We start from the raw sequence: 112,260 nt of genomic DNA, 5'->3' as shown, positions 1-112,260 counted from the left end.
TCGGCAACCCGCCCTTTCAGGAACAGGAACTGGCCGCCAACCCGGCCGCGCACATCGTGCTCAAGTCCTACGACGTGCTGGGCGGGCCGGCCTCGGCCACGGTGCTCTACGCCACGGAGAAATTCCGCAACGACAGCCCCAAGACCTACCGCGCGCTGCTGGACGCGCTGGACGAGGCGGCGCGCTTCATTGCCGCGCAGCCCGAGCAGGCGGCCGACATCTACCTGCGCACCCACGGCGGCAACACCGACCGGCAGCTGCTGCTGCAGGTGCTGAAGAACCCCGAGGTGCAGTTCCAGATCCGCCCGCAGAACACGCTGGGGCTGGGGCAGTTCCTGCACCGCGTGGGCGCGCTCAAGCACCAGCCCGTGGCGCTGAAGGACTACTTCTTCGACGATCCGCGCATTGCAGGAGGCAACTGATGCGCACCGCATTCCAGGGCGAAGCGAGCGGCGCGACCGCCTGGGGCGGCTCGCCCGGCCCCATTGCAGGCCATCAGCCAGCAGTCCATCCGGCCAGCCACCCAGTCAGTGCGGCCCCAGCAGTACCTGCACCGCTGTTGCAGGTGCAAGGCGTGTGCATCGACTACCGCACACACGAGCGCGTGGTGCGTGCCACGCACCAAGTCTCCTTCGATGTGCATGCGGGCGAGCGCTATGTGCTGCTGGGCGCGTCGGGCTGCGGCAAGTCCACGCTGCTCAAGTCCATTGCCGGGTTCATCGCGCCTGCCGAGGGTACGGTGCGCCTGCAGGGCCGGGCGGTCACCGCGCCGGGGCCCGACCGCGTGGTGGTGTTCCAGGAGTTCGACCAGCTGCCGCCCTGGAAGACCGTGCGCGAGAACGTGATGTTTCCGCTGCTGGCCTCGCGCCGCGCCACGCGCGCCGAGGCGGCCGAACGCGCCGCGCTGTACCTGGACAAGGTGGGCCTGGCACGGTTTGCCGACGTGCACCCGCACCAGCTGTCGGGCGGCATGAAGCAGCGCGTGGCCATCGCCCGCGCGCTGGCCATGCAGCCCCAGGTGCTGCTGATGGACGAGCCCTTTGCGGCGCTGGACGCGCTCACGCGCCGGCGCATGCAGGAGGAGCTGCTGGCGCTGTGGGACGAGTTGCGCTTCACGCTGGTGTTCGTCACTCATTCCATCGAGGAAGCGCTGGTGGTGGGCAGCCGCATCGCCATTCTCTCGCCGCACCCCGGGCGCCTGCGTGCCGAGATCAACTGCCACCAGTACGGTCTGCACAGCGCGGGCAGCGCCGATTTCCAGGCCACCGCGCAGCGGGTGCATGCGCTGCTGTTCGATGAGCCTGTGCACGGCGCCGCACCTTCCGATGCCCCGCACGCGCCTGTTCCGCCCACCTTCGCCTGACCTCTGCCCATGAGCCTTCCAACCTCTTCCGTCTCCGCGGCGCCCTTCGCGCTGCACCCGCCCGTGCGCCCCGAAGTGCTGCACACCCTGCCCCCGCTCGGACGCGTGGCGCCCGCGCAGCCGCTGCCGCTGGGCCGCCGCCTCTGGCAGCAGGGCGCGCTGCGCAAGGCGCTGATCCTCGCCGTGCTGGCGCTGCTGTGGGAAGGCGTTGCGCGCTGGCAGGACAACGACCTGCTGCTGCCCACCTTCCTGCAGACCGCGCAGGCCTTCGCACAGGGCGTGGCTTCGGGCGAGCTGCTGCACAAGACGGCACTGTCGCTGGCCGTGCTGCTCAAGGGCTACCTCGCGGGCATCGCCTGTGCCTTCGTGCTCACCACGCTGGCCGTGTCCACGCAGTTGGGACGCGACCTGCTGTCCACGCTGACGGCCATGTTCAACCCGCTGCCGGCGATCGCGCTGCTGCCGCTGGCGCTGCTGTGGTTCGGCCTGGGGCAGGGCAGCCTGGTCTTCGTGCTGGTGCATTCCGTGCTGTGGCCGCTGGCGCTCAACACCTACGCGGGCTTTCAAGGCGTGCCCGAAACGCTGCGCATGGCGGGGCGCAACTACGGCCTGAAGGGCCTGCGCTACGTGTTGCAACTGCTGGTGCCCGCGGCGCTGCCGTCCATCCTGTCGGGGTTGAAGATCGGCTGGGCCTTCGCCTGGCGCACGCTGATCGCGGCGGAACTGGTGTTCGGCGCGTCTTCGGGGCAGGGCGGCCTGGGCTGGTACATCTTCCAGAACCGCAATGAGCTCTACACAGACAAGGTCTTCGCGGGCCTCGCCATGGTGATCGCCATCGGCCTGGCGGTGGAGAACCTGGGCTTTCACACGCTGGAGCGCCTGACGGTGCGACGCTGGGGCGTGCAGCGCTAGGGCCTGTGAACACTAGGGAAGGGGACTCCTTCCATCACAGGCCCTAGCGGCACGCCACGCGGGCTGCAGGCGCCTACACTCGGCCCATGCTGCGCTGGCTTCTCGTCGTCTTCCTCGCCCTGGTGCTCATCAACGGGCTCACCCCCTGGCTGCGCCGCCTGGGGCTGGGCCGGCTGCCGGGGGATTTTCAGTTCCGCCTCTTCGGGCGCGACTGGTTCATTCCGCTGGCCAGCACCGTGCTGCTGAGCTTCCTGCTCAGCCTAGCGGTCAAATGGTTGTGAGCCTTTTATGGCGCTAACCCTTGCTGGACAAGCGCGAGCAGCTATCAATTGAGATAAACGCTTTTGCCCTACAGCCGAGGCGGCCGCGGTTGCGCCATGATGGGCCCCATGCCGCAGCAACCTCCTACCTCCCAGCCGCCGGGCCTGCATGCCGGCGTGGACATTGGCGGCACCAAGGTGGCCGTGTGCCTGGCGGACCCTGCCCACGGCAGCGGTCCGCCGGTGTTGCTCACCCGCGTGGCGGAGCCCACCGCCAAGACCGGTGCGCCGGATGCGCTGGCCCAGCAGGTGCTGCAGCTGCTGGATGCCGCCTGCACGCAGCAGGGCATCACGCGTTCGGATCTGGCGGGTGTGGGCGTGGCGTCCTGCGGGCCGTTCGTGCGACATGCGGGCATGGTCGAAGTGGTCAACCCCAACATCTGCGGAGGGCTCGCCGGTGCGCCGCGCGGCCTGGGCAACGACTGGACCCGGGTGCCGCTGCAGGCGCCGTTGGCGCAGGCGCTGGGCGCAGACCGCGTGCATGTCGCCAACGATGCCGTGGCCGCGCTGCAGGCCGAGCGGCTGTGGGGAGCGCTGCGGGGGGAGGACGATTGCGCCTATGTGACCTGGAGCACCGGCATCGGCGTCGGCCTGTGCGTGGACGGCTGCGTGCTGCGCGGCAAGAACGGCAACGCGGGCCATGCCGGCCACAGCTACGTGGGCGACCCCGACGCGGGCAGTGACGTGGCGCTGTGCGGCTGCGGCAACCAGGGCGATGTGGAGTCACTCGTTGCGGGCAGTGCGCTGCCGCGCCGACTGGGCCGGGAGGCGCCCGCGCTGATGGTGGCGGCGGACGCGGGTGACGCGGCCGCGCTGGCCGAAGTGCAGGCGCTGTGCGTGCTGATGGGACGGCTGCTGTACAACCTGGTGGCCACGTTGGACCTGCGGCGCATCAGCCTGGGCGGTGCCGTGTTCCTGCACCACCAGGCGCTGCTGCTGCCGCTGCTGCGTGCGCAGCTGGCGCGCTACTTCCCCGCGCTCACCGCCGGGGTAGAGCTGGTGCCTGCGGGGCTGGGCGCCCAGGTGGGCGACTACGCGGCGTTGGCTCTGCTGCAGCAGCCGGGCTGAACTCCACAGCGGTTGCCCTGACAGGCTGGGGCGTGGCGAGGCCACTGCGCGCAGGACGCGTGCACCCAGACAACCCTTAAGTGGCTGCCACGGCCCCTGCCGGCGCGGTGACCGGCGGCGCAGCCTCGTCGCGCAGCGCCTGCAGGAAGCTGTTGCGCCACCAGTGCACGTCCTGGCGCTGGATGCGTTCCATGAGCCGTTCATGGCGCCACTGGCGCTCGGACAGCGGCATGCGCAGCGCGGTCTGGATCGCGTCGGCCATGCCCTGGGTGTCGTAGGGGTTGACCAGCAAGGCCTCCTTGAGTTGCTCGGCCGCGCCGGCAAAGCGCGACAGCACCAGCACGCCCGGGTCCTCGGGCTCTTGCGCCACCACGTATTCCTTGGCCACCAGGTTCATGCCGTCGCGCAGCGGCGTGACCAGCCCCACGCGTGCCGCGCGGCACAGGCCGGGCACGCGCTTGCGCGCGACGGTGCGGTGGATGTAGCGCAGCGGCATCCAGTCCAGATCGCCATAGTCGCCGTTGATGGCGCCGCACAGGCCCTCCAGCTCCTGGCGCAGGTCGGCATAGGCGTGCACGTCGTCGCGCGAGGGCGAGGCGATCATCACCAGTGTGGCGCTGTGCTCGTTCTCGGGGTAGCGTTCCAGCAGCTGGCGGAAGGCGCGCACGCGGTGCGGGATGCCCTTGGAGTAGTCCAGCCGGTCGATGCCCAGCAACAGTTGGCGGCGTGAATACTCCGCGCGCAGGGCTTCGCAGGTCTGCACGGCATCGGGTGCGCGGCCCAGGCGCTGGAACTCCTGCACATCGATGCCGATGGGGAAGGCCGCCACGCGCACGGTGGCGTTGAAGGCGCGCAGGCGCTGCCCGTCCAGCTCTTGCGCATGGGCTTCGTTGACCATGTAGCGTGTGAAGTGGACGACGTCGGCCTCGCTTTGCAGGCCCACCAGGTCGTAGGCAAAGAACGAACGCATCAGCCACTCGTGCTGCGGCAGCGCTGCGAGGATGAGCGGTGGCGGAACGGGCACATGCAGGAAAAAACCGATGCGCTGGCGGCAACCCAGCGCGCGCAGCTCCGCCGCCAGCGGGATCAGGTGGTAGTCGTGCACCCAGATCACGTCGTCCTCGCGCAGCAGCGGCAACAGCTTGCGCGCGAACATCTGGTTCACGCGGCGGTAGCCCTCGCTGTAATTGGCGCTGAAGTCGGCCAGGTCCAGCCGGTAGTGCAGCACCGGCCACAGCACGCTGTTGGCGTAGCCCTGGTAGTAGGCCGCGTGGTCCGCCTGGCACAGGTCCACGGTGGCCAGGGTCACGTTGCCGGCCTGGTGTGTTTGCAGCGCACCTTCGCCGGGCGTGCCGTCCGCGGTGACGGTGCCGCTCCAGCCGAACCACAGGCCGCCCGTGCGTGACAGCGCGTCGCCCAGGGCCACGGCCAGGCCGCCGGCAGCACTCTTGCGCGGGTCGGCCAGGCGGTTGGAGATGACGACGAGTCGGCTCATGCAGGAAGGCTCCAGGTCAGATCACGCTGTCCCAGGGGGCGGACAGCCGCATGGCGGCATTGATGATGCCCACCATGGAATAGGTTTGAGGGAAGTTGCCCCACATCTCGCCCGTGGCGGCGTGGGTGTCTTCGGACAGCAGCCCCAACGGGTTGCGCACGGCCAGCATGGCCTCGAAGATCTCCTGCGCCTGCTCGCGCCGGCCGGTGCGCGCCAGCGCATCGATGCGCCAGAAGGTGCAGATGTTGAACGCGGTCTCGGGCTTGCCGAAATCGTCCGCGGCTTCGTAGCGGCGCATGAAGGGGCCGTCGCACAGCGTGTGTTCCATGGCGTCCAGCGTGCTCACGAAGCGCGGGTCGGTGGGGTGGATCAGGCCCACCTCGGCCATCAGCAGCACGCTGGCGTCCAGTTCGCTGCCCCCAAAGCTCTCGGCAAACACCTGGCGCTGGGCGTGCCACGAGCGCTCGAGGATCTCGCCATGCATGCGCTGCGCATGCTGCTGCCAGTAATGGGCGCGCTCGGGCAGTTGCAGGGCGCGTGCGATCTTGGCCAGCCGGTCGCACGCTGCCCAGCTCATGAGGGCTGACGAGGTGTGGATGCGCGCGCGCGTGCGCAGCTCCCACATGCCCGCGTCGGGCTTGCCGTACACCTGCACGGCCAGCTCGCCCACGCGCTCCAGGCGCTCGAACTCCGCGGCGCCGGCGGGGTGCAGCAGCCGCCGGTCGTGGAAGGACTGCGCCGCGCCCAGCACGATGTTGCCGTACACGTCGTGCTGGAAGTGCTCTGCCGCTTGGTTGCCCACGCGCACCGGGCCCATGCTGCGGTAGCCGGCCAAGTGGGGCAGGACGGATTCGGGCAGCTCGTGCTCCAGCCCGATGCCGTACAGCGGCTGAATGTGGCCGCTGCCGGTTTTGGCCACGATGTTGCTGAGCCAGCGCAGGTAGTCCTCCATGGTGCCCACTTCCGACAGGCTGTTGAGCGCGCGCACCACGAAGAACGCGTCGCGCAGCCAGCAGTAGCGGTAGTCCCAGTTGCGGCCGCTGTGCGCCGATTCGGGGATGCTCGTGGTCATCGCCGCGACGATGGCGCCCGTGTCCTCGAACAGCGACATCTTCAGCGTGATGGCCGAGCGGATCACGGCCTCCTGCCACTGCAGCGGCAGATGCAGGCGCTGGGTCCAGTGCTTCCAGTACGACACGGTCTCTTGCTCATAGTGGCGTGCGGTGTCGCCAATGCCGCCGGAGAGCGTTTCGTCTGCACCGAGCAGGAAGTTGTATTCGCGCCCCGCTACAAAGGGTTCGCCCGAGAGCACGTAGGCCACGGGCGCGTCGGTGTTCAGCCGCAGCGTGAAGTCGCCCCCCACGTAGCGGATATGGTTGCTGCCGCGCGTGAGGGCGGGCTGGGCCATGCCCCAGTCGTAGCGCGGCTGTACCAGCACGCGGATGCGCGGTGCCCCCCGCACCGGTCGCACGCGGCGCACCAGCATCACGGGGCGAAAGGCGCGAGAACGTGCGAAGAAGCGCGGGCAGAAGTCGGTCACCTCCAGGCAATTGCCATGCGCGTCGGTCAGGTGCGTGCGCAGCACGGCGGTATTGGGCTCGTACCACTGCTCGCTGCTGGCGAAGTCCTCCAGCTCGATGGCGAAGCGGCTGCCATCGGGGCCGGGCTGGACGAGCGCATTGAACACCGGGTCGCCGTCAAAGCGTGGCATGCAGCTCCAGACGATGCAGGCGCGCGCATCCACCAGCGCGCTGATGGTGCAATTGCCGATCATTCCCAGCGCCAGTGACGGTGCGGCCATGGCGGTGGCGCCCACGTGAGGTGCTTTGCTCGTCATGTGATCTCCTCGCCCACGGCCTGCTGCAGCCATTGGCGCACGGCGGCGGGCGTGGCCAGCCGCGCGTGGGCGCGCGTCGCGCCTTCGCCCACCTTGATGCCCAGGCCCCCCAGCGACTGTGCGGCGGCAAAGCCGGCTTCGTCCGTCACATCGTCTCCCACGAACAGCGGCGCGCGCCCGGCGAAGGGAGCCAGGCGCATGAAGTCCGTGATCGCGCGGCCCTTGTCCGGTCCCACGGGCTTGACCTCGTACACGAACTTGCCGTGCAGCAACTCGGCGCCCGGCACATCGCGCAGCGCCTGTGTGATCGCCTGCAGGCACAGCGCCTGCAGTTGCGGCGCCTGCCGGTAGTGCAGCGCCAGGCCGGCGCTCTTGGCCTCCAGCAGCAGCTCGGGGTGCTGCGCCATCAGCGGGCGCAGCGCGGCCAGCAGCGGCTGCAGTGGCAGCGCCGGCAGGCCGCCGCTGCGCCCGTTGCCCAGGCGGTACTGCGCGCCATGCTCGCAGGCCACGGGCAGGCGCAGTGGGTCCAAAAAATGGTCGATATCGGCCATGGTGCGGCCGGTGACGATGGCCAGCGCCCCCTCCAGCCGCACATGCAGTGCTTGCAGGCAGTCCACCACGCCGGGTGGCAGCTGCACGGCATGCGGCTGTGCGGCAATGTCGGCCAGCGTGCCGTCGAAGTCGAGGAACAGGGCGTGGCGGGAAGTCGGCAGAGGCGGCGTGGGCATCGCCCGCAACCTTAACTCTGCACGCGCGCGGCCACTGTAGGCCGGTTACCCGCAGGGCCGTAGGCATTGAAAACCTGACCCCTTACCCGCAATTGCCTGGTTTCGCCAACCCCCGCGAGGTCCTCCATGAGCTCCCCCGAAGCACTGCACGTCGTCTGCCCCCACTGCCACACCACCAACCGCGTGCAGGCTGCGCAACTGGGCAGTGCGCCCGACTGCGGCAGCTGCCACCGGCCGCTGTTCACGGGCGAACCGCTGGCGCTGGATGCGGCCAGCTTCGACCGGCATGTGGCGCGCAGCCACCTGCCCGTGGTGGTGGACTTCTGGGCGCCGTGGTGCGGCCCCTGCCGCCAGATGGCGCCAGCCTTCGCACAGGCTGCGCGCGAGTTGGAGCCGCGCATGCGGCTGGCCAAGCTGGATACCGAGGCGCACCCCGCGATCGCGGCGCGCTACGGCATCCGCAGCATCCCGACGATGATCCTGTTTCGCGGCGGTCAGGAGGCAGCGCGCATCTCTGGTGCGCTGGGCGCGGCCGATATCGCGCGATGGGTGCAGTCGGTGTAAGGCGCTGCGGAACCAACCCTCGTGTGGCGCTCGCCCCTGTTGTGGGGCCGCGGCGCTGACGATTCGCCATACGAATGGCTGTTGCTGCGTACCCGCGGCCAATCCTCACCGGGAATCCTCACCAGGGCCAGGCACCACAGGTGCTCAGCCAGCGTTGCCCCGAGGTTCTGGGGCAGGCTGCGCGATGGTGTGAAGCCAGTCGGCCACGGCCTGTACGCGGGCGGCGTGAATCATCTCGCCCACCTTGGGGCCGCTCAGGCCCAGTTGCGCAGCGTGCGCAGCCACGCTGCTGGTGGTGACCGACTGCACGGCCGCGAGCGCGGCGTTGATGCGCGCGCGCTGCGGGTAGGGCCGATCGGCAAAACCCAGGCGTCCGCGCGCATCGCATTCACAGGCCAGCAGGATCTCGTCCAGCCGCGCGGGTTTGCGGATGGCGTCGCAGCGCTCCAGCAGGCGCACCAGCGCGGCAGCGCCCAGGTCGCCGCTGCGGTGGATGTTGCCGTGCTCGCGCGCCACCACGTCGGCCAGTTCGCGGCATTCCACCGGCACGCGCAAGCGTTCGCACACGGCCTTGAGCAGCCGTGCGCTGCGCTGCTCATGGCCGATATGGCGTGGCAGCACGTCGTGCGGCGTGGTGCCTTTTCCCAAGTCGTGCGTGAGGCAGGCGAAGCGCACGGTGAGCGGGGCCTGCAAATGGGCTGCCATGTCCAGCACCATCATCAGGTGCACGCCGGTGTCCACCTCGGGGTGGTATTCGGGGCGCTGGGGTACGCCCCACAGGCGCTCGACCTCGGGCAGCACCACGGCCAGCGCGCCACAGTCGCGCAGCACGTCGAACATGCGCGAGGGCTGCGGCTCCATGAGCCCGCGCGCCAATTCCTGCCACACGCGCTCGGGCACCAGGTGGTCGACCTCGCCGTCGTGCACCATCTCGCGCATGAGCTGCATCGTCTCGGGCGCCACGGTGAAGTCGGTGAAACGCGCCGCAAAGCGCGCCACGCGCAGGATGCGCACCGGGTCCTCGCGGAAGGAGTCGGTCACATGGCGCAGTACCCGCGCCTGCAGGTCGCGCGCGCCGCCATAAGGGTCGAATAGGTCTTCAGCGCCCGTCCAGTCGGCGCTGGCAGCTATTGCATTGATAGTAAGGTCGCGCCGTGACAGGTCTTCTTCCAGTGTCACGTCGGGCGACGTCTGCACCACGAAGCCGCGGTAGCCGCGCCCGCTCTTGCGCTCGGTGCGCGCCAGCGCGTATTCCTCGCGCGTCTCGGGGTGGAGGAAGACGGGGAAGTCGCGCCCCACGGGCAGGTAGCCGCGTGCCACCATGTCGTCGGGCGTGGCGCCGACGACGACCCAGTCGTGGTCATTGACGGGGCGGCCCAACAGCCGGTCGCGCACGGCGCCGCCCACCATGTAAATCTGCATGGGGGCAGTGTATTCAACCTGGAATCGGTCGTTGTCCGCACGTCATCGCCAGGACTGCCGCCCCGCTGGACGAGGCAGGGCGCAGGTGGTAGTAGCCGAAGCATTCTTCGCTGCGCAGATCATCCTCGTCGATGCCGCGTCGTCCGCCGCGCGCAGCGTGCGGCCAGGACGGGATGTAGGCGCAACGCCCAGGCTTGTCCAGGTGAAAAGCCATGTGCCCTCGGCCAGCGGGACGCGGGCACGCAGGTGGGGGGTTCGTCGGCCGTGGTGCAAGCCTTTTGGCGCGTTGGCCTGACTGGTGGTTACGCCACCTCTACAACCAGGTGGGGGTTGAACCGCGCGTTCTCCACCTGCCCATCCTTGGCATAGCCGCGCGGGTTGCACAGCACGCGTGTGCCGTGCAGCCGGTAGTCGAAGCTGTCGTGCGTGTGCCCATGCACCCACAGCCGCGCGCCGCTACCCTCGACCAGGGCCTGTGCGTCGGACACGAAGGCAGCGTTGATGGGCGAGCCCGCAAAGCGCGGGTGGATGCTGTGTGGCGAAGGCGCGTGGTGGGTGATGACCACGGTGAGGCCGGCAAAGGGCTGGGCGAGTTCGCGCGCCAGCCAGCGGGCGTTGGCGTCGAACAGTTCGGCCGCGTGCTGGGGCGTGAAGAGCGCCCCATCGTCTTCACCACCCGCGCGTATGCGGCTGAAGTCGCGCATGAACTGCTGGGCCTGGGCCATGGCCTCGGTGCGGGCGGCGCCCTCGCCGGCCACGCGGAAGTCGCTCCACAGCGTGCTGCCGATGAAGCGCACGCCCTGCAGCACCAGGCTCCGGTTGTCCAGCAGGTGCACGGGGCTGCCCTCGCACAGACGGCGCAGCTCTTGCGCGGTGTCCTGCAGGCTGGAGCCGTAGAACTCGTGGTTGCCCGGCACGTACAGCACCGGCTTGGCGAAGCCCTGCGCCCAGGCCACGGCGGCCGCGGGGCGGGCAATGTCGCCCGCGAGGATCACCACATCCGCGTCGGTGCACGGGTGCTCCATGCCCTGCACGCCCAGGTGCAGGTCGGACAGGATGTGCAGTTTCATGGCACCGCGCCGGCGGGCTAGCCGCGCCGTGCGCGGTAGGGCTCGTCGAACGGCACGAAGTCCTGCTCGGCCAGTGCGCCGTCGATCCAGGCCTTCACGCCCGGCAACTGCTGCACGCGCTGCACATAGGCGGTGATGTGTTCAGGCACGGGCAGGGCAAAGGTGGCCAGGCGCATGCACACCGGCGCATAGAACGCGTCGGCAATGCTGAACTGGCCGAACAGCATGGGGCCGCCGTGCTGGTCCAGCAGCTCGCTCCACATGTCCACCAGGCGCTGCACGTCGGCGCGCACGGCGGGCTGGTCGCGCCACACGATCTCGCCCACTTCGGGCAGGCGGGCCTCGATGTTCATGCCGCAGTGGCTGCGCAGCGCGCCGAAGCCGCTGTGCATCTCGGCCACCACGCTGCGGGCGCGGGCGCGCGCGGCCTTGTCCTGGGGCCACAGATGCTTGTCGGGGTACTGCTCGGCCAGGTATTCGGCGATGGCCAGGCTGTCCCAGACGGTGATGTCCCCATCCACCAGCACGGGCACCTTGGCCACGGGGGTGACGGCCTTGAGCTGGCGCTTGAACTGCGAATTGGCATCGAAGCTGTCAAAGCGCACGGGCACTTCCTCGAACGCGATGCCGGCCTGGCGCAGCAGCACCCACGGGCGCATGGACCAGGAGGAGTAGTTCTTGTTGCCGATGTAGAGCTGGAGCATGGAGGGGTTCCTTGATCCTGTGGTGCTACGTTAAAAAGAGCTGCTCGCGCCCGTAATCACAGGGTTTGAGCTCGTTATTTGCTTGAAAGCACCGTATGCCAAGCGCAAACCGCTCTTGTTTCTGAAGCGTCAAACCGGCCAGACCACGCCGTTGTCGTTGAGTATGGCGTCCAGCGGCAGATCGTGTGCCTCGGGCTCGAAGTCGTCCAGGTAGCCGTGGGTGAACCCCAGGCCCACGGTGGCGGGGCGGGGCTGCAGCGCAGCCAGCGTGCGGTCGTAAAAGCCCCCGCCGTAGCCCAGGCGGTAGCCGCCCGGGCCGTAGCCCACGCAGGGCACGAACAGCAGCGTGGGGTGGATGAGCTCGGTGTCCTTGGGCTTGGGGATGCCGTAGGCGTCTTCCTCCATGGGGCAGCCGGGATACCAGGCGTGGAAGGTGAGCGTCTTGTGCACCTTGTCCACCACGGGCAGGCCGATGCGGCGCAGCTGGGGCTCGTCCAGCAACTCGCCATCTTCCTTCCAGCGGTGCAGCGCGGGCAGCGGATCGAACTCACCCTTGATCGGCCAGTAGGCGCCGATGATGGTGTCCGGGCGGTCCACCAGCCAGATGCGCATCACGCGTTGCAACTGGTCGGCGCGCTGCAGGCGGTCCGGCAGATTCAGGCGCTGTTCTACCAATGCGCGGCGCAGGGCTGCTTTGTCCATCACATAATCCCCCAATGCTTTGGATGAAGATTCTGACACCGCTGATCGCCGGCGCTGCCCTGGCCACCGCCGCGCCGTGGGCCGGGGCGCAAAACCGCGGCGATGACACCGTCCTGGAGATGCAAAAGGCCTTCCGCAAGGGCGACAAGCAGCGGCTTGCCGCGCTGCTGCCGGGCGCGCGCGGCCATGCCCTGGAGCCCTGGGCTGCGTACTGGGAACTGCGTGCGCGGCTGGAGGAGGCCCAACCCTCCGAAGTGACCGCCTTCCTGCAGCGCTGGGCTGGCACCTACCAGGAAGACCGCCTGCGCAACGACTGGCTGCTGCTGCTGGGCCAACGCCGCGACTGGGACCAGTTCGCAGAATTTCACCCGCAGTTCCGCATGGGCGATGACCGCGAGGTGCATTGCTACGCGCTCGCGATCGAGCAGATCAAGGGCACGGCCGCCGAGAGTGCCGGCGCTGAGATGCTGCGCCACTGGTATGCGCTGCGCGAGCTGGACGACGGCTGCTCCAGTGCCGCCGCCGAGATGCTGGCCGCCAAGAAAATCAAGCCCCTGGACGTGTGGCGCAAGGCGCGTCTGGGCGCAGAGGCCAACCGCCTGCGCGTGGTGCGCAAGGCGGTGGAAATCGTCGCGCCCGATGCGCTGCCGCAACTGCGCGAGGCGCTGGATTCGCCCACCAAGTACCTCACGGGCCGCGCCACGGCGCGTGGCAAGGAGCGCCAGGAACTGGTGGTGCTGGCGCTGACCCGCATGGCCATGAGCGATGTCGCCAACGCCGCCAGCCTGCTGGACAGCAAATGGGGACCGCACCTGTCGGCCGAGGAGCGCAACTGGCTCTGGGGCCTGATCGGCAAGCAGGCCGCTACGGCGCTGTCGCCCGATGCGCTCAGCTACTACGCCAACGTGGGTCGCGACGCCGACCTGACCGACGACATGCTGGCCTGGCGCACGCGCGCCGCGCTGCGGGCCGGGCAATGGAAGCTGGTGGGCCGCAGCATCAATGCCATGAGCCCCGCGGCGCGCCAGGAAAGCGTCTGGACGTACTGGAAGGCGCGCGCCCTCATGGCCAACCGCCCCGGCGACGACGATCGCGCGGCCGCGCGCCAGCTGTATGCGCGCATCGCCGGCACCACGGGTTTTTATGAACAGCTGGCGCTGGAGGAGCTGGGCGAGCGCGTCACGCAGCCCCCGGCGCCCGCACCGCTGACCGAGGAAGAAAAAGCCACCGCGCGCGCCAACCCCGGCCTGAACCGTGCGCTGTACGCCATCCTGATGGGCCTGCGCAGCGAAGGCGTGCGCGAGTGGAACTACACCACCAACCTGCACACCCCTGGCGGCATGGGCGAGCGCGAGCTGCTGGCGGCGGCCGACTTCGCCTGCCAGCGCGAGGTGTGGGACCGCTGCATCAACACCAGCGAGCGCACCAAGGGCGTGATCGACGCGGCGCAGCGCTTTCCGATGCCGTTCCGCTCCGCCGTGGTGGAGCGCGCGCGCGGCATCGGGCTGGACCCGGCCTATGTCTATGGCCTGATCCGCCAGGAAAGCCGCTTCATCATGGATGCCCGCTCGGGCGTGGGCGCGTCGGGCCTGATGCAGGTGATGCCCGCCACCGCGCGCTGGACGGCGCGCAAGATCGGCCTGGAGGGCTTCTCCCCCCAGCAGCTCTACGACCGCGACACCAACATCACCATCGGCACCGCCTATCTGAAGCTGGCGCTGGACGACTTCGACGGTTCCATGCTCCTGGCGGCGGCAGCCTACAACGCCGGTCCGGGCCGCCCGCGCAACTGGCGCAACGGCCCGGTGCTGGACGCGGCCATCTGGGCCGAGAACGTGCCCTTCAGCGAGACGCGCGACTATGTGAAGAAGGTGCTGGCCAACACGGTGAACTACGCCGCCATCCTCACCGGCCAGCCGCAGTCGCTCAAGAGCCGGCTGGGCACCGTGGGCCCGCGCGACGCGCGCGCGCCGGAGCCGAACAAGGATCTGCCTTGAATCTGCCTTGAGGGCCTGCTGCGCTATATAAAAAGGAGCTTTTAGCGCTTGGTGGATAAGCGCTGGAGCCATTTTTCATGCCACATCGTCACCCCGCGGCGGCGCCTTGCGGCCGGTGACCATGGCGCGCACCAGGTTCTCGCGGTGCTGCAGGCAGGTCCACAGCACGCCCCCCACATGCAGGGCCACGCAGGCCAGCAGGGCCCAGCCCAGGGACTGGTGCAGGTGGGCCAGCCAGCCATAGCCCCAGAATCGGTCGGTGGTGTAGAGCCAGCCGGTGAAGCCCAGCAACGCCATGATCGCCAGCAGTGCCAGCACCATCCAGGCGCCCAGCGGGTTGTGGCCGAGGTAGCGCGGCGCATGGCCCGCCAGCGCCAGGCGCGCATAGGCCAGCGTGGCCGCCGGCGTGCGCACGAACTGGGCGAAGCGCGCATAGCGGCTGCCGCCGAATCCCCACGCCACGCGCCCGACCAGCAGGGCCAGGGCCACGTAGCCCACGCGCTCGTGCAGCGGACCGGTGTCATCGCTGCTCCACCAGGCCATGGCCACGCACGCGGCCAGGCCCCAGTGCAGCAGGCGCACGGGCCGGTCCCACACGCGCAGCGGTGCGCCAGCGGCGCGCGCACCGTCAGTCTTGAACGCGCTCAAGCGTCTTGGGGTCGAAGAAGGCTTCCACGCGCTTGCCCTGCGGGTCTTTGCCGTAGACCTCGTAGCAGGTTTCGGTCTTTTCCATGCGGCGCACGGTCCAGCCTTCCTTCACCAGCTTCTGCTCCAGCTCGGTGTGCGGTCGCCATTCGGCGGGGGGATGCTCGGGGCAGGTGACCTTGCCGTGGGCGAAGGCGCTGCTGGCCGAGACGGCGAGCGCCAGGGCGGCGATGTGCGGGATCCAGGATGGCATGGGGACTCTCTTTCTGGGGAAAAGGGGGAGGCAGGGCCGGCTACCGGGTCAAGGTCTCGCCCAGCGGCGCAGCAGGTTGTGGTACACGCCCGTGAGCTGTACCAGGCGCGGGTCGTCGGGCGCCACCAGCGGCGTGAGTCGCTGGATGGACTGGTCCAGGTCGAACAGCAGCGTGCGCTCGCCCTCGTCCTGCACCAGGCTCTCGATCCAGAAGAACGATGCCACGCGCGCCCCGCGCGTGACGGGCGTGACGCGGTGCAGGCTGCTGGAGGGGTACAGCACCATGTCGCCGGCGGCCAGCTTCACGGCCTGCACGCCGAAGGGGCCCTCCACCTCCAGCTCGCCGCCGTCGTATTCCTCGGGCTCGGCCAGGAACAGCGTGGCCGACAGGTCGGTGCGCATCTGCTGGTGGCTGCCGGGCAGGAACATGAGCGCGCTGTCCACGTGCGCGCCGTAGGTGCCGCCGTCGGCGTAGCGGTTGAACTTCGGCGGGTAGATGGTGCGCGGCAGCGCGGCGCTGATGAACAGCGGCGTGCTGCTCAGCCGGCGCAGGATGTGCTGGCCCAGGCGCTGGCAGAGTTCGCTGCCGTCGGTGATCTGCTGGTTGCGCTTGACGGTCTTGGCCAGCGTGCCGGCGGTGGCGGCGCCGTCGTCCCAGGCGGCGGCGTCCAGTTGGGCGCGGAAGTCGCGCACCTCCGTTTTGGAGAGGACCTGGTCGATGGAGATCAGCATGGTGGTTGCGGTGTGAGGCAATTGGGGGTGATGTCGCAGAGCTGGGCACAGCCGGCCTGGGCCATGCAGGCGTGCAGCTCCTCGGTCAGCAGCTGCAGCATGTAGGCCACGCCCAGGGCGCCCGCCACGGCCAGGGCGTACATCTGCAGCCGGCCGATGAGCACGGCGTTGGCGCCCAGGGCCAGGGCCTTGAAGGCGTCGGCGCCGCTGCGCACGCCGCCGTCCAGCAGCACGGGGTAGCCCTCGCCCACGGCGGCGCGCACGGCGGGCAGGCGATGCAGGGACGCGGGCGCGCCGTCCAGGCTGCGCCCGCCGTGGTTGGAGACGATGAGGCCGGCCGCGCCCGCCGCCTGCAGCGCGCGGGCGTCGTCGGGGTGCATGACGCCCTTGATCCACACAGGCAGGCGGGTCTCGCCCAGCAGCCAGCGCAGGTCGTCCCAGGTAGGGGCGTGGCGCATGGCGCCCTGGAAGATGCGGCTGTCGTCCGCGCCCAGTACGGGCGGCGCGGGCGGTGGGTAGGCCGCCAGGTTGGCGGGCGTGCAGTCGGCGGGCATCACAAAACCCGCCTGCAGCGCGCTGCGGCTGGCCAGCTGGATGCTGGCGTCCAGCGTGAGCACGATGGCGCGGTAGCCCGCGGCCTCGGCCCGGCGCAGAAGGGCGAGCGTGTGTTCTCGCTCGGGCTGCAGGTACAGCTGGAACCAGCGCGCGGGGCCGGCGGCACCCGCGATCGTCTCCAGCGTGCACGACGACAGCGTGCTGGCCACCAGGCAGGTGCCCGTGGCCTGGGCGGCGCGGGCGGTGGCGACTTCTGCCTCGGAGTGGGCCAGGCGCTGGTGCGCCACCGGGGCCAGCAGCAGCGGGTGGGGCAGGTCCAGCCCACCCAGCGTGAGCCGCGTGTGGCCGCCGCGCACGTCGCGCAGCAGGCGCGGCACGATGGCCCAGGCGGCGAAGGCGGCGCGGTTGGCGGCCACCGTGCGGTCCCAGCCGCAGCCGCCGGCCACATAGGCAAGACGGCCCGCGTCCATGTGCTGGGGCGCGAGCCGTTCGTAGTCGATGGCGTTCCAGACGCCTGCGGGAATATGTGGTGTCATCAAATTTGATAGCTGCTAGCGCTTGTCCATCAAGCGCTAGCAGCCTATTTGATTACAAGTCCAGGTTCAGCGTCAGGCGCACTGCGCGGCCGTCGCCCTTGTACAGGAAGGCGCCCGAGCGGTACACGGCGGTGTAGTAGTCCTTGTCGGTCACGTTCAGCACGTTCAGGCGCAGGTCGGCGTGCTTGTTGATGCGGTAGGACGCGAACAGGTCGTACACGCTGAACGAGGGCACCGGCTGCGAGCACATGCCGTTGGTGTAGCCGGCGCCGGTGTCGGGCTGGCCGCCGCAGCGGCTGCCCTCGTAGCGCGCCACGGCGCCGAAGGAGAAGTCGCGCGTGAGCTGGTACTTGCCCTGTACGGTGAAGGAGCGGTCGGCGAAGTTGGACAGCGGGTTGCCCACGTTGGACGCCACGGCCGAGCGCAGCACCTTGGATTTCATGATCGCCGCTCCGGCTTGCAGCTGGAAGTTCTTGGTGAGATTGCCGGCCAGGCCCAGTTCGATGCCGCGCACGCGGTTCTTGCCGGTATTGAAGGTGCCTTCAGTGTCGTAGTTGGCGCCCTCCATCACGTCGTCCTTGGTGGTCTGGAACACGGCGGCGGTGGCCAGCAGCTTGTCGTCCAGCAGGTTCCACTTGGTGCCCAGCTCGATGTTCTGCGAGGTCTCGGGCTTGGCGCCGGCGGCGCTGCCGTTGTGGATCACCAGGCCGCCGTAGCCGCTGCTCGTGCCGGTGTCGGGTTCGCCGCCGTTGATGTCCTGCGCCGTGCCGTAGCTTGCATAGACCATACCCATGGGGTTGATCTTGTAGCTCACACCCAGGTGGCCGTTGAGCAGTGTGTCGTTGAAGCCGTAGTTGCCCGTGATCGCGCCCGTCTGGTTGTTGCGGGTGTCCAGCGACAGGTCGTAGTGGTCGGCGCGCAGGCCGCCGAACACGGTCCACTGGTCGGTCAGGTCCACCGTGTCCATGGCCGACAGCGCGAAGGTCTTCACGCGCCAGTCGCGTGTCCAACTGCGGCGTTCGTAGCTGCGGCCGGCCAGGTCGCCCAGGTTGCTCACGGGGTTGCCGTTCAGATCAGTGATGCACCAGCCGGCCTGCGGGCCGTTGCGGCCCGAAACGCGGCAGTTGGTGGCGCCGGTGTTGGTCACGCCGTAGTTGCCGGACTTCACCTTGTGGTCGGTGTATTCGAAGCCGAAGATGAATTCATGCTTGAGGCTGCCGATCTGCTTGTCCCAGCGCAGGTTGCTCTGGTGCGCGAAATATTTCACGTCCTGCCAGCCGGTGTGGCCGCCGTCCAGCACGCCGGCCGTGCCGATCGGGTTGTTGGCCGCGTCCAGCACCGTGCCGTTGGAGGCTCCCGTGGTGGCGTAGCGGTTGTCCGACTGGCCGTATCGCGTCAGGCTGGTGAGTTTGAGGTCGGGCGCAAAGCGGTAGGCGATGCGCGCGGTGACCGTGTCCACGTCGGAATTCAGGAAGTCGCTGTTCTGCGCATAGACCGGCACACCCGTGGCGGGGCGGCGGTTGGGCACCGTGCCCACGAGGTAGCCGCCCAGGTCGGGATGCTTGTCCTTGGCGCGCAGGCCGTAGTAGTCCAGCGTGACGGACAGGTCTTGGTTCAGCTCCCACAGGCCCGACAGCGCCAGGCCGTCGCGGCGGCGCTGCGAGGGGCTGCGGCCCGGCACGTCCTCGCCCGAGGTCAGGGCGTTGGCGCGCAGGGCGAACTTGTCGGTGAAGCCCTTGTTCATGTCCAGCGTCACGCGGTGGTGGCTGTCGGTGCCCACGCCAGCGGACACGCGCGTGAAGTCATAGTCCAGCGTGGCCTGCTTGGTCACGGCGTTCACCGCGCCGCCCGCCGAGCCGCGGCCCGCGAAGCTGGAGTTGGGGCCCTTGGTGACTTCCACCTGCTCGATGGCAAAGCTCTCGCGCGTGGTCATGCCGGGGTCGCGCAGGCCGTCCACGAACACGTCCGAGCGCGCCTCCTGGCCGCGGATGATGTAGCGGTCGCCAAAGGCGTTGCCGTTTTCGCCCGTGCCCAGGGTGATGCCGGGCTGCGCGGCCAGGATCTGCTTGAGGTCGGTGGCGCCGGAGTCGCGGATGGCCTCGCCGGTGACCACTTGGATGGTCTGCGGCGTCTCGGCCAGCGGGCGGGTGTGGCGCGTGTCGGCGGAGGTCTTGGCCTTGTAGGGCGCGCCGACCTCGGCGTTGGGGTTGGGATCGATGGCCTGCTCCTGCACCGTCACCGTGGGCAGCGTGGTGACGGGGGCGGGCGTAGGCTGCACCTGGGCGATGGCGCTCAGAGGCAGCAGGGCTGCGGCCATGCGCAGGCTCTTGGGCTTCTTGAGAGGGGAGGAGGAGGGCATTGCTGGAAACGAGAGGTTGGAATTATTCGCTAGGGATTATTGTTGCGAATCAATCTCGTTTGCGTCAATAAGTGCAAAAATCTCTCACCCACAGTGGCGGAAACGTCAGCAGCAGTGGTGTTTTGTGGTGGTTTGACAACAAACACACGGTTGGGCGCGCGAAGTCCCGCCCAGCGCGGCAAGCATTCGGCCAATGCTGGCGCGTGCCCCGTTACCGGATGGCACACGGCGGCAGGGCGATCAGGCGTTGAGCAGCGCGCCGCCCTCGCGCCGGGCCGCGCCGGCGTCCACCAGTTCCTGCATCAGCTGCTCGGCCCAGACGGATGCGGTCTGCTGCGCAAAGTGTCGCTGGTGCAGCAGGCCGAAGTACGGTGTGGCCGCCAACCAGGCATGCACTTGCGCCAGCGGCGCCTGCTGCCATTCCAGCAGCTTGTACTTGAGCAGCACCTTGGCCGCGTGGCGTGCGTGTTTGACCGGGTCGGCCTCGAAACCCGCCAGCCGGCGCCGCGCCCGCGCCAGCGCGGCGGGCACGTCGCCAAACACGCTGCCGTGGCCGGGGATCACGGTGAGCGGGTCCAGCCGCTCGATCAGGTCCAGCGTGGCGCCCACCTCGGCAAAAGCCTGCTCGCCGTCCAGTTCGGGGAACACCACGCCGAAGCCGTTCTCCCAGAGCGCGTCGCCCGAGATCAGCACGCGGGCGTGCGGCTCGAACAGCACCACGGCATGGGTGTCATGCCCCGGGGCTGCGTGCACCTGCCACGCGCGGTCGCCCAGCTGCACCTCGGTGCCGGGGGGCAGCACGCCGTCGGCACGAAAGCGCGGGCACTCCTGGCCGGTGGGCACGTAGCTCAGCGCCACCGGGTCCCAGTCCTGCACCTGTGCCCACTGCCCCGGGGGGATGCGGGTGGCAAGCTGCGGCCAGCGCGCCTGCAGCGCGGCATTGCCGCCGCAATGGTCGCTGTGCAGGTGGGTATTGAGCAACTGGTCCAGCACACGCCCGTCCAGCGCCGACTCCACCAGCGCCACGGTTTGCGGCGCGTGGGCGCAGTAGCCGCTGTCCACCAGCGCCGTGGAGTCGCGCCCCAACAGCAGCACGTTGTTGGCCGACAGCCAGCCGCGCTCGATGACAATGATTTCCGGCGGTAGGGCAGGTGGAATAAGCGGCATCAGCTATGAAAATTGGAGTAACCGGAGCGCGGCATCACTTGCCGTCGCGCAGCTCCCGTCGCAGGATCTTGCCCACGTTGGTCTTGGGCAGTTCGTCGCGGAATTCGATGTATTTTGGCCGCTTGTAGCCGGTCAGGTGTTCATGGCAGTAGCGCACCACGTCGTCCTCGGTCAGCGAGGGGTCGCTGCGCACCACGAACACCTTGATGGCTTCGCCCTGCTTGTCGTCGGCCACGCCCACGGCGGCGCATTCCAGCACGCCCGGGCACAGGGCCACCACCTGCTCCAGTTCGTTGGGGAAGACGTTGAAGCCGCTCACCAGGATCATGTCCTTCTTGCGGTCGATGATGCGGGTGTAGCCCTCCTCGTCCATCACGCCGATGTCGCCCGTGCGCATGAAGCCGTCGGGCGTGAAGGCCTTGGCATTTTCCTCGGGCTGGTTGTAGTAGCCGGGCATCACGTTGGGGCCCTTGATGCAGATTTCGCCCGCCGAGCCGATGGGCAGGCTCGCGCCTGCGTCGTCCTTGATGGCGATGTCGATGCCCGGCAGCGGCAGGCCGATGCTGCCGCTGAAGGCAGTGCTGTTCACCGGGTTGTTGGTGCCGATGGCGCAGGTCTCGCTCATGCCCCAGCCTTCGATCATGGTGGCGCCCGTCACGGCCTTCCACTGCTGGGCCGTGGCCTCGGTCGCGGCCATGCCGCCGGCCTGCGCCACGCACAGCTGCGAGAAATCCAGATGGCGGAACTGCGGGTTCTGCAGCAGTGCGTTGAACAGCGTGTTCACGGCGGGCAGCATGTGGAAGGGGCGCTTCTTCAGCACCTCCACGAACTTGGGGATGTCCCGCGGGTTCGGGATCAGCGTCAGGCGTGAGCCCTGGCGGATGGCCAGCAGGCACAGCGTGAGCGCGAAGATGTGGTACAGAGGCAGCGCGGCAATGCTGTTGGCGCGGCTCAGGTCGCCGATCTTGCCCAGCGCGGGGGTGAACCAGGCCTCGGCCTGCAGCGTCGCGGCGACGATGTTGCGCTGGGTGAGCACTGCGCCTTTGGACAGGCCCGTGGTGCCGCCCGTGTACTGCAGGAAGGCCGGCGTGTCGGGCGCGACGCGCGCCGGGGTCAGCGTGCGCCGCTCGCCCAGGGCCAGCGCGCGCTTGAAACTGATCACTTGGCGCCCGCCCGTCAGGGGCAGCTCGTACGCGGGCACCATCTTGGCCAGGTGGCGCACGGCAAAGGTGATCCAGCGTCCGTACCAGGCGCCCAGCAGGTCGCCCATGGAGGCGATCACCACATGCTGCACGGCCGTGTGGTCGATCACCTCGGCCAGCGTGTGCGCGAAGTTCTCCAGGATGACGATGGCCGTGGCGCCCGAGTCCTTGAGCTGGTGCTCCAGCTCGCGCGCGGTGTACAGCGGGTTCACATTCACGCAGGTGTAGCCCGCGCGCAGCACCGCGGCCATGGTCACCGCGAACTGCGGCACGTTGGGCAGCATGATGGCCACGCGCGCACCGGGTGCGAGGCCCTGGCCTTGCAGCCACGCGCCGAGCCGGGCCGACAGGCGGTCGAGTTCGCGGTAGCTCATCCACCGGTCCATGCACACCGAGAACGGGCTGTCGGCGTGGCGGTGGAAGGACTCCTCCAGCATCTGCGCCACCGAGGGGTAGGCATCGGCATCCACGTCGTGCGGCACGCCAGCGGGGTAGTTCTTGAGCCAGATTCGTTCCATGCAAGGGTCCTCGTTGCGGTATGGGGCAAGATCGCACCGATTGTGGAAGTGGCCTTGCACGCGCCATACCGGGCTTGTCCTAGTCCGGATGCCGCAGAGGTCACCCAAGCGACACACCACAACCACCACAAGGGAGCTTCATGACGAACGCGCGTTGGCAACGCTGGGCGGTGGCCGTGCATCTGCTGTTGATCGCGGGCTGGATGGCCTGGTTCTGGGCCCGTTCGCTGGCGCTGGCGCTGGCGGGCGTGGCCGCGGTCCCGCTGATGTTCCGCCTGGGCATGGCGCCGCAATTTTTCTTGATGGCCTGGGTTTGCCGGGGGGATGCGACGCCGCGTCCGCGCGCCGGGCAGCTGCTGCGCGCATGGTGGGCCGAGTCACGCTGGGCCAGCCTGGTCTTCGGTTGGTGGCAGCCGTTCCGCCACCAGGCCGTGGCGGACTGGCTGCCACCGCGCGCGTCGGACGTGCCCGGCCCGCGCGGCGTGGTGCTGGTGCACGGCTTCCTGTGCAACCGAGGGTTCTGGACGCCCTGGCTGGCGCTGCTGCGTGCGCGCGGCCATGCCTTCGTGGCCGTGACGCTGGAGCCCGCCTTCGGCTCCATCGACGATTACTGCCGCACCATCGACGATGCCGTGCGCAGCGTGGCCGAGGCCACTGGGCGGTCGCCGCTGATCGTGGGCCACAGCATGGGCGGTCTGGCCGCACGCGCCTGGCTGCGCGCCGTGCCGGGCAGCGAGCAGCGCGTGCACCGCATCGTCACGCTGGGATCGCCGCACCACGGCACCTGGCCCGCGCGCGGCGCACGCAGCACCAATGGCCGGCAGATGCGGTTGCACGGCCCCTGGGTGCGCCAGTTGGGTCAAGACGAGCCGCCGGCACGCGCCGCGGCCTTCGTGTGCTGGTACTCCAACTGCGACAACGTGGTCTATCCGCCCGCGGCCGCAATGCTGCAGGGCGCGGACAACCGCTTCATCGAGGGGGTGGCGCACGTCGAGATGGCGTTCCACCCGCGCGTGCTGCAGGACTGCCTGGCGCTGCTCGAGCAGCCCTGAGCGTGTCGGCGACGCGCTTCAGGCCGGGAGCGGCTCGCGCGCATCGGCCGCGAACTCGGGCTGGCCGCGCAGCCGTTCGTAGATCGGCGCGAAATCCTGCGCCGTGAGTTCGAACAGCTGCTCGAAGCTGTCGATCACGAAGTAGGTCTGCTGGTAGGTGTCGATCTTGTAGCGCGTGCGCATGGTGCGTTCCAGCTCCAGTGGCAGGCGCTGCGGCTCGGGACTGTGCACGGCGTAGGGCAGTTCGCCGCGCGAGCTGAGGATGCCCGCGCCATAGGCGCGCAGCCCGCCTTGCTCGCGGATCAGGCCGAACTCGATCGTGTACCAGTACAGCCGCGACAGCATCTCGCAGGCGCCCAGTCCCGCCGCTTTCAGGCCTCCTTCGCCATAGCGCTGCACATAGTCGGCAAACACCGGGTTGAACAGCAGCGGCACGTGGCCGAACAGGTCGTGGAACACGTCGGGCTCGACGATGTAGTCGAACTCCTGGGGCGTGCGGATCCAGTCGGTGACCGGGAATTTGCGGTTCGCCAGCAGCGAGAAGAACGGCACCTCGGGGATCAGTCCCGGAACGGCCACCAGCTCCCAGCGCGTGGCGCGGTACAGGCGTTCGTTCACGTCATCGAAGCGCGGGATGCGCTCCTTGGCGCCCAGCAGCGGCAGGGCCTGGATGAAGGCCTCGCTCGCCAGGCCCTGCAGCTGGGCCGACTGGCGCTGGTACAGGCGGTGGTAGGTGTCGTGGTCGGTGGCGGTGTAGGCCGCGAAGTTCTGCGCGCAGGTGTAATCCTCCTGCGCACGCGAATAGTCGCCGCGCGGCGGGCGGCTGGATTGTCCGTAGACGACGGGGGCTTGTCCCATGGTGCTTGTCTCCTTGTTGGAACCACGCCGTCGTCGTGCACCGCCGGCCTGGTGTGGGCCGGCGGGCGGGAGTGCAGGACGGCGTTCAGTCGATGTGGATCTTGGCGGCCTTGATGAGGAATTCGTACTTGCCCAGTTCCGAGCGCACGAAGCTGCCGAAGCCGCCCAGCGTGAGTTCTTCGGGCGTCAGGCCCATCTTCTGGAACTGCGCCTTGCCGGCCGGCGAGTGCATGGCTTTCGAGAACGCCGTGGCGTATTTCTGTGCATCGGCGGCGGGCAGCGTGGCGGGGGCAAACAGCCCGAACCAGGTGGACACGTTGAAGCCGGGCACCTCGCTGTTGATGCTGGGCACGTGGGGCAGGGCGTCGTCGCTGCCCAGCGATGTCACGCCCAGCGCCTTGAGCTTGCCGCCCTGGATCAGCGGCAGCGACGACGCCAGGTTGTCGAAAACGATGTCCACCCCGCCGTCCTGCAGCGCCTTGAGCGCCGGACCCGCGCCCTGGAAGGGCGCATGGGGCATGCGCGTGTTGGTGAGCGACTTGAACATCTCCCCGGCGATGTGGCCGATGCTGCCGTTGCCGCCCGAGCCGTACTTGAGCTGGTCCGGGTGGGCCTTCATGTACTTCACGAGATCGGTGGTGGTGCTGATATCCAACGCCTTGGCCCGTTCGGCGCTCATCACCAGCACGTTCGGTGTGCGGGCGACGAGCACGATGGGCGTGAAATCCTTGACCGGGTTGTAGGGGAAATTCTTGTACAGCCAGGGGTTCACGGCATGGGTGGCGACCGCACCCATCACCAGCAGGTTGCCGCTCTTGGGCGCCTTGGCCACCGTGTCTGCGCCGAGGTTGCCGCCGGCGCCCGGCTTGTTCTGCACCTGGATGGGCCCGAGTTGGGCCTGTGCCCCTTCGGCCAGGATGCGCGCGCTCTTATCGAGCGGGCCTCCGGCCGCGTAGGGCACCACGATGGTCATGGGGGCGGATGCGTTCTGTGCCTGTACGGCGCAAGCCATGCACAGCGCAAGGGAACCCACCAATTGACGGCGACGCAACATTGAATTTCTCCCGAGTCTCTTTGAAGGGCGCTCAGTATAGAAAGCCGTTGTTGCAGTGCGTCATTCCATGGCGGGCCGCGCCCAGGGCTCACGCCTGGGTCTGCAGGACGCCGCGCCGGATCTGGTCACGCTCCAGCGATTCGAACAGCGCCTTGAAGTTGCCTTCGCCGAAACCCTCGCGGTAGTTGCCCTGGCGTTCGATGAACTCAAAGAACACCGGCCCCAGCATGGGCGTGGAGAAGATCTGCAGCAGCAGACGGGGCGTGCCGTCGGCCGTGGTGCCGTCCAGCAGGATGCCGCGCGCCTGCAGTTCCGCCACGTTCTGGCCGTGACCCGGCAGGCGGGTGTCCAGCATGTCGTAATAGATGTCGTTGGGCGCCGGGGCCAGGGGCACGCCCGCCAGCCCCAGCTTGTCCACCACCTCGACGAGCGAGTCGCAGATCAGCGCGATGTGCTGGATGCCCTCGCCGTTGAACTGCATGAGGAACTCCTCGATCTGCCCGCCGCCCTGCTTGGCCTCTTCGTTCAGCGGGATGCGGATCTTGCCGTCCGGCGCGGTCATGGCCTTCGACGTCAGGCCCGTGTACTCGCCCTGGATGTCGAAGTAGCGGATCTCGCGGAAGTTGAAGAGCTTTTCGTAGAAATTGGCCCAGAATCCCATGCGGCCGCGGTACACGTTGTGCGTGAGGTGGTCGATCTCGTTCAGGCCGTGCCCCACCGGGCGTCGGTCCACGCCGGGCAGGAAGTCGAAGTCGATGTCGTAGATGGACTTGCCGTCCTCGAAGCGGTCGATCAGGTACAGCGGCGCGCCGCCAATGCCCTTGATGGCCGGCAGGCGCAGTTCCATGGGGCCGGTGGGGATCTCGATCGGCTGGGCGCCCAGCTCCAGCGCACGCCGGTAGGCCTGGTGCGAATCCTTCACGCGAAAGGCCAGCCCGCAGGCCGAGGGGCCGTGTTCGGCGCCAAAGTACGCGGCCTGGCTGGCCGGCTCGCGGTTCAGGATGAAGTTGATCTGGTTCTGCCGGTACAGCAGCACGTCCTTGGACCGGTGGCGCGCCACGAGCGTAAAGCCCAGCTTCTCGAACACCGCTTCCAGCAGCCCCGGGGTGGGCGAGGTGAACTCCACGAACTCGAAGCCCATCAGGCCCATGGGGTTCTCCCAGGCGTCGGCGTCGTGGGTGGCGCGAAGGGGCAGGGCGGCAGTCATCGTCAGTCTCCTTAGGGTGTGTCGCTTCACTGTAGGAGGGGCGGGGCTCATGTTTCTGGCGAATGCGCACGGGTTTGAGTGTGGATATGCAGGAATGTTGCGCAACGTCAATGCGATGTGCAGCCATTTCGCGTTAGGGAACACGCGGGTGCGTCTCGTGCGGCGCTTGCCTAGAATCCGCCGCCATGAGCGAACGCACCCCCGCCCTCGACAAGCTGGACCGTGCCATCCTGCGCCGCCTGCAGGACAACGGCCACGAAACCTATGACGTGATCGGCGAACAGGTGGGCCTGTCGCCCAGCGCCGTGTTGCGCCGCGCCAAGCGGCTGGAGGAAGAGGGCGTGATTGACCGCTACGTGGCTCTGGTACGCCCCGAGCGCGTGGGCCTGGGACTGACCGCCTACCTGAACGTGCGCCTGGAAAAGCACACCGAGAGCCACAAGCGCAACCCGATGGACCTCTTCCGCGCCAGCGTGCAGACCTGGCCTGAGGTGGTGGAGTGCGCGTCGCTCACCGGCGAGATGGACTACCTGCTGCGCGTGGTGGTGGCCGACATGGCGCACTACAGCCGCTTCATCATGGACACGCTGCTCAAGCACCCCAGCGTGCAGGACTGCAAGACCAGCTTCGTGCTGGACCGGGTCAAGGCTACTACCGCCCTGCCGGTGTAGATAAAAAAGGCACGGCAGTCGCGTGGCGGACAGAGGAAGTCCTGTATTGATAGCTGCTTGCGCATACTGGGTAAGGGCTAGAGGCCATTTTTCCCTTGGATCTGATTTCCCCCACTTTTTTGTTGCATTGCAGCATGTGCGCCCCAGATTCCTAGGGAAAACCCTAGAATTGGCCGCATCATGCTTTCAACCAAAGACTGGCTTCGCGCTTCCTGGAACGCAGGGCGACAAATGCTGCGCCCCACCGCCGGGGGACGCTTCCACCGAGGTTTTGCCATGAACACTGTGATGGTGCCCATCCGTTCGCTCGGCCCGCAGCACCGCGAGCGCATTGCCGCCCACCTGCTGCGCCTGGAGCCGCGCGACCGCTACCTGCGCTTTGGCTACGCCGCCAACGACGACCAGGTGCGCCGCTACGCCGAGTTGCTGGACTTCTCGCGCGACGAGGTGTTCGGCATCTTCAACCGCCGCCTGGAGTTGATCGCCATGGCCCATGTGGCGTTTGCGCCATCGGGCGAGTACGAAAGCTGCGCCGAGTTCGGCGTCTCGGTCTCGGCCACGGCGCGCGGGCGCGGCTACGGCGCGCGGCTGTTCGAGCGCGCGGTGATGCTGGCGCGCAACCGCGGCGTGAGCATGATGTTCATCCACGCGCTCACCGAGAACACGGCCATGCTCAAGATCGCGCGCAATGCCGGCGCCACGGTGCGCCGCGACGGATCCGAGTCCGAGGCCTACTTGCAGCTGCCGCCCGCGCGCTTCGACACGCGCGTGTCCGAGATCATGGCCGAGCATTTCGGCGAAGTGGACTACCAGCTCAAGAAGCAGGCGCGGCAGTTCTGGCGTTTCCTGGCCGACCTGCAGGAAATCCGCCAGGGCGTGCGCGACGGCCGCCACCAGGCCGCCGAGTAGGCAGGCGCGCCCCCGGCGTGCCCCGCGGGTGCGCGGGGCGATCCGCTATCCTTGGGGGCTGATCCACTCTCTGCACAACCTGCACCCGTCCCCGTGTCCGACCCCCACCCTGCGCGCGCCTCCGACAAGGAGGACAAGCGCACGTTCCTGCAGCGCCTCGTCGAGTTCATCAACCCCGGGCCGGACTCGACGGCCGAGCTCATCGCCACGCTGGCCGAGGCCGAGGACAACGACGTCATCAACGCCGATGCGCGGGTGATGCTGGAGCGCGTGCTGCGCATGGCCGAGATGACCGCGGGCGACGTGCTGGTGCCCGCGCCACGCATGGACATGCTGGACATCGACGCGCCGGTGGACGAGCTCATGCACCAGGTGCTGCACACCGCGCACTCGCGCTTTCCGGTGTACCAGGGCGAGCGCGACAACATCATCGGCATCCTGCTGGCCAAGGATCTGCTCAAGCTCTGGCGCTCGCCGGGGCTGAACGTGCGCACGCTGGTGCGCCCGGCGCTGTTCGTGCCCGAGAGCAAGGGCCTGCATGACCTGGGGCGGGAGTTCCGCAACACGCGCAACCACATGGCCATCGCCATCGACGAGTTCGGCCGCATCGCCGGTCTGGTGACGTTCGAGGACGTGATCGAGCAGATCGTGGGCGAGATCGAGGACGAGTTCGATATCCCCGAGGACGAGGGCGACATCTTCGGCCTGGCCGACCGCACCTTCCGCGTGAGCGGCGACACGCCCGTGGAGCGCGTGGCCGAGGCCTTCGGCGTGGCGCTGCAGGGCAGCGACCCCGATGAGAGCTTTGACACCATCGGCGGCCTGATCGCGCATGAGCTGGGCCGCATGCCGCGCAAGGGAGAGTCCGTGGTGCTCGGCGGCCTGCAGTTTGTGGTGATGCACACCAAGGGCGGGTCGGTGCGCTGGTTCAAGGTCGCACCGGCGGCGGGCACGCCCGAGTCCGAACGCTGATGGCCGTCGCACCGCCCCTGGCCGCGCACGCACCGCGCCGCGGCCCGTTGCCCTGGGTGCTGGCACTGGTGGCCGGGCTGGCGCAGGCCGCATCGCTGGCCTGGCCCTGGGGCGGGCAGCCGCTGTGGTGGCTGCAGATCCTGTCGCTGGCCTTGTGGGCGCATGTGCTACTGGGCGCCGGCGGTACGCGCCGGGCCGGCCTGCTGGGCTGGGTGTTCGCCACGGCGTGGCTCGCGGGCACGTTCTGGTGGCTGTTCATCTCCATGCACACGTATGGGGGACTGGCCGCGCCGCTGGCCGTGCTGGCGGTGCTGGGGCTGGCGGCGTTCCTCGGCAGTTATTACGCAGCGGTTTCTGCATGTTTTTGGGCTCTAGCGCCCGTCCATAGAGCGCTGGCAGCTATCGTTTTTGCTGCGCTGTGGTTGTTGGCGGAATTGGCACGCGGCCAATGGTGGACCGGCTTTCCGTGGGGCGCAGGCGGCTACGCGCATGTGCAGGGGCCCCTGGCCGCGCTGGCGCGCAGCGTGGGCGTGTACGGCATCGGTGCCGCGGCGGCGCTCTTGGCCATGTTGCTGGCGCAGGCGCGCCGCGCCGACCTGCGCAACGCACGTGCCTGGGCGCTGGTCCTCGCGCTCACGGCCGTGGGGGCAGGGGCCGCTTGGCAGCGCCACTGCGCCGTGGAGGGCTGCGGTGCCCCGCCGCCCGTGCATGCGCCGCTGTCACTGGCGCTGCTGCAGGGCAACATCCCGCAGGACGAGAAGTTCCAGCCCGGCAGTGGCGTGCCGATGGCGCTGCAGTGGTATTACGACCAGATCCACGCGGCCAAGGCCAGCCTGGTGGTGGCGCCCGAGACGGCCATCCCCCTGTTGCCGCAGCAGCTGGTGCCCGGCTATTTGGAGGGCATGGCCGAGCGCTATGCCGCGGGCGGCCAGGCGCTGCTGCTGGGCATCCCGCTGGGCAGCCTGGAAGAGGGCTATACCAACTCGGTGCTGGGCTTTGCGCCAGAGCAGTCGCAGCCCTACCGCTACGACAAGCACCACCTGGTGCCGTTCGGCGAGTTCATCCCGCCGTTCTTCCGCTGGTTCACCGAGATGATGAACATCCCCCTGGGCGACTTCAACCGCGGCGCGGTGGGTCAGCCGTCGCTGGCGTGGGCCGGTGAGCGCATAGCGCCCAATATCTGCTACGAGGACTTGTTCGGCGAGGAGATCGGCGTGCGCTTTCTCGACCCGGCGAGCAGCCCGACCATCCTCGTGAACCTGAGCAACATCGGCTGGTTCGGCAACACCGTGGCGGTGGACCAGCACCTGGCCATCAGCCGTCTGCGCGCGCTGGAGTTCGAGCGTCCCATGGTGCGTGCCACCAACACCGGCGCCACGGCGGTGATCGACCACCGCGGGCAGGTCACGCACCGCATGCCGGCTTATCAGCGCGGCGTGCTGCGCGCCCAGGTGCAGGGGCGTGGTGGCGCCGCCACGCCGTACGCCCGGTGGGTGGCGCGCTGGGGGCTTTGGCCCCTGTGGGCGCTCGGGTTTGCAGTGGCGGGGCTGGCCTGGTGCCTGCGCGGGCGCACAGGGCGGGCGCGGGCTGGAAATTGATCCAGATCATCCCGGCGCGGTAGCCAGCGGGCTTTCCCGGGGCACGGTTACAGGCCAGAGCGCGCGCGAGCCAGGATAATAGAGGGCCTTCGCCGCCCGTGGCCGCGGGCCGCGCGCTGATTTTTTTGCATCAACGACAACCACCTACCGCGACGGCACGGGCCGTCTGGAGCACGATTGACAATGGCTGATTCCTTCTCGTACGAACAACTCATCGCCTCGGGCGAGGGCCGGTTGTTCGGTCCGGACAGCGGGCGCCTGCCCCTGCCCCCCATGCTGATGTTCGATCGCATCACGCACATCGACACCGACGGCGGCGCGCATGGCCTGGGAAAGATCGTGGCCGAACTCGACGTCAAGCCCGACCTGTGGTTCTTCGCCTGCCATTTCCAGGGTGACCCGGTCATGCCCGGCTGTCTGGGGTTGGATGCCATGTGGCAGCTCATCGGCTTCTATCTCACCTGGCTGCGCCTGCCGGGCCGTGGCCGCGCGCTCGGCGCGGGCGAGGTCAAGTTCACCGGCGAGGTGGGCCCGGACGTGAAGCTCGTGACCTACGAAATCGACATCAAGCGCGTCATCAAGCGCAAACTCAACATGGCCATCGGCGATGCACGCCTGCTGGCCGACGGCAAGGAAATCTACGTGGCCAACGACCTGCGCGTGGGTCTGTTCCTGCGCGAAGGCGACGCACAGGGAAGCGCAGCATGACCAAGAAACGGGTGGTGATCACGGGCGCGGGCATCGTCTCGTGCATTGGCAACGATCTGCAGACCGTGGAGGAGGCGCTGCGCGCCAGCCGCTCCGGCATCAAGGCCGTGCCCCAGTTCACCGAGCTGGGCCTGCGCAGCCAGGTGGCGGGCGTGCCTGAGATCGACGTCGAGGCGCGCATCGACCGCAAGCAGCTGCGCTTCATGGGCGACGCCGCGGCCTATGCGCAGATTGCCCTGGAAGACGCCATCCAGCAGGCCGGCCTCACCCCCGAACAGGTCAGCCACCCGCGCACCGGCCTCATCATGGGCTCGGGCGGCGGCTCTCCCGCCAACCAGATCGAGGCGGCCGACACGCTGCGCGAAAAGGGCATCCGCCGCGTGGGACCCTACCAGGTCACGCGCTGCATGAGCTCCACCGTCTCGGCGTGCCTCGCGACCAACTTCAAGGTCAAGGGCATCAACTATTCCATTACCTCGGCCTGCTCCACGTCGGCGCACTGCATCGGCGCGGCGGCGCAGCAGATCGCCTGGGGCCTGCAGGACGTGATGTTTGCCGGCGGCGGCGAAGAGCTGTCCTGGGGCATGTCGCTGCTGTTCGACGGCATGGGCGCCATGTCCAGCAAGTACAACGCCACGCCCGAGAAGGCCTCGCGCGCCTATGACGCCAACCGCGACGGCTTCGTGATCGCCGGCGGCGGCGGTGCCGTGGTGCTGGAAAGCCTGGAGCATGCACTGGCACGCGGCGCCACCATCCTGGGTGAGGTCGTGGGCTTTGGCGCCACGAGCGACGGTGAGGACATGGTGGCCCCGTCGGGCGACGGCGCCATCGCCTGCATGCAGCAGGCCATGGAAGGACTGGGCGCGCCCATCGACTACATCAACACCCACGGCACCTCCACGCCTGTGGGCGACATGCAGGAAGTGCGTGCCATGCAGGCGGTGTTCGGCGAGGCCGTGCCGCCGTTCTCCAGCACCAAGTCGCTCACCGGCCATTCGCTGGGCGCCACCGGCGTGCAGGAAGCGATCTACTGCCTGATCATGCTGAACAAGGGCTTCATCGCCGGTTCGGCCAACGTGGAGACACCCGACCCGCTGCTGGGCTCCATGCCGCTGGTGACCCACACGCGCGACGCGCAGTTGACCCACGTGCTGTCCAACAGCTTTGGCTTTGGCGGCACCAACGCCAGCCTGGTGCTGCGCCGCTGGCAAGGCCAGTGACGGCCTCGGGCCAGGTACGACGGGGGCTGCGGCCCCCGTTTTGCTTGGACGCCTAAAATTGCCGGTTCGCGCGTGCGAGCGCGCCCGCTCTCTCAGACACACAGCCATGCTGACATTCCAACAAATCATCCTCAAACTGCAGTCCTACTGGGCCGACCAGGGTTGCGCACTCTTGCAGCCCTATGACATGGAAGTGGGCGCCGGTACGTCGCATACAGCTACGTTTTTGAGAGCTCTGGGCCCGGAGCCCTGGAAGGCCGCCTACGTGCAGCCCAGCCGCCGCCCCAAGGACGGCCGCTATGGCGAGAACCCCAACCGCCTGCAGCATTACTACCAGTACCAAGTGGTGCTCAAGCCCGCGCCCGACAACATCCTCGAGCTGTACCTGGGCTCGCTCGAAGCCCTGGGCTTTGACCTCAAGAAGAACGACATCCGCTTCGTGGAAGATGACTGGGAGAACCCCACGCTGGGCGCCTGGGGCCTGGGCTGGGAGGTGTGGCTCAACGGCATGGAGGTGACGCAGTTCACCTATTTCCAGCAGGTCGGCGGCATCGACTGCAAGCCCGCCACGGGCGAGATCACCTACGGCCTGGAGCGCCTGGCCATGTACCTGCAGGGCGTGGACAACGTCTACAACCTGACCTGGACCGAGGGCCCGAATGGCGCGAAATTGACCTATGGCGACGTGTACCACCAGAACGAGGTGGAGCAGTCCACCTACAACTTCGAGCATTCCGACGCCGAGTTCCTCTTCACCGCCTTCGGCGCCCATGAAAAGCAGGCCAACCACCTGATGGGCGAGCAGCTCGCGCTGCCGGCCTACGAGCAGGTGCTCAAGGCGGCGCACACGTTCAACCTGCTGGATGCGCGCGGGGCGATCTCCGTGACCGAGCGCGCCGCCTACATCGGCCGCATCCGCAACCTGGCGCGCGCCGTGGCCAAGGCCTACCTGGACAGCCGTGCGCGCCTGGGCTTCCCCATGGCGCCCAAGGCGCATGCCGACGAGGTGCTGGCCGAGCTGGCCAAGGCCGCGGAACAACAGAACAAGAAGGCCGCCTGAGCGCACGCGCCGCGCAGCGAGAAACACACCATGAATCACCAGAATCTTCTTGTCGAACTGTTTGTCGAAGAACTGCCCCCGAAGGCGTTGCAAAAGCTCGGCGATGCCTTCGCGGGCGTGCTGCTGGAGCAACTGCAGGCGCAAGGCCTGACCTCGGCACATTCGCAGCTCACCGCCTTTGCCTCGCCGCGCCGGCTGGCGGCGCACATCACCGAAGTGCTGCCCGCCGCGGCCGACAAGGCGGTGTCGCAAAAGCTCATGCCCGTGGCCGTGGGTCTGGATGCGAGCGGCCAGCCCACGCCGGCGCTGCTCAAGAAGCTGACCGCGCTGGGCGCCGACGCCGCCAGCGTGCCGCAGCTCAAGCGCGTGCACGATGGCAAGGCCGAGGTGCTGTTCTTTGAAAGCATGGCCAAGGGCGCGCTGCTGGCCGACGGCCTGCAGAAGGCGCTGGACGAAGCCATTGCCAAGCTGCCGATCCCGAAGGTGATGCGCTACCAGCTGCAGGACGGTTGGACCAGCGTGCATTTCGTGCGCCCGGCCCACGGCCTGGTGGCGCTCCACGGCACGCAGGTGCTCGTCGGCGTGCAGGCCCTGGGCCTGACGGCCGGCAACACCACGCACGGCCACCGCTTCGAGGCCTCCGTGGACCCGGTCGTGATCCAGAGCGCCGACAGCTACGCCGAGCAACTGCGCAGCGAAGGCGCGGTGATTGCTAGCTTTGCCGAGCGCCGCGCCGAGATCGCGCGCCAGCTGCAGGCGGCCGCCGACCGTGTAGGCGGTGGCGTGCGGCCGATCGAAGACGCCGCCCTGCTGGACGAAGTAACGGCGCTGGTCGAGCGTCCGAACGTGCTGGTCTGCGAATTCGAGAAGGAGTTCCTCGCCGTGCCGCAGGAGTGCCTGATCCTCACCATGAAGGCCAACCAGAAGTACTTCCCGCTGCTGGATGCCGAGGGCAAGCTCACCCACCAGTTCCTGGTGGTGAGCAACATCAGCCCGCAGGACGCCAGCGCCGTCATCCAGGGCAACGAGCGCGTGGTGCGCCCGCGCCTGGCGGATGCCAAGTTTTTCTTCGATCAGGACCGCAAGAAGACCCTGGTCAGCCGCGTGGACCAGCTGGCCAAGGTGGTCTACCACAACAAGCTGGGCACGCAGGGCGAACGCGTGGAGCGCGTGCGCCATATCGCCAAGGCCATCGCCACGCAGCTGTTCACGGCGCTTGCGCAAGGCAACGCGGCGCTGGACTCCCAGGAAGGCGAGATCGCCCAGGACTATCTGCTGTCCTGCGTGGACAACGCCGCGCTGCTGGCCAAGACCGACCTGGTCACCGACATGGTGGGCGAGTTCCCCGAGCTGCAGGGCATCATGGGCGGCTACTACGCGGTGAGCGACGGCCTGCCCGACGAGGTGGCGCATGCCATCGAGGACCATTACAAGCCCCGCTTTGCCGGCGACGCGCTGCCGCGCGAGAACGTGGGCGTGGTCGTCGCGCTGGCCGACAAGCTGGAGACGCTGGTGGGCATGTTCGGCATTGGCAACCTGCCCACGGGCGACCGCGACCCGTTTGCGCTGCGCCGCCATGCGCTGGGCGTGATCCGCATGCTGGTCGAGAAGGAGCTGCCGCTGGATCTGGATGCGCTGCTGGCCAGCGCCGTGCCGGCTTTCGGCGATAAGATCGAGGACACCAGCGCCCAGTTGGCCGACTTCATCTACGACCGCCTGGCTGGCTCCCTGCGCGAGCAGGGCTACAGCGCCCAGGAGGTGGACGCCGTCATCGCCCTGCGCCCGCAGCGCCTGGCCCTGGTGCCCCGCCAGTTGGAGGCCGTGCGTGCTTTCACCCAACTGGAAGAAGCGCCCGCGCTGGCCGCTGCCAACAAGCGCGTGACCAACATCCTGAAGAAGGCCGGCGAGGTGGATCCGCACGTGAATGAGGAACTGCTGCAGGAGCCCGCCGAGAAGGACCTGTACGCCGCGCTGCAGCGCTTCGTGCCCGAGGCCAACGCCCAGTTCGACAGCGGCGACTACACCGCCAGCCTGCAAACCCTGGCCGTGCTGCGCGCGCCCGTGGACGCGTTCTTCGACGACGTGATGGTCAATGCCGAGGAACTGGCGTTGCGCCTGAACCGCCAGGGCCTGCTCAAGAAGCTGCACATGGCGATGAACCGCGTGGCCGACCTCTCGCGCCTGGCGGTGTGACCGTGCGCGGCTGTGGGGCCTGGACCGTTACGCCGGTGACGGCGGACGCGGGCGGCGCGGCAGCGTTGCTTTGATAATCGCGCCATGAAACTCGCCATCCTGGACCGAGACGGAACGCTCAACGCGCTGGGCGATGGCTTCATCGCTTCGCCCGACGAATGGGTGCCGGTGCCTGGCGCGCTGGAGGCCGTGGCGCGGCTGAACCACGCGGGCTGGCATGTGGTGGTGGCCACCAACCAGCCGGGCCTGGGCCGCGGCCTCTTCGATGCGCAGACCCTGGTGGCCATCCACGCGAAGATGCACCGGCAGCTGGCCACGCTGGGTGGGCGCATCGACGCGGTGTTCTACTGCCCTCACACCGAGAGCGAGCAATGCCACTGCCGCAAGCCCGCTCCGGGCCTGATGGAGCAGATCCGCGATCGCTACGGCGCGGAGGGGCAGGAAATTCTGGTGGCGGGCAGCAGTGCGGCCCACCTGCAGGCGGCGAGCGAGCTGGGCGCGCAACTGCACATGGTCTGCACCGGTCGCTCGGCCCACCTGGACCCGCGCCAGAGCCTGCCGCCCGGCTGGCCCGCCGGCACGCGCGCCCATGCCAGCCTGGGCGCGCTGGCGGATTTCATCGCCCCGCAGAACGGCGCCAGCCTGCCCGTGGCCCTGTGATGCGAAAACTATTGAATTGATAGCTGCTGGCGCTTACTGCATGGGCGCTAGAAGCCAAAAACACTGAAAACTGCTTCATGGCACTGATCCGCTCCATTCTTCATTTGCTGGTGATGGTCGTCACCGTAGTCCCCTACACCCTGGGCATCCTGCTGGTGCGTGTGCTGGGCGGCAGCCCGGCGGCGCGCTACCGCGTGGCGCGCGCCTGGCTGAAGCTGTGCATCGACTCGGCGCGCTGGCTGCTGGGCATCCGCACGCAGATCACCGGCATGGAGCACCTGCCCCAGGGCGAGCAGCAGGGCGCGGTGCTGCTGGTCAAGCACCAGTCCACCTATGAGACCTTCCTGATGCCGGCGATCATGCCGCACCCGCTGGCCTACGTGTTCAAGAAGGAACTGCTTTCCGTGCCGTTCTTCGGCTGGTCCATCGGCAGCCTGGACATGATCCACATCGACCGTGGCCAGCGCGCCCGCGCCTTTGCCAAGGTGCTGCAGCAGGGCCGCCGCCTGCTGTCCAAGGGCACCTGGGTCATCATGTTTCCCGAGGGCACGCGCGTCGAGCGCGGCGCCAAGGGCGAGTACAAGAGCGGCGGCACGCGCCTGGCCATCGATGCCGGCGTGCCCGTGGTGCCGATTGCCGTGACCTCGGCCACGGTCTGGCCACGCAAGGCCTTCATCAAGCGCCCGGGGGTGGTGCACGTGTCCGTCGGCCGGCCCATCCCCACCGAGGGGCGCAAGCCTGACGAGTTGATGCGCGAGGTCGAGGCCTGGATCGAGGGCGAGATGCGCCGCCTGGACCCCGACGCCTACCCCCCCGCCGCCGGCTGACATGCAGCGGCTGGTGCAGCTGGCGCTGGACTTCCTGGGCGGCGGGAGCAGCCCGGATTCCGGGGTGCCACAGCCGAAACGGGCGATGGCGCCCGTCCAGCAAGCGCCAGAAGCTCCTTTATTAGTAGCGCCAGCGCCGCCGCTGGGCGATCTGCTCACGCCTGCCGTGTTCCGCCACCCGGCGGCCAGCCGCGAGGTGCTGCTGGGCGACGCGGTGGTGGCCTATGCGCTGCAGCGTGCGCGCCGGCGCTCCATCGGCTTTACCGTGGGGCCCGAAGGCCTGTCCGTGCGCGCGCCCTCCTGGGTCACGCTGGCGGGCGTGGATGCCGCGCTGCGCGACAAGGCGCCGTGGATCCTGCGCAAGCTTGGCGAGCAGCAGGCGCGCCGCCAGCAGGAAGAGCGCGCGCGCATCGTCTGGGGCGACGGCGCCGTGCTGCCCTACCTGGGCGAGCCGCTCACCGTGGTGCTGGACCCCACGCACGGCTTCGCCGCGCGCGGTGGAGCGCTCGAGGAGCAGGGCGGCGCAATCGGTCGCGCGCTGCGCATCGCCCTGGCGCGCAGCGCCGCGCCCGCCCAGGTGCGCGACGCGGTGCAGGCCTGGCTGATGCGCGATGCGCGCCGCTGCTTCACCGAGCGGCTGCACCACTTCGCGCCGCTGCTGGATGTGCGCTGGACGCGGCTGCGCCTGTCCAGCGCCAACACCCGCTGGGGCAGCGCGCGGGCCGACGGCTCCATCCGGCTGAACTGGCGGCTCATGCACTACCGCCCGGCCATCATCGACTACGTGGTCGCGCACGAGCTGTCGCACCTGCGCGTGATGGACCACAGCCCGCGCTTCTGGGACACCGTGGCCACCGTGGTGCCCGACTACGCCGCGCTGCGCCGCAGCCTGCGCGAGCAGCCCGCGCCGCCCTGGGACTGATGGGCGCGCGGCGGCCATGGTCTGCCAGAATGGCCGCCATGAACACACCCACGCCCGACCTCCACGCTTCTGAGCAACCTCTGCCCGCCGAGGGCTACGCCGGCGACGTGAGCCCGCCGCTGGCGTGGCAATGGGTGCGCGCCGGCCAGGCGGTGCTGGTGGACGTGCGCACCGATGCCGAGCGCGACTGGGTGGGCTTCGTGCCCGGCGCCGTGGCCGCGGCCTGGAAGCAATGGCCCGGCATGCAACCCAATGCCGATTTCGACGCACAGCTGCGCGCGGCAGTGCCGCCCGGCGGCACGGCGGTGCTGCTGTGCCGCAGCGGCGTGCGCTCTGTGGCCGCGGCGCGGCGCGCGACCGAGCTGGGCATCACGGCCTACAACATTCTGGAGGGCTTCGAGGGCGAGCCGGACGAGAACGGCCAGCGCAACCGGCGCAGCGGCTGGCGCTTTCGCGGCCTGCCGTGGCGGCAGGGCTGAGCGGGTTGCTGCAGTTTTTTGCTCTCAAAAAAATAGCTGCCAGCGCTTGATGTGCAAGCGCTGGCAGCCGTTTTGGCTTGAGATTGCCGGGGCTTACTTGGCCAGCGGCGGAATGCGCAGCTTCTGGCCGGGGTAGATCTTGTCGGGGTGGGTCAGCATGGGCTTGTTGGCCTCGAAGATCACCGGGTACTTGTTGGCGTCGCCATAGAACTTCTTGGCGATGGCGCTCAGCGTGTCGCCGCGCACCACATCGTGGTACTGCGCTTCGGGCTCGGGGTTGGTCACGCTCATCTGGTTGTCCACGCTGGTCACGCTGGCCACGTTGCCGCAGCAGAGGGTGACCTTTTCCTTAGCCGCCTGCGTAGGTGCGGTGCCCTTCACCGTCACCTTGCCCTCGGGGCCTTCGAAGTGGACCTGCACGTCGCTCACGCCCAGGTTCTGCGACGCGATGTAGGCCTCGATCGCCTTGCCGGCCTTGTCGTTGAGCTCGGCCTGCGTGGGCGCGGCGGCTGTGGAAGCCTGCGCGTCCTTGCCGCCAAACAGCTTCTCGCCGGCTTCCTTGATGAAACTGAAAAGACCCATGGCTTTCTCTCCTTCTGGGGGTTGCAGAAACGGTCGGGACCACTATAGCCGTACTGTCCGGCACCGCCATGTCGGAAAAACGCCCGCGCCGGCGGCAGCGCGTGCATTTGCGGCGCTCTGCGGGAGGCAAAGGCAAAAAACGGATAATCCGCGCCATGACTTTCCTGGCCATCGACGTGGGCAACACCCGTCTCAAGTGGGCGTTGTTCGACGCAGCGCAGCCCGGTGCCGGCCTGCTGGCCCATGGCGCTGAATTCCTGGACCATATCGAACGCCTGGCCGAGGGCCCGTGGTCCCACCTGCCCGCGCCCCGGCACATGCTGGGCTGCGTGGTGGCGGGCGACGCGGTCAAGCGCCGCGTGGCCGAGCAGATGGAGCTGTGGGACGTGCCCGCGCGCTGGGTGGTGTCGTCCCCGCAGGAAGCCGGCGTCATCAACGGCTACGACCATCCCACCCGCCTGGGCGCGGACCGCTGGGTGGCCATGATCGGTGCGCGCCACCGCCTGCTGGCCCAGGGGCCCGCGCGGCCGCTGATCGTGGTGATGGTGGGCACCGCCGTGACGGTGGAGGCCCTGGACGCGGAGGGCCGCTTCCTGGGCGGCCTGATCCTGCCCGGCCACGGCATCATGCTGCGCGCGCTGGAGTCCGGCACCGCGGGGCTGCACGTGCCCACGGGCGAGGTGCGCCTGTTCCCATCCAACACCAGCGATGCGCTGACCAGCGGCGGCACCTATGCCATTGCCGGTGCGGTGGAGCGCATGTACCAGCACCTGCGGCAGCACTGCGGGCAGGAACCCGCCTGCATGATGACCGGTGGCGCGGGCTGGAAGATGGCGCCAAGCATGACGCGCCCGTTCGAGTTGGTGGAAAACCTGATCTTTGACGGCCTGCTGGAGATCGCGGCGCGCCGGTTTGCCGAGCCGCCGGCCTGACACGGCCCGCCAGCGCGGGTGTTAAGCGGCCTAGTCGTAGGCCCCGACCAGCCGCGCCAGGTGCGCACGCTGGGTGGGCTCCAGGTAGGGCATGAGCAGCCCCAGCACATGCCGCGCGCCGTGCAGCAGCGCAGCCTGCGCGCTCTCGGGTTCCAGCGCCTGGCGCGGGGCGCGCACATACTCGAAGCTGAGCCAGTAGGTCAGCACCACCACCATGCTGGTCGCGGTAGGCTGCATGGCGTCCGCCGGTTCCATCTGCAAGGCCCCACGGCGCCGCAGTGCCTGCAGCAGATCGTGCATGGCGGCGGTCTTGGCCTGTAGCAGCACGGGGAATTGCTCTTCCAGCCGGCGGTTGCACGACAGCAGGTTGTTCAGGTCGCGGTAGAAGAAGCGGTACTGCCAGATCAACTCGAACAGCGTGTGCATGAAGAACCACGCGTCCTCCACGTCCTGCACGTCCGCACCCGCGTGCAGCAGGCCGCTCAGCGCTTCGTCGTAGCGCGCGAAGAGCGCGTTGACGATCTCGTCCTTGGCGGGGTAGTGGTAATAGAGGTTGCCTGCGCTGATGTGCAGGTCCGCGGCGATGGCCGTGGTGGAGACGTTGGGCTCGCCAAAGCGGTTGAACAGCGCCAGGCTGGACTCCAGGATGCGCTCGGCGGTGCGGCGGGGAGCTTTCTTCGCCATGGGCTGTCTCCTCCCATCGGGGGCGTTGTCGTGCTCCGGAAATCTACTCCAGTCGCCCGCGGGTGCACAGCCGGGTTGATGCGGAGGGTCGTTCAACCCTCGTGGGTGGATGGGCGCGACGGCGGCGGCGCGGTTGTCACGCCGTCGCGGTCGGCTTGGCGCTCCTGCAACGCTTGCAATTCCTGCGTGAGGGCGTTGATGCGCTCGTGCAGGGCCTGCACTTCCTGCGCGGTGGGTACGCCGAGGCGCTGCAGAGCTTTGGATACGCGCTCCTCGAAGATGCCCTCCAGCCGGTCCCACTGGCCGGCGGCGCGCTCGCCCAGTCCCGAGGCCATCTGCCCCATGCGCTGCGCGGCCTCGCCCCAATGCTCCTGGGCGGTGTCCTGGGTTTTGCGCTGCAGTGCCATGCCCTCGCGCACCAGGGCCTCAAAGACCTTGCCGCCCTCGGCCTGGGCCTTGGCAAAGGCGCCCAGGCCAGCCAGCCAGATTTGCTGTGCGGACTCCCGGGCCATGCGTGGGAATTCGCGCGCGGGGTCGGTGTCGTCGTCGGGAGGAACGTGGGGCATAGGAGACTCCTTGTGCATTGGCCGGAGTGGTGATTGTGGTGGGCCTCCAGCGTGCGCATGTAGGTGCAGCGCCCTAAATCGCGCCATGGGAGTTTGTTACATGCGGGTGTATGCCGATGGGATAATCCAAGGTTTTGGCCCGCAGGCACGCTGCAGGCAGAACTGCGAAGGATTTTCACCCCATGATTCTGGTAACAGGCGGCGCAGGCTTCATTGGCGCCAACTTTGTGCTCGACTGGCTGGCTGTCGGTGACGAGCCGGTGGTGAACCTGGACAAGCTTACCTACGCGGGCAACCTGCACAACCTGGACAGCCTGCAGGGCGATGCCCGCCACGTGTTCGTGCAGGGCGACATCGGTGACCGCACGCTGCTGGACCGTCTGCTGGCCGAGCACCAGCCACGCGCCGTGATCAACTTCGCCGCCGAATCCCACGTAGACCGCTCCATCCACGGCCCCGAGGACTTCATCCAGACCAACGTCGTCGGCACCTTCAGGCTTTTGGAGGCCGTAAGGCACTACTGGCAAGCGCTGCCAGCTACACAAAAAGAAGCATTCCGCTTCCTGCACGTGAGCACCGACGAGGTCTATGGCAGTCTGGCGCCGGCTGCTGCGGCCTTCACCGAAGAGCACAACTACGAGCCCAACAGCCCGTACAGCGCCAGCAAGGCGGCCAGTGACCACCTGGTGCGCGCCTGGCACCACACCTACGGCCTGCCGGTACTCACCACCAACTGCAGCAACAACTACGGCCCGCTGCACTTTCCGGAAAAGCTCATCCCGCTGATGATCGTCAACGCCCTGGCAGGCAAGAGCCTGCCCGTGTATGGCGACGGCATGCAGATCCGGGACTGGCTGTACGTCAAGGACCATTGCAGCGCCATCCGGCGCGTGCTGCAGGCGGGCCGGCTGGGCGAGACCTACAACGTAGGCGGCTGGAACGAAAAGCCCAACATCGACATCGTCAACACCGTGTGCGCCCTGCTGGACGAGTTGCGCCCGCGCAGCGACGGCCAGAGCTACACGACGCAGATCACCTACGTGACCGACCGCCCTGGCCACGACCGGCGCTACGCCATCGACGCGCGCAAGCTCGAGCGCGAACTGGGCTGGAAGCCCGCGGAAACCTTTGAGACCGGCATCCGCAAGACCGTGCAGTGGTACCTGGACCACCCCGAATGGGTGGCCCAGGTGCAAAGCGGTGCCTACCGCGAGTGGGTGCAAAAGCAATACGAAGGCGCTGCGGCATGAACATCCTCTTGCTGGGCAAGAGCGGCCAGGTGGGCTGGGAACTGCAGCGCAGCCTGGCCGTGATGGGCCGGGTCACCGCGCTGGACCACGACAGCACGGAGTACTGCGGCGACTTTGCCAACCCCGAGGGCGTGCGCGAGACCGTGCGCGCCCTGCGGCCTGACGTCATCGTCAACGCCGCCGCCCACACTGCCGTGGACAAGGCCGAGAGCGAACCCGAGCGTGCTCGCCTGCTGAATGCCACCACGCCCGGCGTGTTGGCAGAAGAAGCGGCGCGCCTGGGTGCCTGGCTGGTTCACTACAGCACCGACTACGTGTTCGACGGCAGCGGCACGCGGCCTTGGGTGGAAACCGATGCGCCGGCCCCGCTGTCGGTCTACGGCGCCACCAAGCTGGAGGGCGAACAGCACATCCAGCAGACAGGGTGCCACCACCTCATCCTGCGCACCAGCTGGGTCTATGCCGCACGCGGCGGCAACTTTGCCAAGACCATGCTCCGCTTAGGCAGCGAGCGCGAGCGCCTCACCGTCATCGACGACCAGTGGGGTGCGCCCACGGGGGCTGACCTGCTGGCCGACGTGACGGCACATGCCGTCCGCCATCTGCAAAGCCGCCCCGGGGACGGCGGCCTGTACCACTGCGTGGCGAGCGGCGAGACGAACTGGCACTCCTATGCGAAATACGTTCTGGAGCATGCCAGGCAAGCGCAACCAGCTATTGAATTGAAAGCAACCGAGGTGGCGCCCGTGCCCACCAGCGCCTTTCCTACGCCGGCGCGGCGCCCGCACAACTCGCGCTTGGACACCACCCGGCTGCAAACCACCTTCGGCCTGGTGCTGCCGCCTTGGCAGCAGGGCGTGGCGCGCATGCTCACCGAAATCCTCTGACCGAATACCCCCATTGCAATGACGACACCCACGCGCAAGGGCATCATCCTGGCCGGCGGCTCCGGCACCCGCCTGCACCCGGCAACGCTTGCCATCAGCAAGCAACTGCTGCCGGTGTACGACAAGCCCATGATCTACTACCCGCTCAGCACCCTCATGCTGGCGGGCATCCGCGACATCCTCATCATCAGCACCCCGCAAGACACGCCACGCTTTGAGCAACTGCTGGGTGACGGCAGCCAGTGGGGCCTGAACCTGCAATACGCCGTTCAGCCCAGCCCAGATGGCCTGGCCCAGGCCTTCCTGATCGGCGACGCCTTCATCGGCAACCAACCCTCCGCGCTGGTACTGGGCGACAACATCTTCTACGGCCACGACTTTCACCACCTGCTGGCCAACGCCATGGCCCGCACCGACGGCGCCAGCGTGTTCGCCTACCACGTGCACGACCCCGAGCGCTACGGCGTGGCCGAGTTCGATGCACAAGGCAAGGTCTTGTCGCTAGAAGAAAAGCCCAGGCAACCCAAATCCAGCTACGCCGTCACCGGGCTCTACTTCTACGACAAGCAGGTGGTTGAACTGGCCAAGGCCCTCAAACCCTCGCCGCGGGGCGAACTGGAAATCACCGACCTCAATCGCCTGTATCTCGAACAGGGCCGACTCAATGTAGAGATCATGGGCAGGGGCTACGCCTGGCTGGATACCGGCACCCACGAATCCCTGCTCGATGCCAGCCAGTTCATTGCCACCTTGGAAAACCGCCAGGGCCTCAAAGTGGCCTGTCCGGAAGAAATCGCCTATCGCCAAGGCTGGATCGCCGCCGAACAACTCCAGGTCCTGGCCCAACCGCTGACCAAAAACGGCTACGGCCAGTATCTGCTCAGAATCCTCAAGGAAAACGTATTCTGATGAAGGCCACCCCACTTACCATCCCCGATGTCATCCTCATCGAACCCAAAGTGTTCGGAGACGAACGCGGTTTCTTTTTCGAGAGCTTCAACCAAGCGCAATTTGAACAAGCCATCGGCAAATCCGTGCAGTTCGTGCAGGACAATCACAGCCGCAGCGCCAAAAACGTGCTGCGCGGCCTGCACTATCAGATCCAGCAACCGCAAGGCAAGCTCGTGCGCGTAGTTCAGGGCGAAGTCTTCGATGTTGCGGTCGACCTCAGAAAACGCAGCAAAACGTTCGGTCAGTGGGTGGGCGAGATCCTCTCCGCAGAGAATAAGCGCCAGCTCTGGATCCCCGAAGGCTTTGCCCACGGTTTTGTGGTGCTGAGCTATACCGCCGAGTTCCTCTACAAAACCACGGACTACTACGCACCCGCCCATGAGCGCTGCATTCTCTGGAATGACGAGACACTCGCGATTCATTGGCCCGCCGGCATCCAGCCCATCCTCTCGGCAAAAGACGCCCAAGGGAAAGCATTTGTTGACGCGGAGGTTTTTGCTTGATGCGTCATTTTTCCGCTTCCCCCATTGAGATGTTCGCCAGCCTCTGGCGCAACCGCGAACTTATCAAGGCCTCTGCCAAGCGCGAAGTGCTGGGGCGCTATCGCGGCTCTTTCCTTGGCTTGCTTTGGTCTTTCTTCAATCCGCTCTTCATGCTCGCGGTGTATACCTTCTTCTTCAGCGTCATCTTCCAGGCGCGCTGGGGTGGCGGCAGCGGCTCGAAAACAGAGTTTGCGTTGGTGCTCTTCGCCGGCCTGCTCGTCTTCAACCTGTTTGCAGAGTGCATCAATCGGGCACCCGGTTTGATTCTCTCCAACCCCAACTACGTCAAAAAAGTCGTCTTCCCGCTGGAGATTCTTCCCTTCGTTGGCTTGCTGTCGGCGCTGTTTCACACCCTCATCAGCCTCGGGGTCTGGCTGATTGCCTACGCCATCTTCTTCGGCATTCCGCACCTCACCGTGCTCTATCTGCCGCTGGTGCTGCTGCCGTTCTGCCTGTTCATCATGGGCCTGAGTTGGGCCCTGGCATCGTTTGGGGTGTTTCTGCGCGACGTGTCGCAGTTCATCGGGCTACTGACAACGGCCCTGATGTTCCTCAGCCCCATCTTCTACCCCGCCAGCGCGTTTCCTGAAGACTACCGCTACATCCTCTATCTCAACCCGTTAACCGCCGTAGTCGAGCAAACGCGCGACGTGCTGTTCTGGGGCAAGACGCCGGATTTTTTCATGTTGGGAATTTACTGGATAGTGACTATGGGCATCGCCTGGCTTGGGTTCGCGTGGTTCCAGAAGACAAGAAAGGGGTTTGCCGATGTCCTCTGAAATCGCTATCAAGGTTGAGAACCTTAGCAAGTGTTATCAGATTTACGACCAACCGCGTGACCGGCTCAAGCAATTTTTGCTGCCTCGCCTCCAGCGTGTAGTTGGCTTGACACCCAAGCAGTACTACCGCGAATTCTGGGCGCTGAAAGATATTTCGTTCGATGTCAAGAAAGGCGAAACCGTTGGCATCATTGGCCGCAACGGTAGCGGCAAATCGACGCTGCTGCAGATGATCTGCGGCACGCTCAGCCCGACCACCGGCAGCGTCGCCACCCATGGGCGCATTGCGGCGCTGTTGGAACTCGGCTCGGGCTTCAATCCAGAATTCACCGGGCGTGAAAATGTGTACATGAATGCCTCGGTTCTTGGATTGACCAATGACGAGATTGATGCCCGGTTTGATGAGATCGCAGCCTTTGCGGACATCGGCGAGTTTATCGAACAACCCGTCAAGACATATTCAAGCGGCATGTATTCCCGGCTGGCATTTTCTATCGCAATCAATGTTGACCCAGAAATTTTGATTGTCGATGAAGCGTTAGCCGTAGGTGACGCACGTTTTGTCGCCAAGTGTATGCGGCGCATCAAGGATATCCAGGAACGCGGTGCATCAATTCTGTTTGTTAGTCACGACATAGGGTCAGTTCGGACGCTCTGCGAGCGTGCCATCTGGCTGGACATGGGCTGTTTAGTCGAACAGGGCGACGTGTTTCCGGTGACAGGGCGTTTCATGGCGTACCTGTTCAAGGATGAAAAAAACACACAAGACGCGTTATATGATGATCCTATAGCTTCCAGCCAATTACCACAATTGCCGGAAGATGCCGTTCTGAAGTGTGAACAGGCAATATCGGTTTCGTGTGCTACGGAATCATCGTCCGAGTCGGCAATATATTCAGAAGATGCTTCGCCTGTGCTTGATGCACAACCTGTTACGCATTGGGGTTCCCACAAAGGCTTGATCCTGTCTGCCGCCGTTTGTGATGCCCAGGGTGTTCAAAAGGATGTCTTTGAATGGGGAGAGGTGCTCAAAATCCTCATTAAAGTCCATATTCCTAAAGATATCTCCAGGGAACATCTCAGCATTGCGTTCTCAATCAAGGATCTGAAGGGAACAGACCTGATCGTTTCCACAACGCACGATTTTGAATGCAGACGCTTGCCTGACAAGGAACGTTTCAGCGTTTCCTTTCAGTTTGCCAACCCTCTCGTGACAGGCAAGTATCTGCTGGTTGCTGCCGTCGAAAATCGCCAGTACCGCGATATACACTACTACGAATATGTTGAAGGATCCCACTATTTTGCAGTGCTTGCCAATGAACGATTATTTGGTATTTTTCAACCCCCGATAGCGCAACAAATTCTGGTCTGATAAATGAAGGCAAAAGACACCATCAATTCCAATTCATATTGGAACGCCCGTTTTGCGGAAAACTGGGAGCCATGTCAAGGCCCGGCACAGTCAAGGTTCTTTGCACGACTCGCTATCGAGAACTTGCCGCGCTGGTTGATTGACCAGTTGCAGCGCGAACCTATGACGCTCTGCGACTGGGGATGTGCACAAGGCGATGGTACAGATGTATGGGCTAGCTATGTCGACTCTGATCGGATTACCGGTGTCGACTTTTCTGCTATAGCGGTTGAACAGGCTGCTCAACGCTATCCAGCAATACGTTTTCTAAATCAGAATTGGTTGGAGGCGCAACAGGATGAGCTGCCAGTCTTCGATGTCGTATTTTCATCCAATACGCTAGAACATTTTCACAGACCGTATGCTGTCCTGAAAACCCTTTGCCGCCGGGCGACGAAGGCGCTAGTGCTTGCATTGCCTTATCGGGAGATTGATCGACATCACGAGCATTTTTTTACATTTTTGCCTGACAACATTCCAACAGTAATTGGTGGTGGATTCAGGTTGGTTTGGTCTAGGGTGGTAGACTGCCGCCAGCTTCACAAAACTTTTTGGGACGGCGATCAGATTGTCTTGGTCTATGCGGAAACAAGTTGGCTTGACAGTCTCGGATTGACCCTACAGGATTTTTGTATCGAACAAAGCGGTTCCGCAGCAGAAATCGCCAGCCTCAACCAGGCAGTGGCCGAACGCGACGGACAGATCGTCAGCCTCAACCAGGCAGTGGCCGAACGCGACGGACAGATCGCCAGCCTCAACCAGGCAGTGGCCGAGCGCGACGGACAGATCGTCAGCCTCAACCAGGCAGTGGCCGAACGCGACGGACAGATCGCCAGCCTCAACCAGGCAGTGGCCGAACGTGACGGACAGATCGCCAGCCTCAACCAGGCAGTGGCCGAACGTGACGGGCAGATCGCCAGCCTCAACCAAGCGGTGGCCGAGCGTGACGGGCAGATCGCCAGCCTCAACCAAGCGGTGGCCGAGCGTGACGGGCAGATCGCTAACCTCAACCAGGCCGTGACTGAGCGTGACGGGCAAATCGCCAGCCTCAACCAGGCATTGGTCGAACGCGACGGGCAGATCGCCAGCCTCAACCAAGCGGTGGTTGATCGGGATAAATGGCTGGAACAATATAACCAGCAGATCACAGCCCTGAAAGGGAGTCACTCATGGAAAATTACTAGTCCACTGAGAGTAATTGGAAAAGCTCTGAGAAAGCAGTACACGCCGCAGAGAACCTCCATGGAACCAGGCGCTGCTCCTGCGCATAAAGACTACCCGCTCTGGCGCAAGCGAATTTCCTATCTGACTACTCGCTACAAAAATGGAGTCCAACGACACGGCTTGTTGCGTTCACTTCCTCTTGCGATGCGTGCATCCCACAGACTCGGATCTGTCTGGATGGAGAAGCAACTTAGGCGGAAAACCTATGAGCGGCGATTAAGGGAACTACGGAAGATCATCATCGGGCATGCGGACTTCATTGACCTTTTCCACGTCCCCATGGGTTGGAGTACTCCACTATTTCAGCGGTTTCAGCACATGTCATTGCAGGCCGCGCAGTTAGGAGGGCTTGCTCTTTACGGCGGACATCTACAAGTTGACAAAGATCTATTTGTCTTTAATCGGGTAGAAGGCAATGTAATCGTATTTGATGCGCTCGACGACAGGGTTGTGCAATGTGTATTCGACGCTCTTTCGGAAGTTCGACAACCGAAAATGTTGCGCTTGCAGTCGATTGACCTTGCAACAAAAATCAGTGATCTTGAGCATTTTATTCAAGATGGCATCACCATCGTGTACGAGTACATTGACGAAATCAGCGAGGAGATTACGGGCGCCATTCCTGCTTTTGTCATAGAGAGGCACAAATGGTTGCTGAGGAATGAAGCTGTTTTTGTGGTCGCGACATCAGATAGGTTGTTTGCAGAGGTAAATCGATACCGCACAAACCAATGCATTCTTTCCACGAATGGCGTAGATTTGCCTCACTGGCGAAAAATAGTTCCACATCCTCCCGCGGACATGGAGCCTGCGTTGGCATCAGGACGGATTATAGTTGGCTATCATGGCGCCCTGGCAAAATGGATTGATTATGAGTTGCTTAAAAAGATTGCGATTGATGGTAGATTCGAGTTGGTGCTTATTGGATATGCGCATGATGATTCGCTTGAGCTAAGCGGAATATTGGATATTTCAAATGTCCATTTCCTTGGTAGCAAATCGTATTTTGTATTGAACGAGTATGCGATATTTTATGATATTGGCATCTTGCCATTTAAACGTAATGAACTTACGGAATCAGTATCGCCGGTAAAACTGTTCGAGTACATGGCAGCTTCAAAGCCAGTTGTCACAACTCATTTGCCTGAGTGTGTGAAATATAAGTCATGTCTAATATCGGATACGCATGATGACTTCTTGAAAAATCTCGCTACCGCGGCGGTAGCTGGAGGCGATTCTGCCTATATGGCAGCTCTCGCAAATGACGCGGAAAAGAATTCGTGGGCTGAAAAAGCAACTTCTGTATACCAGCTTGCCGGGATCCGAGCAGTAAAAAGCTGAGTGCGGTTTTATTAATTTTGCCATTTTAAATTGCAAATAATGAAAATAGTGAATCGAAATTTATATCAACTGCTGCGCCGAATCTATTGGAGGTTGCCACTGCCTGAGGAAACAAAGGAGTCACTGGTTGGGTTCGCTCGTAGGTTTTCGCGTGGGATGAAAAAAAAATTGACTGAGTCGGAGAGTGGCGCCGATTTGGAATCTGTCGGTCGGGAGAGAATTCTGCAAGAGTATGTAAATCACGTTCTTGCAATACCAAGAAAAGCGGGTAATGAGTATGTTGGGATCAGCTCAAGCTCGTACCAGCGGAAGGAAGGTGATGCAAAGATTCTGGCTTATTACCTTCCGCAGTTCCATCCGACTGAAGAGAATGACATGTGGTGGGGCAAGGGAGTAACTGAATGGAACAACGTTTCTCGCGCCATGCCGCAATATGCCGGACATTACCAGCCACGGTTGCCTGGTGAGCTTGGGTATTATGATTTGCGAATCCTGGACAATATGCGTCGCCAAGTTGAGCTGGCGCAAATGTACGGCATCTATGGATTCTGTTTTTATTATTACTGGTTCGATGGTAAGCGTTTGCTGGACAAGCCGCTCGACATGTTTCTAGAGGCTAAATCTATTGATTTTCCATTCTCGCTTTGTTGGGCGAATGAGTCATGGACTCGCAGGTTCGATGGGTCTTGCGGGGAAATCCTGATGAAGCAAAGTGAAACTGTGGAGAGTTATACGGCGTTCATCGATAGCGTTGTGCCTTATATGCGCGATGCAAGATATATAAGGATGAATGGTAAGCCTGTTCTAACAATTTATCGCCCATCGTTCATTCCAGAATGCGCTAGTACAATAGCAGCATGGCGTGAGCATTGCGTTAAAGCGGGGATTGGCGATATTTATCTTATTGGTGTAAAAGAACATACGTGGGATGCCAATTTGCTTGAATTGGGGTTTGATGCGCAGAGTGAGTTTCACCCGGGGACGATCTTCAGGCATTGTGTTGATATTAGCTCACAGATTAGCTATATGCAGGACTTTGGCGGTATTGTGATGGACTATCGTGATATCGTCGAGCAAAAAAAATATTTTTTATATAATTATCCAAAACTCCATCGTGCAGCAATGCCAATGTGGGATAACTCCGCAAGACGTGACAATAAGGGCATGATATTTGAAGGGGCCTCGCCAGAATTGTATGAGCGCTGGCTTGCAGATATTCTAGTTGAGGCTAGAAGTCGAGAAGATCTTGAAGATCATTATATTTTTATCAATGCTTGGAACGAATGGGGCGAGGGCGCCTACCTTGAGCCAGACAAAAAATACGGGTACGCTTATTTAAATGCCACACGCCGAGCTATTGAGGGTATAAGGTTATGAGAATTCTGATTGTAGTAGGTACACGGCCAGAGGCAATCAAGATGGCCCCTGTAATTCTGGCGCTGAAGAAAGAGCCGTGGGTGCAGGTCAGGGTGCTCGCAACTGCGCAGCATCGCCATATGCTTGATCAGGTGTTAAATTTTTTTGACATCGTGCCTGACATCGATCTTGATATCATGCGGCCTAATCAGGCGTTGTCCACGCTGACTGCCCGTTTGCTGCTCGATCTCGATGACGTCTTGCAGGTAGAGAAGCCTGATGCGGTATTGGTTCAGGGCGATACAACCACTGTCATGACAGTGGCTTTGGCCTGCTTTTATCACCGCATTCCTATTGGACACGTAGAGGCCGGCTTGCGTACTTGGGATATGCAGAGCCCGTTTCCAGAGGAGGCCAATCGAGTTATCGCAGGAAAGCTTGCACGCTGGCACTTTGCGCCCACTGAGGGCTCAAGACAGAATTTGCTTAAGGAGGGCGTTCCTAATGCTGAGATTATCGTGACTGGGAATACCGTCATCGACGCGTTGTTGATGACGGCAGCCAAGGATCTGGAGCTTCCGGTCCCGTTGGATCCTGCCAAGCGATTGGTCTTGGTAACGTCCCACCGCAGAGAAAATTTTGGCGAACCGTTCCGCAACATTTGTCGTGCGCTACGTACCCTCGCTCTGAATAACCCCTCTGTACAGTTTCTCTATCCGGTGCATCCAAATCCCAATGTCAAGGATGTAGCGTATGAGTTCCTGGCTGGGCTGCACAATTTCACACTATGTGAGCCGCTGGACTATGCACCGTTCATCGCGGCCATGAAGCGCGCTTACATCATTCTGACTGATTCAGGCGGCGTGCAAGAGGAGGCCCCAGCCCTCGGTAAACCCGTGCTGGTGCTGCGCGATGAAACCGAGCGCCCCGAGGCGGTTGAGCAAGGTGTCGTGAAGCTCGTTGGTCCCAATTACGATGCGATCGTGCAGGAGGCCCAACGCCTGCTCGATGATGAATTGGCCTATAAGGCTATGGCGCGTGGTGTGTCACCTTATGGCGATGGTCATGCCGCAGAGCGGATTGTGAAAACGCTACGCGAGCACTTTGCCTGATGCGCTTGATTTATCTCTCGCCGGTGCCATGGGCAAGCTTTGCCCAACGGCCACATAAATTCGTTCAGTGGTATCACGAACGTACTGGCGAGCCGGTTATCTGGGTTGACCCTTACCCTACTCGTTTACCGCAGTGGGCAGATCTTGGGCGCTTGCGCTCATCGCCTGGTTTGCCGCAACTTAACAGCACTCCGGCGTGGATCACAATTTTAAAGCCTGGCGCTCTTCCAATTGAACCATTGCCTGGATCTGGCTGGATCAATGAAAAACTATGGCGACGGTTATTTCAAGAAATCGATGGTTTTGTTCGGGATGCACAGATTCTTTTGGTAATTGGTAAGCCGTCGATTTTGGCGATCAAGTTGCTTGAGCGTTTCAAGGGGTGTCCATCTTTGTACGATGCGATGGATGAGTTTCCTGCTTTTTATTCTGGATTTTCTCGTTTTTCGATGGCGCGGCGAGAGCGTAGCCTAGTGGGTTCCGTAGATAGAATCTGGGTTTCAAGCTCTGCACTCCAGTCGCGTTGGTCGCAACATCGGAGCGATGTGGCCTTGGTGCGTAATGCATTGGATCCGACCGTGATTCCGGCTTTGTCCCAGAAAACCATCAGATCCACGAAAAAAATTTTTGGTTACGTAGGTACCATTGCTTCATGGTTTGATTGGGATTGGGTATGTGCATTGGCCGGTGCAAGGCTGGACGATGAGATACGGCTGATTGGCCCTGTTTTCAGTTCTCCGAACAAGGATCTTCCGCCCAATGTTGTGTTGTTACCGCCCTGTTCGCATGATGCTGCATTGTTGGCGATGAAGGAATTTGATGTGGGGCTTATTCCTTTTATTAGAAATATGCTGACAAATTCTGTAGATCCCATTAAATATTACGAATATAAGGCGCTTGGATTGCCGGTAATTTCTACAAATTTTGGCGAGATGAGTTTTCACTCTGTGAATCACGGGGTTTTTATTAGCCAGTCTTTGGATGACGTGGTTGCGCTAGCAGATGCTGCTCTGAGTGTGGATTTTAAAGCCGTGGATGTCGCTGCCTTTAGGCTGGAAAATTCTTGGTCCACCCGGTTTGATGCTGCGCAGCTTATTTAATGTCATTAGAGATGATTGTGATAGGGCGTGCGCTGGTGATTTCGATTGTGAGTCATGGACATGCTGCTCAGGTTCAGGCATTGCTTATGCAACTGATGGATTTACAGCTTTCAGTATTGACCCGGGTGGTTTTGACGTTGAATACTCCGGAGGAGGCCCCTATCCCGCCGAGTGAGGGCTGGCCATTCAATTTGCAGGTGGTGCGCAATCCGTCGCCGCAGGGATTTGGAAGAAATCACAATAAAGCGTTGATGGGGACTACTGAGGATTTTGTCTGTGCCCTTAACCCAGATGTCGAACTTTTTGACAGCGGCAATCCGTTTGGGCAGTTGCTTGCAGTCGCTTGTCAGCCCGGTGTGGGCTGTGCCTATCCCCGGCAAGTGGATGTGCGGGGCAGGGTGCAAGACAGCGAAAGGGCGCTTCCCACGCCCGCCGCGTTGTGGCGGCGCTGGGTTCTACGCCGGCCCGATGCACGCGTAGACTGGGTCAATGCGGCCTGCATGGTGCTGCCGCGGTCGGTGTGGGAGTCTGTGGGCGGCTTTGACGAGTCCTACCACATGTATTGCGAAGACGTGGACCTGTGCCTGCGGATCCAGCTGGCCGGCTATCGCTTGCAGAAGGCGGACTGCACGGTGGTGCATGCGGGCAACCGTGCCAGCCACAGAAAATTGAATCATTTGCGCTGGCATATTTCCAGCATGTTGCGTTTGTGGGCGTCGCCCGCATACCGGTGCTACAAGAAAATGCGCCCTTCGTTGCGCTAAGAATCCCCTCATGCTCTGGCTTGCTGTTGTTGCCTTTATTTCCGCGGCCCTGGTGTCGCTGCTGGTGCTGCGCTGGGCGCGGCGACGCAATTTTTTCTATGACGAACAGTCGCCCCAGAAATTCCACGTTGGAGAGATTCCCCGCTTGGGCGGCATCGGTCTGTTGTGCGGAATTTTGATCAGTTGGCTCTTGGGAATGGTTTCGTCCCTATTTTTGGGCGATCCAGCCATTCTCCGCATGGGGGACTGGGTGGGGTTGTGGTGCGTCGCGCTGTTGCCCGCCGTGGTGGGTGGGGTCGCCGAGGATCTGACACAGCGCTTGTCCGTGCGCTACCGCCTGTTCCTAACTATGTCTACTGCCCTGCTTGCCGTTGCCTGGGTGGGCCTGTCTGTTCCGCGGCTGGGGTTGTTCTGGGTGGATGACTGGATGGTCTCCATGCCATGGATAGGGCTAGTATTAGCTGTGCTGGCGATCACCGGCTTGCCCCATGCCTTCAACATTATTGACGGCTACAACGGCTTGGCGGCCATGGTGGCTATTATCATTTGTCTGGCTCTGACTCATGTGGCGCTGCAGGTGGGTGATAGGGCACTGGCTGCCTTGTTGGTGTCCACTGCCGCAGCGACGGCCGGTTTTTTGATCTGGAACTACCCCCGTGGCCTGATCTTTGCGGGCGATGGTGGGGCGTACCTATGGGGCGTGGTGATTGCCTTTGCCAGTATTGCCCTGGTACAGCGTCATCCGCAAGTGTCGCCTTGGTTTCCAATGCTGCTGCTGATTTACCCGGTGTGGGAGACGGTATTCTCCATGTACCGCAAGTGGGCGCGGGGAGTTTCACCGGGGATGGCAGATGCCTTGCATTTTCATCAACTGATCTACCGGCGCATCGTGCGTGGCGTCTTTGATGACGATGACGAGGCGCGCGACATGCTCATGCGCAACAACCGCACCTCGCCTTACCTGTGGGCGTTTACGCTGTTGACCGTGGTGCCCGCCGTACTGTTTTGGAGCAATACGCTGGTGCTGATGCTGTGTTGCGCGCTCTTTGTGGTGCTTTACGCCATCGCCTATATGGCCATCGTTCGCTTCAAGCTGCCCAGCTGGCTGCAGTGACGTTGGCGTGTGCGGCACAATCGGCGCCGCATCTCCCCCGTTCGCCACCCCCCTATTTTTTTGCCATGACCGATCTTCTCTCCATTGCGCCGCGCGACAAGGCTGAAATCCTGGCCCAGGCGCTGCCGTACATCCGCAAGTTCCATGGCAAGACCATGGTCATCAAATATGGCGGAAACGCCATGACCGACCCGGCCCTGCAGGCCGACTTTGCGGAAGACGTGGTGCTGCTCAAGCTGGTAGGCATGAACCCGGTGGTGGTGCACGGCGGAGGCCCGCAGATCGAGCAAGCCCTGAACCGTCTGGGCAAGAAGGGCGAGTTCATTCAGGGCATGCGCGTGACCGATGCCGAAACCATGGAAGTCGTGGAATGGGTGCTGGCCGGCGAGGTGCAGCAGGACATCGTGGGCCTGATTCACCAGGCGGGCGGCAAGGCTGTGGGCCTCACGGGGCGCGATGGCGGCATGATCCGCGCCAAGAAGCTCAAGATGGTGGACAACAAGGACCCGAGCGTCGAGCATGACGTGGGGCAGGTCGGTGACATCGTGGCGATCGACCCGAGCGTGGTCAAGGCGCTGCAGGACGATGCCTTCATTCCCGTCATCAGCCCGATCGGGTTTGGCGAGGAAAACGAAAGCTACAACATCAACGCCGACGTGGTGGCGAGTAAATTAGCTACGGTGCTGCAGGCAGAGAAACTGGTGCTGCTCACCAACACCCCCGGTGTGCTGGACAAGGAAGGCAAATTGCTTACCGACCTGACGGCGCGCGAAATTGATGCATTGTTCGCCGATGGCACCATCTCCGGCGGCATGCTGCCCAAGATCAGCGGGGCGCTGGATGCGGCAAAGGCTGGTGTGAATGCCGTGCACATCATTGATGGCCGCGTACCGCATTCGATGTTGTTGGAAATTCTGACCGACCAGGCCTACGGCACCATGATCCGGAGTCACTAGGCTCTTTCGGGCATGGCCCGGGTGTATTGGAGTCAAAAATGGCTGCAGCGCTTGTTCAGCAAGCGCTAGCAGCTATTTTTTTGGAAGCGGATCCAAGGGTCGCGGCACAGCGAGCAGCCGTCACGACGCTGGAGTCGTGGTGTGCGAGAATCAATTGCACACACTTGTTGCTCTCCCCCGATCCATGCCCCATGACTGAATTCACGCCTGCTACTGACGCGCCAGCCTCCACCGACGACGCGCCCGCCGCGCGCCGCCGGCCGCGGCCGGGCGAGCGGCGTGAGCAGATCCTGCAGACCCTGGCGGCCATGCTGGAGCAGCCCGGGGCCGAGCGCATCACCACGGCAGCGCTTGCGGCGCGCCTGCAGGTGAGCGAGGCGGCGCTGTACCGCCACTTTGCCAGCAAGGCACAGATGTTCGAGGGGCTCATCGATTTCATCGAGCAGAGCGTCTTTACCCTTGTGCACCAGATCATGGAGCGCGGTGGCGAGTCTGAGGGCGCGCAGCGCGCGGCGCGCATCACGGCTATGGTGCTGCAGTTCGGCGAGCGCAACCCCGGCATGGTGCGCGTGATGGTGGGGGATGCGCTGGTTTTCGAAAACGAGCGCCTACAGCAGCGCATGAACCTGTTCTTCGACAAGGTGGAGGCCACGCTGCGCCAGTGCCTACGGCCCGTGGCCGACGCGGACGGCTCGGCGACACCCACGGTGCAGACACAGGTGCGGGCGGCCGCACTGTCCGACCTGATCCGCGGACGCTTGCAGCGCTACGCACGCACAGGCTTTCGCCGCATGCCGACGGAACACCTGGACGCCACTCTGGCACTGTGGCTGTAACGCCGGCGCAGGCAAGCGTGATGGCATGACCACCCGCGAAAGGCGCGGTAACCATTTCGCCCTTGGCACGGTCCCCCGCGATGGTGGGGCTCGATAAATCATCCACTTAGGGGTTTACCCCGAAGCGCGTTTTGCGCGCCTGGAAATACTGGCGTTACCTGCCTGTTTTATGCAAAATAGAACGATCGTTCGTTTTATTTTGCTTCATGTCTCTTTCTCCTTCCCCCATCAAGACGGTTCGCGCGCCACGCCGCGAGGGCCGGGCGCTGCACAAGGGGCAACACACCAAGGCCGTCATCATCGATGCCGCCCTGGGCCTGGCCACGCACATCGGCCTGGAGGGGTTGTCCATCGGTGCGCTGGCCGACGTGACGGGCATGAGCAAGTCAGGCGTGTTCGCGCACTTCGGCTCGCGTGAGGAACTGCAGATATCGGTGATCCGCGAGTACCACACTCGATTCGAGCAGGAAGTGTTCTACCCCGCGATGCAGGCCCCTCGCGGCGTGCCGCGCCTGCGCGCGCTGTTCGCCAACTGGATGAAGCGCACCTCCATCGAGATCGATTCCGGCTGCATCTACATCAGCGGCGCGGTGGAGTTCGACGACCGCACCGGCCCGGTGCGCGATGCGCTGGCCAACTCCGTGATGACGTGGCAGGCCGCGATGAAGCGCGCCATCCAGCAGTGCAAGGAGTGCGGCGAGATCCGCGACGACGTCAGCGAGGACCAGATGCTGTTCGAGATCCACGGCCTGATCCTGGCGCTGCACTACGAAGCGCGCTTCCTGCACACGCCCGGCTCCATCGACCGGGCGAACACGGGCTTTGACAACATCCTGGCGCGCTACAGCGCGCTGCCCGGCCACCGCGGTTGAGCCCTGCCACCCGTATTTCGGTTTTTCTTCTTTTCCACCCTTCCTTCTTCCCAGGAGTCTCCACATGCCTACTTACACGCCTCCGCTGCGCGACATGCAATTCGTCCTGCATGAAGTCTTCAAGGTCACCGACGAATTCAAGGCCATGCCCGCGCATGCTGAAGTGGATGCCGACACGATCAACGCCGTGCTGGAAGAAGCCGGCAAGTTCGCCGCCGGCGTGGCGTTCCCGCTGAACATCAGCGGCGACACCGAGGGCTGCACGCTGAACCAGCAGACGCATGAGGTGACCACGCCCAAGGGCTTCAAGGAAGCCTATGCGCAGTATGTGGAAGGTGGCTGGGCTGCGCTGTCGTGCGACACCGCCTATGGCGGCCAGGGCCTGCCCTTCGTGATGAACCAGTGCCTGTACGAGATGCTCAACAGCGCCAACCAGGCCTGGACCATGTACCCCGGCCTGTCGCACGGCGCCTATGAGGCGTTGCACGCCCATGGCACCGACGAGCAGAAGAAGCTGTACCTGCCCAAGCTCACGAGCGGCGAGTGGACCGGCACCATGTGCCTGACCGAACCGCATTGCGGCACCGACCTGGGCCTGTTGCGCACCAAGGCCGAGCCCCAGGCCGATGGCACCTACAAGATCACCGGCAACAAGATCTTCATCAGCGCCGGCGAGCACAACTTCACTTCCAACATCGTGCATCTGGTGCTGGCCCGCCTGCCCGACGCGCCCAAGGGCAGCAAGGGCATCAGCCTGTTCGTGGTGCCGAAGTTCAAGGTGAACGCCGACGGCTCGCTGGGCGAGCGCAACCCCATCTACTGCACGGGCCTGGAGCACAAGATGGGCATCCACGGCAACGCCACGGCGCAGATTGCCATCGACGGCGCCATCGGCACCCTGGTGGGCGAGCCCAACAAGGGCCTGGCCGCCATGTTCGTCATGATGAACGCCGCGCGCCTGGGCGTGGGCAACCAGTCGCTGGGCCTGACCGAAGTGGCCTTCCAGAACGCGCTGGCCTACGCCAAGGACCGCATCCAGATGCGCAGCCTGTCGGGCACCAAGGCCAAGGACAAGGAAGCCGATCCCATCATCGTGCACCCCGACGTGCGCAAGATGCTGCTCACCGCCAAAGCCTACGCCGAGGGCGCGCGCGCGCTGCAGATTTTCTGCACGCTGCTGCTGGACAAGGCGCACAGCCACCCCGACGAGAAGGTGCGCAAGGATTCCGACGAACTGGTGGCGCTGCTGACCCCCATCGTCAAGGCCTTCGTGACCGACAACGGGCACATTGCCACCAACGCCTGCATGCAGGTCTTCGGCGGCCATGGCTTCATCAAGGAATGGGGCATGGAGCAGTTCGTGCGCGACAACCGCATCAACATGATCTACGAAGGCACGAACACCGTGCAGTCGCTGGATCTGCTGGGCCGCAAGGTGCTGGGCAACAACGGCGCCACGCTGAAGAAGTTCGGCAAGCTGGTCGGGCAGCTGGTGGCCGAAGAAGGCGTGAACGAGAAGATGGCCGAGTTCATCAACCCCATCGCCTACCTGGGCGACCAGATGACCAAGTTCACCACCGAGATCGGCTTCCGCGGCTTCCAGAACCCCGATGAGGTGGGCGCCGCCGCCGTGGACTACCTGCGCGTGGCCGGCCACCTGGTGTTTGGCTACATGTTTGCCCGCATGGCCCAGGTGGCGCTGCGCGAGATTGCCGCCGGCAACACCGACCCGTTCTACCAGGCCAAGCTGCAGACGGCGCGTTTTTACTTCGCCAAGCTGTTCCCTGAAGTCCACACGCTGATGCGCACCGCCCGCGCCGGCAGCAAGGTGCTCATGGACACCGACGCCGCCCTGGCCTGAGCCAGCGACTGCACGCATTGCTACTTTTGAACGTTTTTGCACTGGAGGCCTTATGAGACAAGCGCTAGCAGCTATTATTTTTGCAGCAATCGCGGCCCCTGCATGGGCCCAGATGTCCCCCGTGGGCCTGTGGCGCAGCGTGGACGACAAGACGGGCGAGGCCAAGGCCGAGATCCGTATTGCCGAAGCCGGTGGCGTGCTGACCGGCCGTATCGAGAAGTCCCTCAAGAAGGACGCCGACCCGGCCGCCACCTGCACCGAATGCAAGGACGACCGCAAGGGCAAGGCGATCGCGGGGCTGGAGATCATCCGCGGCGTCAAGAAGGCCGATGACCGCGAGGTCTGGGAGGGCGGCAAGATCCTCGACCCCGAAAACGGCAAGGAATACCGCGCCAGCCTCACGCCCATCGACGGCGGCAAGCGGCTGGAGGTGCGCGGCTTCCTGGGGCCGTTCTGGCGCACCCAGACCTGGCAGCGCGTGCAGTAAGCAAAGCAGTGAGCGCCACGGCGCCGCAGCCGGTCCGCCCGCGTGGCGCGGGGCCTGGCGCGCGGCCCCGTGCGCATCCCACCATCCAAGGAACAAGCAAATGTCCCGATTCCAAGTGAAGAAAGTCGCCGTGCTCGGCGCGGGCGTGATGGGCGCGCAGATCGCGGCCCACCTCGTCAATGTGAAGGTGCCGGTGGTGCTGTTCGATCTCCCCGCCAAGGAAGGTCCGAAGAACGGCATCGTCACCCGCGCGGTGGAGAACCTCAAGAAGCTCAAGCCCTCGCCCCTGGGTGTGGCGGACGACGCCGCGCTGATCCAGCAGGCGAATTACGAGGAGAACATGGCGCTGCTGGGCGAGTGCGATCTCGTCATCGAGGCCATCGCCGAGCGCATGGACTGGAAGCTCGATCTGTACAAGAAGATCGCGCCGCACGTCGCACCGCACGCCATCGTGGCGTCCAACACCTCGGGCCTGTCGATCACCCAGCTGTCCGAGGCGCTGCCCGACGCCATCAAGCCGCGCTTTTGCGGCATCCACTTCTTCAACCCGCCGCGCTACATGGTGCTGGTGGAGCTGATCAACACCCCCACCACCCGCCCCGAGGTGCTCGACCAGCTCGAAGCCTTCGTGACCAGCGGCCTGGGCAAGGGCGTGGTGCGCGCGCACGACACCCCCAACTTCATCGCCAACCGCGTGGGCATCGCCGGCATGCTCTCCACGATGAAGGAGGTGGAGAACTTCGGCCTGACCTTCGACGTGGTGGACGACCTCACCGGCAAGAAGCTGGGCCGCGCCTCCAGCGGCACCTTCCGCACCGCCGATGTGGTTGGCCTGGACACCATGGCCCACGTCATCAAGACGCTGCAGGACAACCTGAACGAGCAGACCGACCCGTTCTACGGCAGCTTCGGCACGCCCGCCGTGCTGCAAAAGCTGATCGAGCTGGGCAACCTGGGCCAGAAGGCCAAGGCGGGCTTCTACAAGAAGGTGGGCCGCGACATCCTGCGCTTCGAGCTGGAGAGCGAGGAATATGTGCCCGCCGGCGCCAAGGCCGACGAGGTGTACGGTCGCATGCTCAAGAAGCCCGCCGCCGAGCGCCTGAAGCTGCTGCGCAACGCCGAGGGCGCGCAGGGCCGGTTCCTGTGGGCCATCCTGCGCAACAGCTTCCACTACGCTGCGGTGCATCTGGCCACGATTGCCGACACCGCGCGCGATGTGGACCAGGCCATGCGCTGGGGCTTCGGCATGAGCCAGGGGCCGTTCGAGCTGTGGCAGGAGGCGGGCTGGCTGGAGGTGGCCAGGATGGTCCAGGAGGACATTGACGCGGGCAAGGCACTGTCCAAGGCGCCGCTGCCCGAGTGGGTGTTCAAGGGCCCGGTGGCGGATGCCGGCGGCGTGCACACGGCGCAGGGTTCGTGGAGCGCGCGCCAAGGCAAGTTCGTGCCGCGCCGCCAGTTGCCGGTGTACGAGCGCCAGTACTTCCCCGAGAAACTGCTGGGCGAGGACAACCTGCCCGACTGGCGCAAGGCCGGCACCACCATCAGCGAGACCGATGCGCTGCGCACCTGGACGCTCGATGGCAAGGTATTGATCGCCTCCATCCAGAGCAAGATGCACGCGATCAGCCCCGACGTGATGGAAGGCCTGATGGAGGCCGTGGACCTGGCCGAGCGCGAGTACGACGGCATGGTCATCTGGTCGGGCGACGCACCGTTCAGCGTGGGCGCCGACCTGCAGGCCACCATGCCTGCCTACGTGGTGGCCGGCATTGCCGCCATCGAGGGCGTGGAGCATGAGCTGCAGAACCTCATGCTGCGCCTGCGCTACGCCCAGGTGCCGGTCATCTCCGCCATCCACGGCATGGCGCTGGGCGGCGGCTGCGAGCTGGCCGTGCACAGCGCACGCCGCGTGGCCCACATGGAAAGCTACATCGGCCTGGTGGAAGTGGGCGTGGGCCTGGTGCCCGGTGCCGGCGGCCTGACCTACATCGCCCGCCGCGCGGCCGAGAACGCCGCCGCCAGCACCGGCAAGGACCTCCTGCCCTTCCTGACCGAAGGCTTCACCGCCGCGGCCATGGCCAAGGTAGGCACCAGCGCCCTTGAGTCGAAGAAGCTCGGCTACCTGCTCGACAGCGACCTCATCGTGCCGCACAAGGACGAGGTGCTGTTCGTCGCCATCAACGAAGCCAAGGCCATGGCCGCCAGCGGCTGGCGCGCGCCGATGAAGCGCCTGTTCCCCGTGGCCGGGCGCAGCGGCATCGCCACCATCCGCGGCTCGCTGGTGAACATGCGCGACGGCGGCTTCATCAGCGAGCATGACCAGCACATCGCCACGCTGATCGCCGAAGTGGTGTGCGGCGGCGACGTGGACGCCGGCACGCTGGTGAGCGAGGAATACCTGATGGCGCTGGAGCGCAAGGCGTTCTGCGCCCTGATCGAGCACCCCAAGACCCAGGAGCGCATCCTGGGCATGCTCAACACTGGCAAGCCGGTGCGTAACTGAGGCCGCCCGAGGAGAGAAACCATGAAACAGATCCAAGACGCCTACATCGTTGCCGCCACGCGCACGCCCATCGGCCGTTCGCACAAGGGCTTTTTCCGCAACTACCGCCCGGACGACCTGCTGGCCACCACGCTCAAGAGCGCGCTGGCCCAGGTGCCGGGGCTGGACCCCGCCTCGATCGAGGACATCATCTGCGGCTGCGCCATCCCCGAGGCGCAGCAGGGCCTGAACGTGGCGCGCATCGGCGCCGTGCTGGCGGGCCTGCCCACCAGCGTGGGCGGCATCACGGTGAACCGCTTCTGCGCCTCGGGCCTGTCGGCCGTGGCCATGGCGGCCGACCGCATCCGCGTGGGCGAGGCCGAGGTGATGATCGCCGCCGGCGTGGAGAGCATGAGCATGGTGCCCATGATGGGCAACGCGCCCAGCCTGTCGCCCAGCATCTTCGAGCGTGACGGCGACGTGGGCATCGCCTACGGCATGGGCCTCACCGCCGAGAAGGTGGCCCAGCAGTGGAAGGTGAGCCGCGAGGCGCAGGACGCCTTCGCGCTGGAGTCGCACCGCCGCGCCATCGCCGCGCAGCAGGCCGGCGAGTTTGCCGACGAGATCACGCCCATCGAGGTGACCGACCGCACGGCCCACCTGGAGACGGGCGAAGTCATTGCCAGCACCCGCACCGTGAGCCTGGACGAGGGCGCCCGCCCCGACACCAGCCTGGAAGGCCTGGCCAAGCTGCGCACCGTGTTTGCCGCGCGCGGCACGGTCACGGCTGGCAACAGCTCGCAGACCAGCGACGGCGCCGGCGCGCTGATCCTGGCCAGCGAATCCGCCGTCAAGCGCTTCGGCCTCACGCCGCTGGCGCGCTTCGTCAGCTTCGCCAGCAAGGGCGTGCCGCCGTCCATCATGGGCATCGGCCCGATCGAGGCCATTCCCGCCGCGCTGCGCTATGCCGGTCTGAAGCAGGACGACATCGGCTGGTACGAGCTCAACGAAGCCTTCGCCGCCCAGTCGCTGGCCGTCATCAACACGCTGGGGCTGGACACGGCCAAGGTCAACCCCATGGGCGGCGCCATCGCGCTGGGCCACCCGCTGGGCGCGACGGGCGCCATCCGCTCGGCCACCGTGGTGCATGCGCTGCGCCGCAAGCAGCTCAAGTACGGCATGGTCACCATGTGCGTGGGCATGGGCCAGGGCGCGGCGGGTATCTTCGAGCGCGTGTAAGTAAGCGCCACTGCCGCGCGGCAGCGCGCGGGGATTGCAGCCGAGCCGGCGCAGACCGGCCGCCTTCATGGAGACAAGCCATGCAGAGTGAAACCCTGATGGTCGATGGCGCAGTGCCGTTGGCGCTGCGCGTGTACGCGCCACGGACCGGCCCCGCGCGCGCCAGCGTCGTCATTGGCGGCGCCATGGGCGTGCGCCAGGCCTTCTATGGGCCGTTCGCCGCCTGGCTGGCGCAGCAGGGCCTGCGGGTCACCACCTTCGACTACCGGGGGCAGGGCGAGTCGCTGAGTGGTGGCATGCGCGAGGTGCGGGCCAACCTGTTCGACTGGGCGCGCGACTACGACGCGGTGATCGCCCATGCAGCCCAGGCGCTGCCTGGCCAGCCGCTGCTGCTGCTGGGGCACAGCCTGGGCGCGCAGCTGCCCGGGCTGCTGCGCGAGCATGCGCGCGTGAGCGGCCTGCTGAGCGTCGCCGCGGGCAGCGGCTACTGGCGCGACAACGCGCCCCGCATCCGCCGCGCCATGCCCGCGTTCTGGCATGTGCTGGTGCCGTTGTCGGTGCGGCTGTGCGGCTACTTCCCTGGGCGGCGCCTGCGTGCCGTGGGCGACTTGCCCGCGGGGGTGATGCTGCAGTGGCGCCGCTGGTGCCTGCACCCGCGCTACAGCGTGGGGGCGGAGGGAGAATCCGCCCAGCGCAGCTACGCGGCGGTGCGCTTTCGGGTACACGCCTGGTCCATGCAGGACGATGAGCTCATGACCTGGCGCGGCACGCAAAGCCTGTTGGCGCTGTATGCGAACGCGCCGTGCAGCGTGGAGCGCATCGCGCCGCACGAGGCGCAGGCGCGGCGCATCGGGCACTTTGGATTTTTCCGCGAACAGTTCCGCGCCACGCTGTGGCCTCGCGCCTTGCAGCAGCTGGAGGCGTTGGCCCAGGCGCAGCCGCAGGGCACCGCAGGTGCCACCGCCACCGCAGGCTGAGCCGAATCACGGCACACTCGCACCCATGACTACGCACCACAGCATTCATCCCCTGGACGCGGCGCTGGCGCTCTCGTCCAGCCATTCCGAAGGGGCCGGGCAGTACACCGGCCACACCTCGCCGGCTTACTGGAACATGGTCGGGCCGTTTGGCGGCATCACCGCGGCCACGCTGCTGCAGGCCGTGATGCAGCACCCCGACCGCCTGGGCGAGCCCCTGTCGCTCACGGTGAACTACGCGGGCGCGCTGGCCGAGGGGCCGTTCACGCTGCAGGCCACACCGGTGCGCACCAATCGCTCCACCCAGCACTGGACGCTGTCCATCCTGCAGGCGGGGGCGGACGGCGCGCCCGTGGTCACCACCACGGCCACCGTGGTCACGGCCGCGCGGCGCGAGACTTGGGGCGCCGCCGACACGCCCATGCCGCAGGTCCCCGCGCCGGCGCAGTGCAAACCCGTGCAACCGGCGTTCCGCTCGGAATGGCTGCAGCGCTACGAGATGCGCCCGGTGACCGGCGCGCTGCCCGAACAGTGGGACGACAGCGGCGACACCAGCCTGTCGCAGCTGTGGATGCGCGACGCGCCCGCGCGGGCGCTGGACTTCTGCGCGCTGGCGGCGTTGGCCGATGTGTTCTTCCCTCGCGTGTGGCTGCGCCGCGCGCGCCAGGTGCCCGCGGGCACCGTGTCCATCACCGTGTACTTCCATGCGGGCGCGGACCTGCTGGCGCAGACCGGCACGGGCTACCTGCTGGGCCAGGCGCGCGCGCAGGAGTTTCGCAACGGCTTTTTCGACCAGACCGTGCAGCTGTGGAATGAGGCCGGCGCCATGCTGGCCACCAGCCACCAGATCGTTTATTACAAGGAATGACCCCGGAGCAACACCCATGAGTACAACGAACGCAGACATCCTGGTCCACGCCGAAGAGGGCGTGACCACCATCACCTTCAACCGCGTGGAGAAGAAAAATTCCATCACCACGGCCATGTACGCGCAGCTGGCCGATGCGTTCGAGGCCGCGGCGCAGGACGCGTCGGTGCGCGTGGTCGTGCTGCAGGGCGACGTGGCCATCTTCAGTGCGGGCAACGACATCGGCGACTTTTTGCAGCAGCCGCCCGCCACGCAGGACGCGCCCGTGTTCCGCTTTCTGCGCGCCATCGCCACCTTTCCCAAGCCCGTGCTGGCTGCGGTGTGCGGCCCGGCGGTGGGCATCGGCACGACCCTGCTGTTCCACTGCGACCTGGTGTACGCGGGGGACAACGCGGCGTTCTCGATGCCCTTCGTGAACCTGGGCCTGTGCCCCGAGGCCGCCTCCAGCCTGTTCGCGCCACAGATGCTGGGCTACCACCGCGCGGCCGAGGCGCTGCTGTTGGGCGAGCCCTTCATGGCCGAAGCGGCGTTGGAAGTCGGCTTCGTCAACCGCGTGGTGCCGCCGACCGAATGCAACATGGTGGCCCAGGCCCAGGCGCGCAAGCTCGCGGCCAAGCCGCTGTCGGCCCTGATCGAGACCAAGCGCCTGCTCAAGAAGAGCCAGACCGCCGCCGTGTTGGAGCGCATGGCTGAGGAGGGCCAGAGCTTTGGCCGCATGCTGCGCGAGCCCGCCGCCCGCGAGGCCTTCACCGCGTTCATGGACAAACGCCGCCCGGATTTCAGCGCCTGCTGACATCCGCCCCGCCACCGAACGGGGCGGGGGGGGGGCGGCGCCGGCATCCATGCCGTGTTCGCCCTACGCGCCGAGGTGATCACCGTGTCTGCTGGACCGGGTGGCCGGGCGTTTGAATGAAAAATGGCTCTAGCGCTTATCCAGTAAGCGCTAACAGCTCCTGATAAGAGAGCAAAAATTCCATGAGCAAACCTGCCAGCCTGCCAGTGGCCTTCGAGCCCGAGTTCATCGCCGGCCTGCGCCAGATCTTTGAAGGGAAGATTCCCTTCAACCACCTGTTGGGCCTGAAGATCACGCGCCTGGAGCCCGCGGCCGTCGCGGCGCGCATCGACATGCGTCCCGATCTGGTGGGGCACTTTGCCTACAACCGGCTGCACGGCGGCGTCATCAGCGCGGGGCTGGATGCCATGGGCGGTCTGGCCGTGATGGCGGCCATCGGCGCCAAGCACATGGACGAGGCGCCCATGGACCGCCTGCACCGCTTCGCCAAGCTGGGCACCATCGACCTGCGCATCGACTATCTGCGCCCCGGCATCGGCAGCCACTTCGAGCTGCGGGCCGAGGTGCTGCGCCTGGGCTCGCGCGTGGCCACCACGCGCATGGAGTTCCTCGGCCCGCAGGGCGAGCTGATGTCCGCGGGAGCCGCGGCGTACATCGTCTCTTAGCGCGACCGTGCGAAGACGGCCGCGCCGGGCACGCGCCGTTTGGGGGATACGCGCTGTGTGCTGCTGCAAGCCCTGCAAGTGCATGCAACCATCGAACGGTTTGGTTACCGTTCTTGCGTAACAGGGGCGGTTTTGATCTGTGGCAACTCCTAGCATCTGCGGGTCTTTTCTAGGAGATCCGATCCGATGGCCGTGCAAAACCCCTTCTTTGGCAAACGCGAACCCGACACTTTCCAATCCCGCCAGCCTTCGTCAGCGCTGGGCGGCACCACCACCACCGCAAGCACCCCAACCGCCGCTCCCGCAACCAGAACCGCTGTGTCCACGGCCTCCAGCGCCACGGCCGAGGGCAGCGGCAGCAAGCTGACCGTGGGCCCCAACATCAAGCTCAAGGGTGTGGAGATCACCGATTGCGACACCCTCGTCGTGGAAGGCACGGTGGAGGCCACCATGGATTCGCGCGTGATCCAGATCACCGAGCAGGGCGCGTTCCGCGGCTCCGCCGAGATCGACATTGCCGAGATCCACGGCGAGTTCGACGGCACGCTCACCGTGCGCCAGAAGCTGGTGATCTTCAGCACCGGCAAGGTGAGCGGCAAGATCCGCTACGGCAAGGTGGTGATCGAAGAGGGTGGCCAGCTCTCCGGCGAGATCGAGGTGGGCCTGGGTGGTGGCGCGCGCATGAGCGCGGCCTCGGGTTCGTCGTCTGCCGCATCCTCGGCCGCGCTGGCCGCGGCCTGACGCCGGCACACCCATCGCCGCCAGCGGGAGGCCGTGAGGCGCTCCCGTTTTCTTTACGGCGCGACGCTTTCGTCGCCCGGCTTCTGAATGGGGCGCGGGCGGCCGTTTTCGTCGATGGCCACATAGGTCAGCGACGCCTCGGTCACCTTCACGTAGCTGCCCTGGGTGCGGATGTGCTCGGCATAGACCTCCACCTGCACGGTCATGGAGGTGTTGCCGATGCGCGTGACTTCGGCAAAGAACGACAGCAGGTCGCCCACGCGCACGGGCTGCTTGAAGATGAATTCGTTCACCGCCACCGTGGCCATGCGGCCGCGGATGTACCGCGCGGGCAGCACGGAGCCGGCCAGATCCACCTGCGCCATGACCCAGCCGCCGAAGATGTCGCCATTGCCGTTGGTGTCGGCGGGCATGGGTATCACCTTGAGTACCAGTTCCTTGTCGGCGGGCAACTGGCTGTGGGAGGCGGGGCGATCCTGGGACATGGGCACAATCTTTGGTTTTGCTTGACTCCACGGATTGTCCATCATGCGCCGCTACGGCGAAGCCATCGCCTCCGACAGCCCACGCGTTCGTTCCGACCGGGCCACCCTGCAGCGCCTGCTGCCCTTATCTGTGGCAGTACAAATGGCGCGTGGTCGCGGCCATGGCCTTCATGGTCGGCGCCAAGCTGGCCAACGTGGGGGTGCCGCTACTGCTCAAGAGGCTCGTCGATGCCATGACGCTGCCCGCCGGCAGCACCACGGCGCTGCTGGTGGTGCCCGTGGGGCTGCTGCTGGCCTACGGGGCGCTGCGCCTGGCCAACTCGGTGTTCAACGAGTTGCGCGAGCTGGTGTTCGCCAAGGCCACGCATGGCGCGGCGCGCGCCATCGCGCTCAAGACCTTCGAGCACCTGCATGCGCTGTCCCTGCGCTTTCACCTGGAGCGCCAGACCGGCGGCATGACGCGCGACATCGAGCGCGGCGTGCGCGGCATCGAGTCGCTGGTGTCGTTCGCGCTGTTCAACCTGGCCGCCACGCTGGTCGAGGTACTGCTGGTGCTGTTCATCCTGGCGCGCCAGTTCGACGTCTGGTTTGCCGTCATCACGCTCACCGCGCTGGTGCTGTACGTCGCCTTCACCGTGGGCGTGACGCAGTGGCGCATCCAGTTCCGGCGCCAGGCGAACCAGTTCGACTCGGCCGCGCACAGCAAGGCCATCGATTCGCTGCTGAACTACGAGACCGTCAAGTACTTCAACAACGAGCAGTTCGAGGCGCGCCGCTATGACGAAAGCCTGGAGCAATTGCGGCAGGCCCAGCTCAAGAGCCGCAGCACCCTGGGGCTGCTCAACAGCGGGCAGCAGCTCATCATCGCCGTGGGGCTGGTGGCCATGCTGTGGCGCGCCACCGAGGGCGTGGCCGCGGGGCGCATGACGCTGGGCGACCTGGTCATGGTCAACGCCTTCATGATCCAGATCTACATCCCGCTGAACTTCCTGGGCGTGATCTACCGCGAGATCCGGCAGAACCTGACCGACCTGGACAAGATGTTCACGCTGATGGACAGGGAGCAGGAGGTGGCCGATGCGCCCGGCGCCCAGCCGCTGGCGGACCTGCACACGCCCACCGTGCGTTTCGAGGATGTGCACTTCGCCTACGACCCCGCACGGCCCGTGCTGCAGGGGGTGAGCTTCACGATTCCCGCCGGCAAGACGGTTGCCGTGGTCGGCCCCTCGGGCGCAGGCAAGAGCACCCTGAGCCGCCTGCTGTACCGTTTCTATGACCTGCAGGGCGGGCGCATCACCATCGCGGGGCAGGACATCCGGACGGTCACGCAGGACAGCCTGCGCCGCGCCATCGGCATCGTGCCGCAGGACACGGTGCTGTTCAACGACACCGTGGCCTACAACATCGCCTACGGCCGAACCGGCGCCAGCCAGGCCGAGGTTGAGCAGGCAGCGCGCGCTGCGCACATCCATGCCTTCATCGCAGCCCAGCCCAAGGGCTACGACACCATGGTGGGCGAGCGCGGGCTGAAGCTCAGCGGTGGCGAGAAGCAGCGCGTGGCCATTGCGCGCACGCTGCTCAAGAACCCACCCATCCTGATCTTCGACGAGGCCACCAGCGCCCTGGACTCTGCCAACGAGCGTGCCATCCAGGCCGAGCTGGCCAGCGCCGCGCAGAACAAGACGACCCTGGTGATCGCCCACCGCCTGTCCACCGTGGTGGACGCGCACGAAATCCTGGTCATGGAGGCCGGCCGTATCGTCGAGCGTGGCACGCACGCGCAGCTGCTGGCCCACGGCGGGCACTACGCGCGCATGTGGGCGTTGCAGAAGAATGATGGTCAAAATGGGCTGTAGCGCTTATGTGGCAAGCGCAAGCAGCTATCAAAATGAAAGCACGGAGCGTTGAGCATGGATATCGCCGCCCTGCAGCGTGAGCTGCGCGCCTTCGCCGCCGCGCGTGACTGGCAGCCCTTTCACACGCCCAAGAACCTGGCCATGGCGCTGATGGTGGAGGCGGCCGAGCTGCAGGAGCTGTTCCAGTGGCTCACGCCGGAGCAGTCGCGCACCTTCACCCAGGACGCCACCGCCCACGAGCGGGTCGGCGACGAGATGGCCGATGTGCTGCTGTACCTGCTGCAGCTGGCGGACCACGCGGGCGTGGACCTGGAAGTTGCCGTGCGGCGCAAGCTGGCCAAGAACGCCGTCAAGCATCCCGTTCCCTGATGCGTGAGGCGTAAAAAAGCGGCTAGCGCCCGTGGTTAGGGCGTTAGCCGCTTTTGATTTGATAGCGCTGGCAGAGCCTGCGCTATGGGGCAAGGCGCCCCATTACTGCCCCATTATTGTTTGCGCGCCGCAATCGCCTTCTCGGCTGCGCTTACCAAGTCGGCGCCGATCTGGCCCTTCCACTTCTCGAACACGGGGCGCGTGGCCTTTACGAAGGCGTCGCGCTCGGCGGGGCTCAGCTGCGTCACGGTCACGCCATTCGCGGCGATGTCCTTGAGCAGGGGCTTGTCGGCCTCGATCATGCCTTTGCGCGCGATGGCAATTTCTTCCTTGCCGGCTTCGATGGCGGCCTGCTTGACGGCTTCGCGGTCTGCGGGCGTCCAGCTGTTCCACACGTCCTTGTTCACCACGAAGATCAGCGGGTCGTTCATGTAGCCCCACATGGTCACGTGCTTCTGTGCCACGGTGTGCAGCTTGGCGGCCTGGTACACGGCGATGGGGTTCTCCTGGCCGTCCACGGCGCCGCTGGCCATGGCGGGCTGTGCGTCGGCCCAGCTCATCTGCGTGGGGTTGGCGCCCAGCGCGGTGAAGGTGTCGAGGAACAGGGGCGAGCCCACCACGCGGATCTTCAGACCCTTGAGGTCGGCGGGGCTCTTGATGGCGTGCTTGGAGTTGCTGATCTCGCGGTAGCCGTTCTCACCCCAGGCCAGTGGCACCACGCCGGCCTTTTCCAGCGTCTGAAAGATGCTCTTGCCGACTTCGCCCTGTGTGACCGCATCGACAGCCGCGTAGTCGGGGAACAGGAAGGGCAGCGAGAACAGGTTCAGCGCCTTCACCTGGGGCGACCAGTTGATGGTGGACCCCACGGCCATGTCGATCACGCCCTGGCGCAGCGCGGAAAACTCACGTGTCTGGTCGCCCTGGATCAGCGACACGCCCGGGTAGAGCTTGATGTTGATGCGGCCCTGGGTTTTCTCTTTGACCTTCTGTGCCCAGATCTCGCCGCCCTTGCCCCACGGGAAGGCGGTGCCCAGTACCAGCGACATGCGGTATTCGCTCTTGTAGTTCTGCGCCAGCGCGGGTGTGCCGAAGGCAAGGGCCGCAGCAGCGGCGACGGCGGAAGTGAGGAAAGTGCGAAGTTTCATGGGACAGGTCTCCTTGGAAAAAATGCGAACGAATCAATAGCCCAGCTGGGCAGGCAGCCACAGGGCCAGCTGCGGGAAGGCGATCACGGCCACCATCACCAGGAACATGGCCAGCAGCATGGGGCCGACCCAGCGCACGGTGGACTCCATGCGCACGCCTGCGATGCGGCAGCTGACCATCAGGTTCACGGCCAGCGGCGGCGTGAACTGGCCCAGTGCGACCTTCAGGGTGAGGATCACGCCGAACCACACCGGGTCCCACTGGTAGTGCTGCATGATGGGCAGCAAGAGCGGCACGAAGATCAGGAAGATCGAGATGCCGTCCAGGAACATGCCCACGGTGATGAGCAGCAGGATCAAAAGCGCCAGCACGCCGTATTCGCCCAGGCCGGAGTTCACGATGGCGTTGGCCACCGGGTCGATCACGCCCAGTGTGGACAGTGAGAACGCGAAGATGCCCGCCAGCGACACCACGATCAGGATCACGGCCGACAGCTCGCCCGCTTCGCGCAGGATGGTGAACAGGTCGCGCACCTGAATGGTGCGGTGGATCACCATGCCCACGAACAGGCCGTAGAACACGGCCACCACGGCGGCCTCGGTGGGTGTGAACCAGCCCGCGCGCATGCCGCCCAGGATCAGCACCGGCGCGGCCAGGCCCCAGGAGGCTTCGCGCAGGCTGCGCCAGAACGGCGGGCGGGGCATGTCGGCTTCCAGGTGGCCCATGCGGTGGTGGCGCGCCATCCACACGGCCGGCACGATGAGCGCAATGCCCGCCAGCACGCCCGGCACCATGCCCGCCGCGAACAAGGCCGGCACCGAGGCCCCGGGCACCAACACCGAATAGATGATGAACGCCACCGAAGGCGGGATGAGGATGTCCGTGGCTGCGGCCGCCCCCACCACACTCGCCGAGAAGCTGCCGGGGTAGCCCGCGCGGCTCATGGCCGCGATCATCACCCCGCCCACGGCGGCCGCGTTGGCCGGGCCCGAGCCCGAGATGCCGCCCAGGAACATGGCCACGGCAATCGCCACCAGCGGCAGCATGCCCGGTCCGCGCCCGACCATGGACACAGCAAAGTTCACCAGGCGCAGCGCCACGCCCGAACGGTCGAAGATCGAGCCCACCAGCACGAACATGGGAATCGCCAGCAGCGGGTACTTGCCCAGCCCGGCGTAGAAGTTCTGCGGCACGGCGAGCAGGCCAAACCACTGCGTCTCGGCATTGGCCAGCGCAATGGCGGCGGCGCCGGCCAACCCCAGGGCGGCGCCGATGGGCACACCCACAAACATCAGCACCAGGAAGGCGACGAAGAGCAGCGTGGCGATCATGGCTGGCGCTCTCCGTTGTCGTCTGCGTCATTGCCGAGAAACTCCACGTCCGGCTGGCGCGTGCGGCGGATCAGCAGGCCAATGGCGCGCCAGGTGATGAGCAGCGAGAGGATGGGCAGCCAGACCGAGTACCACCACTGCGGCACGCCGATGCCGGGCGAGGTTTCTTCGAAGCGGTAGTCGTCCCAGACCACGCGCACGCTGAGCACGGCGATCACCGCGAACAGCACGGCCACCAGCAGTGCGCCAAGTTGCGCCAACCGGCGGCGGCGGGCTGCGGAGCCGCTGTCGCAGAAGAATTCGATGCGGATGTGGCGGTCGCGCGCCACGGCGGCAGAGCCAGCCACCAGGGCCAGCACGATCATCAGGAAGACCGAGAGCTCCTCGGTCCAGGCAAAGGACGAATTGGTGAAATAGCGCACGAGCACGTTGGCAAACGTGATCAGCGCCAGCAGCGCCATGACGATGACGGTGAGCCAGTCCTCGATGCGCAGGGAACGGGGTTCGCTGGAGGCGGGGGCGCTAGAGACGCGCGCGCCATCCGGGGCGGCATCGTCGGCCGGCCCGGGGGTAGGTAGGGAGGACATGGGGGCAGAGAACAGAAAAGTCGAACATGAAAGGCTGGCCGCTCTGCCCTCCGGTGTTGTGCACCAGGGGCCTGGTCGAAGGATTGCGCTGTGGGCGCGAGAGGGCCTATTTTGCAATCAAACGTACGGTGCTCCGCCGCAGGGTGTTCCCCAGGAGGGCGCTGGGGCGGGCCAGTCGCGCTCAACAGGGGGAGAAGGCCTGCCTGGGCGCATCGATAATGCGGGCCATGGAAACCAAATGGCTCGAAGACTTCGTCAGCCTGGCAGAAACGCGCAGCTTCAGCCGCTCGGCGCAATTGCGCCATGTGACACAGCCCGCTTTTTCGCGGCGCATCCAGGCGCTGGAGGCCTGGGCCGGCACCGATCTGGTGGACCGCAGTTCCTACCCCACGCGGCTGACGGCCGCGGGCAACACGCTGTACGACCAGGCGCTGGAGGTGCTGCAGGCGCTGCAGAACACGCGCGCCATGCTGCGCGCGCACACCAGCGCGGGCACCGACATGATCGAGTTCGCCGTGCCGCATACGCTGGCGTTCACTTTTTTTCCGGCCTGGGTGTCGGCGCTGCGGGCGGACTTCGGCCCGCTCAAAAGCCGGCTGATCGCCCTGAATGTGCACGACGCGGTGATGCGCCTCGTGGAGGGCGGCTGCGATCTGCTCATCTCCTACCACCATCCATCTCAGCCCCTGCAACTGGACCCGGACCGTTACGAGATGGTGACGCTGGGGCAGGAGGTCCTGGCCCCCTACGCCAAGGCGGGCGCTGATGGTCAGCCGCTGTTTTGCCTGCCGGGCCGGCCTGGCGAGCCGCTGCCCTACCTGGGGTATGCGCCAGGGGCCTACTTGGGGCGCGTGACGGAGCTGATCCTCAAGCAGGCGGGGACGGCCATCCACTTGGACCGCGTGTACGAAACGGATATGGCCGAAGGCCTGAAGGCCATGGCGCTGGAAGGGCACGGCGTCGCCTTCTTGCCCTACAGCGCGGTGAAGAAGGAACTGCGTTCGCGCAAGCTCCTGAGCGCGGCGCCGCCCGATGCGCAGGACCTGCAGATGGTGATGGAAGTGCGCGCCTACCGCGAAAAGCCTTCGCGCAAGGAGCCTGCCAAGGGCCTGGCCCAGTCCCTGTGGACGTACCTGCAGACGCGCGCCGGACAGAACCCCATCTGACGCGGGCGCACCACACTTGGCATGCAAGTCTTGCATGCAAACCCACATCCCTGGCATTGGATTGCGTGGTCACGCGACATTACAGTCTTTGAAACTAAATGTGGCAACGCACGGTCGCACCGAAACATGGCGCGCACCTGGTGCGGAGATTGCTAAGCCATGCACAAGGGAGATCCTCTGAATGAATTGCAAGCAAGGATGGAAGGCGCTGGGCGCCGCGGTGGCGCTGTGCTGCGCCGTGGGCGCGCAAGCCCAAGGGGTGCTGGAGCGTGTGCGCGGCGGCGGACCGCTGGTGCTGGCGCACCGTGAATCGTCGGTGCCGTTTTCGTACGTGCACGAGGGCAAGCCCATGGGCTACGCCCTGGACCTGTGCCTGCATATCGCCGAAGTGGTGCGCAAGAAGACCGGCATGAAGAACATGCCGGTGCAGTTGGTGCAGGTGACACCCGCCAATCGCATTGAGATGGTGAAGACCGGCAAGGCCGATATGGAATGCGGCTCCACCACCAACAACGCCGAGCGCCGCAAGGATGTGGCCTTCACCATTCCGCACTTCATCACGGGTGCGCGCCTGCTGGTGCCCGCGGCCAGCACGGTGACGCGCATGGAGGATCTGGAAGGCAAGAAGCTCGTGTCCACCAAAGGCACGACGCCCTACAAAGCGGCCGAGCAGGCCAACCGCGAACGGCTGATGCGCATCCAGATGGTGGAGGCGCCCGACCATGAGGCCGCGGTGGTCATGGTGGAGAAGGGCCAGGCCGACGCCTTCGTGATGGACGATGTGCTGTTGTATGGCTTGGCGGCCAACCGCCCCGACCCCAAGGCGCTGAAGGTGGTGGGCCGCTTCGTCACCACCGAGCCGCTGGCGATCATGCTTCCCAAGAACGATCCCGAGTTCAAGAAGTTGGTGGACGAGGAGATGCGCCGCCTGATCGTGAGCAATGAGATCAACGCCATCTACGACAAGTGGTTCATGCAGCCCATTGCGCCTACCCACCGTGCGCTGAACCTGCCCGTGAGCTACCTGCTGCGGGACTTCTGGAAATACCCTACCGATCAGGTCCCCTTCTGAACCCACAATACGCCCCTGTCTTGAACGTGCCGCAGGGTGTGGCTTGACCGCCATCGGTTCCTCAGAACGGTCGTTCGATTTCAATACACTTCGCTTTTCGCTTCACCCACAAGGAGATATTCATGAAGAAGCATTTGCTGGCCGCAGCCATTACCGTCCTGGCCGCTGGTAGCGCGTTCGCACAGGCCAACGACACCCTGGCCAAGATCAAATCTACGGGTGCCGTGACGCTGGGTGTGCGCGAGTCCTCGGGCCTGGGCTACACCCTGGGCAACGGCAAGTACGTAGGCTTCCACACCGAGATGGGTGAGCGCATCCTGGCCGACATCCAGAAGCAGCTGGGCCTGGCCAACATGGAGATCAAGTACCAGCCGGTGACCTCGCAGAACCGCATTCCGCTGGTGACCAACGGCACGGTGGACATTGAGTGTGGCTCCACCACCAACAACACCGCACGCCAGAAGGACGTGGCCTTCGCCGTGACCACCTACGTGGAAGAAGTGCGCATCGCCGTGAACGCCAAGTCGGGCATTACCGGCATCAAGGACCTGAACGGCAAGACCATCGTCACCACCACCGGCACGACGTCGGTGCAGACGCTGCGCAAGAACAAGCGCGCCGATGGCCTGACTTTCAAGGAAGTCATGGGCAAGGACCACGCCGACAGCTTCCTGATGCTGGAGACGGGCCGTGCCGACGCCTTCATCATGGACGGCTCCATCCTGGCGGCCAACATCTCCAAGTCCAAGAACCCTGCCGATTTCAAGATCGTGGGTGAAGTGCTGTCGGTGGAGCCCATTGCCTGCATGCTGCGCAAGGACGATCCCGCCTTCAAGAAGGCCGTGGACGATTCCATCAAGCGCCAGATCGCAGATGGCAGCCTGGCCAAGCTGTACGACAAGTGGTTCATGCAACCCATCCCGCCGGCCAACGTGAAGATCGGCCTGCCGCTGTCCGAAGCTACGAAGAACGCATGGGCCCACCCCAACGACAAGCCCATGGAGTCGTACGAAGTCAAGTAATCGGCTTGCATTGCATCGCCCCTTCGGCCTCTGGGCCCGAAGGGGCGTTTTTTGTTGTTGCGCCAGCGCAGCCATGCGCCGCCGCGGCAACACGGATCGAAGAATAGAAGGGGTGCTCCTATGAATTGGGATTGGCAGGTGTTCTGCCAGGACACCATTACCCAAGAGGTCGGTCAAAGCTGCTTCGGCAAGAACGGCGACATCACCTACCTCGACTGGATGCTGTCAGCATGGGGCTGGACGGTATCCGTTTCCTTGCTGTCGCTGGCCGTTGCGCTGGTGGTCGGTTCACTGGTCGGCACGCTGCGCACGCTGGAAGGCCGTCCATGGACGGTGCGCCTGGGCAATGCCTGGGTCGAGCTGTTTCGCAACATTCCGCTGCTGGTGCACATCTTTGTGTGGTATCACGTGGTGCCGTCGATCTTCCCGGCCATGAAGTCGCTGCCGGGCTTCGTGCTGGTGGTGTTTGCGCTGGGCTTTTTCACCTCGGCGCGTATCGCCGAGCAGGTGCGCTCGGGCATCCAGGCGTTGCCGCGCGGCCAGCGCTATGCGGGCATGGCGCTGGGCTTCACCACGTTCCAGTACTACCGCTACGTGCTGCTGCCGATGGCGTTTCGCATCATCATCCCGCCGCTCACCAGCGAGACCATGAACGTGTTCAAGAACTCGTCGGTGGCGTTTGCCGTTTCCGTGGCCGAGCTGACCATGTTCGCCATGCAGGCGCAGGAAGAGACTTCACGCGGCATCGAGGTGTACCTGGCCGTCACGGCGCTGTACATCATCTCGGCCTTTGCCATCAACCGCATCATGGTGTTCATCGAAAAGCGCACGCGGGTGCCGGGCCTGATTGCCGCAGGCGGGGGAGGACACTGATATGAACCTGAATATCGATTGGTCCTTCTTCACCTGGGAGCTGTTCAGCAACTTCGTGATCAAGGGGCTGTACTTCAGCCTGGTGCTGACGGTGATCGCCACCGTGGGCGGCATCCTGCTGGGCACGGTGCTGGCGCTCATGCGCCTGTCGGGCAAGAAGTGGCTGGACGTGCCGGCCACCATCTATGTCAACGGCATGCGCTCGATTCCGCTGGTGATGGTGATCCTGTGGTTCTTCCTGCTGGTGCCCATGATCATCGGTCGCCCCATCGGCGCCGAGGGGTCGGCGGTGGTGACCTTCATCGCCTTCGAAGCCGCCTACTTCAGCGAAATCATGCGCGCAGGCATCCAGTCCATCCCGCGCGGCCAGGTGTTCGCGGGGCAGGCGCTGGGCATGACCTACGGGCAGAACATGCGCCTGGTGGTGCTGCCGCAGGCCTTCCGCAACATGCTGCCGGTGCTGCTCACGCAGACCATCATCCTGTTCCAGGACACGTCGCTGGTGTACGCCATCGGTGCCTACGACATGCTCAAGGGCTTCGAGATCGCGGGCAAGAACTATGGCCGCCCGATCGAGGCCTACCTGGCCGCGGCCGTGGTCTATTTCATCCTCTGCTACGCGCTGTCCTGGCTGGTCAAGCGCCTGCACAAGAAGATCGCCATCATTCGCTGAAGCGGCGTTCCAAGGAATTGCAATGATTGAACTGAAGAACGTTTCCAAGTGGTACGGCAGCTTCCAGGTGCTCACGGACTGCTCCACGAACATCCAGAAGGGTGAGGTGGTGGTGGTCTGCGGGCCCTCCGGCTCTGGCAAGTCCACCCTCATCAAGACCATCAACGCGCTGGAGCCCTTCCAGAAGGGCGAGATCTTCGTGGACGGCGTGGCCGTGCACGACCCCAAGACGGACCTGCCCAAGCTGCGCAGCCGCGTGGGCATGGTGTTCCAGCACTTCGAGCTGTTTCCCCACCTGTCGGTGACCGAGAACCTGACCATCGCGCAGATCAAGGTGCTGGGCCGCAACCCCACCGACGCCAAGGCGCGCGGCCTGAAGATGCTGGAGCGCGTGGGCTTGACGGCGCACAAGGACAAGTTCCCCGGCCAGCTGTCGGGCGGTCAGCAGCAGCGCGTGGCGATCGCACGCGCACTGTCGATGGACCCCATCGTGATGCTGTTCGACGAGCCGACCTCGGCGCTGGACCCCGAAATGGTGGGCGAGGTGTTGGATGTCATGGTGGGCCTGGCCCAGGAGGGCATGACCATGATGTGCGTGACGCACGAGATGGGCTTCGCGCGCAAGGTGAGCAACCGCGTGATCTTCATGGACGTGGGCGGCAAGATCCTGGAGGACTGCTCGAAGGAGGAATTCTTCGGCAACCCCGAGGCGCGCCAGCCGCGCACCAAGGACTTCCTCAACAAGATCCTGCAGCATTGATTCCGCATACCCCCTGAGGCGCTTCGCGCCTTCCCCCACACTCGCAGCGCTGCGCTGCAGGAGGGGGCGCAGCCGGCGGCAGGGCAGAGCCCGGCCCACGGCTGCCATGGTCCGGGGCGCGCCAGTGGGATGGGCCGTGGCCCAGGTTTGCCCGGGTGGCGTACAAAAGCAAAAGGGCAAAAGGGCAAAAGGCGCCAATGGCGCCTTTTGCTTTTATTTTGATAGCTGCTAGCGCTTTATGGATGGGTGTTAGAGCCTGATTTGGCTTGAGTCGGTCAAGCCACGCGCCGCAGCCGCGTGCGGCCTTGGGCGCCAGCGCCGCGCGTGCGGCCGAACAGGTCCTTGGGGTCGTCTGTGGGCACCAGCTCCACATCCACGCCCAGGCCGCGCGCCTGGGCCTGCTGGTACAGGTAGCGCAGTGCGGAGTAGTCCTCCAGCGCAAAGCCCACGGAATCAAACACCGTGACTTCGTCGGCCCGCGTGCGCCCCGGCGCGTCGCCGCGCAGCACCCGCCAAAGCTCGGTAACGGGATGGTCCGCGGGCAATTGCTGGATCTCGCCCTCCACGCGGCTTTGCGGCTCGTATTCCACGACCACGCGCGCCCCGCGCAGCACATCGGGGTGCAGTTCCGTTTTGCCGGGGCAGTCGCCGCCCACGGCATTCAGGTGCATGCCGGGTTCCACCATCGCGGGAGTGAGGATGGTGGCGCGGCTCTTGTCGGCGGTGACCGTGGTCACGATGTCCGCGCCGCGCACGGCCTCGGCCGTGCTGGCGGCGCGCTCCACGGTGAGGCCATCGACGTGCGCCAGGTTGCGCACCAGCTTGTCGGTGGCGGCGGGGTCGGTGTCGTACACCCGCAGTTCGCGGATGCCCAGCAACGCGTGGAAGGCCAGGGCCTGGAACTCCGCCTGCGCCCCGTTGCCAACCAGCGCCATGCGGCGGCTGCCGGGTCGTGCAAGCGCCTGCGCCGCCAGCGCCGACGTGGCAGCGGTGCGCAGCGCCGTGGTCAGCGTCAGCTCCGACAGCAGCAGCGGATAGCCGGTACGGACCTCCGCCAGCACGCCGAAGGCCATCACTGTGGGCAGTCCGCTGGCAGGGTTGCCGGGATGGCCGTTCACATACTTGAAGCTGTAGAGCGCATCGTCAGCCACGGGCATCAGCTCAATCACGCCGCGCGGGCTGTGGCTGGCCGTGCGGGCGGACTTGTCAAAAGACTCCCAACGCAGGAAGTCGGCGCGAAGCTCGGCCGCCAGCTCGGTCATGCAGCGTGCGGCACCCCGTTCATGCACGAAGTCAGCAAGGGTCGGCAAGTCAATGAGGCGTGTCATGGTGTCGGTCCAACGTGTTTCCCCATTGTGGACAGGCCCTGCGCTTGGTGCCAGCCTGCAAACTGCTCAATAAGCGCAGAAAACTGGCGTTTCGCCAGCAACCCGTGGCACTATGCGCAACATGGACGACGTCGACCGCGAGATCATTGCCCTGCTGCGTGCGGATGCCCGCATGCCGGTGGCGGCGCTCGCCGCACGTCTGCGCGTGGCCCGGGGCACCGTTCAGAACCGCCTGCGCCGGCTGGAGGAAGAGGGCGTCATCGTCGGGTACACCGTGCGGCTGCGCCCCGAGTCGGAGCCCCACCGGATCCGCGCCTGGATGAGCATTGCAGTGGAAGGGAACGCGGCGCCTGACGTGATTCGCGCCCTGCGTGGAGAGCCGCTGGTCGGCGCGCTGCACAGTACCAACGGCCGCTGGGACATCGTGGCCGAGCTGCATGCGCAGAGCCTGGAGGAATTCGACCTGGCGCTCACGCGCATTCGGCTCACGCCGGGCATCGCGCGCACCGAAACCAGCATCCTGCTGTCCACGTACAAGCTGTGATCGTCCCGCCCGAGCGGGCAGTGCTTCACTGCATCGACGAGACGTACGCCACCAGCGACTCGATGTCGGCGTCCGTGAGGAGCTTGGTGTTAGGCGTCATGATCGAATTGGCGCGCGTGTTTGGGCCGTCGCGGTAACGCTTGAGAGTGCTGCGCAGGTAGTCGGTCTGCTGGCCGGCAATGCGTGCGATCTGGTCGTTGCCCCGGCCCATGTCGCCATGGCAGCGAAAACAGTTCTTGCCGAAGATCTCCTGCCCCTTGGCCTGCAGCGCTGCGTCCGCCACGGGTTTGGGAGTGACGGGCTGCGCGGCGTAGAAGAGCACCATGCCGATCTTCTCGTCGCTGTTCATCGCACGGATCATGCCTTCCATGAACTCGTAGCGGCGGCGCCCGTCTGCGAACTGCCGCACCTGCTCAAGCAGATAGGCCGGGTTCTGGCCCGCGAGGTTGGGAACCGAAGGCTTGGTGCTGTTGCCACCGTCCCCATGGCAGTTGGCGCACACCGCCGAGACCTTGCGGCCCACCTTGTAGAGATCGTCGGCCAGCTTGGGGTCCGCCATGGCTTGCTGCAAGCGCGTGTCGATGTCCACCTTGCTGCGGCCGGCCTGGGCCATCGCCGCGGGTTGCGACGCCAGCCCGGCGAACAACGCCAGCGCCAGCATTGCGGGAATGCGCCTTGCCATGGTGTAACCCTTTTTGTGAAAAGGGTCATTTTAGAAGGCGAGTTGTGAAGCTCCGGTGGCGTTTTGGTAGTGCAACGCGCACTTGGACGGTCGATGTCAGCGATCGTTGATGGCGAGCAAGGATTGCGCAAGTTCTGCAAACCCTGCCCCGCGCTCGCCCTGCGTCACATAGCGCGGCAGATGCTGCAGTTGGGGCACGAAACGCGCAATATTGGCCACACCCACACTGTGTGGGAAGTGCGCAAACATGAGTTGGTCATTGGTGGAGTCTCCGATGTAGACCCAGTGCTCCAGCTCGGCGTCCAGATCGCGCCCGAACAGCTCGCGCACGATCCATCGCGCACCCTCCAGCTTGTTGTGCGCGCCGAACCAGCCGTTGATGTGGATGCTGCTCACGGTGGCGTTCATGCCCGCGGCATGCATCAGGGCGACAGCCTGGTCGATGGCCGCCTGGGGCAGGTGCGTGAATTCACTGTGGTCGATGGCGATGTCCGTCTCGCGCCCCGGCGAGTCGGTGGCGCGCCGGGCGCCGGGCACGGCGGCTTCAATCTCGGCCAACACCTGTTGCATGCGCGCGAAGTTGGAGGCGCGCGTGGCGGCGTCCTGTTGATACAACTTTAATAGCTGCTCGCGCTTATCGCACGGGGACTGTAGGCCATTTGGGTCAAAATTTCGGGGCGCCCGCAGCAGCGCCACCGCGCCGTTCTCAGCAACGATGCTGTCCACGGGCCAGGCGGCGGCAAAAGGCTCGCTCCAGCCCACCGGCCGGCCCGTGATTGGAATGACGTGCAGCCCTGCGGCTTTCAGGTCGGCCAGTGCCTGCAGGGCATCGGCGGTGATGGCGCCGTCGGTGGTCAGGGTGTCGTCGATGTCGGTAAACACACCATGGATTGGCGCCCGCGCGGAGCATGGCCAATCGCTCAGAGAATGCATCATTGCTTGGCAAATTCGATGATGGCCCGATAGAACTTGTCGGATCCATCTTTGGGATTGTGAGGGCCTAGTTCGATGCGGTTCACGCCTTATTCGGCGCTCCCCGTGCGTGCAACAGGACGGCTCGACAGTGTAGAGTCGGCAATGCTGGTGTCCTGCCGTGCCTCACTGCAGTAATACGTTCCGGCGATCGGCGAGGCTAGGATGAGGGTTCTGGGTTCGGATTGCGGCGCAGTCTGAGCATGGCCTTCAGACATCACTACACCTACGGCTCCGAGAGCCGAGGCGAAGAAACAGGATGGCTTCAGGTTTATTGATTGTCATGCGTCCTGCTGTCTAATGATTGGCTCAGCGGTTCTGTGGGAGCATTGCTCACGTCGTAGTGCAGAAATGCAATCAGGAACTGGATGCCGATCAGAATAGGCAATGCGGCCAGCATGACCGTGCCGCTGGTGGCAGGGTTGTGTGAGAGTGTACTGTCGAGCCAGCGTACGGTGCCAAACACGGTCCCCACTAAGACTAGCAACCCGCCAAATATGCTGTAGAGGGAACCTACGTTGAAATCGCGAATAAGGTAGTTGTAGATGTACCTGCGCCACAAGCGTGAGGCGTGCTTGCGCAGGAACTCGGGCAGCACTTTGCCGACCTTGAGGTTGGATTCTTCGTCGGCGTACACGGAATCCATTGGTACGTCTCGTACCACTGCACGCAGCGTGTTCAGGCGAAACAACATATCCGTCTCGAAGAAATAGGGCTCCATGTCGTTTCGTGTGGAAAGCAACACCGTCACTGGGGCATCGCCGGCGCGAACGGGCTGGCCGGCAGGTGCTTGAGCTTGGACATGCGCAGGTAGGCGATGGCGATGAAGTTCTGGCTCGTCCTGAAGCCGCGTGCGGCGCGCTTGGCCTGCTGCAGCAGCCCGTTCATCGCCTCGACGAAGGCGTTGCTGCGGTGATCGACCATGCTGCGCACCACCGCGTCGAACCGCTCCTTGAGCGTGGCGGCCAGCTTCTTGAACGGCTCGAGCCGACAGCGCCGCGCCCAGCTCAGCCAGGCCCTGAGGTCGGATGCGGCCTGTTCGATGCTGTTGTGCGCTGTGGCCCGCGCGTACACCTCGCGCAGCGCCATCTTCAGCCGCCACGCCCGCGCGCTCTTGAGCGTCGAGCGCTGCAGCCAGTGCATCGCCTGGATCTGGCGGGCGCTCCAGGTGCTGGGGTTGCGCCGCATGCCCCACAGCAGCTGCCTGAGCGTCTTGCGGCCGCCAGCGCCCAGCGCGGCTCGCACCGCCTGCGCGTCGGTGGCCATCTCCGCGCGGCGCACCTGGTCCATCGCATCGATGGCCATCGAGACGACGTGAAAGCGGTCGTAGCTGATCTGCGCCTGGGGCAGCGCCAGCGCCACGCCCTTGGCGTAGGCCGCGCTCATGTCCATGCACACGTGCCGCACCTGGGCGGGATCGCCGCCATGGGCCTTCAGATCCTCGGCGAACTCCACCACCGTGCGGTGCTCGCGCCCCTCGGTGGCCAACAGCAGCCGCTTGCGATCCAGGTCGTGCACGACGGTGATGTAGTGCTGCCCGCGCCGCAGGCTGGTCTCGTCGATGCCCACCGTGCGCACGCCGGCGAAGTCTTCCAGCGCACGCGCCTGCTCGACGTAGAACTCGATGCGCCGCCACAGCCGCTTGTCCTTGCAGCGCAGCAACTCGGCGGCCTGGCGCACCGGCAGGTCCAGGCACAAGGTCAGCGCCAGCGCTTCGAACGCCGCGGTGAAGCCCGAGCCCGGACGCGCCCAGGGCACGGCCACCTGCGTGGTCTTGCCGCAGGCACCGCAGGCCACGCGCGGCACGTCGCAATGCAGCCAGGCCTCGAACTGGAAGAAGTCCAGGTGCCGCCAGGATCGGCGCAGCCGGTCGTGCACCGGTTGCGTGGCCGCACCGCATGCCGGGCAGGCGAGCCTGCTGGTGTGGCAGCCGATCTCGAAGTCGATACGCCGCTTGGCGGTGTCGAGCCTGACGTCATCGACGACCCACGGCGGCTGCAAGCCCAGCGCGCTGGTGAACAGAGCTTCTACGGCAATGCCCATGGACTCATCCTCCTGATCAAACACGCCTCGTGGACATGTGCACAGGCCGGCCAGCGGCCTGCACACATGCCCACCGGGCTCGACGACCAGGAGTCATTGTGACTGTTGGGTTCCACACGAAATGACGAAGAGCCAGAAATAGCGGCGCTCCAGTTTGTCCAGCGGCATCTCTGCCAACACGCAGGTGCGTATGGCGGTGTAGCCGTTGGTCGGATCCATCACATTCCAATAACCGCAACTCAGCTTGGTCATGAACGACAGCACGGCATTACCAAACAACCGCACCGGCGGCATACCCTGGACTGACTCAGGGCGGAAGAAACGGTTGCCTTTGGTGTAGTCGGCCTTTCCTTGCAGGAGTGGGCGCACAAAAAGCGGCAATAAAGTTGGGTCCATCTGCCCATCGCCATCAATCTTGACGACGATGTCCATGCCATCGGTCATCGCGGCTTTATAGGCCGTCACGATGGCACCGCCCACGCCGCGGTTCTCGGGGTTATAGAGGACGCACACACGGGGGTCCTGGTTGTGCTCTTCGATGAAGCGGCCACTATGCTGGGGGCAGGCATCATCCACTGCGTAGATCACCTCAACTTCCGGCCCGATGCTGTCAATCACGCCAATGACGTGTTGCGTAACTTTATAGCAAGGGATGGCAACGGCTATGCGCATGGTGAATTGAGTTCGGTTCAATGGGACGTGAGCATGATGCCTGCGAGGATCAAAAAACCACCTGCAAAAGTTTTCCAATGCAGGGGCTCGTTTAGCACCAGCCATGCAAGCGTTGGGACAAAAAGGAATGCAAGTCCCATGAATGGATATGCGAGGTTTAAAGGTACTTGGCGCAGGATCCACACCCACCCCAATGTGGTCGCACCGTAGAGCATCAAGGATGCGATTAGCCATCCGTTCAACACTAGCGAGCGCCATGTCACCGGAGCATCGAATCCAGCGGCAGCCTTCTTGAAAAGGATCTGGCCGATGCTGATGCACAAAACGCAAAGTAAGGTCAGCGCAATAGTGGTTCTAGGCATGGCCAAAATCTGGTTGGGAGTAGAGGGCTGGTAGCAGTGCCAAAGGAGCGGTAAAGAATGCGAGGAGATACCGGTACTCACCCGCGATGGAAAACGTGAAGACGGCGATGAACTGCAATGCGTAGATCCCAACCATCGTGCAGACGGCGATATCGCGGTGTTTCATGCAGCGGCGTGCACCCACCGCAATTAGGGCTAGCCCCAGCCACGGTGCCCAATAAATCGCCCTGTATTTAATGGAAAAATCAAACCATCCAAGCAAGTACTTGTCTGTGGGTAAGTTGACCGACTCGGCCATGGAAACCGACTTCGTCCTGGGGAGCAAGAATTTGGCGCCCAGCGGTCCCGGCATGGAAGCACGGGCCATGGCAGCATAGAAAAATATGTTGACACGGCTAGCTGCAAATGCAGGGAAGTTGTGCCAGAGGTTGTATTTAAAGAATTCTTGGATGATGATTTTTTTGTCTTTTTTGGGAAGTGACAAGAGCGCAGGCCCTTTTGGAAAGAAGATCAGAGGGTCCCAGTAGTAGTGGTCATAGTAGTCGCTGATTTGCTCTAGCGTTGCGCCACCAGCCGTTAACGACTCTAGAGTCTTTGGTGTAACCCGGGGTTCATTGAATTCCCAAAGTCCCATTGGCCGATGTTCAAGGAAGCCCACGGTTTCGTAGAGGGCCAAAGGGAAAAAAGAGCCAATCGGGTTACTAGCCGTTCCGTTAAGGTGTTGCTAAGCCCTTGATTCAAGCCCCTCTGCTTCGGCACGAGGGGCTTCGTTTCTTTGGTCGCTATAAGGGACATGCTGAATTTCAAGCCCCTTTCCCTAGGCGTCGCGCTCGTGTGTGCCGCCAGCTTCCTCACTGCCTGCAACGACGAGCCCGCTCCGGACTTCAGGGGCAGCACTCCCGTGGCATACGGCAATCGGACTGTCTCTCTGAGCGTTGAGGCTTGGCGAGACAATGGCAGCCAGCCTTGTCGTGTCCTTATCAGAGGCGCTGAAGTAACAAATTGGGTCAAACCAACCGGTATTCTGCCGCGGATGACCCTAGCCCCGGCAGTAGTGCTGGCCTGCACAGGGCGGAGCCCGTACCTTTCCTCGGTGAGCGGCGAGGGTGAAGGGGGTGTAGCCGAATGGGAAGAGTCCTCGGGGCCTGAATCGGGAGCCCCCCTCTCTGTCTACCAAGTGCGAGTGAGCTCCCTGACTGCGGACCAAGCTCACCTCGAACTACGGGTCCTACGCGGCAAGTGACTCGCTTGCGTGAGCCACGGGGCCGGAGGGCTTGAGCGACCGAGCGGCAGGCGCGCGGCGTCTTTCGGGCGGTTCGGGAGTGAAATAGATGATGTCTTCGGGCGCTATGGGTCCGCGCGCCAGCCCCAGCCGCATTGCCGGCGTTTTCCCGTCCCGGCCAACCTCGCAGTAGTTGAAGTACGTCCGGAAGATGCCGAGCACCTTCACCAGGACTTCGGGGTTGTAGGCGCTCTTCCCGAACCAGAGACGTCGGTCGGTGTTGGCGCTGGCCACCGCGCGTTCTGCCAGCGTGAGGCCTCGCCGGACCTGCATAAAGAAGCGGTCGACAGCGGTAAGGGTGGCTTTCAGGTGCAGTAGCGCCTGGTGGCTAAGCTGGAGCCGACGCTTGTCCGGTTCGGTTTCGACCGGGTCGATATCGGTCAGCCAGCAAACGGATTTCTCAGGCTCACGCATCTCCGATATGGGATGGCGGAACCAGCGGTCCCCCCACTTGCCGATGGCAACCATGCGCGCCAGTTCTTCCTCGGCAGCCAGAAGTTCTGCAGCCTCAGGGGTTACCCCGTATTTCTCCGCTAAGCGCGCCAGACGCCGCTTGGTTGCACCAACCAGCGCGCGCTTCATGTCCACTGACATATCTTTGAGCACCTTGACATAGAAAGCGTCAGCCGTCCGGTCCAGAACCCTTTTCGGCACGGCCGTCAGAATGGCCGCACGTATGCCCGACTCCTGGTCTGTGAAGAAGCGAATCTTCTTGGCACGGCAGAGCAGTCGAGTGACAAGCTGGATGTGGGCGTACATCACCACTTGCTCATGCAGCAGCATGCCCTTTACGGGGGCACGGGATGAGTTCGCGGGGCCTTCACCATCTTCTATATCGGGGCGACCTAAGGCTGCGTCGTACGTCTCTTCGATGACCGATTCCATAGGCTTTCGGGAGGTACCTCCGCGAGGCGCCGCCCTCTCAGCCGCAGCATTCCAATCAGCCGGTAGCCAGACTCTCGCGTAGCGGCGAAACGCTCTGGCAAGTGCATGGTCGCCAAAGCGAACCATGTCCTTCTCTACGTCAGCAGAGTCCAGCGCAGGGTCAAAGTTGACGTTGACCCCGAACACATAGCCCGTAGCCTGGTCGGCCGTTGCAATGGACAGCAAAAGTGTGTTCTTTCGCACCTTCTTAGAGTGCCAGTTCACCACCAGCTTTTGCCGGTCAACCGACAGATATCTTGAGCCTAGGTCGTCGCGTCCCATGAGGGTTCGCTCACGCTCGCCGGCGAACATCTGGGCCTGCTCATAGAGGAAGTCGATGCGGTCGTATAGCTGGCTGGGGGAGATATCGAGGACCTTGATGATGCGCCGCAGCGGCATGGCGTTCATCAGATGCACCAAGATATCGCGATTGGAGTGACTGCGACGTTGGCGCTTGGTTGACCGGCCGCCGAAGGAGAACGCCTTCTTGCAGCCGACACACTTGAACCGGGGAGTTCCGTGGGCGTTGGTGCCGAAGCGAGTCACATTCTCAAGGGATGGCGCCCCCTCCGATAGAGAGCAGGCCTCGTTCGGACACTGCGGGAGTACTGGTTCAAGGTACTCCGACATGCGCATAAGCTCCTCGGCAATCGCCAAGTTGCTCTGCATAGGGGTGATTTCCTCGCACAGGCGGCACTTCAGTGCCGGCTGGTCCTTACCGGTAGCGACCACGGTGTAGTCGCCTGGGCCAACGGAAGAAGCTGGAGTACCGGCCCCGCCTCGGGCAACCGCAAGCTTGGGCGGTACGCCGAAGTTACCGCACTTGGGGTTCTTGCAGTGATTGACTTGAATACCCGCCGCGGCCGGCGGAAATCTAGGCGGCCACTTAGTCGGCTTTACTGAAGTTGGATGAGATTTTTCCTTGGACAAAGAAACGCCCTAGTCGTTGACTAGGGCGGAATTTTGAGCCATTACAGCTTTCTTAGCAACACTTTAACAGAACGGCTAGAATCGGGTTATCGTATTTGAATGCAAGCTGACTGCCGAATCCCACAAATAGGCCCGGTAGGGCTATGGCTGCAAGATATTTCCGCTGATCTTTGGCTAACAAAAAAGCTAAAACTACCACGGGCAGCAAATTGATGATCCCATTAGGGCGGGAGAAAACAGCAAAGGGAATTGAGAGCAGGAGGATTAATGCCGATTTCCTGTCGATTGACTTGCGACGAATGCAGATCCAAATCTCGAACAACATTCCCGCCAGAGCCACGGCGTATATGCCATCCGAGTACATGCTGCCAATGTAAAAAACAACGCTAGGTGCTAAGCAGATAAAAGCGAGACAGTAGAAAAAGCTCTTGTACATTTGCTGCATGAGCAGCCATGTCAGTATCCGGGCGGAGATCAACGCACAAATGGCCATCTGAACAGCAATCGGGATTTCAACACGACCGGTTGATCCATACAGTAACAAGTTGAAGAGGTACCAGAACGCTGGCTTGTTGGCCTGAAACTCTCGACCGGTTTCAATCTCCAGGATGATGGCCAGACTGTCTTGGCCGAGCATGCCTGGCCAGCATGCGATCAACCACGCGAGATAGAAAATGCATAAGAACGCTAGCAGCAAGATGAATGTGCGCAGTTCAGAGCTATTGGTAAGGACGGCAAGTCTTGCCAGCATTGGTTTGCCACTTGAATTCGGTTTCAGCTTCAGTGCTTGTTTCTCAATGCAGTGCCAACTGGCGTATGCGGCTAGTACCGTGATTCCCGCTGCTAGCGCCAGGGTACCGCCAAACCCTACCTCCGGCCAGCAGTAAAAAATCACTGCTTGCTGAATCGGAAACGCGAAGAGATAAATGCCGTACGAGGGGTCCCCAAACCGTCCTGCGCGCCGCACAAACGGCGTAGAGCATGTGCCGGTATTAATGATGAAAAACGGGAGTGCGATCAGCATCGCCGTGTGGCGCCAACCAGAGACCCAAAATGCGGTAGCTAGGGAACCAAGTACTAGCGCCCAGAGTGCAGGATGGCGTCGCCAAGAAGGCTCGAGCACAGCCAAGGCTGCGCCCAGTAGGAAAAAGGCGCTGAGTTCTCGCCCATAGTGCATAGTTCCCGTAGTGTCCGCGTTGCTGGTCGTCAGAAACCAAACCATGTAGGCTGTGATGCACAACAGGAATACTGGACGATACCTGAGTAGACCTACAAGCCCCGCGAGGCCAAGGACGATGTAACAACGAACCTCGAAAGGAATGGTCCACAGCGAGCCATTGACCGCAGCTGCATACGGGTTGTGTTCGAAGACACCAGGCAGCACATAGTGGATCTGCATTAAGAGCGCGCGCAGATAGTTCCAGGTCGCGCCATGCTGCAGATAGGTTGCAGTAGGAAGTGTTGTGACCAAGGGACCGAGAACAAAGGCCGCGAGAATCACGACGCATGTTAAGGCTGGCCAGATCCGTAGAAACCGTCGCCACCCAAATCGCAGCAGATTAGGGTCGCGAGCCCAGCTGATGGCAACCAGGTAGCCGCTGATGGCGAAAAAAATCGCCACCGCAAGCCCCCCCAAGCTATAAAGTCCGAAGAATGAGGGCTCTGCCTGCCCGGTTAAGGCAAAGTGGTGGCTCAGCAAGACCATGGACGCAGCCACGATCCGTATGAAGTCGAAGTTGTTGGGCAGGTGTGCGGTCTTGGTCGCTGTCATTGCTTATGCTCAACCACTCGTTTGCAACGCCAGCCCCGCATGCTCTCGCAGCGGATGGAAATGAATCTTTGGGAACCGCTCCTGCGCCAGCCGTACGTCATATGGGCTCGTGCACAGATAGGCCAGCGTGTCCGCCGCATCGCGCGCCATGCGCATGGGGTAGGCGTTCTCGAACTCGCGCAGTTCGGCCGGCGTGTCGGCGGTGATCCAGCGGGCTCCCGTGTACTGGCAGGCTTCCAGACGGATGTCGCAGTCGTATTCGGTGTTCAGACGGTGTTGCACCACTTCGAACTGCAGCTGGCCCACGGCACCCAGCAGCATGTTGCCGCCGGCCTCGGGCTTGAAGACCTGGATGGCGCCTTCCTCGCCCAGTTGCATCAGGCCCTGCTGTAGTTGCTTGGTGCGCAGCGGGTTCTTCAGCACCACGGTCATGAACATTTCGGGGGCGAAGAAGGGCAGGCCGGTGAATTGCAGGTTGGCGCCGTCGGTGATGGTGTCGCCCAGCTGCACGCCGCCGTGCGTGGTGAAACCGATGATGTCGCCGGCGTAGGCCTCTTCCACCGCCTCGCGGCGCTGGCTCATGAAGGTGACCACGCTGGTGGGGCGCAGTTCCTTGGCGGTGCGCTGCACCTTGAGCTTCATGCCGGGCGTGTACTTGCCGCTGGCCACGCGCACGAAGGCGATGCGGTCGCGGTGGTTGGCGTCCATGTTGGCCTGCACCTTGAACACCACGCCCGAAAAGCCCTCGTCCTCGGGCAGTACGGTTTTTTCCACCGGCTGCTTGTTGACGATGAGCGAGCTCTTGCGCGGGCCGGGCGGGGGCGACATGTCCACCACCGCATCCAGCACTTCCATCACGCCGAAGTTGTTCACGCCCGAGCCGAAAAACACCGGTGTGAGCTTGCCGGCCAGGAAGGCTTCATGGTCCCAGGGCGCCGAGGCGCCTTGCGCCAGCTCCATGCTTTCCAGTGCGTCGTCAAAGGCCTGACCGAAGCGCGCGCGCAGCTTGTCGGCATCGGCCAGCGGAATGACCTCGAAGTCCTGCGGGCGCTTTTCGCTGCCGGGCTGGAAGACCGTCATGCTTTGCGTGCGCAGGTTGATGATGCCGCCGAAGCTCTTGCCCTGGCCCACGGGCCAGGTGATGGGGCAGCAGGGCATGCCCAGCTCGCGCTCGACCTCGTCGAGGATGTCGAGCGGGTCGCGGACCTCGCGGTCCATCTTGTTGACGAAGGTGATGATGGGCGTGTCGCGCTGGCGGCAGACCTCGATCAGGCGGCGCGTCTGCGCCTCCACGCCGTTGGCCGCGTCGATCACCATCAGGGCCGAATCGACGGCCGTGAGCACGCGGTAGGTGTCTTCCGAGAAGTCCTTGTGGCCCGGCGTGTCCAGCAGGTTGATGACGTGGTCGCGGTAGCTCATCTGCATCACGCTCGACGCCACCGAAATACCGCGCTGCTTCTCGATTTCCATCCAGTCGGAGGTGGCGTGGCGGCTGGCCTTGCGGCCCTTCACGGCGCCGGCGATCTGGATGGCGCCGGAGAACAGCAGCAGCTTTTCCGTCAGCGTGGTCTTGCCGGCGTCGGGGTGGGAGATGATGGCAAAAGTCCGGCGGCGCCGGGTTTCTGGGGCGTACGACACAGTGATTCTGGGTGAGGGCCGCGCGGTGCGCGACGGCCGGTGCGAGAAGAGGCGGGCGCACCCTGCGGGAGCGCCCTGGCATTGGGCGGGGATTCTACGGCGCGGCGCGTGGTGCGGGGGCACCGGTATAATCTTGCACTTTCCGAGGAGCGTTGCAGCGTCCCCAGCACGGCGGGGCGCGAGGCTCGGAAGTCATACCCAGCAACGACGCTCACCCACGCCTTGCGGTGCGGTGAGCCCCATCCCCCAGGCGCGGTTTTTTCAGATACCCATCAAGGAAACCACCATGAGCGCTGTTCTCAAGTCCCCAGCCGACTCCGCGATTGCCGATATCTCCCTGGCCGACTGGGGCCGCAAGGAAATCCGCATCGCCGAGACCGAGATGCCCGGCCTGATGGCCATTCGCGAGGAATTCGCGGCCAAGCAGCCCCTGAAGGGCGCGCGCATCACGGGCTCGCTGCACATGACCATCCAGACGGCCGTGCTGATCGAGACGCTCAAGGCCCTGGGCGCCGACGTGCGCTGGGCCTCGTGCAACATCTTCTCCACCCAGGATCACGCCGCCGCCGCCATTGCCGCCACCGGCACGCCGGTGTTCGCCATCAAGGGCGAGACCCTGGTGGACTACTGGGACTACACCCACCGCATCTTCGACTTCGGCCCCAAGGGCAGCGAGGGCGAAGGCCCGAACATGATCCTGGACGACGGCGGCGACGCCACGCTGCTGATGCACCTGGGCAAGCGCGCCGAGAAGGACGCTTCCGTGCTGGCCCACCCCGGCAGCGAGGAAGAGCGCATCCTGTTCGCCGCCATCAAGGCCAAGCTGGCCGAGGACAGCACCTGGTACAGCCGCAAGAGCGCCCAGATCATCGGCGTGACCGAAGAGACCACCACCGGCGTGCACCGCCTCAAGGAAATGTCGGCCAAGGGCACGCTACTGTTCCGTGCGATCAACGTGAACGATTCGGTGACCAAGAGCAAGTTCGACAACCTGTACGGCTGCCGCGAGTCGCTGGTGGACGGCATCAAGCGCGCCACCGACGTGATGATCGCCGGCAAGGTGGCCGTGGTGGCGGGCTATGGCGACGTGGGCAAGGGCTCGGCCCAGGCGCTGCGCGCCCTGAGCGCCCAGGTGTGGGTGACCGAGATCGACCCCATCAACGCCCTGCAGGCTGCCATGGAAGGCTTCAAGGTCGTGACCATGGAGTGGGCCGCCGACAAGGCCGACATCTTCGTGACCACCACGGGCAACCGCGACGTCATCACCTTCGAGCACATGAAAGCGATGAAGGACCAGGCCATCGTGTGCAACATCGGCCACTTCGACAACGAGATCCAGGTCGCCAAGCTCGAAGAGCACTGCCAGTGGGAAGAGATCAAGCCCCAGGTGGACCACGTGATCTTCCCGGACGGCAAGCGCATCATCCTGCTGGCCAAGGGCCGCCTGGTGAACCTGGGCTGCGGCACGGGCCACCCCAGCTTCGTGATGTCCAACTCGTTCGCCAACCAGACCATCGCGCAGATCGAGCTGTTCACCCACCCCGAGGGCTACGACGTGGGCAAGGTCTACGTGCTGCCCAAGCACCTCGACGAGAAGGTGGCGCGCCTGCACCTGAAGAAGGTCGGCGCCATGCTGACCGAGCTGAGCGACGAACAGGCCGCCTACATCGGCGTGCCGAAGCAGGGCCCCTACAAGCCCGACACCTACCGCTATTGATTGTTAAAAAGCATAGCTGCTTGCGCTTGCCAGTAGTCGTTTTCAGCATGAAATATTGCTGAAAATGGCTCGCTGCAAGCGCTGCCAGCTATCGATATGAGAGGACAGCGCGATGCGCGCGGACGTATTTCTGGTGGAAGGCGGCTACGCGGCCACCCGGTCGCAGGCCCAGCGGTTGATTGCCGCCGGCGTGCAGTGGCGCCTGGCGCCCACGCTGCCGTGGCAGAAGGTGGCCAAGAACGGCGACGACATTCCCGCGGGGGTCGAGGTGCAGCTGCTGGACGCTGCGGAGGCCAAGTACCTCTCGCGGGGCGGCCTCAAGCTTGAAGGCGCGCTGGCGGCCACGGGCCTGCAAGTGGCTGGCCTGCGCTGCCTGGACGTGGGGCAGAGCACCGGCGGTTTCACCGACTGCCTGCTGGCACATGGCGCTGCCCAGGTGATTGGCGTGGACGTGGGCCACGGCCAGTTGCACGAGCGGCTGCGCGCCGACCCGCGGGTGGTCTGCGTGGAAGGCGTGAATGCCCGTGCCCTCACGCCCGAGGCGTTGCAGGACGCCTGCGACGTGGCGCTGTCCGAAGTCATCGAGGACGCGGAAGACAACGACACCCAGCCCCAGGCCCCCTACGCCTGGATGCGCAACGGCGGCATGGTGGACGATGAGTACGACGACAGCGACGACGCCAAGGAGCATGAGATCGAGAGCTTCAAGGCCGAGCGCGCGGCCAAGGCCAAGGCGCGCGCCGAGGGCTCATTGCCCGTGCAGCGCCGCCGCCGTCCCGGGTGCGAGGACGTGGACATCACGCCAGCGTTCGATCTCGTCACCGGCGACCTGTCCTTCATCTCGCTCACGCTGGTGCTGCCTGCGCTGGTGCCGCTGTTGAAAGAGCAGGGCCAGCTGTTGATGCTGGTCAAGCCGCAGTTTGAGTTGCAACCCGGCCAAGTGGGCAAGGGCGGCATCGTGCGCGATGCGCAGCTGTATCCGCAGGTGGAGCAGCGCATCCGTGACTGCTGCACGGAGCTGGGGCTGCACGTGGTGGCCTGGATCGATAGCCCCATCGAGGGGGGCGACGGCAACCGCGAGTTCTTCATCCATGCAAGGAGGAAGGCATGAGCCTTTCCACGGCCTTTCCGGTCAGCTTTGAATTCTTCCCGCCCAAGACGCCCGAGGGCGCCGACAAACTGCGCGCCGTGCGCCAGCAGCTGTATGCGCGCCGGCCCGACTTCTGCTCCGTCACCTACGGCGCGGGGGGCTCCACGCAGGCGGGCACCTTCGGCACGGTGCGCGAGATCCTCGCCGAGGGCGTGAGCGCGGCCTCGCACTTCTCGTGCATCGGCGCCACCAAGGACGGCGTGCGCGCGCAGCTCGCCGAGCTGAAAGCCATGGGCGTGAAGCGCCTGGTTGCGCTGCGCGGCGACCTGCCCAGTGGCTACGGCATCGGGGGCGAGTTCCATTACGCGAGCGATCTGGTGGCGTTCATCCGCGCCGAGACGGGGCGCGACTTCCACATCGAGGTGGCGGCCTACCCCGAGGTCCATCCCCAGGCCCGTTCGTCGGATGCCGACCTGCAGGCCTTTGCCACCAAGGTGCGCGCGGGCGCCGACTCGGCCATCACACAGTACTTCTTCAATGCCGACGCCTACCTGCGCTTCGTGCAGGACGTGCGCCGCCTGGGGCTGGACGTGCCCGTGGTGCCGGGCATCATGCCGATCATGGGCGCGTCGCAGCTGCTGCGCTTTTCGGACGCCTGCGGCGCCGAGATCCCGCGCTGGATCCGCCTGCGCCTGCAGGGCTATGGTGACGATGTGGCGAGCATTCGCGCCTTCGGCCTGGATGTCGTCACGCACCTGTGCGAGCAACTGCGCCGCGAGGGCGTACCGGGCCTGCACTTCTACACCATGAACCAGAGCGCGGCCACGTTGGAAATCTGCGACCGCCTGGGGCTCTGAAGCGGCGGGGATGGGTAATATCGGCAGCTTTTTCCCGTCCTCTTCCTCCTATCCCCTGCGCGTTTGCGGTATGAGTCCCGTCATTGCCTCCCTGCTGTTCACCACGCTGTCGCTTGCGATGGCATCGCCCGCGTCGGCGCAGACGCGCTATTCCTGCCGCGACGAGCAGGGCGCCGTCTATACCCTGGCGCGCCCCTGCCCCAAAGGCATGGTGACCACCGCCGTCTCGGCGGGACCGGTGGAGCCACGCGTCGAGCCCCGCAGCTACGCGCCCACCCCGTCCCGGCGCAGCAGTGCGATGCGCGAGGTGCCGGAATACGAGAGCTACATGAGCGGGCGCTGCCGCACGCTGCAAAACAGCATCCGCGGGGCATCGGCCAACGGCTCCAGCTACGACGTCATCGCGGGCATGCAGCGCGAGTACCGACGCGACTGCAGCGACGAGGAGAGCGATGCCGCCTCGCGCTACTACCGCGAGCGCCGCGAGGCACGCAGCCAGCGCCGCACAGAGCGCGAGCGCGAGGAACAAGCCCAACTGGCGCAGGAGGAGCAGGAAAGCCGCAAGGCGCTGCAATGCGCGGAGTCCAAACGCATCCTGGCCGCCAAGAGAGCGCGCACCGACCTGACACCGGGTGAACGCAATGATCTGCGCCGTTTTGAGACCAACGTCATCACCCGCTGCGGCGACTTCTGACCCTTTGCACCCCGGCCGCATGGGACGGTGGTTGGCCGGCGTGCTGTTGGCGGCCGTGCTGGCGGGTTGCGCAGCGCCACCCGCCGATGCGCCCTCTGTAGTAGCACCTGGCCCGACGCAGGCGCTGCCGGGACCGGCGGGCGCGCAGGCGGACAGCCCACCGGACTCCGGCGTATCGGCCCCGCCGCGGGCTCGCAAGGAGGGCAGGATGCGCTCGGCACCGTCTTCTCCGCGTGAAGCCGATACCGCCATCGAGCGCGGCCGCGAAGACGAGGAAGAAAGCGGCGTGCTGCTCGGGCGCGGGCTGGCCTCCTGGTACGGCGGCAGCCTGCATGGCCGGCGCACGGCCAGCGGCGAGCGTTTTGACCGTGGGGAACTCACCGCCGCGCACCGCACGTTGCCTTTCGGGGCGCGGGTATGCGTGCGCAGCCTAGTCAACGGCAAGGTGGTGGTGGTGCGCGTCAATGATCGCGGACCGTTCGCGCCAGGCCGGGTCATCGACCTGAGCCAGGCCGCGGCGCAGGAACTGGGCATGGTGGGCCTGGGTATCAAGCCCGTGGAGATCTGGCACATGGGGCCGGACGACGACAGCTGCCCCGAAGATCTGCCGGAGCTGGACCCGTCGTCCACGCCCGCAGCCTCGCCGGCCGCTGCTCCAGCGGGCGCCGCGCAAGCGCGCACAAATCAGGGCGCTGCGCGCACTACTCCCCGCAAGAGCCGGGCCCGGCGGCGCTAAACCACGGCATCCCAGGGATCGTGCGGGCGCCCCAGCCCGGGGGCTTAACCCACCTCGAGCGTGTGGGACGCGTTGCGGTCCTGGGCCAGCAATTGCGCCATCTGCGGCAACGCCTCGCGCAGCACGCCCTGCAACGTGAAGGGAGGGTTGACAACGAACATGCCGCTGGCCGGCAGGCCGGGCCGGCGCGCGCCTTCGGCGGCCGCAGGGGAGGCCAGTTTGCTGGATTTCACGGTCAGCGTCGCATGCAGCCAGGGCTTGCCCGCCTTCTGGGCCAGCGTCTTGAGCCGGCGCGGCAGATCGTGCGCCTCCGCCCGCGGAATGATGGGGTACCAGACGGCATACACGCCGGTCGCAAAGCGCTTCAGCGCATCCTGCAACAGCGCCTGCACGCGCAGGTAGTCGCTCTTGATTTCATAGCTGGGATCGCACAGTACAAGCGCGCGGCGGGCCGGTGGGGGGATGAATTTCTTGACACCCTCAAAACCGTCCTCCTGCAGCACGGCCACCTGCCTGCCTGCTTCAAGCTGGGCTATGTTGCCTGCGAGGGAGCGGGCGTCGGTGGGGTGCAGCTCGAACAGTTTGAGCTTGTCCTGGGCGCGCAAGAGGCGCTGCGTGATGAAGGGCGAGCCGGGGTAGACGCGCGTGGCATCGCCTTGGTTGAAGGCGCGCACCATGTCCACGTAGTCCTGCAGCGCGGGTGCCAGGGCGGGAGGAGCCGCTGGCGGCACGAGGCGCAGGATGCCGTCCGCGGATTCGGCGCTGGTGGAGGCATAGTCTCCGTCCAGCCGGTACAGGCCCGCGCCGGCGTGGGTGTCCAGAACGGTCAGGGCCGCGTCTTTCTGTAGAAGGTGTTGCAAGGTGGCAATGAGCACCGTGTGCTTGAGCACATCGGCGTGGTTGCCTGCGTGGAAGGCGTGGCGGTAACTGAACATGCACCCAATGGTAACCAGCGCCATCGCGGGCACAATGCGGGTCCGCCTGGTACGGGAAGTGATGTTTTTGGCAGACAGGATGCGCTTTGTTGCGCGTCGGCCTGGCTGCCTGGCGCATCATGGCGTCCGCTGCGGCGTGCCGCGGTGCTTCCTCCGCTTCCTCGTTAGACTTCGCTGCCCTCGCTGATCCGCATCCCTTGTCCGCAACGCCCTCCATGTCTTCGCTCCCCCCCCGCTTCACGCCCGCCAGCGTCGCGCACCACGTCGACGCCCTTCCGGCGGGCACCCGGTTGGGAGAGTTCGAGATCGTGGCGCTGCTGGGCGTGGGTGGCTTCGGCATGGTGTACCAGGCGTTCGACCATTCCCTGCTGCGTTTCGTCGCGATCAAGGAATACATGCCTGCCGCCCTGGCGGGCCGCGCGGACGGGCATTCGCTCTGGGTGCGTTCCTCGTCGGACGAGCAGTCTTTCCAGGCGGGCCTGGCCTCATTCGTGGACGAGGCGCGCCTGCTGGCGCAGTTCGACCATCCCTCGCTGGTGAAGGTCTTCCGGTTCTGGGAAGCCAATCACACGGCCTACATGGTCATGCCCCTGTACAGCGGCTTGACCCTCAAGCAGGCGCGTGCGCACATGCGCACGCCGCCCCCCGAGGAATGGCTGCGCAAGGTGTTGTGGTCGGTCACCAGCGCGTTGCGGGTGCTGCACGAAGGACAGACGCTGCACCGCGACATCTCGCCGGACAACATCTTCCTGCAGGACCATGGCCCACCAGTGCTGCTGGACCTCGGCGCCGCGCGGCATGCGATCAGCGACCGGGACCAGAAGCACACGGCCGTGCTCAAAGTCAACTACGCGCCCATAGAGCAGTACACGGACGCGGCATCGCACCTGCACCAAGGGCCGTGGAGCGACCTGTATTCGCTGGGCGCCGTCGTGCATGGCTGCCTGTGCAACGACACGCCGCTGCCCGCTACTCTGCGTGCCATACGTGACCGCATGGTGTCGTTCTCCCGCGTAGCACGCACGGTGCGCAAGCAGTTCGGCGTGGAATACTCGCGTCCGTTCGTCGATGCGGTGTCGCAATGCCTGGCGCTGCAGCCGCAAGACCGTCCGCAATCGATCGACGCGTTCCTGCAGACGATGGGCATGACGGCGGCGCCCGCGGGACTGGACGGGTTCGACTTCCGTGCCGAACTGGGCTCCATCTGGGTAGAGCCCTCGAGCAAGGATGCGCAGGGCGTGGCAATCCCGATGATCGACCTCACGGCGATGTCGCAGCCGCAGGATTCCCGGCCGCAGGCCGCCACCGTTGTGGCGGCGCCGGCTAGCGCGCCGGCAGACCTCATGGTGTCACCCGTGGAGCCTGCGACCGTGTTTGCGGAAACCGTTGCCGATGCGGGCGACACGCAGGCCTTCGCAGATACGCGCGAGATGCCGCAACATGACGCGCCGACCGGTACACGTCAACAGACGCACGCGCGCGCACCCCGCTCCCCGAAGGTTGCACGCCATGCATCAGCCCCCCGTGTTGTCAGAGCAGGCCATGGCGGACGGGCACGCCTGGTGTGGGGTATGGCTGCCTCCCTGGCGCTGCTGGTCATCGCCAGCAGTCCGTGGTGGGGAGGCCGGGAGAGCACGCCGCGGTATACGCCCGAAAACGAGATCATCACGGAACTTGCGTCACCAGTCCCAGCACCGGAGCCGGCAGAGGTGGTGATGGTGTCGCATGAGGCGGCGGACCCCGCGTCCGCGCCAATGGCAGTGCAGCAAGAGGCTGCGTCGGTGGCTGAGGCCCGGCCTGCGGTCGTTTCCAAACCCCGGCTTGTGCGCAAGGCTGCCGAGGCGACCGCGCCTGCCCCAGCGCCCGCCCCTGTGGCTCCGGCTCCCGAGCCAGCGCCGCCTCCCCCTGCGCCGTCACGCCCTGCGGTGCCCGCAAGGGTGCCCGGGCCTGACGAGGCCTGCGAGGCATCCAGTTTCTTTGCACGCCCCTTGTGCATTCACGAGCAATGCCAGAAGCCGGGGCTGGCCAACCATCCCGTTTGCGTGGAAAACCGCCGCCGGCAGGAAGCCGAGGAGCGCAGGCGACAGCTTTACTCGCAGTAGGGCACTGCGCAGCGGTCGATTTTGTATAATGGCCGGCTTCGCAGCGATTTTTAGGTCCCGCGGCGAAGCGCGACATCCCACCTAAGAGGCTTTCATCAGAAAAGCACCGACCGTGGAAAAGGACCGCCAAACCACCTCTAGAAAAGAGAAACTCATGTCCACATTCAGCGCAAAGCCCGCTGAGGTCGTGCACGAGTGGTTTGTGATTGACGCCACCGACAAGGTGCTCGGCCGGGTAGCCAGCGAAGTTGCCCTCCGTCTGCGCGGCAAACACAAAGCCATTTACACGCCTCACGTTGATACCGGCGACTACATCGTCATCATCAACGCCTCCAAGCTCAAGGTCACCGGCACCAAGTCCCTAGACAAGGTGTACTACCGCCATTCGGGTTATCCCGGCGGTATCACGGCCACGAACTTCCGCGATCTGCAAGCCAAGCACCCCGGCCGCGCGCTGGAAAAGGCCGTCAAGGGCATGCTGCCCAAGGGCCCGCTCGGCTACGCCATGATCAAGAAGCTCAAGGTGTACGGCGGCGCGGAACATCCGCACACCGCTCAGCAGCCTAAAGCGCTGGAAATCTAAGGAGCCTTGAATGATTGGTGAATGGAACAATGGCACCGGCCGTCGCAAGTCCAGCGTCGCCCGCGTGTTTCTGAAGAAGGGTTCCGGCAAGATCACTGTGAATGGCAAAGACATTCAGCAGTACTTCGGCCGCGAAACCTCGATCATGATTGCCAAGCAACCCCTGGCGTTGACCAACCATGTCGAAACCTTCGACATCCAGATCAACGTGCACGGCGGTGGTGAATCCGGCCAGGCTGGCGCTGCCCGCCACGGCATCACCCGCGCTCTGATCGACTACGACGCGACGCTGAAGCCCGCACTGAGCCAAGCCGGCTTCGTGACGCGTGATGCCCGTGAAGTCGAACGTAAGAAGGTCGGTCTGCACTCCGCACGCCGCGCCAAGCAGTTCTCGAAGCGCTAAGCCTCGGCCACTGCCTTGCGTTATGCTGCAGCGCCCCTCGGCGTGCTGCAGACTGCAGAAACCGCCCTTCGGGGCGGTTTTTTGTTTTTGGGCGTTGCCGCGGGCGGCGACCATCCCACTGAAAGAAACGTGCACTGCCCATGCGTTACCGACTGCTGCGCCGCCGCCTCACGATCTCCGCTCCGCGCGTCACCGTGCGCAGCGCGCTTCCATGGCCGCTGCGCTGGGCGGCCGTGGCCATCGTCCTGGGCCTGTGCGCGGCCATGACGCTGTGGGCCTTCGACCTGGGGAAACGGATCGCCGGGCTGGACGCGGGCAGCCGGGAGGAATTGCAGCGCCTTCGTGCAGAGGTGTCGCAGTTGCGCGAGCACAACCGTCTCCAGCACGAAAAGCAGGAAGCCGCGGGCAGCCTGCGCATAGCCGAGCAGGCGGCCATGGATCGTCTGCTGGAGCAACTGCGGCAACTCGAAGCCGACAACCGTAGCCTGCGGGAGGACCTGGGCTTCTTCGAGAAGCTGACCCCCACCGGCAAGCCTGGCAACCTGACCATCCGCGGGCTGCATGCTGAGACCTTGGAGGGAGGTGGGCAGTTGCGCTGGCAGGTGCTGGCCATGCAGCCCATGCGCAATGCGCCGGAATTCAAGGGCCGGCTGGAACTGCTGCTGGCGGGCACGCTGAACGGGGCGGAGTGGTCCTCCACGTCTCCAGCGGTCATCCAGCCGCTTCAGTTCCGGCAGTACCGGCGGGTTCAGGGCGTGGCGGCCCTGCCGCCGGGCGCCATGGTAAAAACCGTGACCGCGCGCCTGATGGATGGAACCTCGTTGCGCGCGGCCCAGACTTTTTCACTAGAGCCATAGGGCCCGGCTGCGGACCCGCATGGCAATGACTACTATACCCCGAGGGAATACCACATGTTTTCGCGCAAGAAGCCACCCCCGATCAAGAGCCTGATTGCGCAAGGAACGCGCGTGCAGGGCGATGTGCTGTTCGCTGACGGATTGCGGGTGGATGGCGAAGTGATCGGCGACCTGCGGTCTTCGGCTGAACCCAGCATTGTGGTGGTGTCCGAATCAGCAAAGGTGGAAGGTGCGGTGCATGCCGCCCATGTCATCGTCAACGGAACGGTGGAGGGGCCCGTACATGCCACGGAGCTGCTGGAGGTTCAGCCCAAGGCGCGGATCACCGGTAACGTGCATTACAAGGCCCTTGAAATGCACCAGGGCGCGGTGATTGCCGGGCAGCTCTGCCCGGCCGCGCCGCTGCTGCTGGAAGAAAAGCCCACACTGAAACTGGCGTCAAACGCACAGTGAACGGAGCGCTTGGGGGCTATGCCTTACCATCGAAACAAAGACTGACCCAAGGAGCCCTTCATGAGCGCCGTTGCCGAGAACACCACGACCGAGATGCCCGCCCCCATCCTTTTCACCGACAGCGCCGCCGCCAAGGTGGCCGAGTTGATTGCCGAAGAAGGCAATCCTGACCTCAAGCTGCGGGTCTTCGTGCAGGGCGGGGGATGCTCGGGCTTCCAGTATGGTTTCACATTTGATGAAATCACGAACGAAGACGACACCACCATGACCAAGAACGGTGTGTCACTGCTCATCGATGCCATGAGCTACCAATACCTGGTGGGTGCAGAGATCGACTACAAGGAAGACCTGCAGGGTGCGCAGTTCGTCATCAAAAACCCGAATGCCGCCTCGACATGCGGCTGCGGCTCCAGCTTCTCCGTGGAAGACCACTGACGCACAGCCCATGAGAATCCGCCGCCTACGGGCGGCTTTTTTATGGCTGCGTGGCAGGTCGCTCAGGCGGGGTAGATGGCGCCGAGGATGCGCTCCCCGCGGGCGCCTGTGACCGCGGGCAAGCTGGCTGTCTGGCCGTGGACGCATTGATGCGCCAGCCACGCGAAGGCAGCCGCTTCGACCTGCAGGGGAGGCAGCCCGTGGTGATCCGAGCTTTCGACGCGAACCGTCGGCGCCAATTGCTGTAGGCGCTCCATCAGATAGCGGTTCAGTGCCCCGCCGCCGCAGACGATCAACAGCCCGCAGTCCCGTGCGTGCCGTGACAACTCCTGGACGCACGTAAGGGCCGTGTACTCAGCAAGGGTGGCCTGGACATCCTGGGGCGCGGTGCCCACGGCGCTGGCCGCAAGGCGTGTGGCCAGCCATTGCGGATGGAACAGGTCACGCCCTGTGCTCTTGGGGGGCGCAAGGGCGAGGAATGGCTCGTCCAGCATCGCCTCCAGCAGGGCGGGCAGGACATGGCCGCTGCGTGCCCAGGCGCCTTCGTGGTCGTAGGGCTGCCCCGTATGCCGCTCGCACCAGTGATCCATAAGGGCGTTGGCCGGGCCGCAGTCAAACCCCACGGTGGTCCCGTCGGCCCGCAGGATACTCAGGTTGGAAATGCCCCCCAGGTTCAGCACCGCCACGGTGCGTCCGGCTTGGCCGAACACGCCGCGGTGGAAGGCGGGCACCAGCGGCGCGCCCTGGCCGCCCGCCGCCACGTCCCGGCTGCGGAAGTCGGCCACGACGGTAATGCCGGTGATTTCGGCGAGCAAGGCGGGCTGGTTGAGTTGCAGCGTGTAGCCCGTGCCATCGAACGCCTGCGGCCGGTGGCGCACCGTCTGCCCATGCGCGCCCAGGGCCTGCACTGCGGCCGCCGTGAGGCCCGCTTGGTCCAGCAGACGGTGGACTACCTTCGCATAGGTACGCGCCAGCGCATTCGCGGCGAGCGCCGCGCGGTGCAGTTCGTCGTGGCCGGTGCTGTTGAGAGCGAGGAGTTCTGCTCTTAAATCAGGAGCTAGTGGCGCTGATGCATGCTGGGCTACAGCGCATTTTTGGTCTGAAAAATGCGCGAGCACACCATCCACGCCGTCCAGCGACGTGCCCGACATCAGCCCGATGAACCACCGTGGCGGCGTATCCATGGGCGAAGGGCGTTACTCGGCGCTGGCTTGCAGGATCTGTGCGGCGGAGGACAGCTGCACGCGCATGTTGCCGGCCAGGCGGTCGAATGCCGGACGTGCGGCGGCCGAGACCGGCTGGGCTGCCTCGCTCTGGCGCGCAATAACCATCGGGTCCTTGTGCTCGCCCGCGACGCGGAATTCGAAGTGCAGGTGCGGGCCCGTGGCCCAGCCGGTGGAGCCCACGGCGCCAATCTTCTGGCCCTGCTCTACGCTTTCGCCCTTGCGCACGTCGATGCGGCTCAGGTGCGCGTAGACGGTGACGTGCTGGTTGCGGTGCTTGATGTACACCACGTTGCCGTAGCCGTTCTGCACGCCGGCGAAATCCACCACGCCGTCGCCTACCGTGCGTACGGAAGTACCGGTCGGCGCCGCGAAATCGGTACCCAGGTGCGCGCGCCAGGTCTTGTGAATGGGGTGGAACCGCATCGCAAAGCCGCTGGAGACGCGGGAGAACTCGACCGGCGACGACAGGTAGGCGCGGCGCATGCTCTCGCCGTCCAGTGTGTAGTACGAGCCCTTGGTGGCTCCCGGCTCCTGGAACCAGACGGCGCTGTGGGTCTTGTCGCCATTGTGGAACTCGGCGCTCAGCACGCGGCCGCTGCGCAGGGGCTCGCCATCTGCCTCCAGGGTTTCATACACCACCGAGAAGCGGTCTTCCTTGCGCAGGGCACGCCGGAAATCGATGTCACCGGAGAACACCTCTGCCAGCTGCACGGCGACGGCGTCGGGAATGTTGGCGGCATCCGTTGCCGCAAACAGCGAACTGCGGATGATGCCGCCCGCCAGGCGGCTGCCCACTGTCAGCGGCGCCGTCTCGATGCGCGAGGCGAAGCTGCCGTCCTGCTGGCGCTCGACCACCAGACGCTTGAAGCTCCCGCTGTCGTCGGGGGCCCAGCGCGCCGTCAGGCGGGTGAGGCGGTGATCGTCGGTCGTCTCGGCGGACATCGAGCGGCCGGTGCGTCCCAGCAGGTTCTGCCGCACGTTGGCGTCACTGCGCAGGAAGGCCGAAGCCGCGGGGTCTGCCACGCCCAGACGCTGCAGGATGCTCTCGGCGGTATCGGCGCTGCGGGTGACGTCGGAGCGGTACAGCGCGTACTGCGGGATGTCCACCAGCGACGATAGCGGTTCGTCTGCCGCCAGCGACTGCACAGCCTGCGTGACGGTGCGCACGGGCAGGTCGGCCGGGTCGGGAGCGAACGAAGCCACTGCGAAGGCACCGCCGCCGCCGGTGAGCAGCAGGGTGGCCACGGCGGCAGTGATGCGTTTTGGATGTTTCTGAACGGACTGCTTCAGTTGGTTGAGCAATACCAGGCAGGCGGTCGTCAAGCCGTTGTTCAAGAGTCTTACCCCAGGCGTCTGTGTGCTTCCAGGCCCCGGGCCAGGGGTCTTAAAGGGCGGGAGGCACTGTCAATGTCGTAGTGCTGTGGAAGGGAGCGAACGCCGGGCGTACGGGTGGCCCACTAGAATCCACGGCTGGAAAGTGCCCGGAAGTATAGTCGTTGGGGCCCTGGCGGCACCCCAAAAAACCCTTATGAATCAATCTGCTGTTACAACATTCCCGGTGACCGATGGTGTAGGACGGGCGCTTGAAGTCTCCCTGCGCGGGGTCGACGAGCTTCTGCCCCAAGAAGAATGGACCCAGAAACTGGCGCGTTCGGAGGCCACAGGCCAGCCGCTGCGCATCAAGCTCGGGCTGGACCCCACGGCGCCGGACATCCACCTGGGCCATACGGTGGTGCTCAACAAGATGCGCCAATTGCAGGACCTGGGCCACCAGGTCATCTTCCTGATCGGCGACTTCACCACGCTGATCGGAGACCCGTCGGGCCGCAACAGCACGCGCCCGCCCCTGACGGCCGAACAGATCAAGGTCAACGCCGAAACCTACTACACCCAGGCGGCCAAGGTGCTGGACCCAGCGCGTACGGAGATCCGCTACAACAGCGAGTGGTGCGACCAGTTGGGCGCGCGCGGCATGATTCAGCTGTCGGCCAAGTACACCGTGGCACGCATGATGGAGCGCAATGATTTCCACCAGCGCTTCACTGACGGCAGCTCCATCAGCCTGCACGAGTTCCTCTACCCACTGCTGCAGGGCTATGACTCGGTAGCGCTCAGGAGCGACCTGGAGCTGGGCGGCACCGACCAGAAGTTCAACCTGCTCATGGGACGCCATCTGCAGCAAGAATGGGGGCAGGAGCCGCAGTGTGTGCTCACCATGCCGCTGCTGGTGGGGCTGGATGGCGTGGACAAGATGTCCAAGTCCAAGAACAACTACATCGGCATCACGGAGGACGCCAACTCCATGTTCGCCAAGGTGCTCTCCATCTCGGACACCCTGATGTGGGACTGGTACACGCTGCTGTCGTTCAAGAGCCTGGACGAAATCGCCGCGCTCAAGGCCGAGGTGGCGGCAGGCCGCAATCCCAAGGATGCCAAGGTGATGCTGGCCAAGGAGATCACCGCGCGCTTTCACAGCGCCGCACTGGCCGACGCGGCCGAGCAGGATTTCATCAACCGCAGCAAGGGCGGCATCCCCGACGACATTCCCGAAGTCCGCCTGGCGGGCGCGCCCCTGGGCATCGGCGCGCTGCTCAAGCAGGCCAACCTTGCGCCCTCGACCAGCGAGGCCAACCGCCTCATCGACGGCGGCGGCGTGCGCGTGGACGGCGTCGTGGTCAGCGACAAGGGCCTGAAGCTGGAAGCGGGCAGCTACGTGGTGCAGGTCGGCAAGCGCAAGTTCGCGCGCGTCACCCTGGCCTGACGCCCGGCGGGGCGCGACCGCGTTACCGCTTTGCCAAGCCACTCCGCGCAGTGGCTTTTTTCCATGCCCTGGGTGTTATGCCTCTGTTGGCCAATTCTTTTTAAAAACAACAACTTAGCTTGTTTTTGGTGTCGCGCTGAGAAAAATTAGCACGGTCTGCCGCACCAGCGCCAACAGGGCCGTCAGTCCGAGTTGTCCTGGCCGGAGAACGCTGGCGCGAGGCGCTGCAGCGCGGCCAAGGCGGGCCGACGGTGGATTTGTGGCCCTTAGATGGCGCCAGCTGCTGGCGTGGTGATGGTGATGACAGAGGCGCAGGCCTCGCCATGGTTTGGCATGCGCAATGCCCAGGGGTACGGCACAGGGTCCGTACGCTCGTATTGATACACGAGCAGCTCGGGCATCAAGCGAGGGTCATAGGCCATGCCCAAGCGAATCGCCAAGCTTGCAGGGGACGCCAGGATAAGGTGAATCCGCGCCACCCCTTGCTCCATTAGGCGCTGCACCGCACCTCTAAAAGCGGCGACGATGGCCTGCTGCTTTTCAGCGGACCAGTACACATCCGCTCGGACCTCCTCTGCACGGAGCTGCGCAACCGGCAAACGTGGAAAGGTGTTCCGCACGGCATCTAAGGATCTATCCGCAAATTAAACTATGTTCCTGAGTCGCCCGTGATGCGGCGCAGGAGATGTAGATGGCCAAGGTGCATGCCAATTCGTGGGAAGTGACGGACGAGTTCTGGAGCCGGGTGGAGCCGCTGGTGCCGCAGCCTGCGCGCGATCCTGACAAGCAGTACAAGCGCGCAGCCGGAGCGGGCCGCCCGAGCAAACCGCCACGGCTGGTGTTCGAGGCCATCATGTATGTGCTGCGCACTGGCTGCCAATGGAAGGCATTGCCTGCTGAGCGCTTCGGCAGCGCCAGCGCGATCCATCAGAAGTTCATGCTGTGGTCCAAGGCCGGGTTCTTTGAGAACCTGTGGCGTGCAGGTCTTGCTGAGTACGATGATTTCGAAGGCGTTGCCTGGCGCTGGCAAAGCATTGATGGGGCCATGTTCAAGGCGCCACTGGCGCAAGAGGCTGTGGGGCGCAACCCGACGGATCGGGGGAAAAAAAGGCAGCAAGCGTCACCTGCTGGTGGACGGGCGTGGCGTCCCGTTGTCACTCGTCGTGACCGGGGCCAACGCGCACGACGTGACGCAACTTGAGGCCGTGCTGGCGTCCTGCATGATCAAGCGCCCCACACCCAAGCAGCGACGCAGCAAGCACCTATGCGCTGATGCCGGCTACCGGGGAAAGAACGCCATGAAGATCATCCTGGCCCACGGCTATATCCCGCATGTAGTGGGCCGCAAGAGCGAGGCAGAGCGCAAGAAACGCAATCCGCAGAAGAAGGCGCGCCGCTGGGTAGTGGAGGCATGCCATGGGTGGTTCAACAGATTCCGCAAGCTGCTCGTGCGCTACGAAAAGCTGGAGCACACGTTTCTCGCGCTTAACCATCTGGCCGCTGCCATCATCACCTTGCGAAAGATCAGTCTACCTGTCAATATTATTTACGGATAAATCCTAAGTCGACTGGGTATGACAACGAGATGGCCAGCACCACTTCTGCCGGATTACCTACAAGCTCACTCGCTTCCAAAGGGAATGTTCGGCGCCCGTCGTCAAGGCCTTCGACGACCCGCCAGGCCTTTGCATCACGATGCCAGTCAAAGATGATGACTTCAGATTCGTCGTCTAGAAGGACTCCCGTCAGGAAGAGCGCAGGAACAGCAGCCAACCCGCCCACAGCCACGGCTACGTCGCCCTTATCTCGTCCAGCCGAAAGCGTTTCAATGGAAGGCTTCATTGCCGCAACCTGCCGCAGCAGCAAGGCGGGATTTACTCGCTCTCCCTCACCCTTCGGCCGGAAATCCACCTGAATCCATTGCCGCTGGCTCGGTAACGAGCCCAACTCCGCATCTCGCGCCGGAGTGTCTGGGCCCGAGTGCAGGCCGCGTAGCTCAACAACAATCGCCATTCGACGAGAATCTCGTCGAACCCCACGGAAATAGTCAACCAGGGCCATTGCAAGCCCCACGACTACGAGAAGCACGCCGAGAGCGAAGACAAGGGTTGTCCCCACTTGAGGAAGGCTGTCCCCAGTGGATACGTCCAGGGAGAACACCGTGCCCTCGGTTCGGTACTGTACCTTGGCGAACCAATTCAGGCCTAGTGCCGCGAGTAATAACGCGACTCCCCCTCCCACGAGCTTTAAGCCAGGGTTCCGGGGGAGGAAGAATACGAAGTCAATGAGGCGGCTGACGAACTTGTGAAGGAGTTGCTTCATGTGCGGCTTTATCTGACGTTCACGACGAACACACCACTTCGTGCAGCCAAGTGGCGGTCCTTCACGATGAAGCACTCGATGGTGTGGGCACCGGAGTAGCCCGTCTCTTCACGATGAGTGATGCTGCCGCGCTCCACTGTGCCTTTGTCAAAACCTCCGCGCAGCTGTCCGGCGGAAGCTGCCTCATTTCCAGTATTGACCACCTGCCAGTAAACCTCATAAGGAGGCGGAAGGTCGGTCGCAGCCTCAAACTTCAAGGAAGCCCCCTTCATTAGGGGTTGCCCGTCGGATTGCAAGGTCAAATGCGTATTCCACGCGATGGCGGACACGATTCCATGCTGATGGCGGACAGTGTTCCAGCGTGATGGCGGACAGTGTTCCACGCTGAAGGCGGACAGCATTCCAAACTGATGGCGGACACCTGCGGGGTGTTCTGAGTGACCCGAACGCGGCATACGCTGCCCGGTTTTTTGACCGGAACCAGCGATGCCCACACCCAGGGTCACCATGAGCAAACTACGACACACACTGCAACTGCTGCACCGCGGGGCCTTGAGCACCCGTCAAATCGGTGCCGCCCTCGGCATCTCCAAATCCACTGTCAGCGAGATAGCCAGCTACGCGCGCGTGGCCGGCGTGGACTGGGCACTGGCCCAGAGCCTGAACGACGACGAACTCCAGGCCCGGCTCTACAAGCCACCCGTGGCGCGCGAGTCCCGGCACCTTGAACCCGACCACGCCCACATCCACCGCGAACTGCGCCGACCTGGCGTGACGCTGCAGTTGCTTTGGGAGGAATACCAGCAACAGCACAGCGGGCAGGCGTACAAGTACAGCGCCTTCTGCGAGAAGTACAAGGCCTGGGCCCGGCGCCTGCAGCGCTCCATGCGCCAGACCCACACGGGCGGTGACAAGCTCTTTGTGGACTACGCCGGCCAGACCGTTCCCGTGGTGGATGCCGACACTGGCGAGATACGCCAGGCCCAGGTCTTCGTGGCCGTGCTGGGCGCATCGAACTACACCTACGCCTGCGCCACCGCCAGCCAGAAGACCACCGACTGGGTGGCCAGCATCATTAGCGCGCTGGAGTTCATCGGCGGCGTGCCCCGCCTGCTGGTGCCTGACCAGCCGCGCGCCCTCATGGCCCGACCCGACCGTTACGAGCCCACCGCGCACCGCCTGCTCGAAGAGCTCTGTGCGCACTACAGCCTGGCCGTGATGCCCGCGCGCCCGGCCAAGCCACGCGACAAACCCAAGGTGGAGGTCGCTGTGCAGGTGGTCGAGCGCTGGATTCTGGCCAGGCTGCGCCACCAGACCTTCTTCAGCCTGGCCGAGCTCAACCGGGCGATTGCCGCCTTGCTGGTGGACTTGAACCAGCGCGCGTTCAAGAAGCTGCCGGGCAACCGCACTAGCGCCTTCGCCGAACTCGACCGGCCAGCCCTGCGCCCCCTGCCGCCGGTGCGCATGCCCATCGCGCGCTTCAAACCCGCCCGCGTCAACATCGATTACCACGTTGAGCTCGATGGCCACTACTACTCGGTGCCCCACGCCCTGGTGGGTGAGCCGGTGGAGTTGCGCATCACGGCCGGCACGCTCGAAGTCCTGCACGGCAGCAAACGCGTGGCCGCCCACGCCCTCAATCCCCGACGGGGTGCACACACCACCACGCCCGAGCACATGCCGGCCTCGCACCGGGCGCACCTGCAGTGGACGCCGGCCAAGCTCATCGCCTGGGGTGAGCGCGTGGGCGCGGCCACCGCCGCCGTGGTGCGCTGGCAGATGGAGCACCGCCAGCATCCCGAGCAGGGTTACCGCTCCTGTCTGGGCCTCATGCGCCTGGGCCGTGAGTACGGGGCTGACCGGCTGGAGGCCGCCTGTGCGCGGGCGCAGTCGATTCGCTCACCGTCCTACAAGAGCATCGCCTCCATCCTGGGCTGCGGCCTGGACCAGCGGCCGCTGGATGCGCCGATGGCCGCACAGGCGAGCCTGCCGCTGCACGAGAACGTGCGCGGGCCGGGCTACTACCACTGAACTCCAACGTGCAAGCAAACCTAACAAGGAAGAACCATGCTCAACGAACAGACCTTGAACCAACTGCGCGCCCTGCGCCTGGACGGCATGGTGGCCGCCCTCAGCGACGCGGCCACCCACATCACGGCCAGCGAGCTGCCCTTTGAACAACGCCTGGCGCTGCTGGTGCAGCGCGAGGTGGACTGGCGTGACAGCAAGCGCCTGGAGCGCCTGTTGAAGGCGGCCCGCCTGAAGGTCTCCAGTGCCTGCCTGGAGGACATCGACTGGCGCGCCAGCCGGGGCCTGAGCCGAGAGGTCATCACCAGCCTGGCCGGCGGGGACTGGCTGCGCCATGGCCACAACGTGCTGCTCACCGGCGCCACCGGGTGCGGCAAGACGTGGCTCGCCTGCGCACTGGGGCAGCAGGCCGCGCGCCTGGGCTTCTCGGTGCTCTACACCCGCGCGCCACGGCTGCTGCAGGAGCTGCACGTGGCCCACGGCGATGGCAGCCTGGGCAAACGGCTGGCGCAACTGGCGCGGCTGGACCTGCTCATCCTGGACGACTTCGGCATCGCGCCGATTGCCGCGCACGAGCGAAACGACCTGCTGGAATTGCTGGACGACCGGGTGGGCACGCGCTCGACGCTCATCACCAGCCAGTTGCCGGTGACGGCCTGGCA

General features: G+C 64.9%; 107 protein-coding genes, 3 pseudogenes and 1 riboswitch (2 of these 111 running past the window's edge). Of the genes and pseudogenes, 69 read left to right on the top strand and 41 right to left on the bottom strand.

Going from position 1 to position 112,260, the window contains the following annotated elements:
* From MRB47_RS17885 to MRB47_RS17865, 5 genes are all read left to right on the top strand, one after another.
* A protein-coding gene (locus MRB47_RS17885; RefSeq protein ID WP_252101370.1) for an ABC transporter substrate-binding protein crosses the window boundary here: on the top strand, positions 1–422 show its final stretch. 679 nt of this gene lie to the left of the window's left edge; only the last 422 of its 1,101 coding nucleotides appear in the window; the start codon falls outside the window, past its left edge; it ends in the stop codon at positions 420–422.
* On the top strand, positions 422–1,363 hold the full coding sequence (locus MRB47_RS17880; RefSeq protein WP_252101369.1) for an ABC transporter ATP-binding protein: 942 nt from the start codon (positions 422–424) through the stop codon (positions 1,361–1,363). The genes MRB47_RS17885 and MRB47_RS17880 overlap by 1 nt, the downstream gene beginning before the upstream one ends.
* A gap of 9 nt (positions 1,364–1,372) precedes the next feature.
* Positions 1,373–2,275: an ABC transporter permease gene (locus MRB47_RS17875; protein ID WP_012655545.1), complete on the top strand. Its 903-nt coding sequence runs from the start codon at positions 1,373–1,375 to the stop codon at positions 2,273–2,275.
* Between the two features lie 86 nt (positions 2,276–2,361).
* Positions 2,362–2,556, top strand: a complete 195-nt coding sequence (locus tag MRB47_RS17870; RefSeq protein WP_011803958.1) for a DUF2905 domain-containing protein — start codon at positions 2,362–2,364, stop codon at positions 2,554–2,556.
* A 96-nt stretch (positions 2,557–2,652) separates the two neighbouring features.
* Complete coding sequence (locus tag MRB47_RS17865; RefSeq protein ID WP_252101368.1) at positions 2,653–3,663, top strand: ROK family protein; 1,011 nt, start codon at positions 2,653–2,655, stop codon at positions 3,661–3,663.
* A gap of 76 nt (positions 3,664–3,739) precedes the next feature.
* On the opposite strand, the gene otsA is transcribed toward MRB47_RS17865, so the two are convergent.
* The 3 genes from otsA to otsB are packed head-to-tail and all read right to left on the bottom strand — an operon-like array spanning position 3,740 to position 7,723.
* Positions 3,740–5,158 (bottom strand): alpha,alpha-trehalose-phosphate synthase (UDP-forming), encoded by a 1,419-nt coding sequence (otsA, locus tag MRB47_RS17860; protein ID WP_252101367.1) that lies wholly within the window; start codon positions 5,156–5,158, stop codon positions 3,740–3,742.
* Between the two features lie 16 nt (positions 5,159–5,174).
* A complete protein-coding gene (locus tag MRB47_RS17855) occupies positions 5,175–6,995 on the bottom strand; it encodes a glycoside hydrolase family 15 protein (RefSeq protein WP_252101366.1) in 1,821 nt (606 codons plus the stop codon).
* On the bottom strand, positions 6,992–7,723 hold the full coding sequence (gene otsB, locus MRB47_RS17850) for a trehalose-phosphatase (protein ID WP_252101365.1): 732 nt from the start codon (positions 7,721–7,723) through the stop codon (positions 6,992–6,994). Before otsB ends, MRB47_RS17855 begins: the two co-directional genes overlap by 4 nt.
* Positions 7,724–7,849: 126 nt before the next feature.
* On the opposite strand from otsB, the gene trxC reads away from it, so the two are divergent.
* Positions 7,850–8,287: a thioredoxin TrxC gene (trxC, locus tag MRB47_RS17845; protein ID WP_011803963.1), complete on the top strand. Its 438-nt coding sequence runs from the start codon at positions 7,850–7,852 to the stop codon at positions 8,285–8,287.
* Positions 8,288–8,431: 144 nt separating this feature from the next.
* On the opposite strand, the gene MRB47_RS17840 is transcribed toward trxC, so the two are convergent.
* The 4 genes from MRB47_RS17840 to MRB47_RS17825 all read right to left on the bottom strand — a co-directional run bounded on the left by MRB47_RS17840 (position 8,432) and on the right by MRB47_RS17825 (position 12,185).
* Complete coding sequence (locus tag MRB47_RS17840; RefSeq protein ID WP_252101364.1) at positions 8,432–9,709, bottom strand: multifunctional CCA addition/repair protein; 1,278 nt, start codon at positions 9,707–9,709, stop codon at positions 8,432–8,434.
* Positions 9,710–10,011: 302 nt separating this feature from the next.
* The gene (locus MRB47_RS17835; RefSeq protein ID WP_252101363.1) at positions 10,012–10,779 is read right to left on the bottom strand and encodes a metallophosphoesterase family protein; all 768 of its coding nucleotides are present in this window, start codon (positions 10,777–10,779) and stop codon (positions 10,012–10,014) included.
* A 17-nt stretch (positions 10,780–10,796) separates the two neighbouring features.
* Positions 10,797–11,483 carry a glutathione S-transferase family protein gene (locus MRB47_RS17830; RefSeq protein ID WP_047350066.1) on the bottom strand — a complete coding sequence of 229 codons (687 nt, stop codon included), beginning with the start codon at positions 11,481–11,483 and terminating at the stop codon, positions 10,797–10,799.
* Between the two features lie 129 nt (positions 11,484–11,612).
* A complete protein-coding gene (locus MRB47_RS17825) occupies positions 11,613–12,185 on the bottom strand; it encodes a 5-formyltetrahydrofolate cyclo-ligase (RefSeq protein WP_103738534.1) in 573 nt (190 codons plus the stop codon).
* 14 nt (positions 12,186–12,199) lie between these two features.
* Between MRB47_RS17825 and MRB47_RS17820 the strand changes: the two genes are divergently transcribed.
* On the top strand, positions 12,200–14,182 hold the full coding sequence (locus MRB47_RS17820; protein ID WP_252101362.1) for a lytic transglycosylase domain-containing protein: 1,983 nt from the start codon (positions 12,200–12,202) through the stop codon (positions 14,180–14,182).
* A 75-nt stretch (positions 14,183–14,257) separates the two neighbouring features.
* Here MRB47_RS17820 and MRB47_RS17815 read toward each other — a convergent pair whose 3' ends face one another.
* From MRB47_RS17815 to MRB47_RS17785, 7 genes are all read right to left on the bottom strand, one after another.
* Positions 14,258–14,830 (bottom strand): cytochrome b/b6 domain-containing protein, encoded by a 573-nt coding sequence (locus tag MRB47_RS17815; protein ID WP_252101361.1) that lies wholly within the window; start codon positions 14,828–14,830, stop codon positions 14,258–14,260.
* Complete coding sequence (locus tag MRB47_RS17810) at positions 14,811–15,080, bottom strand: PepSY domain-containing protein (RefSeq protein WP_252101360.1); 270 nt, start codon at positions 15,078–15,080, stop codon at positions 14,811–14,813. The genes MRB47_RS17815 and MRB47_RS17810 overlap by 20 nt, the downstream gene beginning before the upstream one ends.
* A gap of 48 nt (positions 15,081–15,128) precedes the next feature.
* Positions 15,129–15,812, bottom strand: coding sequence for a Fe2+-dependent dioxygenase (locus tag MRB47_RS17805; protein WP_252101359.1), 684 nt, complete (start codon positions 15,810–15,812; stop codon positions 15,129–15,131).
* On the bottom strand, positions 15,806–16,903 hold the full coding sequence (locus MRB47_RS17800) for an alpha-hydroxy acid oxidase (protein ID WP_252101358.1): 1,098 nt from the start codon (positions 16,901–16,903) through the stop codon (positions 15,806–15,808). The genes MRB47_RS17805 and MRB47_RS17800 overlap by 7 nt, the downstream gene beginning before the upstream one ends.
* A 52-nt stretch (positions 16,904–16,955) precedes the next feature.
* Positions 16,956–19,262, bottom strand: coding sequence for a TonB-dependent receptor (locus MRB47_RS17795; protein ID WP_252101357.1), 2,307 nt, complete (start codon positions 19,260–19,262; stop codon positions 16,956–16,958).
* Between the two features lie 240 nt (positions 19,263–19,502).
* Positions 19,503–20,429 carry an MBL fold metallo-hydrolase gene (locus MRB47_RS17790; protein WP_252101356.1) on the bottom strand — a complete coding sequence of 309 codons (927 nt, stop codon included), beginning with the start codon at positions 20,427–20,429 and terminating at the stop codon, positions 19,503–19,505.
* A 34-nt stretch (positions 20,430–20,463) separates the two neighbouring features.
* A complete protein-coding gene (locus MRB47_RS17785; protein ID WP_047350070.1) occupies positions 20,464–22,149 on the bottom strand; it encodes an AMP-binding protein in 1,686 nt (561 codons plus the stop codon).
* 140 nt (positions 22,150–22,289) lie between these two features.
* Here MRB47_RS17785 and MRB47_RS17780 point away from each other — a divergent pair, with 140 nt between their 5' ends.
* Positions 22,290–23,201: an esterase/lipase family protein gene (locus tag MRB47_RS17780; RefSeq protein ID WP_252101355.1), complete on the top strand. Its 912-nt coding sequence runs from the start codon at positions 22,290–22,292 to the stop codon at positions 23,199–23,201.
* Between the two features lie 18 nt (positions 23,202–23,219).
* On the opposite strand, the gene phhA is transcribed toward MRB47_RS17780, so the two are convergent.
* From phhA to hppD, 3 genes are all read right to left on the bottom strand, one after another.
* The gene (gene phhA / locus MRB47_RS17775; RefSeq protein ID WP_252101354.1) at positions 23,220–24,059 is read right to left on the bottom strand and encodes a phenylalanine 4-monooxygenase; all 840 of its coding nucleotides are present in this window, start codon (positions 24,057–24,059) and stop codon (positions 23,220–23,222) included.
* A gap of 85 nt (positions 24,060–24,144) precedes the next feature.
* The gene (locus MRB47_RS17770; RefSeq protein ID WP_172205772.1) at positions 24,145–25,113 is read right to left on the bottom strand and encodes a Bug family tripartite tricarboxylate transporter substrate binding protein; all 969 of its coding nucleotides are present in this window, start codon (positions 25,111–25,113) and stop codon (positions 24,145–24,147) included.
* Positions 25,114–25,201: 88 nt separating this feature from the next.
* Positions 25,202–26,320, bottom strand: coding sequence for a 4-hydroxyphenylpyruvate dioxygenase (gene hppD, locus MRB47_RS17765; protein WP_047350074.1), 1,119 nt, complete (start codon positions 26,318–26,320; stop codon positions 25,202–25,204).
* 185 nt (positions 26,321–26,505) lie between these two features.
* Here hppD and MRB47_RS17760 point away from each other — a divergent pair, with 185 nt between their 5' ends.
* The 12 genes from MRB47_RS17760 to MRB47_RS17705 all read left to right on the top strand — a co-directional run bounded on the left by MRB47_RS17760 (position 26,506) and on the right by MRB47_RS17705 (position 38,539).
* Positions 26,506–26,991 (top strand): Lrp/AsnC family transcriptional regulator, encoded by a 486-nt coding sequence (locus tag MRB47_RS17760; protein WP_252101353.1) that lies wholly within the window; start codon positions 26,506–26,508, stop codon positions 26,989–26,991.
* A 180-nt stretch (positions 26,992–27,171) separates the two neighbouring features.
* Positions 27,172–27,900, top strand: a complete 729-nt coding sequence (locus MRB47_RS17755) for a GNAT family N-acetyltransferase (RefSeq protein ID WP_041838783.1) — start codon at positions 27,172–27,174, stop codon at positions 27,898–27,900.
* Positions 27,901–27,993: 93 nt separating this feature from the next.
* Positions 27,994–28,872, top strand: a complete 879-nt coding sequence (locus tag MRB47_RS17750) for an HlyC/CorC family transporter (RefSeq protein WP_012655564.1) — start codon at positions 27,994–27,996, stop codon at positions 28,870–28,872.
* A complete protein-coding gene (gene lnt, locus MRB47_RS17745; protein WP_252101352.1) occupies positions 28,872–30,470 on the top strand; it encodes an apolipoprotein N-acyltransferase in 1,599 nt (532 codons plus the stop codon). The genes MRB47_RS17750 and lnt overlap by 1 nt, the downstream gene beginning before the upstream one ends.
* Before the next feature lie 183 nt (positions 30,471–30,653).
* The gene (gene fabA, locus MRB47_RS17740; protein WP_012655566.1) at positions 30,654–31,178 is read left to right on the top strand and encodes a bifunctional 3-hydroxydecanoyl-ACP dehydratase/trans-2-decenoyl-ACP isomerase; all 525 of its coding nucleotides are present in this window, start codon (positions 30,654–30,656) and stop codon (positions 31,176–31,178) included.
* Positions 31,175–32,398, top strand: coding sequence for a beta-ketoacyl-ACP synthase I (fabB, locus tag MRB47_RS17735; RefSeq protein WP_103738547.1), 1,224 nt, complete (start codon positions 31,175–31,177; stop codon positions 32,396–32,398). The genes fabA and fabB overlap by 4 nt, the downstream gene beginning before the upstream one ends.
* Positions 32,399–32,504: 106 nt before the next feature.
* Positions 32,505–33,458 carry a glycine--tRNA ligase subunit alpha gene (gene glyQ / locus MRB47_RS17730; protein WP_011803986.1) on the top strand — a complete coding sequence of 318 codons (954 nt, stop codon included), beginning with the start codon at positions 32,505–32,507 and terminating at the stop codon, positions 33,456–33,458.
* A gap of 30 nt (positions 33,459–33,488) precedes the next feature.
* Positions 33,489–35,651, top strand: coding sequence for a glycine--tRNA ligase subunit beta (gene glyS, locus MRB47_RS17725; protein WP_252101351.1), 2,163 nt, complete (start codon positions 33,489–33,491; stop codon positions 35,649–35,651).
* 84 nt (positions 35,652–35,735) lie between these two features.
* Positions 35,736–36,311: a D-glycero-beta-D-manno-heptose 1,7-bisphosphate 7-phosphatase gene (gene gmhB / locus MRB47_RS17720; protein WP_012655568.1), complete on the top strand. Its 576-nt coding sequence runs from the start codon at positions 35,736–35,738 to the stop codon at positions 36,309–36,311.
* Positions 36,312–36,388: 77 nt separating this feature from the next.
* Positions 36,389–37,138 (top strand): lysophospholipid acyltransferase family protein, encoded by a 750-nt coding sequence (locus MRB47_RS17715; RefSeq protein WP_103738549.1) that lies wholly within the window; start codon positions 36,389–36,391, stop codon positions 37,136–37,138.
* Position 37,139: 1 nt separating this feature from the next.
* Complete coding sequence (locus MRB47_RS17710) at positions 37,140–38,060, top strand: M48 family metallopeptidase (protein ID WP_252101350.1); 921 nt, start codon at positions 37,140–37,142, stop codon at positions 38,058–38,060.
* A gap of 29 nt (positions 38,061–38,089) precedes the next feature.
* Positions 38,090–38,539 carry a rhodanese-like domain-containing protein gene (locus tag MRB47_RS17705; protein WP_370567729.1) on the top strand — a complete coding sequence of 150 codons (450 nt, stop codon included), beginning with the start codon at positions 38,090–38,092 and terminating at the stop codon, positions 38,537–38,539.
* Between the two features lie 93 nt (positions 38,540–38,632).
* Here the strand turns inward: MRB47_RS17705 and lysM are convergent, their stop codons facing one another.
* Entirely contained in the window at positions 38,633–39,121 is a 489-nt protein-coding gene (gene lysM / locus MRB47_RS17700; protein ID WP_047350082.1) for a peptidoglycan-binding protein LysM, read from the bottom strand.
* Between the two features lie 155 nt (positions 39,122–39,276).
* Here lysM and MRB47_RS17695 point away from each other — a divergent pair, with 155 nt between their 5' ends.
* Entirely contained in the window at positions 39,277–40,053 is a 777-nt protein-coding gene (locus MRB47_RS17695; RefSeq protein WP_252101349.1) for a type III pantothenate kinase, read from the top strand.
* A 30-nt stretch (positions 40,054–40,083) separates the two neighbouring features.
* Here MRB47_RS17695 and MRB47_RS17690 read toward each other — a convergent pair whose 3' ends face one another.
* Together MRB47_RS17690 and MRB47_RS17685 are read right to left on the bottom strand one after the other, a co-directional pair.
* Positions 40,084–40,737, bottom strand: a complete 654-nt coding sequence (locus MRB47_RS17690) for a TetR/AcrR family transcriptional regulator (protein ID WP_011803994.1) — start codon at positions 40,735–40,737, stop codon at positions 40,084–40,086.
* A 92-nt stretch (positions 40,738–40,829) separates the two neighbouring features.
* The gene (locus tag MRB47_RS17685; RefSeq protein WP_252101348.1) at positions 40,830–41,303 is read right to left on the bottom strand and encodes a phasin family protein; all 474 of its coding nucleotides are present in this window, start codon (positions 41,301–41,303) and stop codon (positions 40,830–40,832) included.
* A gap of 182 nt (positions 41,304–41,485) precedes the next feature.
* On the opposite strand from MRB47_RS17685, the gene rfbB reads away from it, so the two are divergent.
* The 24 genes from rfbB (at position 41,486) to MRB47_RS17565 (ending at position 67,911) form a co-directional block, all read left to right on the top strand.
* Positions 41,486–42,553, top strand: coding sequence for a dTDP-glucose 4,6-dehydratase (gene rfbB / locus MRB47_RS17680; RefSeq protein ID WP_252101347.1), 1,068 nt, complete (start codon positions 41,486–41,488; stop codon positions 42,551–42,553).
* The gene (gene rfbD / locus MRB47_RS17675) at positions 42,550–43,440 is read left to right on the top strand and encodes a dTDP-4-dehydrorhamnose reductase (RefSeq protein WP_252101346.1); all 891 of its coding nucleotides are present in this window, start codon (positions 42,550–42,552) and stop codon (positions 43,438–43,440) included. Before rfbB ends, rfbD begins: the two co-directional genes overlap by 4 nt.
* An 18-nt stretch (positions 43,441–43,458) precedes the next feature.
* A complete protein-coding gene (gene rfbA / locus MRB47_RS17670) occupies positions 43,459–44,349 on the top strand; it encodes a glucose-1-phosphate thymidylyltransferase RfbA (RefSeq protein ID WP_252101345.1) in 891 nt (296 codons plus the stop codon).
* Positions 44,349–44,894 (top strand): dTDP-4-dehydrorhamnose 3,5-epimerase, encoded by a 546-nt coding sequence (gene rfbC, locus MRB47_RS17665; protein ID WP_252101344.1) that lies wholly within the window; start codon positions 44,349–44,351, stop codon positions 44,892–44,894. The genes rfbA and rfbC overlap by 1 nt, the downstream gene beginning before the upstream one ends.
* Complete coding sequence (locus MRB47_RS17660) at positions 44,894–45,712, top strand: ABC transporter permease (protein ID WP_252102650.1); 819 nt, start codon at positions 44,894–44,896, stop codon at positions 45,710–45,712. Before rfbC ends, MRB47_RS17660 begins: the two co-directional genes overlap by 1 nt.
* Entirely contained in the window at positions 45,702–47,084 is a 1,383-nt protein-coding gene (locus MRB47_RS17655; protein WP_252101343.1) for an ABC transporter ATP-binding protein, read from the top strand. The genes MRB47_RS17660 and MRB47_RS17655 overlap by 11 nt, the downstream gene beginning before the upstream one ends.
* Positions 47,085–47,087: 3 nt before the next feature.
* Entirely contained in the window at positions 47,088–49,688 is a 2,601-nt protein-coding gene (locus MRB47_RS17650; RefSeq protein ID WP_252101342.1) for a methyltransferase, read from the top strand.
* A gap of 39 nt (positions 49,689–49,727) precedes the next feature.
* Complete coding sequence (locus MRB47_RS17645) at positions 49,728–51,065, top strand: glycoside hydrolase family 99-like domain-containing protein (protein ID WP_252101341.1); 1,338 nt, start codon at positions 49,728–49,730, stop codon at positions 51,063–51,065.
* On the top strand, positions 51,062–52,156 hold the full coding sequence (gene wecB, locus MRB47_RS17640; protein ID WP_252101340.1) for a non-hydrolyzing UDP-N-acetylglucosamine 2-epimerase: 1,095 nt from the start codon (positions 51,062–51,064) through the stop codon (positions 52,154–52,156). Before MRB47_RS17645 ends, wecB begins: the two co-directional genes overlap by 4 nt.
* Positions 52,156–53,256 (top strand): glycosyl transferase, encoded by a 1,101-nt coding sequence (locus tag MRB47_RS17635; protein WP_252101339.1) that lies wholly within the window; start codon positions 52,156–52,158, stop codon positions 53,254–53,256. Before wecB ends, MRB47_RS17635 begins: the two co-directional genes overlap by 1 nt.
* A gap of 86 nt (positions 53,257–53,342) precedes the next feature.
* Positions 53,343–54,020, top strand: coding sequence for a glycosyltransferase (locus tag MRB47_RS17630; protein ID WP_252101338.1), 678 nt, complete (start codon positions 53,343–53,345; stop codon positions 54,018–54,020).
* Positions 54,021–54,030: 10 nt separating this feature from the next.
* Positions 54,031–55,134 (top strand): glycosyltransferase family 4 protein, encoded by a 1,104-nt coding sequence (locus MRB47_RS17625; protein WP_252101337.1) that lies wholly within the window; start codon positions 54,031–54,033, stop codon positions 55,132–55,134.
* Positions 55,135–55,199: 65 nt separating this feature from the next.
* Entirely contained in the window at positions 55,200–56,090 is an 891-nt protein-coding gene (gene argB / locus MRB47_RS17620; RefSeq protein ID WP_011804042.1) for an acetylglutamate kinase, read from the top strand.
* 191 nt (positions 56,091–56,281) lie between these two features.
* On the top strand, positions 56,282–56,926 hold the full coding sequence (gene slmA / locus MRB47_RS17615; RefSeq protein ID WP_088887668.1) for a nucleoid occlusion factor SlmA: 645 nt from the start codon (positions 56,282–56,284) through the stop codon (positions 56,924–56,926).
* A gap of 206 nt (positions 56,927–57,132) precedes the next feature.
* Positions 57,133–57,798 carry a TetR/AcrR family transcriptional regulator gene (locus MRB47_RS17610; RefSeq protein ID WP_123674946.1) on the top strand — a complete coding sequence of 222 codons (666 nt, stop codon included), beginning with the start codon at positions 57,133–57,135 and terminating at the stop codon, positions 57,796–57,798.
* Positions 57,799–57,862: 64 nt separating this feature from the next.
* Entirely contained in the window at positions 57,863–59,659 is a 1,797-nt protein-coding gene (locus MRB47_RS17605; RefSeq protein ID WP_252101336.1) for an acyl-CoA dehydrogenase C-terminal domain-containing protein, read from the top strand.
* Positions 59,660–59,711: 52 nt separating this feature from the next.
* Positions 59,712–60,146, top strand: coding sequence for a DUF2147 domain-containing protein (locus tag MRB47_RS17600; protein WP_252101335.1), 435 nt, complete (start codon positions 59,712–59,714; stop codon positions 60,144–60,146).
* 100 nt (positions 60,147–60,246) lie between these two features.
* Complete coding sequence (locus MRB47_RS17595; protein ID WP_252101334.1) at positions 60,247–62,649, top strand: 3-hydroxyacyl-CoA dehydrogenase/enoyl-CoA hydratase family protein; 2,403 nt, start codon at positions 60,247–60,249, stop codon at positions 62,647–62,649.
* Between the two features lie 21 nt (positions 62,650–62,670).
* The gene (locus MRB47_RS17590; protein ID WP_196996020.1) at positions 62,671–63,867 is read left to right on the top strand and encodes an acetyl-CoA C-acyltransferase; all 1,197 of its coding nucleotides are present in this window, start codon (positions 62,671–62,673) and stop codon (positions 63,865–63,867) included.
* An 80-nt stretch (positions 63,868–63,947) separates the two neighbouring features.
* Positions 63,948–64,844, top strand: coding sequence for an alpha/beta fold hydrolase (locus MRB47_RS17585; protein ID WP_252101333.1), 897 nt, complete (start codon positions 63,948–63,950; stop codon positions 64,842–64,844).
* A gap of 25 nt (positions 64,845–64,869) precedes the next feature.
* Complete coding sequence (locus MRB47_RS17580) at positions 64,870–65,712, top strand: acyl-CoA thioesterase (RefSeq protein ID WP_011804051.1); 843 nt, start codon at positions 64,870–64,872, stop codon at positions 65,710–65,712.
* A gap of 16 nt (positions 65,713–65,728) precedes the next feature.
* Positions 65,729–66,505, top strand: a complete 777-nt coding sequence (locus MRB47_RS17575) for an enoyl-CoA hydratase (RefSeq protein ID WP_012655597.1) — start codon at positions 65,729–65,731, stop codon at positions 66,503–66,505.
* Positions 66,506–66,687: 182 nt separating this feature from the next.
* Positions 66,688–67,170 carry a thioesterase family protein gene (locus MRB47_RS17570; protein ID WP_252101332.1) on the top strand — a complete coding sequence of 161 codons (483 nt, stop codon included), beginning with the start codon at positions 66,688–66,690 and terminating at the stop codon, positions 67,168–67,170.
* A 186-nt stretch (positions 67,171–67,356) separates the two neighbouring features.
* Entirely contained in the window at positions 67,357–67,911 is a 555-nt protein-coding gene (locus MRB47_RS17565) for a polymer-forming cytoskeletal protein (protein WP_047349319.1), read from the top strand.
* 53 nt (positions 67,912–67,964) lie between these two features.
* Here the strand turns inward: MRB47_RS17565 and MRB47_RS17560 are convergent, their stop codons facing one another.
* Positions 67,965–68,396, bottom strand: a complete 432-nt coding sequence (locus MRB47_RS17560; protein WP_041838784.1) for an acyl-CoA thioesterase — start codon at positions 68,394–68,396, stop codon at positions 67,965–67,967.
* 43 nt (positions 68,397–68,439) lie between these two features.
* Here MRB47_RS17560 and MRB47_RS17555 point away from each other — a divergent pair.
* Both MRB47_RS17555 and MRB47_RS17550 read left to right on the top strand, forming a co-directional pair.
* Positions 68,440–70,252: pseudogene (locus MRB47_RS17555) on the top strand (ABCB family ABC transporter ATP-binding protein/permease).
* A 54-nt stretch (positions 70,253–70,306) separates the two neighbouring features.
* Positions 70,307–70,621 (top strand): nucleotide pyrophosphohydrolase, encoded by a 315-nt coding sequence (locus MRB47_RS17550; RefSeq protein WP_011804057.1) that lies wholly within the window; start codon positions 70,307–70,309, stop codon positions 70,619–70,621.
* A 113-nt stretch (positions 70,622–70,734) separates the two neighbouring features.
* Here MRB47_RS17550 and MRB47_RS17545 read toward each other — a convergent pair whose 3' ends face one another.
* Genes MRB47_RS17545 through MRB47_RS17535 form a run of 3 tightly spaced genes read right to left on the bottom strand, consistent with a single transcriptional unit; the run spans position 70,735 to position 73,685 of the window.
* The gene (locus tag MRB47_RS17545) at positions 70,735–71,766 is read right to left on the bottom strand and encodes a DctP family TRAP transporter solute-binding subunit (RefSeq protein WP_012655603.1); all 1,032 of its coding nucleotides are present in this window, start codon (positions 71,764–71,766) and stop codon (positions 70,735–70,737) included.
* Between the two features lie 33 nt (positions 71,767–71,799).
* Positions 71,800–73,098, bottom strand: a complete 1,299-nt coding sequence (locus tag MRB47_RS17540) for a TRAP transporter large permease (RefSeq protein WP_252101330.1) — start codon at positions 73,096–73,098, stop codon at positions 71,800–71,802.
* Complete coding sequence (locus tag MRB47_RS17535; protein WP_012655605.1) at positions 73,095–73,685, bottom strand: TRAP transporter small permease; 591 nt, start codon at positions 73,683–73,685, stop codon at positions 73,095–73,097. Before MRB47_RS17535 ends, MRB47_RS17540 begins: the two co-directional genes overlap by 4 nt.
* 227 nt (positions 73,686–73,912) lie before the next feature.
* On the opposite strand from MRB47_RS17535, the gene MRB47_RS17530 reads away from it, so the two are divergent.
* The 6 genes from MRB47_RS17530 (at position 73,913) to MRB47_RS17505 (ending at position 79,251) form a co-directional block, all read left to right on the top strand.
* Positions 73,913–74,851 carry a LysR family transcriptional regulator gene (locus tag MRB47_RS17530; protein WP_011804061.1) on the top strand — a complete coding sequence of 313 codons (939 nt, stop codon included), beginning with the start codon at positions 73,913–73,915 and terminating at the stop codon, positions 74,849–74,851.
* Positions 74,852–75,032: 181 nt separating this feature from the next.
* The gene (locus MRB47_RS17525) at positions 75,033–75,923 is read left to right on the top strand and encodes an amino acid ABC transporter substrate-binding protein (RefSeq protein WP_123674955.1); all 891 of its coding nucleotides are present in this window, start codon (positions 75,033–75,035) and stop codon (positions 75,921–75,923) included.
* A 122-nt stretch (positions 75,924–76,045) separates the two neighbouring features.
* Positions 76,046–76,945, top strand: coding sequence for a transporter substrate-binding domain-containing protein (locus MRB47_RS17520; protein WP_012655608.1), 900 nt, complete (start codon positions 76,046–76,048; stop codon positions 76,943–76,945).
* Positions 76,946–77,065: 120 nt separating this feature from the next.
* The gene (locus MRB47_RS17515; RefSeq protein ID WP_252101329.1) at positions 77,066–77,818 is read left to right on the top strand and encodes an amino acid ABC transporter permease; all 753 of its coding nucleotides are present in this window, start codon (positions 77,066–77,068) and stop codon (positions 77,816–77,818) included.
* 1 nt (position 77,819) lies between these two features.
* On the top strand, positions 77,820–78,491 hold the full coding sequence (locus tag MRB47_RS17510; protein ID WP_135148815.1) for an amino acid ABC transporter permease: 672 nt from the start codon (positions 77,820–77,822) through the stop codon (positions 78,489–78,491).
* A gap of 22 nt (positions 78,492–78,513) precedes the next feature.
* Entirely contained in the window at positions 78,514–79,251 is a 738-nt protein-coding gene (locus MRB47_RS17505; protein ID WP_011804066.1) for an amino acid ABC transporter ATP-binding protein, read from the top strand.
* A 275-nt stretch (positions 79,252–79,526) separates the two neighbouring features.
* Here the strand turns inward: MRB47_RS17505 and MRB47_RS17500 are convergent, their stop codons facing one another.
* Entirely contained in the window at positions 79,527–80,579 is a 1,053-nt protein-coding gene (locus MRB47_RS17500) for an ornithine cyclodeaminase (RefSeq protein WP_252101328.1), read from the bottom strand.
* Between the two features lie 112 nt (positions 80,580–80,691).
* Here MRB47_RS17500 and MRB47_RS17495 point away from each other — a divergent pair, with 112 nt between their 5' ends.
* Positions 80,692–81,123 carry an Lrp/AsnC family transcriptional regulator gene (locus MRB47_RS17495; protein WP_088887658.1) on the top strand — a complete coding sequence of 144 codons (432 nt, stop codon included), beginning with the start codon at positions 80,692–80,694 and terminating at the stop codon, positions 81,121–81,123.
* 25 nt (positions 81,124–81,148) lie between these two features.
* On the opposite strand, the gene MRB47_RS17490 is transcribed toward MRB47_RS17495, so the two are convergent.
* The 10 genes and pseudogenes from MRB47_RS17490 to MRB47_RS17445 all read right to left on the bottom strand — a co-directional run bounded on the left by MRB47_RS17490 (position 81,149) and on the right by MRB47_RS17445 (position 92,399).
* Entirely contained in the window at positions 81,149–81,805 is a 657-nt protein-coding gene (locus tag MRB47_RS17490) for a c-type cytochrome (RefSeq protein WP_252101327.1), read from the bottom strand.
* A 96-nt stretch (positions 81,806–81,901) separates the two neighbouring features.
* Entirely contained in the window at positions 81,902–82,738 is an 837-nt protein-coding gene (locus MRB47_RS17485; RefSeq protein ID WP_252102649.1) for an HAD hydrolase family protein, read from the bottom strand.
* A gap of 310 nt (positions 82,739–83,048) precedes the next feature.
* Positions 83,049–83,489 (bottom strand): annotated as a pseudogene (locus MRB47_RS17480) (glycosyltransferase family 2 protein); the annotation flags it as partial.
* A 35-nt stretch (positions 83,490–83,524) separates the two neighbouring features.
* A complete protein-coding gene (locus tag MRB47_RS17475) occupies positions 83,525–84,820 on the bottom strand; it encodes an ISL3 family transposase (protein WP_252101325.1) in 1,296 nt (431 codons plus the stop codon).
* 132 nt (positions 84,821–84,952) lie between these two features.
* Positions 84,953–85,492: pseudogene (locus tag MRB47_RS17470) on the bottom strand (glycosyltransferase family 2 protein); the annotation flags it as partial.
* Between the two features lie 17 nt (positions 85,493–85,509).
* A complete protein-coding gene (locus MRB47_RS17465; RefSeq protein WP_252101324.1) occupies positions 85,510–85,854 on the bottom strand; it encodes an EamA family transporter in 345 nt (114 codons plus the stop codon).
* Entirely contained in the window at positions 85,847–86,530 is a 684-nt protein-coding gene (locus MRB47_RS17460) for a hypothetical protein (RefSeq protein WP_252101323.1), read from the bottom strand. The genes MRB47_RS17465 and MRB47_RS17460 overlap by 8 nt, the downstream gene beginning before the upstream one ends.
* 552 nt (positions 86,531–87,082) lie before the next feature.
* Positions 87,083–88,990, bottom strand: a complete 1,908-nt coding sequence (locus MRB47_RS17455) for a hypothetical protein (protein ID WP_252100595.1) — start codon at positions 88,988–88,990, stop codon at positions 87,083–87,085.
* 52 nt (positions 88,991–89,042) lie between these two features.
* Entirely contained in the window at positions 89,043–90,761 is a 1,719-nt protein-coding gene (locus tag MRB47_RS17450; protein WP_252101322.1) for an acyltransferase family protein, read from the bottom strand.
* A gap of 9 nt (positions 90,762–90,770) precedes the next feature.
* Positions 90,771–92,399 (bottom strand): peptide chain release factor 3, encoded by a 1,629-nt coding sequence (locus MRB47_RS17445; protein ID WP_252101321.1) that lies wholly within the window; start codon positions 92,397–92,399, stop codon positions 90,771–90,773.
* Between the two features lie 138 nt (positions 92,400–92,537).
* Positions 92,538–92,619: riboswitch (S-adenosyl-L-homocysteine riboswitch) on the top strand.
* A 66-nt stretch (positions 92,620–92,685) separates the two neighbouring features.
* Here MRB47_RS17445 and ahcY point away from each other — a divergent pair.
* From ahcY to MRB47_RS17420, 5 genes are all read left to right on the top strand, one after another.
* The gene (gene ahcY, locus MRB47_RS17440; protein WP_011804072.1) at positions 92,686–94,116 is read left to right on the top strand and encodes an adenosylhomocysteinase; all 1,431 of its coding nucleotides are present in this window, start codon (positions 92,686–92,688) and stop codon (positions 94,114–94,116) included.
* A 112-nt stretch (positions 94,117–94,228) separates the two neighbouring features.
* Positions 94,229–95,227: a TlyA family RNA methyltransferase gene (locus MRB47_RS17435; RefSeq protein ID WP_103738622.1), complete on the top strand. Its 999-nt coding sequence runs from the start codon at positions 94,229–94,231 to the stop codon at positions 95,225–95,227.
* Positions 95,224–96,063, top strand: coding sequence for a methylenetetrahydrofolate reductase [NAD(P)H] (metF, locus tag MRB47_RS17430; protein WP_252101320.1), 840 nt, complete (start codon positions 95,224–95,226; stop codon positions 96,061–96,063). Before MRB47_RS17435 ends, metF begins: the two co-directional genes overlap by 4 nt.
* Positions 96,064–96,133: 70 nt before the next feature.
* Positions 96,134–96,757, top strand: a complete 624-nt coding sequence (locus MRB47_RS17425; protein WP_252101319.1) for a DUF4124 domain-containing protein — start codon at positions 96,134–96,136, stop codon at positions 96,755–96,757.
* A 19-nt stretch (positions 96,758–96,776) separates the two neighbouring features.
* The gene (locus tag MRB47_RS17420) at positions 96,777–97,493 is read left to right on the top strand and encodes a septal ring lytic transglycosylase RlpA family protein (RefSeq protein ID WP_313146632.1); all 717 of its coding nucleotides are present in this window, start codon (positions 96,777–96,779) and stop codon (positions 97,491–97,493) included.
* A gap of 44 nt (positions 97,494–97,537) precedes the next feature.
* Here MRB47_RS17420 and MRB47_RS17415 read toward each other — a convergent pair whose 3' ends face one another.
* Positions 97,538–98,428 carry a 23S rRNA (adenine(2030)-N(6))-methyltransferase RlmJ gene (locus tag MRB47_RS17415; protein ID WP_252101318.1) on the bottom strand — a complete coding sequence of 297 codons (891 nt, stop codon included), beginning with the start codon at positions 98,426–98,428 and terminating at the stop codon, positions 97,538–97,540.
* A 215-nt stretch (positions 98,429–98,643) separates the two neighbouring features.
* Between MRB47_RS17415 and MRB47_RS17410 the strand changes: the two genes are divergently transcribed.
* The 6 genes from MRB47_RS17410 (at position 98,644) to erpA (ending at position 103,261) form a co-directional block, all read left to right on the top strand.
* Entirely contained in the window at positions 98,644–100,530 is a 1,887-nt protein-coding gene (locus MRB47_RS17410; protein ID WP_252101317.1) for a serine/threonine protein kinase, read from the top strand.
* Between the two features lie 154 nt (positions 100,531–100,684).
* Positions 100,685–101,113 (top strand): 50S ribosomal protein L13, encoded by a 429-nt coding sequence (gene rplM, locus MRB47_RS17405; protein ID WP_011804079.1) that lies wholly within the window; start codon positions 100,685–100,687, stop codon positions 101,111–101,113.
* A 10-nt stretch (positions 101,114–101,123) separates the two neighbouring features.
* Positions 101,124–101,516 carry a 30S ribosomal protein S9 gene (rpsI, locus tag MRB47_RS17400; RefSeq protein ID WP_011804080.1) on the top strand — a complete coding sequence of 131 codons (393 nt, stop codon included), beginning with the start codon at positions 101,124–101,126 and terminating at the stop codon, positions 101,514–101,516.
* A 140-nt stretch (positions 101,517–101,656) separates the two neighbouring features.
* Positions 101,657–102,373, top strand: coding sequence for a DUF6776 family protein (locus tag MRB47_RS17395; protein WP_012655620.1), 717 nt, complete (start codon positions 101,657–101,659; stop codon positions 102,371–102,373).
* A gap of 54 nt (positions 102,374–102,427) precedes the next feature.
* Positions 102,428–102,826: a polymer-forming cytoskeletal protein gene (locus MRB47_RS17390; RefSeq protein WP_011804081.1), complete on the top strand. Its 399-nt coding sequence runs from the start codon at positions 102,428–102,430 to the stop codon at positions 102,824–102,826.
* A gap of 60 nt (positions 102,827–102,886) precedes the next feature.
* A complete protein-coding gene (gene erpA / locus MRB47_RS17385) occupies positions 102,887–103,261 on the top strand; it encodes an iron-sulfur cluster insertion protein ErpA (RefSeq protein WP_011804082.1) in 375 nt (124 codons plus the stop codon).
* A 62-nt stretch (positions 103,262–103,323) separates the two neighbouring features.
* Here erpA and MRB47_RS17380 read toward each other — a convergent pair whose 3' ends face one another.
* A complete protein-coding gene (locus MRB47_RS17380) occupies positions 103,324–104,445 on the bottom strand; it encodes an anhydro-N-acetylmuramic acid kinase (protein WP_252101316.1) in 1,122 nt (373 codons plus the stop codon).
* 12 nt (positions 104,446–104,457) lie between these two features.
* Positions 104,458–105,822, bottom strand: a complete 1,365-nt coding sequence (locus MRB47_RS17375; protein WP_011804084.1) for a M23 family metallopeptidase — start codon at positions 105,820–105,822, stop codon at positions 104,458–104,460.
* A gap of 193 nt (positions 105,823–106,015) precedes the next feature.
* On the opposite strand from MRB47_RS17375, the gene tyrS reads away from it, so the two are divergent.
* Positions 106,016–107,248 (top strand): tyrosine--tRNA ligase, encoded by a 1,233-nt coding sequence (gene tyrS / locus MRB47_RS17370; RefSeq protein ID WP_252101315.1) that lies wholly within the window; start codon positions 106,016–106,018, stop codon positions 107,246–107,248.
* A gap of 266 nt (positions 107,249–107,514) precedes the next feature.
* Here the strand turns inward: tyrS and MRB47_RS17365 are convergent, their stop codons facing one another.
* Positions 107,515–107,868, bottom strand: coding sequence for an SAVED domain-containing protein (locus MRB47_RS17365; protein WP_252101314.1), 354 nt, complete (start codon positions 107,866–107,868; stop codon positions 107,515–107,517).
* A gap of 71 nt (positions 107,869–107,939) precedes the next feature.
* On the opposite strand from MRB47_RS17365, the gene MRB47_RS17360 reads away from it, so the two are divergent.
* Positions 107,940–108,804, top strand: a protein-coding gene (locus MRB47_RS17360; RefSeq protein ID WP_252100767.1) for an IS5 family transposase whose coding sequence is annotated in 2 segments (ribosomal slippage) — positions 107,940–108,358 and positions 108,357–108,804 — 867 coding nt in all. Because the reading frame shifts where the segments join, the coding sequence is not laid out codon by codon here.
* Here the strand turns inward: MRB47_RS17360 and MRB47_RS17355 are convergent.
* Entirely contained in the window at positions 108,791–109,570 is a 780-nt protein-coding gene (locus MRB47_RS17355) for an SAVED domain-containing protein (protein WP_252101313.1), read from the bottom strand. The two genes, MRB47_RS17360 and MRB47_RS17355, sit on opposite strands and share 14 nt — an antisense overlap.
* An 8-nt stretch (positions 109,571–109,578) precedes the next feature.
* The gene (locus MRB47_RS17350; protein ID WP_252101312.1) at positions 109,579–110,079 is read right to left on the bottom strand and encodes a nucleotide-binding domain-containing protein; all 501 of its coding nucleotides are present in this window, start codon (positions 110,077–110,079) and stop codon (positions 109,579–109,581) included.
* Here MRB47_RS17350 and istA point away from each other — a divergent pair.
* Together istA and istB are read left to right on the top strand one after the other, a co-directional pair.
* Positions 110,057–111,601 (top strand): IS21 family transposase, encoded by a 1,545-nt coding sequence (gene istA / locus MRB47_RS17345; protein ID WP_252100662.1) that lies wholly within the window; start codon positions 110,057–110,059, stop codon positions 111,599–111,601. The genes MRB47_RS17350 and istA overlap by 23 nt on opposite strands.
* A 36-nt stretch (positions 111,602–111,637) precedes the next feature.
* A protein-coding gene (gene istB, locus MRB47_RS17340; RefSeq protein ID WP_011805003.1) for an IS21-like element helper ATPase IstB crosses the window boundary here: on the top strand, positions 111,638–112,260 show its 5' portion. 115 nt of this gene lie beyond the right edge of the window; the window shows 623 of its 738 coding nt (coding positions 1–623); the start codon lies at positions 111,638–111,640; its stop codon lies off the right edge, out of view.

Origin of the sequence: Diaphorobacter sp. LI3, from assembly GCF_022807955.1 — a bacterium.
In the GTDB taxonomy this organism is placed as follows: domain Bacteria; phylum Pseudomonadota; class Gammaproteobacteria; order Burkholderiales; family Burkholderiaceae_C; genus Diaphorobacter; species Diaphorobacter nitroreducens.
Note: the sequence above shows the minus strand (reverse complement) of the source record. Positions and strands in the feature narration are given on the sequence as shown.

Excerpts from the sequence above, each read along its gene's own strand:
- MRB47_RS17880 (WP_252101369.1), top strand. The coding sequence starts at position 422 with ATGCGCACCGCATTCCAGGGCGAAGCGAGCGGCGCGACCGCCTGGGGC.
- MRB47_RS17875 (WP_012655545.1), top strand. The coding sequence starts at position 1,373 with ATGAGCCTTCCAACCTCTTCCGTCTCCGCGGCGCCCTTCGCGCTGCAC.
- MRB47_RS17870 (WP_011803958.1), top strand. The coding sequence starts at position 2,362 with ATGCTGCGCTGGCTTCTCGTCGTCTTCCTCGCCCTGGTGCTCATCAAC.
- MRB47_RS17865 (WP_252101368.1), top strand. The coding sequence starts at position 2,653 with ATGATGGGCCCCATGCCGCAGCAACCTCCTACCTCCCAGCCGCCGGGC.
- otsA (WP_252101367.1), bottom strand. The coding sequence starts at position 5,158 with ATGAGCCGACTCGTCGTCATCTCCAACCGCCTGGCCGACCCGCGCAAG.
- MRB47_RS17855 (WP_252101366.1), bottom strand. The coding sequence starts at position 6,995 with ATGACGAGCAAAGCACCTCACGTGGGCGCCACCGCCATGGCCGCACCG.
- otsB (WP_252101365.1), bottom strand. The coding sequence starts at position 7,723 with ATGCCCACGCCGCCTCTGCCGACTTCCCGCCACGCCCTGTTCCTCGAC.
- trxC (WP_011803963.1), top strand. The coding sequence starts at position 7,850 with ATGAGCTCCCCCGAAGCACTGCACGTCGTCTGCCCCCACTGCCACACC.
- MRB47_RS17840 (WP_252101364.1), bottom strand. The coding sequence starts at position 9,709 with ATGCAGATTTACATGGTGGGCGGCGCCGTGCGCGACCGGCTGTTGGGC.
- MRB47_RS17835 (WP_252101363.1), bottom strand. The coding sequence starts at position 10,779 with ATGAAACTGCACATCCTGTCCGACCTGCACCTGGGCGTGCAGGGCATG.
- MRB47_RS17830 (WP_047350066.1), bottom strand. The coding sequence starts at position 11,483 with ATGCTCCAGCTCTACATCGGCAACAAGAACTACTCCTCCTGGTCCATG.
- MRB47_RS17825 (WP_103738534.1), bottom strand. The coding sequence starts at position 12,185 with ATGGACAAAGCAGCCCTGCGCCGCGCATTGGTAGAACAGCGCCTGAAT.
- MRB47_RS17820 (WP_252101362.1), top strand. The coding sequence starts at position 12,200 with ATGCTTTGGATGAAGATTCTGACACCGCTGATCGCCGGCGCTGCCCTG.
- MRB47_RS17810 (WP_252101360.1), bottom strand. The coding sequence starts at position 15,080 with ATGCCATCCTGGATCCCGCACATCGCCGCCCTGGCGCTCGCCGTCTCG.
- MRB47_RS17805 (WP_252101359.1), bottom strand. The coding sequence starts at position 15,812 with ATGCTGATCTCCATCGACCAGGTCCTCTCCAAAACGGAGGTGCGCGAC.
- MRB47_RS17800 (WP_252101358.1), bottom strand. The coding sequence starts at position 16,903 with ATGACACCACATATTCCCGCAGGCGTCTGGAACGCCATCGACTACGAA.
- MRB47_RS17795 (WP_252101357.1), bottom strand. The coding sequence starts at position 19,262 with ATGCCCTCCTCCTCCCCTCTCAAGAAGCCCAAGAGCCTGCGCATGGCC.
- MRB47_RS17790 (WP_252101356.1), bottom strand. The coding sequence starts at position 20,429 with ATGCCGCTTATTCCACCTGCCCTACCGCCGGAAATCATTGTCATCGAG.
- MRB47_RS17785 (WP_047350070.1), bottom strand. The coding sequence starts at position 22,149 with ATGGAACGAATCTGGCTCAAGAACTACCCCGCTGGCGTGCCGCACGAC.
- MRB47_RS17780 (WP_252101355.1), top strand. The coding sequence starts at position 22,290 with ATGACGAACGCGCGTTGGCAACGCTGGGCGGTGGCCGTGCATCTGCTG.
- phhA (WP_252101354.1), bottom strand. The coding sequence starts at position 24,059 with ATGGGACAAGCCCCCGTCGTCTACGGACAATCCAGCCGCCCGCCGCGC.
- MRB47_RS17770 (WP_172205772.1), bottom strand. The coding sequence starts at position 25,113 with ATGTTGCGTCGCCGTCAATTGGTGGGTTCCCTTGCGCTGTGCATGGCT.
- hppD (WP_047350074.1), bottom strand. The coding sequence starts at position 26,320 with ATGACTGCCGCCCTGCCCCTTCGCGCCACCCACGACGCCGACGCCTGG.
- MRB47_RS17760 (WP_252101353.1), top strand. The coding sequence starts at position 26,506 with ATGAGCGAACGCACCCCCGCCCTCGACAAGCTGGACCGTGCCATCCTG.
- MRB47_RS17755 (WP_041838783.1), top strand. The coding sequence starts at position 27,172 with ATGCTTTCAACCAAAGACTGGCTTCGCGCTTCCTGGAACGCAGGGCGA.
- lnt (WP_252101352.1), top strand. The coding sequence starts at position 28,872 with ATGGCCGTCGCACCGCCCCTGGCCGCGCACGCACCGCGCCGCGGCCCG.
- fabA (WP_012655566.1), top strand. The coding sequence starts at position 30,654 with ATGGCTGATTCCTTCTCGTACGAACAACTCATCGCCTCGGGCGAGGGC.
- fabB (WP_103738547.1), top strand. The coding sequence starts at position 31,175 with ATGACCAAGAAACGGGTGGTGATCACGGGCGCGGGCATCGTCTCGTGC.
- glyQ (WP_011803986.1), top strand. The coding sequence starts at position 32,505 with ATGCTGACATTCCAACAAATCATCCTCAAACTGCAGTCCTACTGGGCC.
- glyS (WP_252101351.1), top strand. The coding sequence starts at position 33,489 with ATGAATCACCAGAATCTTCTTGTCGAACTGTTTGTCGAAGAACTGCCC.
- gmhB (WP_012655568.1), top strand. The coding sequence starts at position 35,736 with ATGAAACTCGCCATCCTGGACCGAGACGGAACGCTCAACGCGCTGGGC.
- MRB47_RS17715 (WP_103738549.1), top strand. The coding sequence starts at position 36,389 with ATGGCACTGATCCGCTCCATTCTTCATTTGCTGGTGATGGTCGTCACC.
- MRB47_RS17710 (WP_252101350.1), top strand. The coding sequence starts at position 37,140 with ATGCAGCGGCTGGTGCAGCTGGCGCTGGACTTCCTGGGCGGCGGGAGC.
- MRB47_RS17705 (WP_370567729.1), top strand. The coding sequence starts at position 38,090 with ATGGCCGCCATGAACACACCCACGCCCGACCTCCACGCTTCTGAGCAA.
- lysM (WP_047350082.1), bottom strand. The coding sequence starts at position 39,121 with ATGGGTCTTTTCAGTTTCATCAAGGAAGCCGGCGAGAAGCTGTTTGGC.
- MRB47_RS17695 (WP_252101349.1), top strand. The coding sequence starts at position 39,277 with ATGACTTTCCTGGCCATCGACGTGGGCAACACCCGTCTCAAGTGGGCG.
- MRB47_RS17690 (WP_011803994.1), bottom strand. The coding sequence starts at position 40,737 with ATGGCGAAGAAAGCTCCCCGCCGCACCGCCGAGCGCATCCTGGAGTCC.
- MRB47_RS17685 (WP_252101348.1), bottom strand. The coding sequence starts at position 41,303 with ATGCCCCACGTTCCTCCCGACGACGACACCGACCCCGCGCGCGAATTC.
- rfbB (WP_252101347.1), top strand. The coding sequence starts at position 41,486 with ATGATTCTGGTAACAGGCGGCGCAGGCTTCATTGGCGCCAACTTTGTG.
- rfbD (WP_252101346.1), top strand. The coding sequence starts at position 42,550 with ATGAACATCCTCTTGCTGGGCAAGAGCGGCCAGGTGGGCTGGGAACTG.
- rfbA (WP_252101345.1), top strand. The coding sequence starts at position 43,459 with ATGACGACACCCACGCGCAAGGGCATCATCCTGGCCGGCGGCTCCGGC.
- rfbC (WP_252101344.1), top strand. The coding sequence starts at position 44,349 with ATGAAGGCCACCCCACTTACCATCCCCGATGTCATCCTCATCGAACCC.
- MRB47_RS17660 (WP_252102650.1), top strand. The coding sequence starts at position 44,894 with ATGCGTCATTTTTCCGCTTCCCCCATTGAGATGTTCGCCAGCCTCTGG.
- MRB47_RS17655 (WP_252101343.1), top strand. The coding sequence starts at position 45,702 with ATGTCCTCTGAAATCGCTATCAAGGTTGAGAACCTTAGCAAGTGTTAT.
- MRB47_RS17650 (WP_252101342.1), top strand. The coding sequence starts at position 47,088 with ATGAAGGCAAAAGACACCATCAATTCCAATTCATATTGGAACGCCCGT.
- MRB47_RS17645 (WP_252101341.1), top strand. The coding sequence starts at position 49,728 with ATGAAAATAGTGAATCGAAATTTATATCAACTGCTGCGCCGAATCTAT.
- wecB (WP_252101340.1), top strand. The coding sequence starts at position 51,062 with ATGAGAATTCTGATTGTAGTAGGTACACGGCCAGAGGCAATCAAGATG.
- MRB47_RS17635 (WP_252101339.1), top strand. The coding sequence starts at position 52,156 with ATGCGCTTGATTTATCTCTCGCCGGTGCCATGGGCAAGCTTTGCCCAA.
- MRB47_RS17630 (WP_252101338.1), top strand. The coding sequence starts at position 53,343 with ATGCAACTGATGGATTTACAGCTTTCAGTATTGACCCGGGTGGTTTTG.
- MRB47_RS17625 (WP_252101337.1), top strand. The coding sequence starts at position 54,031 with ATGCTCTGGCTTGCTGTTGTTGCCTTTATTTCCGCGGCCCTGGTGTCG.
- argB (WP_011804042.1), top strand. The coding sequence starts at position 55,200 with ATGACCGATCTTCTCTCCATTGCGCCGCGCGACAAGGCTGAAATCCTG.
- slmA (WP_088887668.1), top strand. The coding sequence starts at position 56,282 with ATGACTGAATTCACGCCTGCTACTGACGCGCCAGCCTCCACCGACGAC.
- MRB47_RS17610 (WP_123674946.1), top strand. The coding sequence starts at position 57,133 with ATGTCTCTTTCTCCTTCCCCCATCAAGACGGTTCGCGCGCCACGCCGC.
- MRB47_RS17605 (WP_252101336.1), top strand. The coding sequence starts at position 57,863 with ATGCCTACTTACACGCCTCCGCTGCGCGACATGCAATTCGTCCTGCAT.
- MRB47_RS17600 (WP_252101335.1), top strand. The coding sequence starts at position 59,712 with ATGAGACAAGCGCTAGCAGCTATTATTTTTGCAGCAATCGCGGCCCCT.
- MRB47_RS17595 (WP_252101334.1), top strand. The coding sequence starts at position 60,247 with ATGTCCCGATTCCAAGTGAAGAAAGTCGCCGTGCTCGGCGCGGGCGTG.
- MRB47_RS17590 (WP_196996020.1), top strand. The coding sequence starts at position 62,671 with ATGAAACAGATCCAAGACGCCTACATCGTTGCCGCCACGCGCACGCCC.
- MRB47_RS17585 (WP_252101333.1), top strand. The coding sequence starts at position 63,948 with ATGCAGAGTGAAACCCTGATGGTCGATGGCGCAGTGCCGTTGGCGCTG.
- MRB47_RS17580 (WP_011804051.1), top strand. The coding sequence starts at position 64,870 with ATGACTACGCACCACAGCATTCATCCCCTGGACGCGGCGCTGGCGCTC.
- MRB47_RS17575 (WP_012655597.1), top strand. The coding sequence starts at position 65,729 with ATGAGTACAACGAACGCAGACATCCTGGTCCACGCCGAAGAGGGCGTG.
- MRB47_RS17570 (WP_252101332.1), top strand. The coding sequence starts at position 66,688 with ATGAGCAAACCTGCCAGCCTGCCAGTGGCCTTCGAGCCCGAGTTCATC.
- MRB47_RS17565 (WP_047349319.1), top strand. The coding sequence starts at position 67,357 with ATGGCCGTGCAAAACCCCTTCTTTGGCAAACGCGAACCCGACACTTTC.
- MRB47_RS17560 (WP_041838784.1), bottom strand. The coding sequence starts at position 68,396 with ATGTCCCAGGATCGCCCCGCCTCCCACAGCCAGTTGCCCGCCGACAAG.
- MRB47_RS17550 (WP_011804057.1), top strand. The coding sequence starts at position 70,307 with ATGGATATCGCCGCCCTGCAGCGTGAGCTGCGCGCCTTCGCCGCCGCG.
- MRB47_RS17545 (WP_012655603.1), bottom strand. The coding sequence starts at position 71,766 with ATGAAACTTCGCACTTTCCTCACTTCCGCCGTCGCCGCTGCTGCGGCC.
- MRB47_RS17540 (WP_252101330.1), bottom strand. The coding sequence starts at position 73,098 with ATGATCGCCACGCTGCTCTTCGTCGCCTTCCTGGTGCTGATGTTTGTG.
- MRB47_RS17535 (WP_012655605.1), bottom strand. The coding sequence starts at position 73,685 with ATGTCCTCCCTACCTACCCCCGGGCCGGCCGACGATGCCGCCCCGGAT.
- MRB47_RS17530 (WP_011804061.1), top strand. The coding sequence starts at position 73,913 with ATGGAAACCAAATGGCTCGAAGACTTCGTCAGCCTGGCAGAAACGCGC.
- MRB47_RS17525 (WP_123674955.1), top strand. The coding sequence starts at position 75,033 with ATGAATTGCAAGCAAGGATGGAAGGCGCTGGGCGCCGCGGTGGCGCTG.
- MRB47_RS17520 (WP_012655608.1), top strand. The coding sequence starts at position 76,046 with ATGAAGAAGCATTTGCTGGCCGCAGCCATTACCGTCCTGGCCGCTGGT.
- MRB47_RS17515 (WP_252101329.1), top strand. The coding sequence starts at position 77,066 with ATGAATTGGGATTGGCAGGTGTTCTGCCAGGACACCATTACCCAAGAG.
- MRB47_RS17510 (WP_135148815.1), top strand. The coding sequence starts at position 77,820 with ATGAACCTGAATATCGATTGGTCCTTCTTCACCTGGGAGCTGTTCAGC.
- MRB47_RS17505 (WP_011804066.1), top strand. The coding sequence starts at position 78,514 with ATGATTGAACTGAAGAACGTTTCCAAGTGGTACGGCAGCTTCCAGGTG.
- MRB47_RS17500 (WP_252101328.1), bottom strand. The coding sequence starts at position 80,579 with ATGACACGCCTCATTGACTTGCCGACCCTTGCTGACTTCGTGCATGAA.
- MRB47_RS17495 (WP_088887658.1), top strand. The coding sequence starts at position 80,692 with ATGCGCAACATGGACGACGTCGACCGCGAGATCATTGCCCTGCTGCGT.
- MRB47_RS17490 (WP_252101327.1), bottom strand. The coding sequence starts at position 81,805 with ATGGCAAGGCGCATTCCCGCAATGCTGGCGCTGGCGTTGTTCGCCGGG.
- MRB47_RS17485 (WP_252102649.1), bottom strand. The coding sequence starts at position 82,738 with ATGCATTCTCTGAGCGATTGGCCATGCTCCGCGCGGGCGCCAATCCAT.
- MRB47_RS17475 (WP_252101325.1), bottom strand. The coding sequence starts at position 84,820 with ATGGGCATTGCCGTAGAAGCTCTGTTCACCAGCGCGCTGGGCTTGCAG.
- MRB47_RS17465 (WP_252101324.1), bottom strand. The coding sequence starts at position 85,854 with ATGCCTAGAACCACTATTGCGCTGACCTTACTTTGCGTTTTGTGCATC.
- MRB47_RS17450 (WP_252101322.1), bottom strand. The coding sequence starts at position 90,761 with ATGACAGCGACCAAGACCGCACACCTGCCCAACAACTTCGACTTCATA.
- ahcY (WP_011804072.1), top strand. The coding sequence starts at position 92,686 with ATGAGCGCTGTTCTCAAGTCCCCAGCCGACTCCGCGATTGCCGATATC.
- MRB47_RS17435 (WP_103738622.1), top strand. The coding sequence starts at position 94,229 with ATGCGCGCGGACGTATTTCTGGTGGAAGGCGGCTACGCGGCCACCCGG.
- metF (WP_252101320.1), top strand. The coding sequence starts at position 95,224 with ATGAGCCTTTCCACGGCCTTTCCGGTCAGCTTTGAATTCTTCCCGCCC.
- MRB47_RS17425 (WP_252101319.1), top strand. The coding sequence starts at position 96,134 with ATGAGTCCCGTCATTGCCTCCCTGCTGTTCACCACGCTGTCGCTTGCG.
- MRB47_RS17420 (WP_313146632.1), top strand. The coding sequence starts at position 96,777 with ATGGGACGGTGGTTGGCCGGCGTGCTGTTGGCGGCCGTGCTGGCGGGT.
- MRB47_RS17415 (WP_252101318.1), bottom strand. The coding sequence starts at position 98,428 with ATGTTCAGTTACCGCCACGCCTTCCACGCAGGCAACCACGCCGATGTG.
- MRB47_RS17410 (WP_252101317.1), top strand. The coding sequence starts at position 98,644 with ATGTCTTCGCTCCCCCCCCGCTTCACGCCCGCCAGCGTCGCGCACCAC.
- rplM (WP_011804079.1), top strand. The coding sequence starts at position 100,685 with ATGTCCACATTCAGCGCAAAGCCCGCTGAGGTCGTGCACGAGTGGTTT.
- rpsI (WP_011804080.1), top strand. The coding sequence starts at position 101,124 with ATGATTGGTGAATGGAACAATGGCACCGGCCGTCGCAAGTCCAGCGTC.
- MRB47_RS17395 (WP_012655620.1), top strand. The coding sequence starts at position 101,657 with ATGCGTTACCGACTGCTGCGCCGCCGCCTCACGATCTCCGCTCCGCGC.
- MRB47_RS17390 (WP_011804081.1), top strand. The coding sequence starts at position 102,428 with ATGTTTTCGCGCAAGAAGCCACCCCCGATCAAGAGCCTGATTGCGCAA.
- erpA (WP_011804082.1), top strand. The coding sequence starts at position 102,887 with ATGAGCGCCGTTGCCGAGAACACCACGACCGAGATGCCCGCCCCCATC.
- MRB47_RS17380 (WP_252101316.1), bottom strand. The coding sequence starts at position 104,445 with ATGGATACGCCGCCACGGTGGTTCATCGGGCTGATGTCGGGCACGTCG.
- tyrS (WP_252101315.1), top strand. The coding sequence starts at position 106,016 with ATGAATCAATCTGCTGTTACAACATTCCCGGTGACCGATGGTGTAGGA.
- MRB47_RS17355 (WP_252101313.1), bottom strand. The coding sequence starts at position 109,570 with ATGAAGCAACTCCTTCACAAGTTCGTCAGCCGCCTCATTGACTTCGTA.
- istA (WP_252100662.1), top strand. The coding sequence starts at position 110,057 with ATGCCCACACCCAGGGTCACCATGAGCAAACTACGACACACACTGCAA.
- MRB47_RS17350 (WP_252101312.1), bottom strand. The coding sequence starts at position 110,079 with ATGGTGACCCTGGGTGTGGGCATCGCTGGTTCCGGTCAAAAAACCGGG.